The 115343-nt window shown below is 72.8% G+C and carries 95 protein-coding genes, 2 tRNA genes, 1 other RNA gene and 3 pseudogenes (2 of these 101 running past the window's edge); 51 read left to right on the top strand and 50 right to left on the bottom strand.

What is annotated here, in order from left to right:
* A protein-coding gene (gene topA / locus ACH4EB_RS10720; protein WP_398347021.1) for a type I DNA topoisomerase crosses the window boundary here: on the bottom strand, positions 1–22 show its 5' end (the start). 2861 nt of this gene lie to the left of the window's left edge; only the first 22 of its 2883 coding nucleotides appear in the window; it begins with the start codon at positions 20–22; the stop codon falls past the left edge of the window.
* 645 nt (positions 23–667) lie between these two features.
* Here topA and ACH4EB_RS10715 point away from each other — a divergent pair.
* Complete coding sequence (locus ACH4EB_RS10715; protein ID WP_398347020.1) at positions 668–1075, top strand: DUF2752 domain-containing protein; 408 nt, start codon at positions 668–670, stop codon at positions 1073–1075.
* 124 nt (positions 1076–1199) lie between these two features.
* Here the strand turns inward: ACH4EB_RS10715 and ACH4EB_RS10710 are convergent, their stop codons facing one another.
* The 7 genes from ACH4EB_RS10710 to bldG all read right to left on the bottom strand — a co-directional run bounded on the left by ACH4EB_RS10710 (position 1200) and on the right by bldG (position 9376).
* On the bottom strand, positions 1200–1601 hold the full coding sequence (locus ACH4EB_RS10710) for a hypothetical protein (RefSeq protein WP_398347019.1): 402 nt from the start codon (positions 1599–1601) through the stop codon (positions 1200–1202).
* A 417-nt stretch (positions 1602–2018) separates the two neighbouring features.
* Positions 2019–2210, bottom strand: a complete 192-nt coding sequence (locus tag ACH4EB_RS10705; RefSeq protein ID WP_398347018.1) for a hypothetical protein — start codon at positions 2208–2210, stop codon at positions 2019–2021.
* Positions 2211–2351: 141 nt separating this feature from the next.
* Positions 2352–3929, bottom strand: a complete 1578-nt coding sequence (locus ACH4EB_RS10700; RefSeq protein WP_398347017.1) for a methyltransferase — start codon at positions 3927–3929, stop codon at positions 2352–2354.
* Positions 3930–4075: 146 nt separating this feature from the next.
* Entirely contained in the window at positions 4076–4657 is a 582-nt protein-coding gene (locus tag ACH4EB_RS10695; protein ID WP_398347016.1) for a small secreted protein, read from the bottom strand.
* Positions 4658–4861: 204 nt separating this feature from the next.
* A complete protein-coding gene (locus ACH4EB_RS10690) occupies positions 4862–7258 on the bottom strand; it encodes a sodium-translocating pyrophosphatase (RefSeq protein WP_398347015.1) in 2397 nt (798 codons plus the stop codon).
* A 1194-nt stretch (positions 7259–8452) separates the two neighbouring features.
* On the bottom strand, positions 8453–8926 hold the full coding sequence (locus ACH4EB_RS10685; protein ID WP_398347014.1) for an ATP-binding protein: 474 nt from the start codon (positions 8924–8926) through the stop codon (positions 8453–8455).
* 108 nt (positions 8927–9034) lie between these two features.
* Positions 9035–9376, bottom strand: coding sequence for an anti-sigma factor antagonist BldG (gene bldG, locus ACH4EB_RS10680; protein ID WP_004571875.1), 342 nt, complete (start codon positions 9374–9376; stop codon positions 9035–9037).
* Between the two features lie 55 nt (positions 9377–9431).
* Between bldG and ACH4EB_RS10675 the strand changes: the two genes are divergently transcribed.
* Together ACH4EB_RS10675 and ACH4EB_RS10670 are read left to right on the top strand one after the other, a co-directional pair.
* Positions 9432–11879 carry a DEAD/DEAH box helicase gene (locus ACH4EB_RS10675; RefSeq protein WP_398347013.1) on the top strand — a complete coding sequence of 816 codons (2448 nt, stop codon included), beginning with the start codon at positions 9432–9434 and terminating at the stop codon, positions 11877–11879.
* Between the two features lie 19 nt (positions 11880–11898).
* Positions 11899–12441 carry a hypothetical protein gene (locus ACH4EB_RS10670; protein ID WP_398347012.1) on the top strand — a complete coding sequence of 181 codons (543 nt, stop codon included), beginning with the start codon at positions 11899–11901 and terminating at the stop codon, positions 12439–12441.
* 238 nt (positions 12442–12679) lie between these two features.
* Here ACH4EB_RS10670 and ACH4EB_RS10665 read toward each other — a convergent pair whose 3' ends face one another.
* The 8 genes from ACH4EB_RS10665 to ssd form a co-directional block, all read right to left on the bottom strand.
* Positions 12680–13006 carry a cupin domain-containing protein gene (locus tag ACH4EB_RS10665; RefSeq protein WP_398347011.1) on the bottom strand — a complete coding sequence of 109 codons (327 nt, stop codon included), beginning with the start codon at positions 13004–13006 and terminating at the stop codon, positions 12680–12682.
* Positions 13003–13500 (bottom strand): Rv3654c family TadE-like protein, encoded by a 498-nt coding sequence (locus ACH4EB_RS10660; RefSeq protein WP_398347010.1) that lies wholly within the window; start codon positions 13498–13500, stop codon positions 13003–13005. Before ACH4EB_RS10660 ends, ACH4EB_RS10665 begins: the two co-directional genes overlap by 4 nt.
* 13 nt (positions 13501–13513) lie before the next feature.
* The gene (locus ACH4EB_RS10655; protein ID WP_398347009.1) at positions 13514–13867 is read right to left on the bottom strand and encodes a TadE family type IV pilus minor pilin; all 354 of its coding nucleotides are present in this window, start codon (positions 13865–13867) and stop codon (positions 13514–13516) included.
* A complete protein-coding gene (locus tag ACH4EB_RS10650; RefSeq protein WP_398347073.1) occupies positions 13860–14039 on the bottom strand; it encodes a DUF4244 domain-containing protein in 180 nt (59 codons plus the stop codon). The genes ACH4EB_RS10655 and ACH4EB_RS10650 overlap by 8 nt, the downstream gene beginning before the upstream one ends.
* 161 nt (positions 14040–14200) lie before the next feature.
* Positions 14201–15046, bottom strand: a complete 846-nt coding sequence (locus ACH4EB_RS10645) for a type II secretion system F family protein (RefSeq protein WP_398347007.1) — start codon at positions 15044–15046, stop codon at positions 14201–14203.
* Positions 15036–16037 carry a type II secretion system F family protein gene (locus ACH4EB_RS10640; RefSeq protein WP_398347006.1) on the bottom strand — a complete coding sequence of 334 codons (1002 nt, stop codon included), beginning with the start codon at positions 16035–16037 and terminating at the stop codon, positions 15036–15038. The genes ACH4EB_RS10645 and ACH4EB_RS10640 overlap by 11 nt, the downstream gene beginning before the upstream one ends.
* Complete coding sequence (locus ACH4EB_RS10635) at positions 16034–17287, bottom strand: TadA family conjugal transfer-associated ATPase (RefSeq protein ID WP_398347005.1); 1254 nt, start codon at positions 17285–17287, stop codon at positions 16034–16036. Before ACH4EB_RS10635 ends, ACH4EB_RS10640 begins: the two co-directional genes overlap by 4 nt.
* Before the next feature lie 29 nt (positions 17288–17316).
* Positions 17317–18501 carry a septum site-determining protein Ssd gene (ssd, locus tag ACH4EB_RS10630; protein WP_398347004.1) on the bottom strand — a complete coding sequence of 395 codons (1185 nt, stop codon included), beginning with the start codon at positions 18499–18501 and terminating at the stop codon, positions 17317–17319.
* Positions 18502–18938: 437 nt separating this feature from the next.
* Here ssd and ACH4EB_RS10625 point away from each other — a divergent pair, with 437 nt between their 5' ends.
* Positions 18939–19823 (top strand): HAD family hydrolase, encoded by an 885-nt coding sequence (locus tag ACH4EB_RS10625; protein ID WP_398347003.1) that lies wholly within the window; start codon positions 18939–18941, stop codon positions 19821–19823.
* Between the two features lie 322 nt (positions 19824–20145).
* On the opposite strand, the gene ACH4EB_RS10620 is transcribed toward ACH4EB_RS10625, so the two are convergent.
* The gene (locus ACH4EB_RS10620) at positions 20146–20967 is read right to left on the bottom strand and encodes an oxidoreductase (RefSeq protein ID WP_398347002.1); all 822 of its coding nucleotides are present in this window, start codon (positions 20965–20967) and stop codon (positions 20146–20148) included.
* A 110-nt stretch (positions 20968–21077) separates the two neighbouring features.
* On the opposite strand from ACH4EB_RS10620, the gene ACH4EB_RS10615 reads away from it, so the two are divergent.
* Positions 21078–22064, top strand: coding sequence for an ATP-binding protein (locus tag ACH4EB_RS10615; protein WP_398347001.1), 987 nt, complete (start codon positions 21078–21080; stop codon positions 22062–22064).
* 42 nt (positions 22065–22106) lie between these two features.
* Here the strand turns inward: ACH4EB_RS10615 and ACH4EB_RS10610 are convergent, their stop codons facing one another.
* Positions 22107–23405 (bottom strand): hypothetical protein, encoded by a 1299-nt coding sequence (locus ACH4EB_RS10610; protein WP_398347000.1) that lies wholly within the window; start codon positions 23403–23405, stop codon positions 22107–22109.
* 328 nt (positions 23406–23733) lie between these two features.
* Here ACH4EB_RS10610 and ACH4EB_RS10605 point away from each other — a divergent pair, with 328 nt between their 5' ends.
* The 6 genes from ACH4EB_RS10605 to ACH4EB_RS10580 all read left to right on the top strand — a co-directional run bounded on the left by ACH4EB_RS10605 (position 23734) and on the right by ACH4EB_RS10580 (position 31852).
* Positions 23734–26031: a SulP family inorganic anion transporter gene (locus ACH4EB_RS10605; RefSeq protein WP_398346999.1), complete on the top strand. Its 2298-nt coding sequence runs from the start codon at positions 23734–23736 to the stop codon at positions 26029–26031.
* A gap of 211 nt (positions 26032–26242) precedes the next feature.
* Entirely contained in the window at positions 26243–28207 is a 1965-nt protein-coding gene (gene acs, locus ACH4EB_RS10600) for an acetate--CoA ligase (RefSeq protein WP_398346998.1), read from the top strand.
* Between the two features lie 457 nt (positions 28208–28664).
* Entirely contained in the window at positions 28665–30017 is a 1353-nt protein-coding gene (nhaA, locus tag ACH4EB_RS10595; protein WP_398347072.1) for a Na+/H+ antiporter NhaA, read from the top strand.
* 44 nt (positions 30018–30061) lie between these two features.
* Positions 30062–30520, top strand: a complete 459-nt coding sequence (locus ACH4EB_RS10590; RefSeq protein ID WP_398346996.1) for a phage holin family protein — start codon at positions 30062–30064, stop codon at positions 30518–30520.
* Positions 30517–31443, top strand: a complete 927-nt coding sequence (locus ACH4EB_RS10585; RefSeq protein WP_398346995.1) for an alpha/beta fold hydrolase — start codon at positions 30517–30519, stop codon at positions 31441–31443. Before ACH4EB_RS10590 ends, ACH4EB_RS10585 begins: the two co-directional genes overlap by 4 nt.
* A 211-nt stretch (positions 31444–31654) precedes the next feature.
* Entirely contained in the window at positions 31655–31852 is a 198-nt protein-coding gene (locus ACH4EB_RS10580) for a hypothetical protein (protein ID WP_398346994.1), read from the top strand.
* A gap of 72 nt (positions 31853–31924) precedes the next feature.
* On the opposite strand, the gene ACH4EB_RS10575 is transcribed toward ACH4EB_RS10580, so the two are convergent.
* The 3 genes from ACH4EB_RS10575 to nth all read right to left on the bottom strand — a co-directional run bounded on the left by ACH4EB_RS10575 (position 31925) and on the right by nth (position 35146).
* A complete protein-coding gene (locus ACH4EB_RS10575; RefSeq protein ID WP_398346993.1) occupies positions 31925–33124 on the bottom strand; it encodes a MarP family serine protease in 1200 nt (399 codons plus the stop codon).
* A gap of 13 nt (positions 33125–33137) precedes the next feature.
* Positions 33138–33842, bottom strand: a complete 705-nt coding sequence (locus ACH4EB_RS10570) for an NUDIX hydrolase (RefSeq protein WP_398346992.1) — start codon at positions 33840–33842, stop codon at positions 33138–33140.
* A 197-nt stretch (positions 33843–34039) separates the two neighbouring features.
* Entirely contained in the window at positions 34040–35146 is a 1107-nt protein-coding gene (gene nth / locus ACH4EB_RS10565; protein WP_398347071.1) for an endonuclease III, read from the bottom strand.
* A 326-nt stretch (positions 35147–35472) separates the two neighbouring features.
* Between nth and ACH4EB_RS10560 the strand changes: the two genes are divergently transcribed.
* Positions 35473–36147, top strand: a complete 675-nt coding sequence (locus tag ACH4EB_RS10560; RefSeq protein WP_003981529.1) for a Crp/Fnr family transcriptional regulator — start codon at positions 35473–35475, stop codon at positions 36145–36147.
* Positions 36148–36292: 145 nt separating this feature from the next.
* Here the strand turns inward: ACH4EB_RS10560 and ACH4EB_RS10555 are convergent, their stop codons facing one another.
* Entirely contained in the window at positions 36293–37345 is a 1053-nt protein-coding gene (locus tag ACH4EB_RS10555; RefSeq protein WP_398346991.1) for an agmatine deiminase family protein, read from the bottom strand.
* A 147-nt stretch (positions 37346–37492) separates the two neighbouring features.
* On the opposite strand from ACH4EB_RS10555, the gene ACH4EB_RS10550 reads away from it, so the two are divergent.
* Positions 37493–38158 carry a TetR/AcrR family transcriptional regulator gene (locus ACH4EB_RS10550; protein ID WP_398346990.1) on the top strand — a complete coding sequence of 222 codons (666 nt, stop codon included), beginning with the start codon at positions 37493–37495 and terminating at the stop codon, positions 38156–38158.
* Positions 38159–38219: 61 nt separating this feature from the next.
* Here ACH4EB_RS10550 and ACH4EB_RS10545 read toward each other — a convergent pair whose 3' ends face one another.
* The 4 genes from ACH4EB_RS10545 to ACH4EB_RS10530 form a co-directional block, all read right to left on the bottom strand.
* On the bottom strand, positions 38220–39050 hold the full coding sequence (locus ACH4EB_RS10545) for an MBL fold metallo-hydrolase (RefSeq protein WP_398346989.1): 831 nt from the start codon (positions 39048–39050) through the stop codon (positions 38220–38222).
* A complete protein-coding gene (locus ACH4EB_RS10540) occupies positions 39047–40045 on the bottom strand; it encodes an NUDIX hydrolase (protein ID WP_398346988.1) in 999 nt (332 codons plus the stop codon). The genes ACH4EB_RS10545 and ACH4EB_RS10540 overlap by 4 nt, the downstream gene beginning before the upstream one ends.
* A 204-nt stretch (positions 40046–40249) precedes the next feature.
* Positions 40250–40714 carry a RidA family protein gene (locus ACH4EB_RS10535; protein WP_398346987.1) on the bottom strand — a complete coding sequence of 155 codons (465 nt, stop codon included), beginning with the start codon at positions 40712–40714 and terminating at the stop codon, positions 40250–40252.
* Complete coding sequence (locus ACH4EB_RS10530) at positions 40711–40872, bottom strand: DUF4177 domain-containing protein (protein WP_003981536.1); 162 nt, start codon at positions 40870–40872, stop codon at positions 40711–40713. Before ACH4EB_RS10530 ends, ACH4EB_RS10535 begins: the two co-directional genes overlap by 4 nt.
* A 194-nt stretch (positions 40873–41066) precedes the next feature.
* Here ACH4EB_RS10530 and ACH4EB_RS10525 point away from each other — a divergent pair, with 194 nt between their 5' ends.
* Together ACH4EB_RS10525 and ACH4EB_RS10520 are read left to right on the top strand one after the other, a co-directional pair.
* Complete coding sequence (locus ACH4EB_RS10525; protein ID WP_398346986.1) at positions 41067–42113, top strand: ArsA-related P-loop ATPase; 1047 nt, start codon at positions 41067–41069, stop codon at positions 42111–42113.
* Positions 42110–43543: an ArsA family ATPase gene (locus ACH4EB_RS10520; RefSeq protein WP_398346985.1), complete on the top strand. Its 1434-nt coding sequence runs from the start codon at positions 42110–42112 to the stop codon at positions 43541–43543. Before ACH4EB_RS10525 ends, ACH4EB_RS10520 begins: the two co-directional genes overlap by 4 nt.
* A 459-nt stretch (positions 43544–44002) precedes the next feature.
* On the opposite strand, the gene ACH4EB_RS10515 is transcribed toward ACH4EB_RS10520, so the two are convergent.
* On the bottom strand, positions 44003–44395 hold the full coding sequence (locus ACH4EB_RS10515; RefSeq protein ID WP_398346984.1) for a WhiB family transcriptional regulator: 393 nt from the start codon (positions 44393–44395) through the stop codon (positions 44003–44005).
* 627 nt (positions 44396–45022) lie between these two features.
* Between ACH4EB_RS10515 and ACH4EB_RS10510 the strand changes: the two genes are divergently transcribed.
* Positions 45023–47215 (top strand): transglycosylase domain-containing protein, encoded by a 2193-nt coding sequence (locus tag ACH4EB_RS10510; protein WP_398346983.1) that lies wholly within the window; start codon positions 45023–45025, stop codon positions 47213–47215.
* A 204-nt stretch (positions 47216–47419) separates the two neighbouring features.
* Here ACH4EB_RS10510 and ACH4EB_RS10505 read toward each other — a convergent pair whose 3' ends face one another.
* Positions 47420–47884, bottom strand: a complete 465-nt coding sequence (locus ACH4EB_RS10505) for a GatB/YqeY domain-containing protein (protein WP_398346982.1) — start codon at positions 47882–47884, stop codon at positions 47420–47422.
* A gap of 191 nt (positions 47885–48075) precedes the next feature.
* Between ACH4EB_RS10505 and ACH4EB_RS10500 the strand changes: the two genes are divergently transcribed.
* The 5 genes from ACH4EB_RS10500 to ACH4EB_RS10480 all read left to right on the top strand — a co-directional run bounded on the left by ACH4EB_RS10500 (position 48076) and on the right by ACH4EB_RS10480 (position 53161).
* Entirely contained in the window at positions 48076–49014 is a 939-nt protein-coding gene (locus tag ACH4EB_RS10500; RefSeq protein ID WP_398346981.1) for a metallophosphoesterase, read from the top strand.
* A 70-nt stretch (positions 49015–49084) separates the two neighbouring features.
* Positions 49085–49900, top strand: a complete 816-nt coding sequence (locus ACH4EB_RS10495) for a Pr6Pr family membrane protein (protein WP_398346980.1) — start codon at positions 49085–49087, stop codon at positions 49898–49900.
* 12 nt (positions 49901–49912) lie between these two features.
* Positions 49913–49986, top strand: a tRNA-Pro gene (locus tag ACH4EB_RS10490).
* 570 nt (positions 49987–50556) lie between these two features.
* The gene (locus ACH4EB_RS10485; protein WP_398346979.1) at positions 50557–52407 is read left to right on the top strand and encodes a DUF262 domain-containing protein; all 1851 of its coding nucleotides are present in this window, start codon (positions 50557–50559) and stop codon (positions 52405–52407) included.
* A 250-nt stretch (positions 52408–52657) separates the two neighbouring features.
* Positions 52658–53161, top strand: coding sequence for a hypothetical protein (locus tag ACH4EB_RS10480; protein ID WP_398346978.1), 504 nt, complete (start codon positions 52658–52660; stop codon positions 53159–53161).
* A gap of 65 nt (positions 53162–53226) precedes the next feature.
* On the opposite strand, the gene ACH4EB_RS10475 is transcribed toward ACH4EB_RS10480, so the two are convergent.
* From ACH4EB_RS10475 to ACH4EB_RS10465, 3 genes are all read right to left on the bottom strand, one after another.
* On the bottom strand, positions 53227–53829 hold the full coding sequence (locus ACH4EB_RS10475; protein WP_398346977.1) for a hypothetical protein: 603 nt from the start codon (positions 53827–53829) through the stop codon (positions 53227–53229).
* Between the two features lie 169 nt (positions 53830–53998).
* Positions 53999–55810, bottom strand: a complete 1812-nt coding sequence (ctaD, locus tag ACH4EB_RS10470; protein WP_398346976.1) for a cytochrome c oxidase subunit I — start codon at positions 55808–55810, stop codon at positions 53999–54001.
* 501 nt (positions 55811–56311) lie between these two features.
* Positions 56312–57052, bottom strand: a complete 741-nt coding sequence (locus ACH4EB_RS10465) for a response regulator (RefSeq protein ID WP_398346975.1) — start codon at positions 57050–57052, stop codon at positions 56312–56314.
* Positions 57053–57515: 463 nt separating this feature from the next.
* Here ACH4EB_RS10465 and ACH4EB_RS10460 point away from each other — a divergent pair, with 463 nt between their 5' ends.
* The 5 genes from ACH4EB_RS10460 to ACH4EB_RS10440 all read left to right on the top strand — a co-directional run bounded on the left by ACH4EB_RS10460 (position 57516) and on the right by ACH4EB_RS10440 (position 64242).
* Entirely contained in the window at positions 57516–59009 is a 1494-nt protein-coding gene (locus tag ACH4EB_RS10460; RefSeq protein WP_398346974.1) for a globin domain-containing protein, read from the top strand.
* Positions 59006–60613, top strand: a complete 1608-nt coding sequence (locus tag ACH4EB_RS10455; protein WP_398346973.1) for a protoporphyrinogen/coproporphyrinogen oxidase — start codon at positions 59006–59008, stop codon at positions 60611–60613. The genes ACH4EB_RS10460 and ACH4EB_RS10455 overlap by 4 nt, the downstream gene beginning before the upstream one ends.
* Before the next feature lie 570 nt (positions 60614–61183).
* Positions 61184–61579, top strand: a complete 396-nt coding sequence (locus ACH4EB_RS10450; RefSeq protein WP_398346972.1) for a hypothetical protein — start codon at positions 61184–61186, stop codon at positions 61577–61579.
* Between the two features lie 62 nt (positions 61580–61641).
* On the top strand, positions 61642–63021 hold the full coding sequence (locus ACH4EB_RS10445) for a cryptochrome/photolyase family protein (protein WP_398346971.1): 1380 nt from the start codon (positions 61642–61644) through the stop codon (positions 63019–63021).
* 195 nt (positions 63022–63216) lie between these two features.
* Positions 63217–64242, top strand: coding sequence for a hypothetical protein (locus ACH4EB_RS10440; protein ID WP_398346970.1), 1026 nt, complete (start codon positions 63217–63219; stop codon positions 64240–64242).
* Positions 64243–64290: 48 nt separating this feature from the next.
* Here the strand turns inward: ACH4EB_RS10440 and ACH4EB_RS10435 are convergent, their stop codons facing one another.
* Entirely contained in the window at positions 64291–65136 is an 846-nt protein-coding gene (locus ACH4EB_RS10435; protein WP_398346969.1) for a class I SAM-dependent methyltransferase, read from the bottom strand.
* Between the two features lie 69 nt (positions 65137–65205).
* Between ACH4EB_RS10435 and ACH4EB_RS10430 the strand changes: the two genes are divergently transcribed.
* A complete protein-coding gene (locus ACH4EB_RS10430) occupies positions 65206–67074 on the top strand; it encodes a S9 family peptidase (RefSeq protein ID WP_398346968.1) in 1869 nt (622 codons plus the stop codon).
* A gap of 365 nt (positions 67075–67439) precedes the next feature.
* A complete protein-coding gene (locus ACH4EB_RS10425) occupies positions 67440–68276 on the top strand; it encodes a pentapeptide repeat-containing protein (RefSeq protein ID WP_398346967.1) in 837 nt (278 codons plus the stop codon).
* 288 nt (positions 68277–68564) lie between these two features.
* On the opposite strand, the gene ACH4EB_RS10420 is transcribed toward ACH4EB_RS10425, so the two are convergent.
* The 10 genes from ACH4EB_RS10420 to ffs all read right to left on the bottom strand — a co-directional run bounded on the left by ACH4EB_RS10420 (position 68565) and on the right by ffs (position 79606).
* Complete coding sequence (locus ACH4EB_RS10420) at positions 68565–69506, bottom strand: SURF1 family protein (protein WP_398346966.1); 942 nt, start codon at positions 69504–69506, stop codon at positions 68565–68567.
* A gap of 59 nt (positions 69507–69565) precedes the next feature.
* Positions 69566–70858 carry a DUF4232 domain-containing protein gene (locus ACH4EB_RS10415; RefSeq protein ID WP_398346965.1) on the bottom strand — a complete coding sequence of 431 codons (1293 nt, stop codon included), beginning with the start codon at positions 70856–70858 and terminating at the stop codon, positions 69566–69568.
* Entirely contained in the window at positions 70855–71430 is a 576-nt protein-coding gene (locus tag ACH4EB_RS10410) for a SigE family RNA polymerase sigma factor (protein ID WP_030019634.1), read from the bottom strand. The genes ACH4EB_RS10415 and ACH4EB_RS10410 overlap by 4 nt, the downstream gene beginning before the upstream one ends.
* Positions 71431–72001: 571 nt before the next feature.
* Positions 72002–73132 (bottom strand): aspartate-semialdehyde dehydrogenase, encoded by a 1131-nt coding sequence (locus tag ACH4EB_RS10405; RefSeq protein ID WP_398346964.1) that lies wholly within the window; start codon positions 73130–73132, stop codon positions 72002–72004.
* Positions 73129–74400, bottom strand: coding sequence for an aspartate kinase (locus ACH4EB_RS10400; RefSeq protein ID WP_003984653.1), 1272 nt, complete (start codon positions 74398–74400; stop codon positions 73129–73131). Before ACH4EB_RS10400 ends, ACH4EB_RS10405 begins: the two co-directional genes overlap by 4 nt.
* 294 nt (positions 74401–74694) lie before the next feature.
* Positions 74695–75360 (bottom strand): DUF5063 domain-containing protein, encoded by a 666-nt coding sequence (locus tag ACH4EB_RS10395; RefSeq protein WP_398346963.1) that lies wholly within the window; start codon positions 75358–75360, stop codon positions 74695–74697.
* The gene (gene recR / locus ACH4EB_RS10390) at positions 75353–75952 is read right to left on the bottom strand and encodes a recombination mediator RecR (protein ID WP_398346962.1); all 600 of its coding nucleotides are present in this window, start codon (positions 75950–75952) and stop codon (positions 75353–75355) included. The genes ACH4EB_RS10395 and recR overlap by 8 nt, the downstream gene beginning before the upstream one ends.
* Positions 75953–76111: 159 nt before the next feature.
* Complete coding sequence (locus ACH4EB_RS10385; protein WP_106968753.1) at positions 76112–76468, bottom strand: YbaB/EbfC family nucleoid-associated protein; 357 nt, start codon at positions 76466–76468, stop codon at positions 76112–76114.
* A 260-nt stretch (positions 76469–76728) separates the two neighbouring features.
* Positions 76729–79455 (bottom strand): DNA polymerase III subunit gamma and tau, encoded by a 2727-nt coding sequence (locus ACH4EB_RS10380; protein WP_398346961.1) that lies wholly within the window; start codon positions 79453–79455, stop codon positions 76729–76731.
* A 52-nt stretch (positions 79456–79507) separates the two neighbouring features.
* Positions 79508–79606: signal recognition particle sRNA small type (gene ffs, locus ACH4EB_RS10375), an RNA gene on the bottom strand.
* Positions 79607–79856: 250 nt separating this feature from the next.
* Here ffs and ACH4EB_RS10370 point away from each other — a divergent pair.
* The 5 genes and pseudogenes from ACH4EB_RS10370 to ACH4EB_RS10350 form a co-directional block, all read left to right on the top strand.
* Positions 79857–79944, top strand: a tRNA-Ser gene (locus ACH4EB_RS10370).
* A 253-nt stretch (positions 79945–80197) separates the two neighbouring features.
* Positions 80198–81610, top strand: coding sequence for a phenylacetate--CoA ligase family protein (locus tag ACH4EB_RS10365; protein WP_398346959.1), 1413 nt, complete (start codon positions 80198–80200; stop codon positions 81608–81610).
* Positions 81607–82797 carry a ThiF family adenylyltransferase gene (locus ACH4EB_RS10360; protein ID WP_398346958.1) on the top strand — a complete coding sequence of 397 codons (1191 nt, stop codon included), beginning with the start codon at positions 81607–81609 and terminating at the stop codon, positions 82795–82797. Before ACH4EB_RS10365 ends, ACH4EB_RS10360 begins: the two co-directional genes overlap by 4 nt.
* Positions 82794–83792, top strand: a complete 999-nt coding sequence (locus tag ACH4EB_RS10355) for a hypothetical protein (protein WP_398346957.1) — start codon at positions 82794–82796, stop codon at positions 83790–83792. The genes ACH4EB_RS10360 and ACH4EB_RS10355 overlap by 4 nt, the downstream gene beginning before the upstream one ends.
* Positions 83793–84031: 239 nt before the next feature.
* Positions 84032–84262, top strand: a pseudogene (locus ACH4EB_RS10350) (PIN domain-containing protein); the annotation flags it as partial.
* A gap of 233 nt (positions 84263–84495) precedes the next feature.
* Here the strand turns inward: ACH4EB_RS10350 and ACH4EB_RS10345 are convergent.
* From ACH4EB_RS10345 to ACH4EB_RS10335, 3 genes are all read right to left on the bottom strand, one after another.
* Positions 84496–85029 carry a hypothetical protein gene (locus ACH4EB_RS10345; RefSeq protein WP_398346956.1) on the bottom strand — a complete coding sequence of 178 codons (534 nt, stop codon included), beginning with the start codon at positions 85027–85029 and terminating at the stop codon, positions 84496–84498.
* Entirely contained in the window at positions 85026–86681 is a 1656-nt protein-coding gene (locus ACH4EB_RS10340; protein WP_398346955.1) for an alpha/beta hydrolase, read from the bottom strand. The genes ACH4EB_RS10345 and ACH4EB_RS10340 overlap by 4 nt, the downstream gene beginning before the upstream one ends.
* A 283-nt stretch (positions 86682–86964) precedes the next feature.
* Positions 86965–87750 carry a hypothetical protein gene (locus ACH4EB_RS10335; RefSeq protein ID WP_398346954.1) on the bottom strand — a complete coding sequence of 262 codons (786 nt, stop codon included), beginning with the start codon at positions 87748–87750 and terminating at the stop codon, positions 86965–86967.
* Between the two features lie 219 nt (positions 87751–87969).
* Between ACH4EB_RS10335 and ACH4EB_RS10330 the strand changes: the two genes are divergently transcribed.
* Positions 87970–88911, top strand: coding sequence for a DUF72 domain-containing protein (locus ACH4EB_RS10330; RefSeq protein WP_398346953.1), 942 nt, complete (start codon positions 87970–87972; stop codon positions 88909–88911).
* Between the two features lie 346 nt (positions 88912–89257).
* Positions 89258–89818, top strand: a complete 561-nt coding sequence (locus ACH4EB_RS10325; protein ID WP_398346952.1) for a glycoside hydrolase family 25 protein — start codon at positions 89258–89260, stop codon at positions 89816–89818.
* 93 nt (positions 89819–89911) lie between these two features.
* Here the strand turns inward: ACH4EB_RS10325 and guaD are convergent, their stop codons facing one another.
* The gene (gene guaD / locus ACH4EB_RS10320; protein ID WP_398346951.1) at positions 89912–91384 is read right to left on the bottom strand and encodes a guanine deaminase; all 1473 of its coding nucleotides are present in this window, start codon (positions 91382–91384) and stop codon (positions 89912–89914) included.
* Between the two features lie 567 nt (positions 91385–91951).
* On the opposite strand from guaD, the gene ACH4EB_RS10315 reads away from it, so the two are divergent.
* From ACH4EB_RS10315 to alaS, 3 genes are all read left to right on the top strand, one after another.
* A complete protein-coding gene (locus tag ACH4EB_RS10315) occupies positions 91952–92542 on the top strand; it encodes a CAP domain-containing protein (protein WP_398346950.1) in 591 nt (196 codons plus the stop codon).
* Positions 92543–92963: 421 nt separating this feature from the next.
* The gene (gene tsaD / locus ACH4EB_RS10310) at positions 92964–94016 is read left to right on the top strand and encodes a tRNA (adenosine(37)-N6)-threonylcarbamoyltransferase complex transferase subunit TsaD (protein WP_398347070.1); all 1053 of its coding nucleotides are present in this window, start codon (positions 92964–92966) and stop codon (positions 94014–94016) included.
* Between the two features lie 51 nt (positions 94017–94067).
* On the top strand, positions 94068–96722 hold the full coding sequence (gene alaS, locus ACH4EB_RS10305) for an alanine--tRNA ligase (protein ID WP_398346949.1): 2655 nt from the start codon (positions 94068–94070) through the stop codon (positions 96720–96722).
* A gap of 107 nt (positions 96723–96829) precedes the next feature.
* Here the strand turns inward: alaS and ACH4EB_RS10300 are convergent.
* A pseudogene (locus tag ACH4EB_RS10300) lies at positions 96830–97242 on the bottom strand (RidA family protein).
* Between ACH4EB_RS10300 and ACH4EB_RS10295 the strand changes: the two are divergent.
* Positions 97222–97443, top strand: a pseudogene (locus ACH4EB_RS10295) (winged helix-turn-helix transcriptional regulator); the annotation flags it as partial. The pseudogenes ACH4EB_RS10300 and ACH4EB_RS10295 overlap by 21 nt on opposite strands.
* A gap of 82 nt (positions 97444–97525) precedes the next feature.
* Here the strand turns inward: ACH4EB_RS10295 and ACH4EB_RS10290 are convergent.
* A complete protein-coding gene (locus ACH4EB_RS10290; RefSeq protein WP_398346948.1) occupies positions 97526–98485 on the bottom strand; it encodes a carbon-nitrogen hydrolase in 960 nt (319 codons plus the stop codon).
* A 166-nt stretch (positions 98486–98651) separates the two neighbouring features.
* Between ACH4EB_RS10290 and ACH4EB_RS10285 the strand changes: the two genes are divergently transcribed.
* From ACH4EB_RS10285 to ACH4EB_RS10270, 4 genes are all read left to right on the top strand, one after another.
* Positions 98652–99656 (top strand): LacI family DNA-binding transcriptional regulator, encoded by a 1005-nt coding sequence (locus ACH4EB_RS10285; RefSeq protein ID WP_398346947.1) that lies wholly within the window; start codon positions 98652–98654, stop codon positions 99654–99656.
* A gap of 206 nt (positions 99657–99862) precedes the next feature.
* On the top strand, positions 99863–101296 hold the full coding sequence (locus tag ACH4EB_RS10280; protein ID WP_398346946.1) for a LuxR C-terminal-related transcriptional regulator: 1434 nt from the start codon (positions 99863–99865) through the stop codon (positions 101294–101296).
* Between the two features lie 190 nt (positions 101297–101486).
* Entirely contained in the window at positions 101487–102587 is a 1101-nt protein-coding gene (locus ACH4EB_RS10275) for an ATP-binding protein (protein ID WP_398346945.1), read from the top strand.
* A gap of 60 nt (positions 102588–102647) precedes the next feature.
* On the top strand, positions 102648–103412 hold the full coding sequence (locus ACH4EB_RS10270; RefSeq protein ID WP_398346944.1) for a class I SAM-dependent methyltransferase: 765 nt from the start codon (positions 102648–102650) through the stop codon (positions 103410–103412).
* 92 nt (positions 103413–103504) lie between these two features.
* Here ACH4EB_RS10270 and ACH4EB_RS10265 read toward each other — a convergent pair whose 3' ends face one another.
* Positions 103505–105106: an ABC-F family ATP-binding cassette domain-containing protein gene (locus tag ACH4EB_RS10265; RefSeq protein ID WP_398346943.1), complete on the bottom strand. Its 1602-nt coding sequence runs from the start codon at positions 105104–105106 to the stop codon at positions 103505–103507.
* 218 nt (positions 105107–105324) lie between these two features.
* A complete protein-coding gene (locus tag ACH4EB_RS10260; protein WP_398346942.1) occupies positions 105325–105636 on the bottom strand; it encodes a hypothetical protein in 312 nt (103 codons plus the stop codon).
* A 474-nt stretch (positions 105637–106110) separates the two neighbouring features.
* Here ACH4EB_RS10260 and ACH4EB_RS10255 point away from each other — a divergent pair, with 474 nt between their 5' ends.
* From ACH4EB_RS10255 to ACH4EB_RS10220, 8 genes are all read left to right on the top strand, one after another.
* A complete protein-coding gene (locus ACH4EB_RS10255; RefSeq protein WP_398346941.1) occupies positions 106111–107427 on the top strand; it encodes a GNAT family N-acetyltransferase in 1317 nt (438 codons plus the stop codon).
* A 187-nt stretch (positions 107428–107614) separates the two neighbouring features.
* Positions 107615–108850 carry a DegT/DnrJ/EryC1/StrS family aminotransferase gene (locus ACH4EB_RS10250; protein WP_398346940.1) on the top strand — a complete coding sequence of 412 codons (1236 nt, stop codon included), beginning with the start codon at positions 107615–107617 and terminating at the stop codon, positions 108848–108850.
* Positions 108851–108945: 95 nt separating this feature from the next.
* A complete protein-coding gene (locus tag ACH4EB_RS10245; RefSeq protein ID WP_398346939.1) occupies positions 108946–109956 on the top strand; it encodes a glycosyltransferase family 2 protein in 1011 nt (336 codons plus the stop codon).
* Positions 109953–111383: an NAD(P)/FAD-dependent oxidoreductase gene (locus ACH4EB_RS10240; RefSeq protein WP_398346938.1), complete on the top strand. Its 1431-nt coding sequence runs from the start codon at positions 109953–109955 to the stop codon at positions 111381–111383. The genes ACH4EB_RS10245 and ACH4EB_RS10240 overlap by 4 nt, the downstream gene beginning before the upstream one ends.
* The gene (locus ACH4EB_RS10235) at positions 111376–112860 is read left to right on the top strand and encodes an aspartate aminotransferase family protein (RefSeq protein WP_398346937.1); all 1485 of its coding nucleotides are present in this window, start codon (positions 111376–111378) and stop codon (positions 112858–112860) included. Before ACH4EB_RS10240 ends, ACH4EB_RS10235 begins: the two co-directional genes overlap by 8 nt.
* Before the next feature lie 29 nt (positions 112861–112889).
* Positions 112890–113195 (top strand): hypothetical protein, encoded by a 306-nt coding sequence (locus tag ACH4EB_RS10230; RefSeq protein ID WP_398346936.1) that lies wholly within the window; start codon positions 112890–112892, stop codon positions 113193–113195.
* Entirely contained in the window at positions 113192–114730 is a 1539-nt protein-coding gene (locus tag ACH4EB_RS10225; protein ID WP_398346935.1) for a GMC family oxidoreductase N-terminal domain-containing protein, read from the top strand. The genes ACH4EB_RS10230 and ACH4EB_RS10225 overlap by 4 nt, the downstream gene beginning before the upstream one ends.
* On the top strand, positions 114708–115343 hold the beginning of the coding sequence (locus tag ACH4EB_RS10220) for a GMC oxidoreductase (protein ID WP_398346934.1). 1071 nt of this gene lie beyond the right edge of the window; only the first 636 of its 1707 coding nucleotides appear in the window; it begins with the start codon at positions 114708–114710; its stop codon lies beyond the right edge, outside the window. The genes ACH4EB_RS10225 and ACH4EB_RS10220 overlap by 23 nt, the downstream gene beginning before the upstream one ends.

Below are 115343 nucleotides of genomic sequence, written 5' to 3'. Positions count from 1 at the left end.
CGGTCTCGCTGGTCGGGGACAACTTCGCTCTTCTCTCCGGTCGACGCTGGGGGTAACCCCCCGGGCCGGAGCTCTGGGGGACACTGCGGTGACGCTTGACGCTGCGGAGTGTGACGGTACATCCCGCCCTCGTGTCAAACGGAAAAACCCCGCAACGCCACTCGAACGGTAACCCGACTACATGCCTTCATGCCGCCCGGACCGGACACGCGCCGGTGGCCGGACCCGCCCCGCTCCCGTTCCGCGGCGGGGCCGAAAAGGCGCCGCGGGGCTTCTGACCGGCGGACGGCGCTGGCAGGATGGAAGCTGGCCGAGTCCGCCCACACCCCGTACTGTCCCCTTTGGACCGTCCCCTTTCACCTTTCATCATGCGCCGCCCGTCCTCGCCACACACCGTCCGTTCCCGTCACGCACTTCCGGGGGTTTCTGCGGCGATGCCGAAACTGCGGCCGGGGGTGGCCCCGAAGCAGGAGGCGGGAGTGGTCCCGAAGCCGGGATCGAAGTCGGGTGCTATTGACCGAGCGGGCCATGTTTGTCCTGAATCAGGGCAACTACGCCAGGTCGCCGAGCGTACGGGCCCGCGCGCGACGCCTCCCGCGAACACCTCGTCGAGCTCCCAGCCGAACCCCCAGCCGAACCCCCTGACGGACACTCCGGTGAGCGCTTCGTGAGCGCCCCCTCCCCGGCCGCCGTCCGCGCCGCCACGCTCCGCCGGGCGGCGATCGCCGTCGGCGTCGGGGGCCTCGGCGCGGCCTATCTGTGGCACACCAATCCTCATGAACCGGGACATGTGCTGCTCCCCTGCCCGTTCCGCTGGGCGACCGGACTGCTGTGCCCGGCGTGCGGCGGGACCCGGATGGCGTACGACCTGATGCACGGCGACCTCGTGGCGGCCTTCCACGACAACGCCGTCCTGCTGACACTGGGGGTGCCGGCCGCCGCGTACATGATCGGGCGGTGGCTGTACGCGGGGCTGCGCGGGCGCCGGTTCCGGGCCCGCCTCGGGACGCGCGGCAACGCCGTCGTCCTCGGCACCGCCGCCGTCTGGATGCTGGTGCGCAATCTCACGGGCTGAGGGCCCGGGTCCGAACGGGCCGCCGGGCGCGCCGCGGGGGAAGCGGCGCGCCCGGCGTACCGTGCGTATCGGTGGTGTTCCTATATTTCGGGGCGCCCTGTGGTTCGGGCGTCCACGGTCCGCCTCAGCGCACCGTGACCGTGATCACCGGGGAGATCGCGCCGCCGCCGGCCATCCGGAGCTGGTTGGCGCCCTTGATGCCCAGCTTGACGCGGAGCGAGTAGCCGCCGGTCTTGTTGACATTGACGCCGGCGGGCAGCGAGACCCACTTGGCGCCCTGCTTCTGCTGGACGGTGACCTTGGTGCCGGCCTTGATGCCGGTGGAGGTGCCGGAGATCCGGAACTCCTGCCAGGCCTTCACCGTGCCGGTGCTCGCCTTGGCGGTGAGCGTGGCCTTCTGCGGCGCCTTGGCGGCGGCGCTGTGGGCGGCCGGGGCCGCCGGAGCGGCGGAGGCGGCGGCCGCGGTGCCGGCGACGAGCGCGGCGCTGAGAACACCTGCGGCGGCGAGGCGGTATGCACGGTTCATTACGTGTTCCTCCCAGTTGGGCCGGTTGATGGCCTTCACTCAGGAACACGGGCAGATGGCCGTTCCGGTTGCTTCACCGGCGAGTGGTTTTTCCGGTGGGGCAGAAGTGAACGGCCCGCAGGGGCAATGCAGTTGAGCGCACAACGAAAGAGGCGGAGCCCGGGGCGGCGAGCACTTCCAGCGAAGACGTCCGGGAAGGGCGAGGCGTTCCTCGCTTCCGGGAATTCCGGATACTTCCCGAGGCTTACGGATCTTCCCGGGCGCCCTCGGAGGCGCACCGGGGCCTTCCGGCGGCGTACCAGGAGCAGCCCGAAGACCGTGCTGAAACGTTCAGCGACTGCCCGAGGCCTCCGGAGACGTCCTGAGGCTCACGGGAACGCCCCGATGCTCACGGAGCAGTCGGGCAGCCTCCGCCCCCTACAGCAGCAGCCAGCACCCCGTCCCCAGGAACACCGCCCCGAAGAGCAGCGCCAGCGCCATGCCGGAGGACCGGCTCACCCCGTCGGCGACCGACTCCCCCGCCCGTACGCAAACGGCCGTCCACACCAGCAGGCCGGCGCCGAACAGCGCGAAGGCCGCACCGGCGAACGCCTCGGGACCACTCTCCATGCGGGCAGGCTGGCACCCCCGGGCGGCGCGGCGGCGAACTCCGGGTGAATGCCGCCCGTCCGGCCGCCGGACCCGCCCCGGTCACTCCCCTCGCCCCCTCGCCCTCGCCCCCCGTCATCCCCTCCCCGCCGCACGAGCCCCTCAGTCCGTCCCGGCCGCCACCGGCTCCAGGAAGCCCTGCTCGACCAGGGTCCGGATCGCGTCCGGGGTACGGTCGCGCAGCAACACCGGGTCCTCGCCGACCAGTTGCGCGATCGCGTCGAGGATCCGCCCGGCGGGCAGCGAGCCGTCGCAGACCCCGGCGAAACCCGCGCCGACCGTGTCCACCTTCGTGGCGCGCCGCATACCGCGGTTCTGCCGCAGCACCACGTGCTCCGGGTCCTCGGCGCCGGGCAGCCCGACCTGCTCCTGCACGACCTCGTCGGCGAGCCGGAAATGGCCGGCCAGCAGGGCCGCGTCGTCCGTCGCGCGCAGGTAGTCCTGACGTTCGAAGTGCCCGATGACCGCGGCGCCCAGCGGCTGTTCGACCGGGTGCGGCCATTCCTCGATGGTGATCGACGGCTCCTCGGCGCCGGACTTGCGCAGCGTGATCCAGCCGAAGCCGACGGCCTTGGTCTTACGGGCCTCGAACTCCTCCAGCCAGGCGTCATAGCGCGCCGCGTACTCCTCGGGGCCGGCCCGGTGGTCACCGGCGTCCCGCAGCCACAGCTCCGCGTACTGCGTCACGTCCTGGACCTCGCGCTGCACGATCCACGCGTCACAGCCGCGCGGCACCCAGGAGCGCAGCCGGTCGCGCCAGTCCTCGCCCTCGACGTGCTGCCAGTTGGCGAGGAGCTGGCAGTACCCGCCGTCGTTCAGATGGCCGGCCGCCTGCTGGACGATGGTGCGGCAGAGGTCGTCGCCGCCCATGCCGCCGTCCCGGTAGGTCAGCCGGGCGCCCGGCGAGATCACGAAGGGCGGGTTGGACACGATCAGGTCGTACGTCGCCCCGTCGTGCCCGGCCGGGGAGTCCGCCTCGGCCACCGGCTCGAACAGCGAGCCCTCCCGCAGGTCCGCGGCGGGCGCGCCGGACAGGGCCAGCGTCAGCCCGGCGATCCGCAGCGCCCGCGGGTTCAGGTCCGTGGCCGTGACCTCCGTCGCGTACACGGAGGCGTGCAGCGCCTGGATGCCGGAGCCGGTACCGAGGTCGAGGACCTTGGCGACGGGGGTGCGGACCATGAGGCCGGCGAGTGTCGTGGACGCGCCGCCCACGCCCAGCACCAACTGCGCGCGGTCCACGCCCGCGGCCTCCTCGGCGGCCCGGATCCCGCCCGCGCCGCCGACCGCGCACCCGAGGTCGGAGACGATCCACCAGTCCTGGCCGTCGGGACCGCCGTACGGGCGCACGTCCACGCTCGCCCGGACCTCGTCGCCGTCGCGCACCAGCCAGCCGTCGGCGAGGCAGTCGGCCACCGGCAGCGCGGCGGCGGCCCGGTCGTACGGCACCGGGCGCTGGAGCAGGAACAGCCGCACCAGGGTGGACAGCGGTCCCTCGCCCCGGGTGGCGCGCAGCGCCGGGACGGTCTCGCTGCGGGCCAGCGCGGCGTAGGCGGGCGCGCCGAGCAGCTCCAGCAGGCCGTCGGCGGTGAACCCGGCGGTCAGCAGTGCTTCACGCAGCCGGGCGGTGCGGTCGGCGGAGTCGGGGTCTCGAAGGTCAGCGGTGGGGAGGTGCGTACTCACCCTCCCATTGTCAGGCCAACCACTGACAAACGGCCACGGCCCGGCCGCGCCACCACGACCGGATCCCGCCCGTCGGCGTGTCGGGCGCGGCCCCGCCGTACCTGACGGCGGGTCGGCCGCACCCGGTGCGCGACGGCCGCTGCGGCCTACTTCTTGGGCGAGGCCGACCCGCCGCCCTCGGTGGCCTTCTGGTTCTGGCAGCCGGGCTGCCCGGCCATCGCCTTGCCGACGTCGCCGGACTCCAGTTTCTTGAACGCCTGTTCGCTCTTCTTGTTGAGCTTGTTGATGCCGTCGGACAGCGTCCGCAGGCCGTCCGCGAACTTGCCCTTGTCCCCGGTGTCCAGGCCGTCGACCTGCTTCTTGAGGTCGCCGTAGCCCTTGGAGAGGTCGTTGAGCTCCTTGACCGCGTTCTTCTGGGACTCCTCGCCGCCGTCGGCCGGCGGCGCGCCGGCCTGGTTCAGCGACTTCGCCAGCGACGCGTAGGCGTCCGAGATCTGCTGGAACGCCTTGGAGTCGGCCTCCTGGACCTTCTTGGAGTCGGTGCCGCCGCTGTCGGCCGTCTGCATGGACGTGTTGGCGTCCTGGATCTTCTTGAACTGGGCCTGGGCGGGGTCGCAGAACTTCTTGGCCCAGTCGTCGAGCTTTTTGTTGCCGTCGTCGCTGCAACCGGTCAGCGCGAGCATCAGTGCCGCGCCGCCGGACAGCGCGGCCACAAGCGTCTTCTTCACCGGATCGGTCCCTTCCATGGCTCTCGGCCCCGGAACATACACGTCCGAAGGCCCCGGGCCATGATCCGGGCGGCCCGTACGACCCGCATTGCAGCCATTTGCACCAAGCCCCGTGCCGCGGCCGGGCGCACAGCAGTGCGGGCGGAGGGCGCGCTCAATGAACGCCCTCCGCCCGCCCGTTGAGCGGCGCCGATGCCCCGCTCGCTAGGAGACCACCGCCGGGTCGGCGGTCTGCGCCACCTTCCCCGAGTTGTTGTCTTCGTCACCCACCGCGATGCCGCGGCGCCTGGAGACGTAGACCGCGCCGACGATGACCCCGATGGCCAGGACGGCGACCACGATCCGTACGGGAACGTTCTTGTCCGCGCCGTAGCTGAACTTCACGACGGCGGGCGCGATCAGCAGCGCCACCAGGTTCATGACCTTCAGCAGTGGGTTGATCGCGGGTCCCGCGGTGTCCTTGAACGGGTCGCCGACCGTGTCGCCGATGACGGTCGCGGCGTGCGCCTCGCTGCCCTTGCCGCCGTGATGGCCGTCCTCGACCAGCTTCTTGGCGTTGTCCCAGGCGCCGCCGGAGTTGGCGAGGAAGACCGCCATCAGGGTGCCGGTGCCGATGGCGCCCGCCAGGAAGGAGCCGAGCGCGCCGACGCCGAGCGAGAAGCCGACGGCGATCGGCGTGAGCACCGCCAGCAGACCGGGGGTGGCCAGCTCGCGCAGCGCGTCCTTGGTGCAGATGTCCACGACCCGCCCGTACTCGGGCTGCTCGGTGTAGTCCATGATCCCGGGCTTCTCGCGGAACTGCCGCCGCACCTCGAAGACGACCGCGCCGGCCGACCGGGACACCGCGTTGATCGCCAGTCCCGAGAAGAGGAAGACGACGGAGGCGCCCAGCACCAGGCCGACCAGGTTGTTCGGCTGTGAGATGTCCAGGCTCAGCCCCATGCCCCGGGCGGCGTCGCCGACGTCCCGTACGGCCGTGGCGATCGCGTCCCGGTACGAGCCGAACAGCGCGGCCGCGGCCAGTACGGCCGTGGCGATGGCGATGCCCTTGGTGATGGCCTTGGTGGTGTTGCCGACGGCGTCGAGGTCGGTGAGGACCTGCGCGCCGTCGCCGGTGACGTCACCGGACATCTCGGCGATGCCCTGCGCGTTGTCGGAGACCGGGCCGAAGGTGTCCATCGCCACGATGACGCCGACGGTGGTCAGCAGGCCGGTGCCGGCCAGCGCCACCGCGAACAGGGCCAGCATGATGGAGGTGCCGCCCAGCAGGAACGCGCCGTACACGGACAGGGCGATCAGCACCGCGGAGTAGACCGCCGACTCCAGACCGACCGAGATCCCGGAGAGCACCACCGTCGCCGGACCGGTCAGCGAGGTCTTGCCGATGTCCCGTACGGGCCGCCGGGTGGTCTCCGTGAAGTAGCCGGTGAGCTGCTGGATGAGCGCGGCCAGCACGATGCCGATGGCGACCGCCACCAGCGCCAGCATCCGCGGGTCGCCGCTGCGGGCCAGGATCGCGGGGTCCGAGACGCCGGACAGGTCGGCGTAGGAGGACGGCAGGTACGTGTAGACCGCGGCCGCCACGAGGACCAGCGAGATCGCCGCGGAGATGAAGAAACCGCGGTTGATGGCGGTCATGCCGCTGCGGTCGGAGCGCCGGGGCGCCACGACGAAGATGCCGATCATGGCCGTGATCACACCGATGGCCGGGACCAGCAGCGGGAAGGCCAGGCCGGAGTCGCCGAAGGCGGCCATGCCCAGGATGAGGGCGGCGACCAGCGTCACGGCGTACGACTCGAAGAGGTCGGCGGCCATGCCCGCGCAGTCACCGACGTTGTCGCCCACGTTGTCCGCGATGGTCGCGGCGTTGCGCGGGTCGTCCTCGGGGATGCCCTGCTCGACCTTGCCGACGAGGTCGGCGCCGACGTCCGCGGCCTTGGTGAAGATGCCGCCGCCGACCCGCATGAACATCGCGATCAGCGCGGCGCCGAGGCCGAAGCCCTCCAGGACCTTGGGGGCGTCGACCGCGTAGACCAGCACCACACAGGACGCGCCCAGCAGGCCGAGCCCCACGGTGAACATGCCGACGACGCCACCCGTACGAAAAGCGATCTTCATGGCCCGGTGCGCGACGGCGGTGAGATCCTTTTTCGCCTCACCCTCGGCCGGGGTGGCTTCCCGGGCGGCGGCCGCGACGCGCACATTGCTGCGCACCGCCAGCCACATCCCGATATAGCCGGTGGCGGCCGAGAAACCGGCGCCGATCAAGAAGAAGACGCTGCGCCCGGCGCGCTGCGTCCAGTTGTCCGCGGGTAGCAGCATGAGCAGGAAGAACACCACCACGGCGAAAACGCCGAGGGTGCGCAACTGCCGGGCGAGATAGGCATTCGCGCCTTCCTGCACGGCGGCGGCGATCTTCTTCATGCTGTCGGTGCCCTCCCCGGCGGCGAGCACCTGCCGCACCAGCACCGCCGCGACGGCCAGTGCCGCGAGCGCCACGACGGCGATCACCAGCACGATGCCGCGGTTGCCCGACGTCAGCGATGGCTCGGCCAGGTAAGAGGGGTGTTCCAGCAACTGAGGGGTGTAAGGCCCCGCCATTCGTCCTCCTTGACGTTTGGCACATGGGCGCGCGGATGCACGCTCAGGCGTCCTGAGCAAAGGTGTGGACGGATTGTAGGTAGCGGCACCAGATCAAAACAGGGCGCCTCAAAGGGAATTCGCCGGTGGCGGCCGAGATCGTTCGAAGAACGGACGGAGATCGGACAGGGATCAGGCGAAGAAGCGGCGAAGATCGAAAATAGCGGGGCCGTAGACGCGTTGCCGCAATTTCGCCTGGACGAATGAATGCGAATAATTGGCTGACAACTGAATGATGATCTCAGGGTCTTACCTAACGCCCCTGCTCACGGGGGCCGCGAAGCGGCACCGGGCGGGACGCGAACGGGTCGTGACCGGGCCTCGCCGCCCCGGGGCGGCGCGGGGACGCGGACCGGCGTGAGCGCCCGCCCGGCCGTCCGGCGGGGTCCCGGCGGCGTCGAGGGCGGGCGCGAGCGGCGCCGGCGGGCGGCGGGCACCGGGCCGCGCGGACACCCGTACGGCCACGGAGGTACCCGGTCCGGTACGGGCCCGTCCCCGGGGCGGCGACAGGCCGTACGCCCTGTACGGCCGGGTGGGGACGCGGAGGGCGGGGCGGGGCGGCGAGGTGTGGGCGTGGATGGGCCGGGGCACCCGGGTGGGTTCGGAGAGACCCGACGGGCCGCGAAGAGCCCACTGGGATGCGGCGTACCGATGTGGCCTGAAGAGGGGGGTACGGACGCGTGGGCGACCGGGGGCACGTCGCGGCCACGGAGGTTTCGGAGGCGCACGAAAGAGGTGGGGCGCGTACGGCCGAATGGTGGGGTGGGTGGGGAGGGGGGAGGGGAGGGGAGGGGTGGGGCGTGGGAGGGAGCTTGGGCGGTGGTGCGGGGCCGCCGCGGTTTCTGTGGGACCGGCCGCTGTGGGGCCGCTGCGGTTTCTGCGGAGCCGGGGGCCTGGGGGCGCGGCTCCGGGCGGTACGGGGTTCCGGCGGCCCCGGGCCCTGGCGGTGCCGGGAGCTTGGGGTACGGGGTTCCGGTGGTGCCGAAGTCTGGCGTACCGGGCCCGGGCGGTCCCGGATTCAGGAGTGCCGGAATCCGTGGTCCCGGGCTCCGCAGTACCAGCCCCAGCGGCACCGAGCCCCAGCAGAATCGTTCCTGCGCATCATCGGACAGATTGCAGAAACGGTCCTCTACGAAAGTACGAGCGCAGACGACGTCACGGCAGCACAGGCGCCGGCGTCGTCGGCCAGCTCATGCGGATGACGCCGCCGTTCTCGCCGGAGGTCACCTCGACGTCGTCGACCAGCCCGCTGATGACCGCGAGCCCCATCTCGTCGTCGCTCTCCGCCGCGTCGCCGTTCTCGGAGACGGGGCCGCCGGGCAGTGGTTCCCCGTCGAGGCCACGGACGCCGGGCACCGCCCCGGCACCGGCCGGGCTGCCCGGGACCTCGTCGCCCACCTCGATGGAGAACTTCTTCTCGTCCTCGACCAGGGCGACCCGCACCGGGGCCGAGATGTTGTTGGTGCGGTGCAGCCCCACCGCACGGGTGCACGCCTCGCCGACGGCGAGCCGAACCTCGTCCAGCACGGCCTCGTCCACCCCGGCCCGCCTCGCCACGGCAGCCGCGACCAGTCGCGCGGTCCGGACGTGCTCGGGAAGGGCGCTGAAGCGGAGTTCGACGGTGGCCATGCCATCCCCCTCGGTATGCGGGCGTGCAACGCAGGGGGCCGGACCGCCAAGCCCGGTTCCCCCCACTGCTTCCAACCCCCGCGCCTCGGCGCGGGGACCGGCAAGCCGTCAGTCAGTGGCTGCGACGGCTTCGTCGACCGAGGTGTGAATCGGGAACACCTTGGTCAGTCCGGTGATACGGAAGATCTTCAAAATGCGCTCCTGGTTGCAGACCAGGCGCAGCGAGCCCTCATGGGCACGCACCCGCTTGAGCCCGCCGACCAGAACGCCGAGCCCCGTGGAGTCCAGGAAGTCGACACGCTCCATGTCCACCACGAGGTGGTAGCTTCCGTCGTTCACGAGCTCGACAAGCTGCTCCCGCAGCTTGGGCGCGGTGTATACATCAATCTCGCCACCGACCTCGACGACCGTACGGTCGCCAACGGTCCGGGTCGACAGGGACAGGTCCACGGATCCTCCAGCACCTTGCTATCGAGCGGTCGCCCCCCATGGATCGGCAGCCGCGATGGCATTCAATCACTTACCAGCAGGCGTGCACGACGCCTTGAGCGCATTGTCCGTCACACCGGTGACACACTCGGTGCCGATGGCCTCCAATCAGCTCCCCCCGGACGGGGGCACCAGCCCCTCCCCGCGCACGGTCCTGGACCGTCTCACCCAGGGGGCGTCCCGCGCTACGCGCATCACTCATACGGAGCACTTGCCCCCGCGCATCGGCAGCCATGCGGAATGGCCCGCACGGATCCGTCCGGAGGTGGTGGAAGCCGTGCGCGCCGCCGGGATCGAGCGCCCGTGGACCCATCAGGCGCAGACCGCCGAGCATGCCCTGCGGGGCGATTCGGTCGTCATCGCCACCGGTACGGCGTCCGGAAAGTCGCTCGCCTACCTGGTCCCGGTGCTGTCCGGGCTCCTGGACGGCTCGGAGGCACCGAACGGGCGCGGTGCCACGGCCCTGTATCTCGCGCCCACCAAGGCGCTCGCCGCCGACCAGCGGCGCGCCGTCGGCGAACTCGCCGCGCCGCTCGGTACCGCGGTGCGGCCGGCCGTGTATGACGGCGACACGCCGGTCGAAGAACGCGAATGGGTGCGCCAGTACGGCAACTACGTCCTGACCAACCCCGACATGCTCCACCTGGGCATCCTCCCCGCCCACCCCCGCTGGGCCTCCTTCCTGCGCGCCCTGCGCTACGTCGTCATCGACGAGTGCCACAGCTACCGCGGCGTCTTCGGCTCCCACGTGGCCCAGGTCGTACGCCGCCTCCGGCGTGTCTGTGCCCGGTACGGCTCCGAGCCGGTCTTCCTGCTGGCCTCGGCCACCGCCGCCGAACCGGCGCAGGCGGCCGAGCGGCTGACCGGAGTGCCTGTGGCGGAAGTCACGGAAGACGCCTCGCCACGCGGCGAGGTGGTGTTCGCCCTGTGGGAGCCGCCGCTGACGGAACTGCACGGCGAGCAGGGCGCCCCCGTCCGCCGAACCGCCACCGCCGAGACCGCCGACCTGCTGACCGACCTCGCCCTCCAGCACGTCCGTACCGTCGCCTTCGTACGGTCGCGGCGCGGCGCCGAGCTGATCGCGCTCATCGCGCAGGAGCGGCTGGGGGCGGTCGAACGCGCCCTGGCCCGCCGGGTGGCCGCGTACCGGGGCGGCTACCTGCCCGAGGAGCGGCGCGCCCTGGAGCGCGCCCTGCACACCGGCGACCTGCTCGGCCTGGCCGCCACCACGGCCCTGGAACTGGGCGTGGACGTCTCCGGACTCGACGCCGTACTGATCGCCGGCTACCCGGGCACCCGCGCCTCCCTGTGGCAGCAGGCCGGGCGCGCGGGACGCGCCGGGCAGGGCGCGCTCGCCGTCCTCGTCGCCCGCGACGACCCGCTGGACACCTACCTCGTGCACCACCCGGAGGCGCTCTTCGACCAGCCCGTCGAGTCCACCGTCCTGGACCCGGACAACCCGTACGTGCTCGCCCCCCACCTGTGTGCGGCTGCCGCGGAACTCCCGCTCACCGAAGGGGACTTCGCGCTGTTCGGCCCGGCCGCGCCGGGACTCCTCCCCTCCCTGGAGGCGCGCAAGCTGCTGCGCCGGCGCGCCAAGGCGTGGCACTGGACCCGCCGCGAGCGGGCCGCCGACCTCGCCGACATCCGGGGGCAGGGCGGCTCGCCCGTACAGGTCGTGGAGGCGGGCACCGGCCGTCTGCTCGGCACCGTGGACGCGGCCGCCGCGCACACCACCGTCCACGACGGCGCCGTCCACCTCCACCAGGGCCGTACGTACCTGGTCGAGCACCTGGACCTGGAGGACGGCGTGGCCCTCGTCGCGGAGGCGAGCCCGCCGTATTCGACGACCGCCCGCGACACCACCGCGATCGCCGTCCTGGAGACCGAGACGGAGATCGCCTGGGGTGACGCCCGCCTGTGCTTCGGCTCGGTCGAGGTCACCAACCAGGTCGTCTCCTACCTGCGTCGGCGGCTCATCACCGGCGAGGTGCTGGGCGAGACCAAGCTGGACCTGCCGCCCCGCACACTGCGCACCCGGGCCGTGTGGTGGACCGTCACCGAGGACCAGCTCGACGCGGCCCGGGTGAACCCCGAGCAGCTCGGCGGTGCCCTGCACGCCGCCGAGCACGCCTCGATCGGCCTGCTGCCGCTGTTCGCCACCTGCGACCGCTGGGACATCGGCGGCGTGTCCCTCCCCCTGCATCCCGACACCCTCCTTCCCACCGTGTTCGTCTACGACGGCCACCCGGGCGGTGCGGGCTTCGCCGAACGCGCCTTCCACACCGCTCCCGAGTGGCTCGCCGCCACCCGCAAGGCCATCGCCTCCTGTGAGTGCGAGGCCGGCTGTCCGTCCTGCATCCAGTCCCCCAAGTGCGGCAACGGCAACGACCCACTGCACAAACGAGGGGCCGTACGTCTCCTCACCGAACTCCTCAAGAACGCGCCGACTCCCCCTCCCTGAAACCCTGCGACACCGTCTTATGACCACTTTTTTCTGCGCCCGCTGCGCCGGCGCGCTCACACCGGACCTGCGCCAACTGCCTGCCGTACCGAACGTGTCGGCACACGACGAGGACCGCGACCCGAATACCGGGCTGGCCCCTTCCACCGTGCCGCCGGGCCACTACGCGATCGACCCCGAACCGTGGGGCGCCCCCTTCGAGCCCGCCGGGCCCGGGCGCGGGCCCGGGTGGGACGACCGTTCCCTGCTCATGCCTCCGGGCATGGACGGCATGATCTCCGCCGGCCCCCGGGACACGGTGATCGTCCACCCGGACGATCTGCCCGGACTCCGCCAGGCCGCCGGCCTCGGGATACACCACGGCTGCTGCGGGCCGTTGGGCACGGGAGGCCCCAACATGGCGTGCGCCTGCGGAAGACTCGTCGCCACCCTCACCGCCGACTGCATGGGCCCGCACGAACTGCATCTCGACCCACGACGCGTGTACGCATACGAGGAGACGGTGGGCGGGGTGTCGCCCGGGAGCCCGCCTGGCAGTCCGTCCGGAAGTACGTCCGGATGACGCCCGGTTAGTCGTTCGGCACGCCGCTCGGGGACCGGGCGAGGCTCGTGGCGGGGCTCCGGACGGGGCTCCGGACGGGGCCCGCTCGGGGACCCGGGCGGGGCTCCGCCCGAGGTCCCGTCCGGCACGCCTCCCGATGCTCCGCCCACCACTCCGTCAAGTGCTCCCCACGGAACTCTGCCCAGCACTCAGCCCAGGTCGTCGTGACGCGACCTCTCCCCTCGCTTCCCGTGGCCTCTTACGCCTCCTCCCCGCTCTCCGTGTCCTCGCCACCCTCGAAGATCACCAGAGTGCCCCGGCTTCCCGCACGGACCGCGTGGACCACCCCCGCCGGGACCAGGTACATCTCGCCCGGCCCCACGGATACGGCCGTACCGCCCACCGACAGCTCAAGCCTGCCGTCGAGGACGAACAGCGCCTCGACCGCCCCGTGGGTCTCCTCCTCCCCCGGTCCCCCGTCCATGCGCAGCACCTTCACGCGGGCCGTGCCCACCTGCCCCAGGGAACGGGAGTCCCAGGCATCCGGCAGCGCGTCCGCCGTCTCCCGTACGTCGATCACCTTCATGGCATGCCTCCCGGCGGGCACCCGGGTCGTGCCCGAAGAGCCCGCAGATCGCGATCAATGGATGATCGGGACGCTATCCGAGCCGACGCGGCGGGTGGTCGACCGTTCGGCAAAACCTCCTGCCGTGCGGCCACCTGCGGCGATTCCCGGGCGGAGCCGCCCGGTTCGGGTATCGGCTCCGCGCCCGGGCCCGTCGTCGGCGGGCCCGCGCGAGCCCGGATGTCCGAGGCGAACGGGCCGGTACGGGCTCGGGCGGTGACGTCCGCGATCTCGCCCCGTACGGTGCAGCGCACCAGGTGAGCGTCCTGCGCGGCCGCCACCTCGCGGGCGGTACGGCACGCGGCCGCCGCGCCCCGCAGTGCGGTGTCCGCCGCCGCCAGCGCCGCCAAGTCCGCCGCACCGCCCGCGCGGTGCCGTGCCACGACCACCTGGGCCATGCCGATCAGCACCGCGAACACCGTGCACAGCGCCAGCGCCGCGAACACCGCCCACACCGTGGCCGATCCCTCATCGCCCCACCGTTTCCTCCGCAAGAGCCGTCGCCTCCCCTCGGAGCGTCAGCGTCAACGGGCCGATGCCGGGCGACGGCGCCTCGACCCGTACGCGGACCAGGTCGCCCCGCCGCTCCTGAGCCACCCGCGCGCCGCTCGGGGCCGCGCCACGGACCACCGCGCCGACGGCCGACTCCGGTTCGGACCGGGCCGCCGCGCGGGCTCCGGCCCGGGCCGCGTCCACGCACTGGATCTGCGCGCAGGCGGCCATCAGCCCCCACAGGAGCAACCCGGTGAACAGGACCAGGGCCGGGATCACCAGGGCTGCTTCCGCCGTCACATAGCCCCGGTCGCGGTCGTCGTCAGACATGGACGCCGAGGGCCTTCCCGATTACCGCGCGCAGCGCCGCCTCCACCGCACCGCCCGACAGGACCTTGTAGAGCAACGCGGCGGCCGCACACGCCGCGAGGGTCCCCAGCGCGTACTCCGCCGTGGTCATGCCCCGGTCCGTCGCTGCCCGGCCGCGGAGCGTCCGAGCCAGGCGCCGGGCCGTCCGGGCCGGACGCGAAGCCTTTCGCGCCTGATGCCGGGCCGCCGCTACGGTGCTCCGCCCGGGCAGGCCGTGTCGTCGCCACCACCGTCGTGCATCCATGATTTCCCCCTTGAGGTCGTTCCGGTTGTCCGTGAGCTGTGGTTCGTGAGTCAGTCGTGAAGCGTTATGAGGGTTGTGGCCAGTCCGATCAGGACCGGCAGGACACCGAGCGCCAGGAAGGCGGGCAGGAAGCACGCCGCCAGCGGCATCGTGACCAGCACCCCGGCCCGGCGGGCCCGTTCGGCCGACGAGCGGTACGCCTGCGCGCGCAACTCCGCCGCGATGCGGGAGACGCCCTCCACGGCCGGGACCCCCGATATGCCCGCCCGCTCCATGCACCGGGCCAGCCCTTGGGCACCGGGAAGGGCGCCGAAGCGCTGCCAAGTCGTCACGGGGTCCCCGCCCAGGCGGAGTTCCGCCGCCGCGCGCCTCAGGTGTTCGCCGACGGTTCCGTCGAGCGATCGCCCCACCGCATCGGCCGACTCCCGCGGCCCGGCCCCCGCTGCCAGGCAGGCCGCGAGCAGGTCGGCGGCCGGCGCCAGGGCCGTACGCAGGTCGCTCTCCACCGCCTGTCGCGCGGCCTGGGCCTTCGTACGGCGCTGCCACCGCCCGACGCCGTACGCCACGGCGAGTCCCAGTACTGCCCCGGTCGCTCCGCCGACGAGAATGGCCACGACGCCTGCCGTCACAGCGGCCCTTGCCCACTCCCGGATCAGCCCGGCCCACCGTCGTTCCCGGGTCCGCTTCGGTCTCGGCGCCGAGCGTCGGCCGACGCCGCCATCGTTGTGCCGTGCGCTCTCGGCCAGCACCACCCGTACCCGTCGCCGGGTGGCTCGTGCGCCGCGCGCTTCCCTGGTCGCGGCCAGCGCGCCTGCTGCGGCGGCCAGGGCGAGAAAAACAATCCCCAGGCTGTGGACAACTTCTCGGTCGGCGCCGTACACCACGTCAGCGGACATGACTGCCTCCTTCGGCGGCCGTGATGATCCGCGCCGTCCAGGCGACGCCACACCACTCCAAGAGGCCGCCGACCAGCAGGCACGCCCACCCGGCGGGGGTGTGCAACAGCACCCCGAGCGGATCGGCACCGAGAGCGCTGCCCATCGCAAGCCCTCCGACGGGAAGGAGTGCGAGCATCAGGGCTGTCGCCCTCGGCCCCGCCAACTGGGCGCGCAGGTCGTCGCGTTGGTCGCGCTCCGCCCGAAGGGCCGTAGCGATCCGTTCCAGCCCGGCGGCCAGCCCGGCCCCGCCGTCGACGGCGACCTGCCAGCACGCCGCCACACCCGCCAGCCCTTCCGCGCCCGGCAGCCGCGCCGCCGCCCGCAGGGCCGCCGGGACGTCCCCGCCGAACCGCGCCGCCGCCCCCAGCGCCGCGCCCTCCTCACCGAACCCGGGGGCACCGACCGCCGTCAGGGCCTGCCCGGGCTGTCGTCCGGCCCGCAGCTCCCCCGCCACCGCCTCGCACAGCTCGATCACCGCCGCGCCCCGGCGCTCCCGCTCCCGCGCCCGTTCACGGGCCCGGAGCCGGTGCCGGACCAGGAACAGCGCCACCACGGCGGCCACCACGGGCACCGCCGATCCACCCATGACACCGAGCGCGATACCGGCCGGCAGGCACCACAACTCCCGTGGAGGGCGGGCAGGCCCGTCCTTTCCTCCTCCGCTCCACCGGGAGAGCCGGTACGCGGCCCATGCGGCCCGGTCCGCCGCCCGTCGCAGCATCCGCCGGGCCCCGAACTCGGCGTCGCCGAAAGCCGTCGCCCGTTTCCGCCCCACCGATTCCGCCCGTTCCGGACCCGCCGGACCGGCCCGTCCCCCGTCCACCCCGTCCACGAACAGCAGGCGCGCCCGTCGTACGTCGCCGCTCCGCCCCCCGGACATCCAGACCGCCACTCCCGCGCACAACACGGCCGCCCAAGCCGACACGGTCGCCGGACCGACATCGCTCATCCCACTTCACTCCCCCGCTCGCACAGACCCGTCAACCGCCGCCAGCCCGGCGCCTCTTGAAAGCCATCCGGTGCCCACACCGCCGCCGGTACGGTCACCACGAATCCGTCCCGGTCCCGCTCCAGCACGTCCACCCGGGCGAGCCGCCGACGGCCGCCCCGGTCCCGTACGAGGTGCAGCACCACCGACAGCGCGGCCGCCACCTGGCTGTGCAGCGCCGCCCGGTCGAGTCCGGCCGTCGAGCCCAGGGCCTCCAGGCGCGCCGGGACATCGCAGGGGGCGTTCGCGTGGACCGTGCCGGAGCCGCCCTCATGGCCTGTGTTCAGGGCCGCCAGCAGGTCCGTGACCTCGGCCCCGCGCACCTCGCCGACCACCAGCCGGTCCGGCCGCATCCGCAGCGCCTGGCGCACCAGGTCCCGCAGGGTGACGCGGCCGACCCCCTCCTGGTTCGCGGGCCGGGTCTCCAGACGTACGACGTGGGGATGGTCCGGCCTCAGTTCCGCGGAGTCCTCGGCCAGTACGAGCCGTTCGGCCGGGCCGGCCAGGCTCAGCAGGGAGCTGAGCAGCGTGGTCTTCCCGGAGCCCGTGCCGCCGCTGATCAGGAAGGAGAGCCGGGCGTCCAGCACGGCCCGCAGCAGCCGGTCGCCGTCCGGTGGCACCGTCCCGGCCGCGGTGAGCTCCGCCAGGGTGAAGGCGCGCGGGCGCAGGACGCGCAGCGACAGGCAGGTGCCCGCGACCGCCACCGGAGGCAGTACGGCGTGCAGGCGGGTCCCGTCGGGCAGCCGGGCGTCCACCCAGGGGTGGGCGTCGTCCAGCCGCCGCCCGGCCGCCGAGGCCAGCCGCTGGGCGAGCCGGCGCACCGCGGCCTCGTCGGTGAAGTGCACCGAGGTGCGCTCCAGGCCGCCCCCGCGGTCCACCCACACCTCGTCCGGCGAGGTGACCAGGACGTCGGTCACCTCCGGCTCGGCGACGAGCGGTTCGAGGGGGCCGCTGCCTACCAGCTCCGACCGCAGGGCGGACACGACGCCCAGCACCTCGGTGTCGCCGAGCAGCCGGCCCTCCGCGCGCAGTGCCATCGCGACCCGCGCGGGCGTCGGCTCCGCTCCCGCCTGGGCCAGCCGCCCGCGCACCGCCTCCAGCAGCCCGGCACCGACCCCCGTACCGGCTCCACCACCGGCGGACCGGTCCTCGGGCAGACGTGGCCCGTCCGCCCAGGTGGGCCGGTCACCGGACGGACGCGGCCCGGCCATCCCTGCCCCCGTCCCCGGAAGCTCAGTCCTCACCCGGTCCACCCCCCATGCCCGCACATGCCCGCACCGAACCGCGCCCGCCCGCCGGGCTCCGTCGCCGCGGCCCCCGGCAGCACCCGCTCCCAGAAGGCCGTGCCGAAGTGCCGCAGCGGGCCTCGGGCGTTCGCTCCCGGGGGCGCGCCCCGGGCCAGCTCCCCCGGAAGGCCGGGCTCCCAGTCCAGCTCTCCCGCCAGCGGGAGGCCGAGCAGCCGGGCGACTTCTTCAGGCGTCAGCTCCGCGGCGCGGCCGGTGTCCGTGTCGGGGCTGCCGCGCAACACCACCCGTACGTCCGGCAGGACCGTACGGACCAACGCCGCCACGCGCCGGGCCGCCGCGACGGCCCGCAGCGCGGCGGGGACGACCAGCAGCCCGACGTCGATCTGCGCGAGGGCTTCCACGGCCGCTTCGTCCAGCCGGCGGGGCAGGTCCACCACCACGGCGCCGCCCCGTCTGCGTGCCGCCGCCATGACCGCGCGCATCGCCTGCGGCGGGATGGCCGTCGTGTCGCCGCGGTCCCAGCTCAGTACGCGTAAGGAGTGCAGCCGCGGCAGCGCTTCGTCAAGGGCGCCGCCGCCCACCCGTCCGCGCGACTCGGCGAAGGCGGGCCAGCGCAGCCCCTCCTCCTTCTCGCCGCCCAGCAGCACGTCGAGGCCGCCGCCGAGCGGGTCCGCGTCGACCAGGACAGTCCGGCTGCCGGCGCGGGCCGCTGTCAGGGCCAGGGCGCAGGCGAGGGTGCTCGCGCCGGCGCCGCCGCTGCCGCCGATCACCCCCACCGTCACGGCCGCCGGCCCGACGCCCTCGGCCGCGTCGGCGATCCGGTCCACGAGCCAGCTCTCACCTCCGGGGAGCACCAGCACCCGTTCCGCCCCGACGGCGACGGCCAGCCGCCAGAGCTGCCGGTCGTCCGGGCCCCGGGCGACGAGCACCACTCCGTCCCTGCGGCCCGCCCCGCACAGCTTGGGCGCGCAGTCGGCGCCGACGATCACCAGGGGTGCCGAGGCCCAGCCGGGGCTGCGGCCCCGGGCCACGCCGTGCGCCACTTCGGGCGTCGCGCCCGCTGCCGCGCACAGTCTCAGGATGTCGTCGAGTAGCTCCTCGTCCTCGGTGACGACCAGCGGTCCACCGCGCTCTTCGGTGGGCCCCTGCGGTTGATCGGTAGTCATGCGTCCGGCCACGTTCCGTTCCCCTATCGCTACACAACTCACACATCCGCGAACTCGCGGAGTTTCACCGTGCAGCGATCCGGAAAATCCCGTGGATCTTGGTCCAAAACTGTGGACAACTCAATGGCTGTGAATATCCCAGTCACCTATACCGGCGACCTTGCGGGCTCCCTTAGAGCAGCGCTGTGACTACTCTGAGTAACATGTAAGGAGTGTCAGCTAGCCCCGGCCGGGACGATGAAGGGGAAGCGGCCGATCCGCCTCGGACGGGCAAAAACGCGTCCGGACATGCGACGACCCCCGCCGGGGGGGAGAGCGGGGGTCGTCCCCACGGCCGACTCGGGGGGGGAGGAGTCGGGCCGGGTTAGCACGGTCGCGAACGATCCGTGACTTCCATGGTGTACCCGAGAGCCTTCTCAGGCAAACCCACGCGCCCCACCTTACGCCGAATGGTGGGCGCCTATGCTCGCCCCGTGGAAAACCACTCCGCGCCCCACTCGGCGACTCACTCGACACCCCGCACAGCCGCGTTCTTCGACCTGGACAAGACAGTCATTGCTAAGTCGAGCACGCTGACCTTCAGCAAGTCGTTCTACCAAGGCGGCCTGATCAATCGCCGGGCCGTGCTGCGCACCGCCTACGCCCAGTTCGTCTTCCTCGCCGGCGGCGCCGACCACGACCAGATGGAGCGGATGCGCGCCTACCTGTCGGCGCTCTGCCGGGGCTGGGACGTGGCCCAGGTCCGGGAGATCATCGCGGAAACCCTCCACGAGCTGATCGACCCGCTCATCTACGACGAGGCCGCCTCGCTCATCGAGGAGCACCACACCGCGGGCCGCGACGTCGTGATCGTCTCCACCTCGGGCGCCGAGGTGGTCGAGCCGATCGGCCGGCTGCTCGGCGCCGACCGCGTGGTGGCCACCCGTATGGTCGTCGGCGAGGACGGCCGCTTCACGGGCGAGGTGGAGTACTACGCCTACGGCCCGACCAAGGCACAGGCGGTGCGGGACCTCGCCGCCTCCGAGGGTTACGACCTGGCGCGCTCCTACGCGTACAGCGATTCGGCGACCGACGTGCCGATGCTGGAGGCGGTCGGCCACCCGTACGCCGTCAACCCGGACCGCGCACTGCGCCGGGAGGCCCTGAACCGGGGCTGGCCGGTCCTGTCCTTCACCCGGCCGGTCCAGTTGAAGCAGCGGCTGCCGTCCCTGGGCATGCCGTCGCGTCCGGTGCTCGCCACGGTGGCCGCCGTGGGCGCGGCCGCCGCCACCGCGGGCCTCGTCTGGTACGCGAGCCGGCGGCGCCCGGTATTTGCCCGTATCACCCGAGTTTGAAGGGAAAAGTAAAGAACTGTGGCGAGGGGTTCCGCTTCCCCGGCGGCAGGAGTACAAAGGACGTAACGGCCCGCGAGACCGAGGACATCCGAGAGGAAGACCTTCTACGCAGCAAGGCCCCACGGACCGAAGCACGGAAACCGGGCACCCACGCGACGCCGACCCGTCGATTACGGGCCAGCCGTACCAGGTGACGGACCAAGTCTCCGACCTGATCGGCAACATCCGGAGCGCGCTTGGTAACCCGGTGGACGTGCCAGCGGCGGTACCGGAACGACTGGGTACCGCCGCAACCCTTTGCCCAGCGCCTCGTGGGCCCCTGTCAGGCCGCCCCGCGCTGCATTGCCTCGCACACCGCCGTGCTCTCCCGCGCGCCCAGCTCCGCCGCCCGGCCGCAGTGCGCGATCCACGCCGCCACGCCCTCCGGCGTGCCGGACGCATAGCCCTCCAGCGCCGCCGCATACGCGGCCCGGTCCTGTTCCGCGTGGCCGACCTCCGCCGGGCAGACGGATTTCGGGTCCAGCCCGCTGCCGACCAGGACGATGCGCTCGGCGGCCCGCGCGACCAGCCCGTTGTACGAGCCGAAGGGCCGCAGCGCCAGCAGTTCGCCGTGCACCACGGCCGCCATCACCAGAGCCGGCGCCGCACTGCCGGCGAGCAGCAGCCGCGAGAGCCCGTCCAGCCGCCCGGCGACCTCGTCGGCGTCCGGCAACGCCAGTTCCACGAGCGGCTCGTCGACCGGCTCACCCGCCAGCCGCGGCCGCCCCACCGCCTCCTGTTGCGCGCCGCCGCCCGCCGCCACCAGATGCAGCCGCGCCAGCACCCGCAGCGGCGACTGCCGCCACACACTGAGCAGTTGCCCGGCCTCGGCGGTCAGACGCAGCGCCGCGCCGACCGTCCGCGGCTCGCCCTCGACGCCGAAGTCGGAACGCCGCCGCACCTCCTCCAGCGCCCAGTCGGCGCCGGCCAGCGCGGCGGAACCACGCGCTCCGCGCAGCGCCGCCTCGGAGGTGACCTCGTTGCTGCGCCGCCGCATGATCCGGTGCCCGTAGACCCGGTCCACGCTCTTGCGCACGGAGTCCACGGAGTCGGCGACCCCCGGGAGGGAGGCCAGGGTCGCGAGCGGATCGGGTGTCGTACTCATGGGTACGACCCTACGCACCCCGGACGCCGCAAGGCCGAACCGCTCGAAGGAGTGGTCTTCTTCACCCGAACCTCTCACGCAAGGCAACTCGGCGCTTACGCTTCGTCACCATGAAGATCGCGTTCGTGGGCAAGGGCGGCAGTGGAAAGACCACGCTGTCCTCCCTGTTCATCCGCCACCTCGCCGCCGCCCGCGTCCCCGTGATCGCGGTGGACGCCGACATCAACCAACACCTGGCCACCGCCCTCGGCATGGACGAGGCGGAGGCCGCCGCGCTTCCCGCGCTCGGCGCCCGGCTCCCGCTGGTCAAGGACTATCTGCGCGGCACCAACCCGCGGATCGCCTCCGCCGAGACGATGATCAAGACGACGCCGCCCGGCGAGGGTTCCCGGCTGCTGCGGGTCGTGGAGGACAACCCGGTGTACGCGGCGTGCGCCCGGCCCGTGCTCCTGGAGGGCGAGACGGTCCGCCTGATGGCGACCGGGCCGTTCGCCGAGTCCGACCTGGGGGTGGCCTGCTACCACTCCAAGGTCGGCGCGGTCGAGCTGTGCCTGAACCACCTGGTGGACGGCCGCGAGGAGTACGTCGTCGTCGACATGACGGCCGGCTCCGACTCGTTCGCCTCCGGGATGTTCACCCGCTTCGACCTGACCTTCCTGGTCGCCGAGCCCACCCGTAAGGGCGTCGCGGTCTACCGCCAGTACAGGGACTACGCGCGCGATTACGGCGTGGCCCTCAAGGTCGTCGGCAACAAGGTCCAGGGCCCGGACGACGCCGCCTTCCTGGCCGACGAGGTGGGCGAGGACCTTCTGCTGACGGTGGGGGACTCGGCGTGGGTGCGGGCCATGGAGAAGGGCCGGCCGCGCCGCTTCGACCTGTTGGAGGCCGACAACCGGCAGGCCCTGAAGGAGCTGCACGCCGCCGCCGACGAAACGTACGAGCAGCGCGACTGGGAGCGCTACACCCGCCAGATGGTGCACTTCCATCTGAAGAACGCGGAGAGCTGGGCGAACGCGAAGACGGGCGCCGACCTGGCGGCCCAGGTCGACCCCGCCTTCGTCCTCGCCGAGCCCGTGGGGGCCCCGCAGCCCGCCTGACACCCGCTCAGGAGCAGGCGGCCGAGGCGACGCGCCTGCCCGCTACTCCGCGTCCCCCCGTACCGGCCTGGCCGGACTGGCCGAACCGGCGGGCCCGCCCGGTGCGCCGGGCCGCGCGGACGGAGTCGCCAGATAGCTCTTCCAGCCGCCCTTCGGGGCGCCGCCCACCGGCAGCGCGCGCAGCTTCTCCAGCACCCGCGGGTCCTGCGCGTCGAGCCAGTCGGCCAGTTGCTTGAAGGTCACGCAGCGCACGCCCTGGCGGGGGCAGATGGTCTTGATCGCGTCCTCGACGGCGCGCATGTACGTGCCGCCGTTCCAGGACTCGAAGTGGTTGCCGACGAAGAGCGGCGCCCGGTTGCCCTTGTCGGCGCGCTCGAACGCGGCGATCAGGCCGTCCCGCATCTGCTTGCCCCACGTGGCGTGCATCGCCGGGTTGCCCCGGGTCGTACCGGACTGGTTGGCGAGGAAGTTGTAGTCCATCGAGAGCGTCTCGAAGGCCCGGCCGGGGACGGGGATCTGCTGGAGGGGAAAGTCCCAGATGCCGTCGATCTGCTCGGGCCACAACTGCCGGCCGCCGACGGAGCTGGAGTCGTAGCGGAAGCCCATCGCCTTGGCGGCCGGGATCAGGTTGCGCTGCCCTTCGAGGCAGGGGGCGCGGCCGCCGACGAGTTCCTTGCTGTAATCGAACGGCAGCGGCTTCTCGGTCGTCAGCCCGGTGTGCGTCTTCCAGGTCTTGACGAACGTCTCGGCCTGCCGGATCTCGCTCTTCCACTCCTCCGGCGACCAGGTGCCCACGCCGCCGTTCGCGCCGCAGAAGTGGCCGTTGAAGTGGGTGCCGATCTCGTTGCCGTCCATCCAGGCGCCGCGGATCTGCTCCACGGTGGCCCGTACGCCCTTGACGTCGTTGAAGCCGATGTCGGAGGCGCCGGGGCTGTGCTTGGGCGGGTGGTAGGCGTCCTTCTTGCTGCCCGGGAGCAGATAGACGCCGCTGAGGAAGTACGTCATCCGGGCGTTGTACTTCTTGCCGACCGCGCGGAAGTGCGAGAACAGCTTCTGGCTGTCCTCGCCGGCGCCGTCCCAGGAGAAGACCACGAACTGCGGTGGCCGCTCACCGGGTTCGAGGCGCTCCGCCTTCGGCTGCATCGGCTGCGCCCCGGTGTACGCGGTCGAACCGTCACCGATGAGCTTGACCTGCTGGGCGGTGCGCTGCGGCGCGGCCTGTCCGCCCTGTCCGCCCTGGGCGCCGCTCGGGCCGCCCCCGTCTCCCCCGGCACAGCCGGCGACCACCGCCAGCGCCGTCGTCGTGACCATCGCGGCCGTGACCTTCGATGCGGCTGCCATCAGCCACCTCACTCCCTGAGCTGCGAACCGTGAAACGGAATCATCAAAAAAACTGATTAACCGCTTTGAAGCTCGCGTAAGCCATGGAATGGGCCGTAAGGGACAAGCGACTCGACGTTGGGGTCACCCGAAAGACGGAACGACAGACCCGAATGCCTGAAAAGGCTTCTCTATGCCTTTACGTGTCATTACGCTTCGTTTACCGATGCTTGAGAGTCACCGGGCCGTCACGAACCGTGACGCCAGCCGGCCGGCTCGCGTCCCGCCGCAGTACACCGCCGCCCACGATCGCGCCCCGCGCGACCGCGCCGCCCCGGAGGAGACGGGAATGTCGCAGCTCCAGAAGCCGTCAGGGCCACCCGGTGCGCCGAGCACCCCCCGTACGCAGCCCCCACCGCCCGCCGACCGGGCCGCAGGCCGGCGCGGCGACGTGTCCGCCTCGGTCGTCGTCTTCCTGATCGCCGTACCGCTCTCGCTCGGCCTCGCGCTGGCCACCGGCGCGCCCCTCCAGGCGGGCCTGGTCGCCGCGGCCGTCGGCGGGATCGTGGCCGGGCTGCTCGGCGGCGCGCCCCTCCAGGTCAGCGGCGCGGCGACGAGTCTGCTGGTGGTCACGGCCGAGCTGGTGCAGCGGTACGGCTGGCGGGCCACCTGCGCCGTCACCGTCCTCGCCGGGCTGGCCCAACTCGCCCTCGGCGCGGTACGGGTGGCCAGGGGCGCGCTCGCGATCAGCCCCGCGATCGTGCACGCCATGCTCGCCGGCATCGGCGTCACGATCGCCGTCGGGCAGCTTCACGTGGTGCTCGGCGGCAGCCCCGACAGTTCGGCGGTCGACAACGTCGCAGCGCTGCCCGGCCAGTTGGCGCGCCCGCATGTCGCCGCGCTGCTCATCGGCGCCGTCACGGTGGCGGTGCTCGCCGGGTGGCAGCGGCTGCCCGGGCGGGCCGGCCGGGTGCTGCGGACGGTCCCGGCCCCGCTGGCCGCCGTCGCCGCCGCCACGGCCGTGAGCGCGGCGATGCCGGTGCCGCGCGTCACGCTGCCCGAGTGGTCACCGCAGGCACTGCCCGCCCTCCCCGAAGGCCCGGTCCTGGGGATCGCCGCGGCCGTCCTGACCGTCACCCTCGTCGCCAGCATGGAGTCGCTGCTGTCGGCGGTCGCGGTCGACCGCCTCGCCGCCGACCGCGGCGTGACCGCCTCCCGTACGGACCTGAACCGCGAACTGACCGGCCAGGGCGTCGCCAACGTGCTGTCCGGGCTGCTGGGCGGGCTCCCGGTGGCCGGCGGCGCGATGCGCGGCTCGGCGAACGTACGGGCGGGCGCGGTCAGCCGCCGCGCCACCGTGCTGCACGGCGTCTGGGTGGTGCTCTGCGCCGGTCTGCTCGCCTCGTCCCTGGAGCTGATCCCGCTGGCCGCGCTCGCCGCACTGGTGATGGTCATGGGCGTACGGATGGTGAGCTTCGCGCACATCAAGCATGTGCAGCGGCACCGGGAGTTCCCGGTCTACGCGGTCACTCTGGGCGGCGTGGTGCTCTTCGGCGTCCTCCAGGGCGTGGCCCTGGGCATCGGGGTGGCGGTCTTCCTGTCGCTGCGGCGGCTGACCCACACCCGGGTCACGGTCGGCGTGGAGGACGGCCGGCACCGGGTGCGTGTCAATGGGCAGTTGACGTTTCTCGCGGTACCGAGGCTGACCCGGGCGCTCGCCCAGGTGCCCGCCGGCGCGGACACCGTCGTCGAACTGGGCGGCTCGTTCATGGACCACGCCGCGTACGAGGCCCTGCGGGCCTGGTCCGACGCGCATCGCGCGGGCGGCGGTTGGGTGGCCCTCGGCGGGCGCGCGGGGCGCCCGATCGCGGAACCCGCCAGCGCCCACCACTGCCGCCCGTGGACCCCGTGGCGCAACCACCACTGCACCCGACCGCCAGAGGAGACCGCGGCCGCGCCGCGGTCCAGCGGCAGTCAACTGCTGCGCGGCGTGCGCGCGTTCCAGCGCCACACGGCGCCGCTCGTACGGGACGAGCTGGCTCGGCTGGCCCACGAAGGCCAGCGGCCCACCCAGCTCTTCCTGACGTGCGCCGATTCCCGCCTGGTCACCAGCATGATCACCTCCAGCGGTCCGGGCGACCTGTTCACCGTCCGCAACGTCGGCAACCTGATGCCGCCGCCCGGTACGGACGCCGCGTGCGACTCGGTGGGCGCCGCCATCGAGTACGCGGTCGAGGTGCTGAAGGTCGGTTCGCTGACCGTCTGCGGGCATTCGGGGTGCGGCGCGATGCAGGCGCTGCTCGGCGCGGACCACGAGCCGGGCGCGCAGACGCCGCTCGCGCGCTGGCTGCGGCACGGCCGCCCGAGCCTGGCACGGATGCAGCGGATCGGCCGGCTGGGGCGGGGCGAAGTCGCCCTCGCCGAACGCCCGGTGGCCGACGACGTGGAGCGGCTCGCGCTCGTCAACGTCGTCCAGCAGCTCGACCACCTGATGTCGTACCCGTGCGTCGCCCGCCGTATCGCCGAGGGCGCGCTGACCCTGCACGGCATGTACTTCCACGTGGCCGAGGCCCAGGCGTACGTCCTCGACCGGAGCACCGGCCGGTTCCGCGCGGTACGCCCCGAAGCGGCGGCGGTCACGGCCTGACAGCCGGCACGCCGGCACCTCTCCGAGAGCGTCAGCCCCGTGCCTTTTCCTCACCCCCTCCAAGGCCCCGTGAAACCGCCCGTAAACAGCACGTGACCTGCGCCTCCATAGAGGTCTACACCAATATTTGTCCACAGCCCTTGTCAGGCCGGGTGGTGGGCTGATGAGCTATGGCCGGGACACATCGCACGCCCTGGGAATGGGAGATGACGTGAGCAACGAAAGCCTGGCCAACCTTCTGAAGGAGGAGCGACGGTTCGCGCCGCCCGCCGAACTGGCCGCGAACGCCAACGTCACCGCCGCGGCGTACGAACAGGCAGCGGCGGACCGGCTGGGCTTCTGGGCCACCCAGGCCAGGCGCCTGACCTGGCAGACCGAGCCCACCGAGACCCTCGACTGGTCCAACCCGCCCTTCGCCAAGTGGTTCGCCGACGGCAAGCTCAACGTCGCGTACAACTGCGTGGACCGCCATGTGGAGAACGGGCTCGGCGACCGCGTCGCCATCCACTTCGAGGGCGAGCCCGGCGACACCCGCTCGATCACCTACGCCGAGCTGCAGCGCGAGGTCTCCCAGGCGGCCAACGCGCTGACCGAGCTGGGCGTCACGGCCGGCGACCGGGTCGCGATCTACCTGCCGATGATCCCCGAGGCCGTCATCGCCATGCTGGCCTGCGCCCGCCTGGGCGCGCCGCACTCGGTCGTCTTCGGCGGCTTCTCCGCCGACGCGCTGGCGACCCGTATCAACGACGCCGACGCCCGCGTGGTGATCACCGCCGACGGCGGCTACCGCCGCGGCAAGCCCTCCGCCCTCAAGCCCGCCGTGGACGAGGCGCTGACCAAGCCCGGCACGGAGCACGTGCGCAGCGTCCTGGTCGTGCGCCGTACGGGCCAGGAGGACGTGGCCTGGACCGAGGGCCGCGATGTGTGGTGGCACGACGTCGTCGGGCGGCAGAGCGGGACGCACACCCCCGAGGCGTTCGACGCCGAGCACCCGCTGTTCATCCTCTACACCTCCGGCACCACCGGCAAGCCCAAGGGCATCCTGCACACCACCGGCGGCTATCTCACCCAGGTGGCGTACACCCACCACGCCGTCTTCGACCTCAAGCCGGAGACGGACGTCTACTGGTGCACGGCCGACGTCGGCTGGGTGACCGGCCACTCGTACATCACCTACGGACCGCTCGCCAACGGCGCGACCGAGGTGCTCTACGAGGGCACGCCCGACACCCCGCACCAGGGCCGCTGGTGGGAGATCGTGCAGAAGTACGGCGTCACGATCCTCTACACCGCGCCGACCGCGATCCGCGCCTGCATGAAGTGGGGTGACGACATCCCCGCGAAGTACGACCTCTCCTCGCTGCGGGTCCTCGGTTCGGTGGGCGAGCCCATCAACCCCGAGGCGTGGATGTGGTACCGCAAGCACATCGGCGCCGGTCAGGCCCCGATCGTCGACACCTGGTGGCAGACGGAGACCGGCGGCATGATGCTCAGCCCGCTGCCCGGCGTCACGGAGACCAAGCCCGGTTCGGCGCAGCGCCCGCTGCCCGGCATCGCGGCCACCGTCGTGGACGACGAGGCCCGCGAGGTGCCGAACGGAGGCGGCGGCTATCTGGTCCTGACCGAGCCGTGGCCGTCCATGCTCCGGACGATCTGGGGCGACGACCAGCGCTACCTGGACACGTACTGGTCGCGGTTCGAGGGCCGGTACTTCGCGGGTGACGGCGCGAAGCGGGACGAGGACGGCGACATCTGGCTGCTCGGCCGGGTGGACGACGTGATGCTGGTGTCCGGCCACAACATCTCCACCACCGAGGTCGAGTCCGCGCTGGTCTCGCACCCGAAGGTCGCCGAGGCCGCCGTCGTCGGCGCGACCGACCCGCAGACGACCCAGTCGATCTGCGCCTTCGTCATCCTGCGCGGCACCGCGGCGGAGGACGAGGGGCTGGTGGAGGAGTTGCGGGCGCACGTCGGCAAGCAGCTCGGCCCGATCGCCAAGCCGAAGCGGATCCTGCCGGTGGCCGAGCTGCCGAAGACCCGGTCCGGCAAGATCATGCGCCGTCTGCTGCGCGACGTCGCGGAGAACCGTGACCTGGGTGATGTCTCGACGCTGACGGATTCCGGCGTCATGGACCTGATCCAGGCGAAGCTGCCCGGCGCGCCCACCGAGGACTGACCACAGGCGGGGCCTCTCGCGGGCCCCGGAGGAGCACCGCGCAGGGGCCTCTCGCAGGCTCCGGAGCGGAAGCACGCACGAGGACCCACGGCGCGCTCCGGGAGAGCGCGCCCGGCGGCCGGCGTCCGGCACACCGCGTTCGTACGCATGTGCCGATGACTGACCGCTCATCCGAGGGGCACCCGTCCGCAGGCCGGCCGGGTGCCCCTCACCTGTTCCGGGCGCCCCGCACCCGCCGTCGAGCGGCCGATCGCGCCAAATGCCCGTAAGGTGAAGATCGCCGGATTGTTCCCCGAGCGGCCCGGGTACAGTAGGGACCGCGTCAAGAACGCGATAAATCCCAAAGGTGCGCCGGGAAGTCTGGTCGGCAACTGCAACAGCCGTATCCAGTCGCCGAAACACCGGAGGTCCTCGCGTGAGCGCGCCCCACAACCGCCGATCCATATTCCTCGGGCGGATGTCCCTGCCCGAGCGGAACTTCATCGCGGATGCGCTGCGCGCCGAGACCGTGGGCGGCGTCCTCCTGCTCATCGCCGCCGTCGTGGCCCTCGTCTGGGCCAACACCCTGGGCTCCGGTTACGAGTCGGTACGGGGCTTCCACCTCGGCATCGGCTCCATCGGCCTGGACCTGTCCATCCAGCACTGGGCCGCCGACGGCCTGCTCGCCGTCTTCTTCTTCGTCGCCGGCATCGAGCTCAAACGCGAGCTGGTCGCGGGTGACCTGCGCGAGCCCAAGAAGGCCGCGCTCCCGGTGGTCGCCGCCCTGTGCGGCATGGCGATGCCCGCCCTCGTCTACTTCCTGGTCAACACCGCCGGCGGCGGCTCGATGGACGGCTGGGCGGTTCCGACCGCCACCGACATCGCCTTCGCGCTGGCCGTGCTCGCCGTCATCGGCACCTCCCTGCCGTCCGCGCTGCGCGCCTTCCTGCTCACCCTCGCCGTCGTCGACGACCTCTTCGCGATCCTGATCATCGCGATCTTCTTCACCTCGCAGCTCAACTTCCTGGCGCTCGGCTTCGCCGTCGTCGGCCTCGCCGTCTTCTACCTGCTGCTGCGCAAGGGCGTCCGCGGCTGGTACATCTACGTACCGCTCGCCCTGGTCATCTGGGGCCTGATGTACAACAGCGGCATACACGCCACGATCGCGGGCGTCGCCATGGGCCTGATGCTGCGCTGCCACCGCCGCGACGGCGAGGAGCAGTCCCCCGGTGAGCACATCGAGCACCTGGTGCGGCCCGTCTCGGCCGGTCTCGCGGTGCCGCTGTTCGCGCTCTTCTCGGCGGGTGTGTCGATCTCCGGCAGCGCGCTGCACGACGTGTTCACCAAGCCGGAGACGCTGGGCGTGGTCCTCGGGCTGGTCGTCGGCAAGGCGGTCGGCATCTTCGGCGGTACGTGGTGTGCGGCCCGCTTCACCAAGGCGGAGCTGAACCCCGACCTGAAATGGCCGGACGTCTTCGCCGTCGCCTCGCTCGCCGGCATCGGCTTCACGGTCTCCCTGCTCATCGGCGAGCTGGCCTTCACCGACGATCCGCTGCTGACCGACGAGATCAAGGCGGCCGTCCTGACGGGCTCGCTGATCGCCGCGGTGCTGTCCGGGATCCTGCTGAAGATGCGCAACGCCAAATACCGGCGGCTCTGTGAGGACGAGGACCGCGACGAGGACCAGGACGGCGTCCCGGACGTGTACGAACTGGGCAACCCGGAGTACCACCTGCGGATGGCGAAGCTCCTGGAGGAGAAGGCCGCGGAACACCGCCGCCTTGCCGAAGTGGCCACCGGCGCCGACGCCGGGGACGATGGTCCGGCATGATCTGAGAGGCTTTGCATCCGGGAGAAGACAAGAGGGAGACGTCGATGAGCACAGCCGACGACGGCGCGGACCGCAGCCTCGGGCAGTTGGTGGCCGCGGCCACCGCCGAGATGTCCGCACTGGTGCACGACGAAATCGCACTGGCCAAGGCCGAACTGCGGCAGGACGCCAAGCGGGCCGGCATCGGCAGTGCCGCGTTCCTCGTGGCCGGCGCGCTGGCGCTGTTCGCGCTGCCGGTCCTGAGCTTCGCCGCCGCCTACGGCATCCACAACCTCGGTCTCGGCCTCGCCTGGTCCTTCCTGATCGTCGGCGGCGCCTTCCTGATCGTCGCTCTGCTGCTGGTCCTGGTGGCGGTGAGCAAGCTCAAGAAGATCAAGAAGCCGGAGAAGACCATCAGTTCGGCCAAGGAGACGGCCGCCGTACTGGGGAACGTCAAGCCGCATCCGCGCGCGGTTCCCGCGGACCACCCGGTCCTGGAGACTGTGACACGCTCCTCCGTATGACGGTTCCCGACAGTTCCGACGCGGTCGTACGTCCCGACGGGCCCTGGACCCACCGGGACGTGGCGGCCAACGGCGCGCGTTTCCACATCACCGAGATGGGTGACGGCCCACTGGTGCTGTTGCTGCACGGCTTCCCGCAGTTCTGGTGGACCTGGCGCCACCAGCTCCCGGCGCTCGCCGGTGCGGGGTTCCGTGCGGTCGCGATGGACCTGCGGGGCGTGGGCGGCAGCGACCGCACGCCCCGCGGTTACGATCCGGCCAACCTGGCCCTGGACATCACCGGGGTCGTACGGTCCCTCGGCGAGCCGGACGCCGCGATCGTCGGGCACGACCTCGGCGGCTACCTGGCGTGGACCGCGGCGGTGATGCGGCCCAAGCTCGTACGGCGGCTGGCGGTGTCCTCGATGCCGCACCCGCGGCGCTGGCGCGCGGCCATGCTGGCCGACTTCAAGCAGAGCCGGCAGAGTTCCTACGTCTGGAACTTCCAGCGGCCGTGGCTGCCCGAGCGGCGGCTGGTGGCGGACGACGCCGCCCTGGTGGGACGCCTGATCCGGGACTGGTCCGGACCGCGACTGCCCGAGGACGAGGACATCGAGGTCTACCGGCGCGCGATGAGCATCCCCTCGACCGCGCACTGCGCGATCGAGCCGTACCGCTGGATGGTGCGGTCGATGGCCCGGCCGGACGGCATCCAGTTCAACCGCCGCATGAAGTGGCCCGTACGGGTGCCGACGCTGCATCTGCACGGCTCGCTCGACCCCGTGATGCGCACCCGCAGCGCGGCCGGCTCCGGCGAGTACGTCGAGGCCCCGTACCGCTGGCGGCTCTTCGACGGCCTCGGGCACTTCCCGCACGAGGAGGACCCGGTGGCGTTCTCCACCGAGCTGATCAACTGGCTGAAGGACCCGGAGCCGGACCGGTAGCACCGGCTACGTTGCGGACTTCCACTCCTCCTTCCGCGCGCCCCCGGCGGGCTCCCGGCGATCCGCGGTGGTGTGGTCCGAGTGCCGGGTGGTGCGACACGCCGACCGGATCCGAACGCACGTATGACGAACAGCCAATTGCCGCCCGCATAGGCCAATTGACGGGCCGCCGCGCGGTTACGGAGCCCGGAGCCCGGGCAGAGTCGTGGGTATGGGCTGGACGCACGACTACCGTGACGTGGCACGCAACCGCCGCAGCAACGCCGCTGCCGTGGGCACTCAGGAGAGGGGTTCCTCGGACCTTGTGTCCGGTGAGACCCCCGACCTCGCGCACCCGCTGGGCATTCCGCGCATCCTGCGCCGCCGGGCGCGCTGGATGACCGCGCGGCTCAAGCATCCACGGACCTGATCACCGCCGGGGCCCCGGGGCCGGGCGGCGGCGTCCGCCTCCCGCTCCGGGGCCGTCCGGCGCGGCGTCCCCTCACATCGCGCATCCCTGACTGTCGACCGGCCGCTCGGCCGTACGCCCCTTGGTGATGTCCTCGCGGATCTCGTCGGCGGTCAGCGCGTAGCCGGTGCGGGCGTCGTCCAGGGACTTGGCGAACACCACTCCGTACACCTCGCCGCTCGGGGTGAGCAGCGGGCCGCCGGAGTTGCCCTGGCGGACCGTGGCGTACAGGGAGTACACATCGCGGCCGACCGTGCCGCGGTGGTAGATGTCCGGGCCGTTGGCGTTGATACGGCTGCGGATACGGGCCGCGCGGACGTCGTAGCCGCCGTTCTCCGGGAAGCCGGCGACGATGGCGCCCTTGCCGGTGCTCGCGTCGTCCTGGGCGAAGCGCAGCGCGGGCGCGGGCAGCGACGGCACGTCGAGCACCGCGATGTCGCGCTCCCAGTCGTACAGGACGACCTTCGCGTCGTACGTCCGGCCCTCGCCGCCTATCTGGACGGTCGGCTCCTTGACGCCGCCGACCACGTGCGCGTTGGTCATGACCCGGTGCGGCGCGAAGACGAAGCCGCTGCCTTCGAGGACCTTGCCGCAGCTCGGGGCCGTACCGACGACCTTGACGATGCTCTTGCGCGCCTGGGCCGCGACCGGGCCGCCGGCCAGCTTGGGGTCGGGCGCGGGCACCGAGTGGATCGGCTCGTTCGAGAACGGCGTGAAGACCTGCGGGAAGCCGTTCTGCGCCAGGACCGAGGTGAAGTCCTTGAACCAGGAGTTCGCCTCCTGCGGCATCACCCGGGAGACGCCGAGCAGCACCTTGGAATTGCGGACCTCCTTGCCCAGCGTCGGCAGCGAGGTCTGCGCCAGCATGGAGCCGAGGAGCCAGGCGACCAGCAGCATCGCCAGGACGTTGACCAGCGCGCCGCCGGTGGCGTCCAGGGCACGCGCCGGTGACCAGGTGATGTAGCGCCGCAGTTTGTTGCCCAGATGGGTGGTCAGCGCCTGCCCGATGGAGGCGCAGACGACCACGACGGCGACCGCGGCGATCACCGCGAAGGTGCCCGGTGTGGCGTCGTCGGTGATCTCGTTCCAGATCACGGGCAGCCCGTAGACCGCGACCAGGCCGCCCCCGAGAAAGCCGATCACGGACAGGATGCCGACCACGAAGCCTTGGCGGTAGCCGACGACGGCGAACCACACGGCCGCGGCCAGCAACACGATGTCCAGCACGTTCACGCCCGCCACCGTCTCACGCGCGCCGGTCGAGCGGGACCTGCTTGGCGCGGTCCCACGGCAGCTCCCACCCCGCGTAGTGCAGGATCCGGTCGATCACTCCGGCGGTGAAACCCCAGACCAGGGCATCCTCGACGAGGAAGGCGGGGCCCACGTGACCGCTGGGGTGGCGGGCGGTCACCCGGTGGGCGGGGTCCGTGAGATCCGCCACGGGCACCGTGAAGACCCGGGCGGTCTCCGCCTCGTCCACCGGGCCCACCGGGCTCGGTACGCGCCACCAGCCCAGGACGGGCGTGACGACGAAGCCGCTCACGGGGATGTACAGCCGCGGCAGCACGCCGAAGACCTGGACCCCCGACGGGTCCAGCCCGGTCTCCTCCCACGCCTCGCGCAGCGCCGCGCGCACCGGGCCCTCCCCCTCGGGGTCGCCGTCCTCGGGGTCGAGGGCACCGCCGGGGAACGAGGGCTGGCCGGCGTGCGAGCGCAGGGTGCCCGCGCGCTCCATGAGCAGCAGCTCCGGGCCGCGGTCGCCGTGCCCGAACAGGACCAGTACGGCGGACTGCCGGCCGCCGCTGTCGGGCGGCAGGAAGCGGCTGAGCTGGTGGGGTTCGATCGTGGCGGCGGCGCGGGAGACCGGTGTCAGCCACTCCGGCAGGCCGTCGGTGCTGACGGCTGCCTCGTACGCCACTGTCTTCCCGTACTGCTCCCGTGCGCTCGTCATACGCGCCCCCTCAGGCCCTTGGATCGGTGGGATCGATGGTCATGCGGCCGTGGCCGGTCCTATTCGGGCTGAGTCCGAAAGTGACCGGTTCGGTTCCCCTCCGGGGTGTGACGGTTTCGTCCCGAACGGCGCGAGCGAGGACGGACGGGCGCCGGAGCACCGGGGCCGGCCGCCGCTCCCGGCGGGCCCGGGCGACTTCACCGGCCCGCCAGCGGCGGCGCGGGCCGGCCCGGGTAGTCCGCCGGGGGCCGCAGCCGCTGGCCCGGCTGACCGCCCATCTCGTACTTGAGCAGCTTCTTCGCCTTCTCCGGGTCCAGCTCGCCCTCGCCGTACGACGGGCAGTCGTGCGCGATGGGGCAGGCGCCGCAGGCGGGCTTGCGGGAGTGGCAGACCCGGCGGCCGTGGAAGACGACGCGGTGCGAGAGCATCGTCCACTCGCTCTTGGGGAAGATCTCGGCGATCTCCGCCTCGACCTTCTCCGGGTCCTGCTGCCCGGTCCAGCCGAAGCGCCGGACCAGCCGGCCGAAGTGGGTGTCGACCGTGATGCCCGGTACGCCGAAGGCGTTGCCCAGGACCACGTTGGCGGTCTTGCGGCCGACGCCCGGCAGCGTCACCAGGTCCGCCAGGCGGCCGGGCACCTCGCCGTCGAACCGGTCCCGCAGCGCCTTGGAGAGGCCCAGCAGGGACTTCGCCTTGGCCCGGAAGAAACCCGTCGGCCGGATCAGCTCCTCCAGCCGCTCCGGGTCGGCGGCGGCCATGTCCTCCGGGGTGGGGTAGGCGGCGAACAGGGCGGGGGTGGTCTGGTTGACCCGCAGGTCGGTGGTTTGCGCGGACAGGACCGTGGCGACGAGCAGCTCGAAGGAGTTACGGAAGTCCAGCTCGGGGTGGGCGTACGGATATACCTCGGCCAGCTCGCGGTTCATCCGGCGGGCACGGCGCACCATGGCCGTGCGGGACTCGTCCTTGGAGACGGCCTTCTTGGGGGGCGTGGCCTTGGGGGCGGCGGTATTGGAGGCGGCGGTTTTGGAGGTGGCGGCCTCGGCGGGCGTGGTCTTCGCGGCGGTGGCCTTGGAGGGCGTCTTCTTCGCGGCGGACTTCTTGGCGGTGGTCTTCTTGGCGGTGGTCTTCTTGGCCGCCGTCTGCTTGGCAGTGGTCTCCGCCGCGACCGTCTTCTCGCCGGTGGCCGTCGTCGCGCTCGCGGCCGTCTTCTTGGCCGTGACCGCCTTCTTGGCCGTGACCGCCTTCTTCGCCGTGGCTCTCTTCCCGGCAGGGGTCCCGGTTTCGGCCGAGGCGGCGGATTTAATCCGCGTTGTCGCCTTACGCGCCTTTTCCTCGGATTTCACCGCCTTCGCGGCTTCGGCGGGCGCCTGTTCGCCCACAGCGGAATCACGGCCCGCGCTCACTCGCTCAGCCCCCTTGTCCTGTGCTCTCACCGGCGTATTGGACACTCGGCCAGACTAAGGCCACCCACTGACATCCGGTCCGATCACCGGTGTCCGTGGGCCCAATCGGCCCCCTGCCGTATGGCTTGCGCCACGGGTCCGGCATCCTTGTGATTGATCGCACTGTTTTGCATTCCGGCATGATGGGGACCAAGGTCCCTTTGAGCATGTCGACAAGGAGAGATCTCGTGGACGACGTTCTGCGGCGCGCACCGCTCTTCGCGGCGCTCGATGACGAGCAGGCGGCCGAGCTGCGCGCCTCGATGGGAGAGGTCACGCTCGCCCGCGGCGACGCCCTGTTCCACGAAGGGGACCCGGGCGACCGCCTGTACGTGGTCACCGAGGGCAAGGTGAAGCTGCACCGCACCTCCCCGGACGGCCGGGAGAACATGCTCGCCGTCCTCGGCCCCGGCGAGCTGATCGGCGAGCTCTCCCTCTTCGACCCGGGCCCACGTACCGCCACCGCCACCGCGCTCACCGAGGTCAAGCTGCTGGGCCTCGGCCACGGCGACCTCCAGCCCTGGCTGAACGCCCGGCCCGAGGTGGCCACGGCGCTGCTGCGGGCCGTCGCGCGCCGCCTGCGCAAGACCAACGACCAGATGTCCGACCTGGTCTTCTCCGACGTTCCGGGCCGGGTCGCCCGGGCCCTCCTGGACCTGTCGCGCCGCTTCGGTGTGCAGTCCGAGGAAGGCATCCACGTCGTGCACGACCTCACGCAGGAGGAGTTGGCCCAGCTCGTCGGCGCCTCGCGCGAGACGGTCAACAAGGCCCTCGCGGACTTCGCGGGCCGTGGCTGGCTGCGCCTGGAGGCGCGCGCGGTCATCCTGCTGGACGTGGAGCGCCTGGCGAAGCGTTCGCGCTGACGCGCGGCCCCTCACGGCACCGAAAGGGTCCCGCTCCCTCCGGGGAGCGGGACCCTTTCGTGTGAGACCGGCCCCGCGCCCGTACCCGGTCGGCCCCCTTCGCCGCACCCGGTCGGCCCACGAGACCGCACCCGGTCGGCCCGCCTCACCGGGGCCGAACGGCTCCCTGAGCACCGCCCGGCACACGCGACACATCCGGTAGCTGCTGCGTGGCGCAGTGGATACCGCCCCCGCCCTCGCCGACCGCGTCGATCGTGATCTGCCGGATCTCCCGGCCGGGGTGGAGTTCGCGCAGGACCGAGGCGGCCCGGTCGTCGGCCCGGCGGTCGCCGAAGCGCGGCAGGACCACCACGCCGTTCGCCACGCAGTAGTTCAGGTACGAGGTGAGGAACTCCGGCCCGCGGTCCCCGATCGCGTACGGGTCGGGCTCCGCGATCTCGACGATCTCCAGGCGCCTGCCCCGGGCGTCGCGGGCCTCCATGAGGGCGCCGCGGGCCTGCTCGTACACCTGCGTCCAGACGTCCGGGCCGTCTCCGTGCCAGGGCCGGTTCAGGGCGACGACACCGGGTGCCACGAAGCGCGCGAGGCCGTCGATGTGGCAGTCGGTGATGTCCTCGCCCCGTACGCCGTCGACCCAGATCACCCGGGTCACACCCAGGACCCGCGCCAGTTCCCGTTCGATCCCCGCCCGCGTGCCGCCGGGGTTGCGGTTGGCGTTGACCAGGGAACTCTCGGCGGCGAGCAGCGTGCCTTCGCCGTCCACCTCGAAGGAGCCGCCCTCGGCCGTGATCCCGGCGTCGACGCGGGTGATGCCCTCGTGGCGCAGCAGGTTCCGGGCGACCGCGCCGTCGTTCGGGTGGCGCTGTTTGCCGCCCCAGCCGTTGAAGTGGAAGTCGACGCCCGTACGGACGGCGGTGGCCCCGGGCGCGTCCGGCCGGGTGACGAAGACCGGCCCGGTGTCCCGTATCCACAGGTCGTCGACCGGTACCGGCACGATCTCCACCGCCGCGCCGCACGCCCGGCGGGCCCGTGCCTCCTCCTCCGGGCCGGCCAACAGCGCGACCGGCTCGTACTCGGCGATGGTGCGCGCCAGCCGCGCGATGTCGTGCTGCACGGCGGGGGCCAGGTCGCCCCAGAGGGAGTCGGAGGGCGGCCACGCGAGGTACATGCCCTCGTGCGGTTCCCAATCGGCAGGCATGCGCATGGCGAGCCTCCTTTCCGGCCACCGCGGGCCGCGAAAGCCCAGCGGAACCTTCTCCCCGGGCCCCCTGACTGAACTTTCAGTCAGCGCACTTCGAAGGTAGCACCGGGAGGGGCCGACGGCGACCGAGTACGGTGGGCGACTGTGTCCGAGCGCCGACTGCAGATCCTGGAAGCCGCGACCCGCACCATCGCGCGGCGCGGCGTGCGCGGCCTGCGGGTGGAGGAGATCGCGGCCGCGGCCGGCGTCTCCACCGGACTGATCTACTACCACTTCGGCGGCCGGGCCGAACTGCTCCGCCGCACCCTCGACTTCATCGGCGAGCGCGCCGAACGCTGCACCGCGCCGGACCCGGAGACCGTCCGTACGGCGGGCCCGCGCGCCCAGTTGGAGGAGATGCTGCTGCGCGAGCTCCAGGACACCCCGGACCTGGTGGAGAACAGCACCGCCTGGGGCGAGTTCCAGTCCAGCGCCGTCTTCGACCCCGGACTGCGGGAGCAGTTGCGCGAGGCGACCCGGCAGTGGACGGAGGACGTGGCCGACCTCGTACGGGAGGCACAGGCCGCCGGTACGGCCGACCGGAACGCCTCGGTGTCCGACGCCGCCGAACGGCTGACCGCGCTCGTGGAAGGGCTCAGCACCCGCTGGCTCAGCGGCTCGGTCCCCCTGGAGCGCGCCCGTGAGCTGCTGCGCGGCAGCATCGAACGCGAACTGGGCCCGGCGGACGCGGACGCGGATGCGCCGACGGGCACGGACGAGCGGACGGACACGGACGAGCCGGCGGGCTTGGACGAGCCGACGGACGCCTGAGAAGAAGCCGCGCCCGCCCCTCAGAGCAGCCCGTGCTCCCTTCGGAGCAGCCCGCCCGCCCTCAAATCAGCCCGTGCTCCCCGAGGTAGTCCAACTGTGCCCGTACGGACAGTTCAGCCGCGGGCCACAGCATGCGGTCCACGTCCGCGTACACGCTCGCGACGACCTCCGAGGGTGTCCGGTGCCCGGCCTCGACCGCCGTCTCGACCTGGGCCAGCCGGTTGGCACGGTGCGCGAGGTAGAACTCGACCGCGCCCTGCGCGTCGTTCAGGACGGGCCCGTGGCCGGGGAGGACGGTCGTGACGCCGTCGTCGACGGTCAGGGACCGCAGCCGCCGCAGCGAGTCGAGGTAGTCGCCCAGGCGGCCGTCCGGGTGCGCGACGACGGTGGTCCCGCGGCCCAGGATCGTGTCGCCGGTCAGCACCGCGGAGTCGGCCGGGAGGTGGAAGCAGAGCGAGTCGGCGGTGTGGCCGGGGGTCGGTACGACCCGCAGTTCCAGGCCGCCGGTGGTGATCACGTCCCCGGCCGCCAGCCCCTCGTCGCCCAGGCGCAGCGCCGGGTCCAGGGCCCGTACCGAGGATCCCGTCAGCTCGGCGAAGCGCTCCGCGCCCTCGGCGTGGTCCGGGTGACCGTGCGTCAGCAGGGTCAGGCCGATCCGCTTCCCGGCCTGCTCGGCCGCGTCCACGACCGCCTTGAGGTGGCTCTCGTCCAGCGGTCCCGGGTCGATGACGACCGCCACGTCCGCGTCCGGCTCGGCGACGATCCAGGTGTTGGTGCCGTCCAGGGTCATCGGGGACGGGTTCGGGGCGAGCACGCACCGGGCGCGGTCGGTGGCGGGCCCGGCGATGTCCCCGCCGCGGGGCTGACCGGGGAGGGCGGCTGCGTACGTCATGCGGTGGGCTCTCCCGTGGTCGTGGGCGTGGTCGAGGTCGTGGGCGTAGTCGTGGGCGTGGGCGTGGTCGAGGAGGGGGGTGCGGTCGCAGTGGCGGCGGCGCCCCGGGGCGCGGGGTCCGCGACAGGGGTGAGGTGCTTGGTGAACTCCTCGTGCCCCGGCCAGCTCAGGACGATCTCCCCGTCCTTCAGCTCCGCCCGCGCGAGGACCGGCGTCAGGTCCCGGCCGTCGGCCGCCGCGAGGGCGTCGGCGGCCGTCCCGTACGCCTCCAGGCCGCGCAGCGTGGAGATCGTCGGCGGCATCATCAGCAGTTCGCCGCGGTCGTAGCCGGCGGCGGCCTCGGCGGGGCGGGTCCACACCGTACGGTCCGCCTCCGTGGAGACGTTCCTGGTGCGCTGCCCTTCCGGCAGCGCGGCCACGAAGAACCACGTGTCGTAGCGGCGGGGCTCGAACTCCGGGGTGATCCAGCGGGCCCAGGCCCCCAGGAGGTCGCTGCGCAGCACCAGGCCGCGACGGTCCAGGAAGTCGGCGAAGGACAGTTCGTGGGCGACCAGCGCCGCGCGGTCCGCCTCCCAGTCGTCGCCGGTGGTGTCCGCGACCACGGTCCCGGCGGAGGTCCCGGCGAGCAGCACGCCCGCCTCCTCGAAGGTCTCCCGGACGGCCGCGCAGACCACGGCCTGCGCCGCGGCCTCCTCACCCGCCCCGAACCCGAGCCGCCCGGCCCACTCCGTACGCGAGGGCCCGGCCCAGGCCACCGGCCGCTCGTCACGCGGGTCGACGGCCCCGCCCGGATAGGCGTACGCGCCTCCGGCGAAGGCCATGGAGGTGCGTCTGCGCAGCATGTGGACGGCGGGGCCACCCGCGTCGGTGTCCCGCAGCAGCAGGACGGTCGCGGCCCGGCGGGGCGCCGCCGGGGTCAGCTCGCCGTGCGCGAGGGCCCTGATGCGGGCCGGCCATTCCGGCGGATACCACTGGCCATTGGGGGTCGACGCCATGGCCGGATGCTATGCGCTGGCGCGCGGATGTTCGAGGGGGCGTGGATCGCCGGGGCGGTACACGAAGGCGGGGCGGGCCGGTTTCCCGGCCCGCCCCGCGAGAAGTCGCACACGGTCGCCTGGCGTCCGCGGCCGTACGCGGACATCCGACGTCAACGGTCGTACGCGGTCGCCCGACGCAGCGCCTGTGTCCGGCCCCGGTTCTCAGTCCGCGACCTCGACCTGCATCTCCACCTCGACCGGGGCGTCGATCGGCAGTACGGCCACGCCCACCGCGGAGCGGGCGTGCACGCCCTTGTCGCCCAGGACCTCGCCCAGCAGCTCGCTGGCGCCGTTGATGACACCGGGCTGGCCGGTGAAGTCGGGGGCCGAGGCGACGAAGCCGACGACCTTCACGACTCGGACGATCTTGTCGAGGTCGCCGATGACGGACTTCACGGCGGCCAGCGCGTTCAGCGCGCAGATCGCGGCCAGCTCCTTGGCCCGATCGGGGCCGACCTCGGCGCCCACCTTGCCGGTCGCCGGCAGCGCGCCGTCCACCATCGGCAACTGGCCGGAGGTGTGGACGTACGCGCCCGAGCGCACCGCGGGCTGGTACGACGCCAGCGGCGGCACGACCTGCGGCAGCTTCAGGCCCAGCTCGGCGAGCTTGTCCTCCACCGCGCTCATGCCTGCTTCTCCCGCTTCAGGTAGGCCACGAGCTGCTCGGGGTTGTTCGGCCCCGGCACGACCTGGACCAGCTCCCAGCCGTCCTCGCCCCAGGTGTCCAGAATCTGCTTGGTCGCATGCACGAGCAGCGGCACGGTCACGTATTCCCACTTGGTCATGGGGCGAGCGTAATGCCTGCCTCCACCGTGTGCGGACGCGGCGGGGCGGCCCGGGAAGACGGCGGGTACCCGCCCTTGCGCGGACACCGTACGGGCCGCGCACCCGGCGCCCAGCGCCCGTTCCGCGCCCCCGGCGCACAACCTGTCGCCGGTCCCGTGCGTAGCCCGCCACCGGACTGGTTAGGCTCCTTGGCGTGAGCAGGCTCCATGTCGTCAGCGGCAAGGGCGGTACCGGCAAGACCACGGTCGCCGCTGCCCTCGCCCTCGCCCTGGCCACCGAGGGTCGCCGTACCCTCCTGGTCGAGGTCGAGGGCCGGCAGGGCATTGCCCAGGTGTTCGAGACCGAGGCGCTCCCGTACGAGGAGCGCAAGATCGCGGTGGCGCCGGGGCCCCGGCCAGGAGGGGCGGCGCACAGCGCTCCCGCCGACGGCGGGGGGAGACGGGCGGGCGGGGAGGTGTACGCCCTGGCCATCGACGCCGAGCGGGCGCTGCTGGACTACCTCCAGATGTTCTACAAGCTCGGCGGTGCCGGCCGGGCCCTGAAGAAGCTCGGCGCGATCGACTTCGCCACCACCATCGCGCCCGGACTGCGGGACGTCCTGCTGACGGGCAAGGCGTGCGAGGCGGTGCGCCGCAAGGACAAGCGCGGACGGTTCGTCTACGACGCCGTCGTGATGGACGCCCCGCCCACCGGCCGCATCACCCGCTTCCTGAACGTCAACGACGAGGTCGCGGGCCTGGCCAAGATAGGACCGATCCACAATCAGGCCCAGGCCGTCATGCGGGTCCTGAAGTCTCCGGAGACGGCGGTCCACCTGGTGACGCTGCTGGAGGAGATGCCCGTCCAGGAGACCGTGGACGGCATCGCGGAGCTGCGCGCCGCCGGGCTGCCGGTGGGCGGCGTCGTGATCAACATGACCCGGCCCGAGGTGCTGGACACCGGTGAGGTCGACATCGCCGCCAACGGCGCGCGCCGGGGCATCGCCGAGGCGCTGGCCGAGGCGGGCCTGCGCGGCGGCCGCCGTGGCGCGGCCGGTGTGCGGTGGGCCGACGGACTCATCGACCCCCTCCTCGAAGAGGCCCGCGAGCACGCGCAGCGCGTCGACCTGGAGCGGGCCGAGCACGCCGAGCTGACCGGACTCGACCTGCCGACCTACGAGTTGGAGCTGCTCCCCGAGGGAGTGGACCTCGCCGGGCTGTACCGGCTCGCGCGAGACCTGCGGAAACAGGGGCCCATATGACCGCGGACGCAAGCACCCCGGACGCCGCCGCCACGCCGTCCCGGCGCGCCGCACCGCCGGCGCCCGAACCCGGCGCGCTGGACTCCCGCGCCGCCCTCCTGGACGTCGATCCGCTGCTCGACGACCCACGCACCCGTATCGTCGTGTGCTGCGGCTCCGGCGGCGTCGGCAAGACCACGACCGCCGCGGCTCTCGGCGTACGCGCCGCCGAGCGCGGTCGCAAAGCCGTCGTGCTGACCATCGACCCGGCCCGGCGGCTGGCGCAGTCGATGGGCATCTCGGAGCTGGACAACGTCCCTCGCCGGGTCAAGGGCATCGACGAGAGCGCGGGCGGCGAGCTGCACGCCATGATGCTGGACATGAAGCGCACCTTCGACGAGATCGTCGAGGCGCACGCGGACGCCGAACGGGCCCGCGCCATCCTGGAGAACCCCTTCTACCAGTCCCTGTCGGCCGGTTTCGCGGGCACGCAGGAGTACATGGCCATGGAGAAGCTGGGCCAGTTGCGCACCCGCGACGCGTGGGACCTGATCATCGTCGACACCCCGCCCAGCCGCTCCGCGCTCGACTTCCTGGACGCGCCCAAGCGGCTGGGGTCCTTCCTGGACGGCAAGTTCATCCGGGTGCTGATGGCGCCCGCGAAGGCCGGCGGGCGGGCCGGCATGAAGTTCCTCAATGTCGGTATGTCGATGATGACCGGCACTCTCAGCAAGATCATGGGCGGCCAACTGCTCCGGGACGTGCAGACGTTCGCCGCCGCCATGGACACCATGTTCGGCGGCTTCCGTACGCGCGCGGACGCGACGTACCGGCTGCTCCAGGCGCCCGGCACCGCGTTCCTCGTCGTGGCGGCGCCGGAGCGGGACGCGCTGCGCGAGGCCGCGTACTTCGTCGAGCGGCTGGCCGCCGAGCAGATGCCGCTGGCCGGGCTCGTCCTGAACCGGGTGCACGGCAGCGGCGCCGCCCGGCTCAGCGCGGAACGGGCGCTGGCCGCCGCGGAGGCCCTCACGGACCGGGACATCACGGACCGGGACGTGTCGGAGGCCCGGGAGCCGTCCGGCGACCGGTCTGAAAATCTTGGCGGGAACGGCATTGTGGATCTAGCGGCCGGGAAGGCTGATTCTCGTACCGCCGACGGCCCCTCCCCCGCCGCGGCGGACCCACGGACAACGGACGACGCCCCGTCGGCGGCGCGGCTCGCCGCCGGGCTGCTGCGCTTGCACGCCGAGCGGATGCACGTGCTCTCCCGCGAGCGGCGGACGCGCGACCGCTTCACCGCGCTGCACCCCGAGGTCCCGGTCGCGGAGATCGCCGCGCTGCCCGGTGACGTGCACGACCTGGCGGGGCTGCGGATGATCGGTGATCGTCTCGCCGACCAGGAAAACGCCCGGGGACGGGCGGATGACGACGCACAGCGCGCCGAGGGCTGACCGGTCGAGCTGACCGGCTCACCGGTGCCGAGGAGCCGGGCACCAGTTCTTCCCGCGCCGATCACACCCGTATGAACGGGACCCCCACGAACAGGTCCCGTTGGAACAGGTCTCGTAGGAACTGGGACCGTGGGGGCAGGTCCCTACGGACAAGGGCTGTACGGCCAGGTCGCATACGGACAGGGGCTGTACGGCGAATCCCACACTGACGGGGCCTGTATGGCCGCGTCCCGCGCCGGAAACGCCCACCGAGCCGCCTAACCAACCGCACCGGACCGCAAGCCGACCACGCGGGCCACATCCGCCCGCGCGCCGGTCGCACGCCAGTCGCGCCCGTACGTCTTTCGCGCCCGTACGCACGCCGCTCCGACCTGCTCCAGCCCGCACGCCTCGACCCACTCCGGGCCGCGCCGAATACGCCCGTGGACCGTCCGGTCCACGGCAGACGGCTACCGTCGGCTAGCCGACCGCGGCGTAGTCGTCGTACGTACCGTCGTAGCGGTTGCGGTACGCGTTGTCGTAGGTGTTCTCGTACGTCTCGTCGTCCTCACAGTCCACGGGCAGGATGCCGGTACTGCGCTCGTATTCCGTACGCGCCGTCTCCAGCAGCCGGCGCCACGAGGTGACGGTCGGGCGGCGACGCAGCAGCGCCCTCCGCTCGCGCTCGGTCATGCCGCCCCAGACTCCGAACTCCACGCGGTTGTCCAGGGCGTCGGCCAGGCACTCCGTCCGCACCGGGCATCCGGTGCAGACCGCCTTGGCCCGATTCTGGGCCGCGCCCTGAACGAACAGCTCGTCCGGATCGGTGGTGCGGCAGGCTGCCTGTGTACTCCAGTCGGTTACCCAGCTCATGCTGGCGCCGTCCTCTCCCGAATCGAGGCTCCCCCACGGCGGCAAGCGGCATATTCACCGTTGCCAGTTGAGGACGTTACGGAAGGCGAGCAGGGCGCAACACCCCCTTCGGGCCCAATCTTGGATGGCCCGAACGGACTATGCGTGCGCGGCAGATCACCCAACGGAGTGAGCCGGTGGCATACGCCACGCTCCCGGCGACGCGGGAAAGTCCGCCGCTGCCACAACGGGAGTACGGCGACACAAGCGGACGTGGGGGGCGCCCGCCACGCGCGAAGGCGGGGTTGACGGACCGGTGTGATCCCTCTGCCGCGCCGGACGGGATCAGGTTAAACGAACAGATGCGCCCCTGTCCGGCGATTGAGAACGTAGCTACATCGTGAAGTCGCACCGGCCGGTCGCCACCCGCGTCACTACGGTCACACCGCGGCCGCTCGGGCCCCCGGGCCGCTTCCAGCCACCCTCATGCCACTTCCAGCCGTCCCGGCCCGCTGTCATCCGCCCCCTGTCACTTCCGACCGTCCCGGCCCGCTTCAGGCCGGTCGGGCCCCGACGGCCCGGTACGCGGGCGGCCCGACCCAGCCCCGCTCCCCCGGGACCCCGTACACGAGGGCTTAGGCTGCCTTCATGGGCAAGAAGCGCGACGGCGGGGGTCTGACCAAGACCCAGCAGGCCGCTAAATTCCTGGGTGTCAGTGTGCTGGCCGGAGCGGTGCTGGCGGGCCTGGCCCTCCCCGCCGCCGGCGCGCTGGGCCTCGCGGCCAAGGGTTCGGTCGAGGGCTTCGACGAGATCCCCGCCAACCTGAAGACCCCACCGCTGAGCCAGCGGACCACCATCCTCGACGCGAACGGCGGCGAGATCGCCAAGGTCTACTCCCGCGACCGCACCGTGGTCGACCTCAAGGACATGTCGCCGTACGTCCAGAAGGCGATCGTCGCCATCGAGGACGCGCGTTTCTACCAGCACGGCGCGATCGACTTGAAGGGCATCCTGCGCGCCCTCAACAAGAACGCGCGGTCCGGTGGCGTCTCCGAGGGCGCCTCGACACTGACGCAGCAGTACGTGAAGAACGTCTTCATCGAGGAGGCCGGCAACGACCCGGACAAGGTCGCCCAGGCCACTCAGCAGACCATCGGCCGCAAGGTCAAGGAGCTGAAGTACGCGATCCAGGTCGAGGAGGAGCTGGGCAAGCAGAAGATCCTGCAGAACTACCTGAACATCACCTTCTTCGGGCAGCAGGCGTACGGCGTCGAGGCCGCCGCGCAGCGGTACTTCAGCAAGCACGCCAAGGACCTGACCCTGGACGAGTCCGCGCTGCTGGCGGGCATCGTGCAGTCGCCGAGCCGGTACGACCCGGTCAACGACCCCAAGGAGGCGCAGCTCCGCCGTAACACCGTGCTCCAGCGGATGGCCGACACCAAGGCCGTCACGCAGGCCGAGGCGGACGCCGCCGCCAAGAAGCCGATCAAGCTGGACGTCAGCCGCCCCAAGAACGGCTGCATCACGGCCGGTTCGGGCGCCGGTTTCTTCTGCGACTACGTACGCGAGGTGCTGCTGAACGACCCCGCCTTCGGCAAGACCCGCAAGGAACGCGGCAAGCGCTGGAACCAGGGCGGCCTGACGATCCGTACGACGCTCGACCCGCAGACCCAGAAGTCGATCCAGTCGGCCGTCACCGGCCGGGTCTACGCCAATGACCCGGTCGCCACCGCGGCGACGATCATCCAGCCCGGCACCGGAAAGATCCTGGGCATGGGCCAGTCACGCCCGTATGGCTTCGGTCAGAACCAGACCCAGATGAACCTGTCCGTCGACCAGAAGATGGGCGGCGGCGCCGGCTACCAGCCCGGATCGACCTTCAAGCCGGTGATCGCGGCGGCGGCCCTGGAGGCGGGCAAGAGCCCGGACCAGTCGTACTCGTCGCCGTACAAGATGCGGTACCCGAGCCCGGTCTCCACCTGTACGGGGCAGTGGACGGGCAGTGACACCGCCCAGAACGAGAACACCTCGGAGGTCGGCCCGTACGACATGAAGGAGGCGACCGCGAAGTCGGTCAACACCTACTTCGTGCAGTTGATCAGCGACATCGGGATCTGCCCGGTGAGCAAGATGGCCGCCAAGATGGGCGTCGAGCGGGCCAACGGCAACAAGCTGGAGCAGAGCCCCGCCATCGCGCTGGGCTCCCCCGAGATGTCCCCGCTGACCATGGCCAACGCGTACGCGACGTTCGCCAACGAGGGCGTCTACTGCTCGCCGGTCGCCATCGAGTCCATCACGGACGCCTCCGGCAAGGCGCTGAACGTGCCGAAGACCTCCTGCCGGCGGGCGATGTCGCAGAAGACCGCCAAGACCATCAACGCGCTGCTCAAGGGCGTGGTCGAGGACGGTACGGGCCGGCAGGCCGGGCTCCAGGGCCGGGACAGCGCGGGCAAGACCGGCACCACCGACAGCCGGTACGCGGCCTGGTTCACCGGCTACACCCCCAACATGGCCGGCGCGGTGTGGGTGGGTGACCCGGCTCACAAGCGCCAGATGTTCGACATCACCATCGGCGGCACCTTCCACAGCAAGGTGTACGGCGCGGACACCCCGGGCCCGATCTGGCGCGAGGCGATGTCGGGCGCACTGTCCGGCAAGCCGGCGCCGTCGCTGCCCACCGTCCCGCTCGGCGACTCCGGCAAGAACAAGAGCGACGGCAAGGGCGGCGGTGGCGGCCGCCACGGCCGGCCCGGCGGCGGAGGCGGCCACGGCGGCGGCAAGCCGGGCGGCGGCTGGGACATCCCCGGCTTCCCGGGGCTCTTCGCGGGGACGGGGGGCTGACCCCGGTCGGTCCGTGAGCCGCAAAGCCGAGGGGCGCCTCCATTTGGTGGGGGCGCCCCTTTTCGGGCGGTGGGCGGCCGTGCGGCGGGCGGCGTGCAGGCGCGCGGCGGACGGCTGTGATGGACGGCTGTGGCGGGCGACCGCCCAGCAGGCAGGCAGGCGGGCCGGTGACCGGCCCCGTCCGTCCCCTGTCCGCCCCCCGTCTCAGCTCGCGAGCAGCTTCTTGACCGTCGCGGCCACCCGGCCGCCGTCGGCCCGGCCCGCGATCTTCGGGTTCACGATCTTCATGACGGCGCCCATGGCCCTCGGCCCCTCGGCACCGCCCGCCTTCGCCTCCGCCACGGCCTCGGCGACGAGGTTCTCCAGCTCCTCGTCCGAGAGCGGCTTCGGCAGGTACTCGGCGAGCACCTCACCCTCCGCGCGCTCCCGCTCCGCCTGCTCGGCGCGGCCACCCTTGTCGAACGCCTCGGATGCCTCCCGGCGCTTCTTCGCCTCCCGCGCGACGATCTTCTCGACCTCGGCGTCCGAGAGCACGCGCGCCTCGGTGCCCGCGACCTCCTCCTTCTGGACGGCGGTCAGGGTGAGACGGAGGGTGGAAGAGCGCAGCTCGTCACGGGCCCTGATGGCCGTGGTGAGGTCGTCCTGAAGCTTCGACTTGAGCGTGGTCATGACGTCGAGTATGCCCGCACGCGGCGTCCGGCGCGCCACCATTACGTACCGGTGGGCGGGTGCGACGTACCGGTGGGCGGGCGGTGGCGTACCGATGGGCGGGCCCACGGCCGGCCGTACCCCCTCCCGGCCCCGTCCCGCCCGGTACACCGATGGGCCTTACCCCCGCTCCCTCTGCCACGATGGGAACCATGCGCGCCCGTTACGGAGTCCCCCTGTCCATCGCCGCGGTCGGTGCGGCGGGCCTGGCCTACGCCGCCGGATTCGAAGTCCGCTCCTTCAGACTGCGCCGGGTCACCGTGCCCGTATTGCCGCCAGGGATGCGGCCGTTGCGCGTCCTCCAGGTCTCCGACATCCACATGGTCAGCGGCCAGCGCAAGAAGCAGCGCTGGCTCCAGTCGCTGGCCGGGCTGCGTCCCGACTTCGTCGTCAACACGGGCGACAACCTCTCCGACCCCGAGGGCGTCCCGGAGGTGCTGGACGCGCTCGGCCCGCTCATGGAGTTCCCGGGTGCGTACGTCTTCGGCTCCAACGACTACTACGGCCCGAAGCTGCGCAATCCTGCCCGTTACCTGATCGAGAAGTCCCAGAAGCGGCACGGCCTGAACGGCAACCCGCCCGCCGTCGGCGCCGTCCACAACCCCTGGGAAGACCTGCGCGACGCCTTCGACACAGCCGGCTGGCTCAACCTCTCCAACACCCGCGGCCGACTCAAGCTGGACGGCTCGGCCGGCGGCTTCGAGATCGCGCTGACCGGCCTGGACGACCCGCACATCAAGCGGGACCGCTACGCACGGGTCGCCGGCGGCCCGGAGCCCGACGCGGACCTCTCCCTGGCCGTCGTGCACGCCCCGTACCTGCGGACCCTGGACGCCTTCACCGCCGACGGCTACCCGCTGATCCTGGCCGGCCACACCCACGGCGGCCAGCTCTGCGTCCCCTTCTACGGCGCCCTGGTCACCAACTGCGACATCGACACGGAGCGGGTCAAGGGCCTGTCCACCCACACCGCGGGCGACCACACCTCCTTCCTCCACGTCTCCGCGGGCTGCGGCACCAACCGCTACACCCCGGTCCGCTTCGCCTGCCCCCCGGAAGCGACCCTGCTGACACTGACGGCACAGGACTGACGGACCTCCTCCCCCCCCCAATTCGCACACACGCTCCGCATCGCCCCCCACTCCCGTCTAGCGTGGGGGGATGATCGACCCGACCAGCGCACGCGTCCCCAGCTCCCGCCCTCCCCAGGCCACCTCGCACGCCTCCACCCGGTACGCCCGGGGAGCCGCGGCCGCCTCGGCCCAGACCCCGGCCTCCGCGGTCGTGCCCCCGGTCCGCCGTCCGCTGGCCGCCGCCTTCCGCCTGCTGATCGCGCTGGCCGCGCTGACCGGCCTCGTCCTGGACATCGCGATCACCCCGGACCTGGGCCGCCTCTTCAGCTACTTCACGGTTCAGACGAACATCGCCGTCGCCGTCTTCTTCGCCTGGTCCGCCTACCGCGCCTGGTCCGCCCGCCCCCCGATCTCCACCCGGATCAGCGGCGGCGTCCTCCTCTACATAGCCATCACCGGTCTCGTCTTCCACCTGGTCCTCACCAACGGCTCCAGTAGCTTCTCGATGACCGGCACCCCGGAACACGACACCGTTCGCACCATCTCCACCCACCTCCTGCACACCGTCACCCCCATCGGCGCCGCCCTCGACTGGCTCCTGCTCACCGCCCCCCGCGGCTTCCGCTGGCGCTACGCCGGCCAGTGGCTGGCCTACCCCTTCCTCTACCTCCCCTTCGCCCTCATCCGCGGCGCCCTCCTCGCCCCCGGCACCGAGGGCCGCTACCCGTACCCCTTCCTCGACGTCGACCTCCACGGCTACGCCGGCATCGCCCTGAACACCCTCATCTTCGGCTCCGCCTTCTACGCCCTCGCCCTGATCCTCATCGCGATCGACCAGGTCAGGCCCCAACCACGACGCCCGGAGAACCGGATTTCACCTATGGGGATCGGTCCGCTAAAGTAGAGTTCGTTGCTTCGGGGTGTGGCGCAGCTTGGCAGCGCGCTTCGTTCGGGACGAAGAGGTCGTGGGTTCAAATCCCGCCACCCCGACTGAAGGAACACCAGGTCAGGGGCCTGATCCGCGAGAGCGGGTCGGGCCCCTGACTCGTTTCCGCTCCTATTGGGGAGCCGCCTGGGTGCCAAACCCGAAGCACGCCTCCCGGCGGGCTTTCAGCGATATCTCTCGTGATCGCCCACAGAGATCTCGGGCCATGCGATCCAGTGATCCAGGGCACATCGCCAATCGGGCCAACAGGTGGCCCCCGCTGTCATGTGAGTCACACCAGCCCGTCGCTCTGGTCCGTGCCCACGGATTCCGGTGTCCGGTCCATCCGCGGTACGCGTCAGGTGTCGCGTGGGTCACCCGACGGTCGCCGCGTGCGGAGCGGAAAAATCCGATCGGGCGAGCACGCGCGGACTTGGAGGGGCCGAGGTGGCGGGCGGCAATGGGGCGGGAAGTAGCGACCCGGATCACGGTCTCCCGACCGGAACAGCGCAGGGACACTCGGTGGCCACCCGCCAACGCATCGTGGTTTGCCGCCGGTTGGCGGAAAAGAGCGATCGACTGTGGCGGAGATCGCTACGGTAATAGCCTCAGCGCGAGGGAGGGGGCCCCGATCCATGAGAGCCGACACGGTCGACCTGCGACGGATCTTCGGCAGGGACGTGCGATACACGGTGCCGCTGTTCCAGAGGCCGTACGTGTGGAATCGGGACGACAACTGGTCGGCCCTGTGGGAGGACATCCGCCGCACCGTCGAGCGAGCCGAGCAGGCGGCACCGTCGGAGGAGACGGTGACACCACACTTTCTCGGAGCGGTCGTCTTCGACAACATTTCCTATCCTTCGTCAAGCCTGGAGACACGCCAGGTCATCGACGGCCAGCAGCGCCTGACAACGCTGCAGTTGTTTCTGTTCGCGGCCCGGCTGTCAGCGGCGGCTCTCCACCACGAGCGCTCCGTGCGACTGTTGAGCAAGTTCCTGGAGAACGACGAGGACCTGTTCGACCGCGCCCAGCATCCCGACCATCTCTACAAGGTCTGGCCGACCAACGCGGACCGTGACGAATTCCGTGCCGTCATGGCCGGCCAGGGAGGTGGAGGACGGCTCGCCGAAGCCGTCGCCTACTTTCAGCAGGAGATCGACGCATGGCTGGCAGAGGGCGCCGAGCCGCGCGAGCGGCTGGGGATGCTGGTGCAGGCGCTGCGGGAACAGTTACGTCTGGTCATCATCGACTTGGAAGAGCACGACGACGCGCAGGTCGTCTTCGAAACGCTGAACAGCCGCGGTACACCGCTGGAGCACGCGGACCTGATCAAGAATTTGCTCTTCCGCAACGCGGAACGTGCCGGCGCGGACGTCGACCGGCTCTACAAGACGTACTGGGCGCCCTTCGACCAGGACGAATGGCGCACGGAACAGACAACCGGCCGCATTACGCGAAGCCGCCTGGACGTCTTTCTGACGTACTGGCTCACGATGCGCACACAGCGTGAGTTCACCGCCTCCACCCTGTTCAAGGAGTTCGAGCGCTGGCTGCTCGCGTCCCCCGGCCCTACGGAGGACGTCTTTGCCGAGCTGACGCGCTACGCCGAGATCTATGACTTCATCGACGACCATCCGCTGCACGGCGTCGAGGGCCGGTTCCTGTATCGGATGAAAGTCCTTCAGACCTCCACCCCGATGCCCCTGCTTCTCTTCCTCTACGGCCTGGACGAGTCGGTGCTGCCACTGGAGCGTCGGCGGCGGGCCATCCGCGCCATGGACAGTTACCTCGTTCGGCGAACGATCCTGAATCTCAGCAACCGCGACTACAACAACGTATTCCGTGACCTGGTGGCGGCCGCGGCCCGGCATCCCGAAAACGCGGACGAAGCCGTCATCAAGGCCCTCGCGGCCATGCAGGGACACCACCGTCACTGGCCAAGCGATCACGAGTTCCGTGCTTCGCTGGAACAGGACCCGATTTACTCCCGCCTGTACCGCCGCGGCGTACGTATCCTCCTGGAAGCGCTGGAGGACGAGCTGCGTACCGACCACACCGAACAGCTCACCGTCCCCGTCGGCGAGCAGGCCGGTGCGAAGTTGACCATCGAGCACGTCATGCCGCAGAGCTGGCGCGACAACTGGCCGCCCCTTGAGAACGATCCGTCCGACGGGTCCGACCGCGACGAACTGGTCCACACACTCGGAAACCTGACCCTGGTCACCGCCCGCCTGAACCCGACTCTGGGCAACATGGCCTGGGAGGCCAAGCGTCAGTGGCTGAGCAAGCACAGCCTGCTACGCCTCACCCACGGCACCCTGCTCAGCGCTCCCCCGAACGCCGGCATCGGCGACTGGGCGGCCACCTGGGACGAGCATCGAATCCGCACTCGGGGCGCATATCTCGCCACACTGGCCCTGGGTATCTGGCCGCACGCCGAGGATCTGAGCGTCGGCCCGTTGCCCTCCGGGCATGACGACGCGTGAGACTCCCGGTCAGTCCGGCGACACGCTCCCTTAACGCCCTGACCACGAGGCACGTCACCCCGCCGGCATCGAGTTCCTGTGCGGGACCTGTCGGATGGGGCGTAGGGCCGCTTCGGGACACCCGGCAGATGATCAGGGCGCGAGCGGGCTTCTGGGGCTGCCCGGGAGCGTACGCAGAGCCCGCCCCGGCCCCTGCGAGTATTGCTTCTCCCGCTCCAGTCCGGACCGGGGTGAAACGGGAGGGCGTGCGATGGAACCGCGAAGTGCTGCCGCGGCGGGACGGGACTTCCCCTACACCGCACGGACCACCTGCTACATCGAGATCCACAGGGACGGCCGTGTCACCCACGGCACAGACCGGGCGACGTACGAGAGGGCCGTGGCCGGCGAGTCCAGGTTGTACGCGGTGTGGCCCGGGGAGTGGTCCAGCCACCTGTTCGCGATCGACGATCTGGACGAGTACGCCAAGGCCCACGGCATCAAGCACGATGTGCAGCGGACAGGGCCGGCCGAGCATGTGCACCAGGTCCGGTGGGCCGAGTCGAGCGGCGAGCAGAATCCTCGCAGCCCGTACGTCGGTATCGAGGTCTCACTGGCCTGCGGGTGCGAGATCCAGAGCCTCGACGTGTTCGCCGCGCAGATGCGAGAGCAGAAGGGCTGGGCTGTGGCCACCTCGGTCGGGTGGGGCAGCAGCAGCGGACCCGAGGGCACCACGTACTCCCTCCGGGTCCGCCGCAAGAGCCTGACCGCCTGAACGGCCACGGTCAGGCCGTCACGCTCTGGCCCCGCCCTGCTGGGGACGTACGGCTACCCGGGACCTCAGAACGGGTGGTGGGGTTGCTGCCGTGCGGGATTGGGGTTGGTGCGGCGGATGGTTTGGGGGCGGGCGCTTGCCAGGGCCAGGGCCAGGGAGGCTGCGGAGATACCGATGGCGGTCATGGTCGCGGTGATGGCGCTCTGCCGGGTCAGGCTCTCCGCCGTCAGCAGGACGGTGGTGGCGATGACGGAGGCGACAATGTTACCGGGTAAGAGGTAGAGGAGAAAGGCCAGTTGGGCGCGGTTCGGGTTGTGAGGCGGGGCGGGTGAGAGGGCGTCGGGGTGGCCCTGGTGGAGGGTTGACCAGCGCTGGGTCTCCTCGTGCTGTTCGCGGGAGCGTTGCAGGCGGGAGACGGCCAGGAGGGCCGCGGCCGTCAGCAGTCCGGCGGCCGTGACGGCGCCGAGCACGGGCCACGGGGCCGGGGTCAGCAGGAGGGCGGCGACGAGCGCGGGGGTGCACCAGAAGGTGACGCAGGACGCGGCGGTGATGCGGTGCGAGTACGGCCGGTCGGCGCCGGCGCGCAGGGCCGCGGCCGCGGGGAGGTACCAGACGCAGCCGGCGGCGAAGAGCGCGGTGGCGCCGAGGGCGAGGGTGGCGTGGGACACGGGGTTCCTCCCTCGGGGAGAAGTGGGTGATGGGGAGAAGTGGGTGGCGGGGAGAAGTGGGTGGAGCTTGAGGGAGAGGACTCGTGGCCGGGTCCTCCCGGGTGGTCTGGTCAGCGGTAGGCCCACGGCTGCGTCGGCGGCGGGCCTTCGCGGCCGTGGGCCGGGGGTGTCAGGTGCGGGGGGATTCCAGGGCGGCGACTTCCGGGTGGTGGAGGTCGAAGGCCGGGGATTCGCTGCGGATGCGCGGCAGTGAGGTGAAGTTGTGGCGGGGCGGCGGGCAGGAGGTGGCCCATTCCAGGGAGCGGCTGTAGCCCCAGGGGTCATGGACGGTGACCTTCTTGCCGTATTTGGCGGTCTTCCAGACGTTGTAGAAGAAGGGCAGGAAGGACAGGCCGAGCAGGAACGAGCCGATGGAGGAGAGGGTGTTGAGGGTGGTGAATCCGTCGGCGGCGAGATAGTCCGCGTACCGCCTGGGCATTCCTGCCGCGCCCAGCCAGTGCTGGACGAGGAAGGTGAGGTTGAAGCCGACGGTGAGGGTCCAGAAGGTGATTTTGCCGAGGCGTTCGTCGAGCATCTTTCCGGTGAACTTGGGCCACCAGAAATGGAATCCGGCGAACATCGCGTACACCACCGTGCCGAAGAGCGTGTAGTGGAAGTGCGCGACGACGAAATAGGTGTCGGAGACGTGGAAGTCCATCGGCGGGGAGGCCAGGATGACGCCGGTCAGGCCGCCGAAGACGAAGGTGACGAGGAAGCCGGTGGCCCAGAGCATCGGGGCCTCGAAGGAGAGGGAACCCTTCCACATGGTGCCGATCCAGTTGAAGAACTTCACTCCGGTCGGTACGGCGATGAGGAAGGTCATGAAGGCGAAGAAGGGCAGGAGCACCCCTCCGGTCACGTACATGTGGTGGGCCCAGACCGTGACGGAAAGACCGGCGATGGAAATGGTCGCGGCGATGAGACCGATGTAGCCGAACATCGGTTTCCGGGAGAAGACCGGGATGACTTCGGAGACGATGCCGAAGAACGGCAGTGCGAGTACGTACACCTCGGGGTGCCCGAAGAACCAGAAAAGGTGCTGCCACAGCAGCGCGCCGCCGTTGGCCGCGTCGAAGATGTGCGAACCGAATTTGCGGTCCATTTCGAGGGCGAACAGCGCCGCGGCCAGTACGGGGAAGACCATCAGGATCAGCAGCGCGGTCAGCAGCACGTTCCACGTGAAGATCGGCATCCGGAACATCGTCATGCCGGGGGCGCGCATGCAGATGATGGTGGTGATGAAGTTGACGGCGCCCAGGATCGAGCCGAATCCGGAGAGCGCCACGCCCATGATCCACATGTCGGCGCCGACGCCGGGCGAGTGCACGGCGTCCGACAGCGGCGCGTACGCGAACCAGCCGAAGTCGGCGGCGCCCTGCGGGGTGAGGAAGCCGGCCGCAGCGATCAGCGAACCGAACAGGAACAGCCAGTAGGCGAGCATGTTCAGTCGCGGGAAGGCCACGTCCGGAGCGCCGATCTGAAGCGGCATCAGCCAGTTCGCGAAGCCGGTGAACAGCGGCATGGCGAAGAGGAGCAGCATCACCGAGCCGTGCATCGTGAACGCCTGGTTGAACTGCTCGTTCGACATGATCTGGGTGCCGGGACGGGCGAGTTCGGCCCGCATCAGCAGCGCCATCAGGCCGCCCACCAGGAAGAAGACGAAGGCGGTGACGAGGTAGAGCGTCCCGATCTTCTTGTGGTCGGTGGTGGTCAGCCACTCCACCGGGATGCGCCGCCGGACCGGGCGGGGGCCGAGCACGGCGGGCGGCGGTTCGGCGGCGGAGGTGGACGACGGGCCGGTGCCGGTTCCGTTCGCGTCGGCCGCGCCCTCGTGCCCGTCCGGATTCCGATGGGTGTCCGGGCCGGTGGCGGGCCCGGCCGGGGCGCCGGTTCCTGCCCGCGCTCCGGGGTCTGACTGCGTACGTGTATCCGATCCGTCCACCGGGCTGTGTCCTTCACCTCTGGCGCATGACTTCGACTGGCCGGGAAGAGCCTCAGCAACGGGGGAGAGACCGGCTCTTCCCGGCCTCACCAGGGTCGTTCGCGACGCAGCCGCCGCCATAGGGCCGGGCGGGCCGGGCCGCTCGCCGACGGTCCCTGTTCGAAGCCGCCTACCGGCCCCGGAACCGGCAGCGGAACCGGAACGGGAAGCGGAAGCATTACCGGCGACGGAGCCGGCGGCGGAGCACGGTGCCGTTCGGCACGTAGGAACCGCCGGGAGGGGGATGCCGTCCGACACACGCGCGCCCGTCAGGTGGTAATGCCGTCCGACACGCGAGCACCCAACCAGGTGAGCTGTGCCGGTCAGCACATCAGGCGCCCCCAGGTGGACGAGCACCGCCACCGCAACCCGTCGAGGTACGGCCCCAGGGGCGCGCCACTCCGCCCCGCCCATGGCCACCCCGGGCCCCCAGCCCCCGGATTACCACCGGCCACCGACCCCCTACCACCCACCCCGCCGCTGCTCCTGCTGCCCCCGTATCCGCCCCGCGATCACCGCGGCCTGCACCCGTCGGCCGACGCCCAGCTTGGACAGGATCGTGGAGATGCGGTTCTTGACCGTCTTCTCCGCGAGGAAGAGCCGGTCCGCGATCTCCCGGTTGGTCAGGCCCTCGCCGATCAGTTCCAGGATCTCGCGCTCCCGGGGCGCCAGCCGGTCCAGTTCGGACTGCGGGGACGCCTCGGGCTGGTGCGGGGCGCGCAGCCGTGCCATCACGCGGGACGCCGTGCGCGGGTCCAGCATCGATTTTCCGGCCGCCACCGTCCGTACGGCGTTGACCAGGTCCGACCCGTTGATCTGCTTGAGGACGTACCCCGCCGCGCCCGCCATGATGGCGTCGAAGAGGGCCTCGTCGTCGTCGAAGGAGGTCAGCATCAGGCAGGCCAGTTCGGGCATGCGGGCGCGCAGTTCGCGGCACACCTCGATGCCCTCGTGGTCGCCGCCCGACGGCTCGCCCCGCTCCCCCAGCCGTACGTCGAGCACCGCCACCTGCGGGCGCACGGCGGGCACCCGGGCCAGCGCCTCGGGGCCGCTGGACGCCTCCCCCACGACCTCGATGCCGTCCTCCGCGTCGAGGAGGTCACGCACGCCCCGGCGGACCACCTCGTGGTCGTCGAGGATGAAGACGCGCAGGGGCGGTGCGTCCGGTGCGGCGGGGCCGGTGGGTCCGGTGTGCTGGTTCATTCGGCTCTCGATCTGTCGGCCGGGCGGGCAGGTGTACCGGTCCGTGGTGCGGCGGTCGGGCAGAGCGGTCCGGTCGGCGGCCGCCCGACTCCGGTGCCCAGGCCGCCGCCTGACACCCGGTTTTCCGCGCGCGTCGGGGACGCGCGCGAGCGGTGCGCGGTGCGCGCAAAGGGGTTCGAGGGCATCACACACCCGGGCGCGGACCGGCGGCGAGGGCCGAAAGTCCCGGGGGAATAGGGCCGTTTGGGCATCTTTGCCTGGTGCCATACTGACGCGCCCCATCCCCTTCAGGAGGTCCGCTCATGCCACGCCTCGCGTCGTACGCCCTCACGGTCAGAGCGCTCCGAGCCGTTCCGGCCCTCCCGGTATTCCCCCTCGTCCCGTCCTGCCCGGGCTCCGCGGCCCGCCCGGCCCCGCGGGCCGCCGTCGCCGGTGCCGCCGCCACGCACCCGGTCGTCCGTTCATGAGTACCGGCAACGACGATTACCACGCCCTGCTCGCCCGGCACGAGGCCATGCGGCTGCGCCGCAGCATCCTCTCGCCGCGTCCCGAGCGCGAGGACGCCGCCCAGGGCCGCCCGGTCTACGGCGGTCCGTCCGGCGGCTCCGCGATCCCGTCCGGGAACGTGTCCGGGTCCGCGGGAGCGTACGCGGCGGCGTCGGGCTCCGACGCCTACGACGGTGCCGCCGACCAGCGGGTGATCACCGAGTACCTGGAACTCGTGACGCCCTTCGGCGAGCTGATCACCCATCTCTACGACGCGATGTTCCGGCGGTGGCCCTACCTGCGGTCGCTCTTCCCGGAGTCCATGGAGTTCCAGCGCGCCCATCTGGCGCGCGCCTTCTGGTACTTGATCGAGAACCTGCACCGGCCGGACGACGTCGCGGAGGTCTTCGGGCGGCTCGGCCGCGACCACCGCAAGCTCGGGGTGCGTCCGGTGCACTTCGAGGCGTTCGAGGCGGCGCTGTGCGAGGCGCTGCGCCGTACGGCGGGGCCGCGCTGGGCCGAGGCGGTGGAGCAGGCGTGGGTGCGGATGCTGCGGTTCGCCGTCGCCGCCATGGTCAGCGGCGCCGAGGCGGCGCTGACCGAACCGCCGTACTGGCAGGCCACGGTGACCGCGCACGAGCGCCGGCGCCCGGATCTCGCCGTGCTGCGGGTGCGGCCGCACGGGCCGTACCCGTACCGGGCGGGGCAGTTCGCGGCGCTGGAGTCGCCGCGGCTGCCGCAGGCGTGGCGGCAGTACTCGATCGCCTGCGCGCCCCGGACCGACGGCGAGCTGGAGTTCCACGTACGGCAGACCTGCACGGGCGGGGTGAGCGAGGCCCTGGTGGCGCACACCCGGGCCGGTGACACACTGCGGGTCGGCCCGCCGCGCGGGTCGATGACGCTGGACGACGAGCTGGCGAGCGACCTGGTCCTGGTGGCGGCCGACACCGGCTGGGCGCCGGTGAAGGCGCTCCTGGAGGAGCTGTCCACGCGCCGCGGCCACCGCAGCGTACGGCTGTTCCTCGGTGCGCACAGCTTCGCCGACCTGTACGACGCGGGGGCGCCGTCGGAGCTGGAGCGAGGGCGGCCCTGGCTGCGCGTGACGCCGGTGATCGGGCGGCGGCCGGAGACCGGCGGCGCCTTCGAGGCGGACGCGTACGGTTACGACGCGCTGGCCGAGGCGGTGGCCGACGCCGTGGCGCAGCACGGCGACTGGTCGGGCCACCTCGCGTACGTCAGCGGGCCGACGGCGGTGGTCGGTACGACCGTGTCGCGGCTGACTGCCGCGGGGGTGCCGCCGCAGGACATCCGCCACGATCCGCTCTCCGACATCCTGCGCCCGCCGTCCCGCCCCGGGGCCGCGGCCGGTGATCCGGCGGCGGGCGGGCCCACCGTGGTGTCCCGGTCCCGGGGTGCCGGAGACGGCCGGTCGACGACCGCGCGTACCTCGTTCGAAGGAGCCGACTCATGAGCGTGCCGACGACCGTGCCCGCCGTACGTACCGGCTCCCCCACGGGGCCGGGCCCCGGGCGAGGGCCCGCGACCGGTCCGGCCGCCGCGTCCGGCGGCCCCGCCGTGTCCGGCCCGGTGCTCGCGCGGCACATCGTCGTCATCGGCGGCGGCATCGCCGGGCTCGCCGCCGCCCACCGGCTCACCGGCGCCGGCCTGCGGGTGACACTGCTGGAGTCCACCGGCCGGCTCGGCGGCAAGCTGCGCTCGGGCGACATCGCCGGGACACCGGTCGATCTCGGCGCCGAGGCCCTGCGGGTGCCCCGGCCGGAAGCGGTCGACCTGGCGCGGGAGGTCGGTCTCGGTGACCGGCTGCGGGTCCCGGCCACGACGGACGCCGCACTGTGGAGGCGGGGCGCGCTGCGGCCGATCCCGAGCTGCCGCGGGCGGGACGTCCTCGGCCGGGCCCGCACGGCCGACACGTACGAGGTGTCCCTGCGCGCCGCCGTACCGCAGCTCTTCGAGGCGGCGCGGCACGACGGCGCGCTGCTCACCGGCGTACGGAAGGTGCGGCGGCGGACGGCCGAGCAGCAGCGGCGCCTCGCCGAGGAGCGGCAGGCGGCGGAGCGGCGGCGGCTCGTGGAGGAACGGCGGATCGCCGAGCAGCGGCGCCTGGCCGACCGGCCGGGGACCAGCGGCAGGCCGGGAGCCGCGGGCCGGCCGCGCACCGGGCCGCTCGTGCCCCGTCCGCGCTCCGGGTTCACCCGGCCGGGGCCGGGCGCGGGCTGCGATCCGTGGTCCGCGGGTCCGTCCTCCGGTGCGCCCGGCCGTGCCCGCACGGTCCCGGACCTGTCCCGCGGCGGCCCCGACTATCTGGGCCTGGACGGGGGCGCGGGCACCCTGGCGGGCGCCGTGGCCGATGCCGTACGCGCCGCCGGCGGCGAGATCCTGCGCAACACCCCGGCCCTGGCGCTGACCCGTGGCCCGTACGGCTGGGAGGTACGCACCGCCGCCCGCACCCTGCTGTGCGACGGTCTGGTCCTGGCCACGCCGGCCTGGACGGCGGCCACCCTGCTCGCCGCCGAGGCGCCGTTCGCGGCGGCCGAACTGTCCGAGGTCGCCTACGCGTCGATGGCCCTCGTCACGATGGCGTTCCGGCGCTCGCACCTGGAGGGGCTGACGGCGTTCGACGGGCGGTGCGGCTTCCTGGTGCCACTCGGGGACGGGCACACCATCAAGGCGTCCACGTTCCTGACCGGCAAGTGGGACTGGCTGTCGGAGCGGGCCAAGGACCTGTTCGTGCTGCGGACGTCCATCGGCCGCTACGGCCAGGAGGACGTCCTCTACCTGGACGACGCCGACCTGGTGAGCGCCGCGCTGCGTGACCTGGGCGAGGCCACCGGGCTGACCGCGCGGCCGGTGGCGACCGATGTGACCCGGTGGATCGGCGGGCTGCCGCACTACGCGGTCGGGCACCCGGCGCGCGTGACGCGGGTCCGCAACGGGCTGTCCGCGCTGCCGGGGCTGCGGCTGTGCGGCGCGGCGTACGACGGGGTGGGCGTCGCCGACTGCGTGGCGAGCGGGCAGCGCGCGGCCGACGAGATCATCGCGGCGGCCGCGCGCTGAGGGCGTCGGCCGGGGAGGGGGCCGGGGTCCGAGGGCGCCGGCCAGGGAGCACCTGTGGCGGGGCCGGCCGGTGGCGGGGCCGGCCGGGAAGCCGGGCAAAGCCTCGGCCGGGGGCCGGCAAGGAGTCGGCCGGGTTCCGGCGGCGCGTACGCGCACACTGCGGCGCGTGGGTACGCGCCACCGGCGCTCGCGCCAGGGATCACGCTCCCGTACGGCCGGGACGCGCCATGAGCCGACGCCTCTCCCGCCCCCGGCGCCGCGCCTGATCCGCCATCACCTTCCGCCCCGAACGCATCGAGGACACCCTGATCACCCTAATCACCCTGATCACCTGGACGACGAGTACCACCTCATCCGTCCGCTGACCCGGCGCGGATGGCCGGGGCATCTTCGTCCACCTCGTCCCGGACCGGGCCGGCAGCGACCTGGAGGCCGCCCGGCACGGCCTGCGCAAGGTCGAGTCCGAGCTGGACGTCTGAGGTACCGGCGGTCCACCGGGCGCGTTGTGCCGCCGGAGGGCGGCGGAAGCGGAAGAGTGGGTACGGACAGGTCCGGCAGAGGAGGCGCACGATGCACGTGGGACTGCTGCGCACGGTGGGTGCGATGACAGCGGTGTACGGCCTGGCGGTCACCGCACGGCCCGCCCTGCTGGCCCGGCCCTCCGGTCTCACGGACGCGGACGGCCGGACGCCCTCCGCCACCCGCACCTCACTGCGCCCGCTGGCCTGGCGCGACGCGGCCTGCGGCCTGGCACTGGCCCTGGCACCGGCGGGCCCGGCGCTGCGCACCGCCGCCTGCCTGCGGATCGCGGCGGACCTCGGCGACGCGGCGCTGCTCGGCGTGACCCTGCCGGGGCGGGCCCGGCGGCGGGCGGCGGTGGCCGTCTCCCTGGGGTGGGGCGCGCTGTCGGCCGCGGGGGTGCTGTGGCCGGCGTCCGGTGCGCGCGGCCGGGGTACGTGCGCGTAGCGCCGTACGCCCCGACCGCGCCACTCCCCCACCTCCTCCCCACGAAGCCCGGAGCGACCCGCGTGAGTGCTGCCTCGATCGCCCTGTTCACCTCCGACCTGCGGGTCCACGACAACCCGGTCCTGCACGCCGCCGCGCAGGGCACGGGCGGCGTCGTGCCGCTGTTCGTGCTCGACGACGGCGTACGGGCGGCGGGCTTCGACGTGCCCAACCGGCGTGCCTTCCTGGCCGATTGCCTGGCGGACCTGGACGACGCGCTGCGCGCACGCGGGGGCCGGCTCGTCATCCGTTCGGGAGACGTCGTCGAGCGGACCGCCGAGGCCGCCGCCGAGGCGGGCGCGCGCGACGTGCATGTGGCCGGCGGGGTCAGCGGGTACGCGCACCGCCGTGAGGAGCGGCTGCGGCGGGTGCTGGAGGCCGACGGGCGGCGGCTGCACGTGCACGACGCGGTGATCACCGCCCTCGCGCCGGGCGAGGTCACCCCGGCCGGCCGGGACCATTTCGCGGTCTTCACGCCGTACTTCCGGCGCTGGCAGGCCGCACGCCACCGGGACGTGCTGCGGGCGCCCCGGCGGGTGCGGGTGCCCGAGGCGGTCGGCTCCGGGCCCGTACCGCGGCGGCATGCGGTGTCCGGGGTGTCGCCGGGGCTGGCGACGGGCGGTGAGGTGGCAGGCCGCCGCCGGGTGACGGCCTGGCTGGGCAGCCCGCTGCGCCACTACGCGCAGGGGCAGGACGACCTCGCCGGGGACGCGACGTCCCGGCTCTCCCCGCATCTGCACTTCGGCACGCTGTCCGCCGTCGAACTGGTCGGCCGGGCCCGTGAGGCGGGCGGTGACGGTGCCGAGGCGTTCGTACGGCAGTTGGCCTGGCGGGACTTCCACCACCAGGTCCTCGCGGCCCGCCCGGCCGCGGCACACGCCGACTACCGGACGCGGCACGACCTGTGGCGCCGCGACGAGCAGGAGGCCGAGGCGTGGCGCACCGGCCGCACCGGCTACCCGATCGTGGACGCGGCGATGCGGCAGCTCGTCCACGAGGGGTGGATGCACAACCGCGCACGGCTGCTGACGGCCTCCTTCCTGACCAAGACGCTGTATCTGGACTGGCGCCTGGGCGCGGCGCACTTCCTGTCGCTCCTGGTCGACGGCGACCTGGCCAACAACCAGCTCAACTGGCAGTGGGCGGCGGGCACCGGCACCGACACGCGCCCCAACCGGGTCCTCAACCCCCTGGCGCAGGCGAAGCGTTTCGACGCGGACGGCTCCTACGTACGGCGCTGGGTGCCGGAGCTGGCGGACGTGCCGGGGCTGGAAGGGGGCGCGGTCCACCAGCCGTGGAAGCTGCGGCCCGCCGCGGCGCGGGCGGCGCTGGCCTACCCGGAGCCGCTGATCGACCTGGGCGACGGCCTGGCACGGTTCAAGCAGGCCCGCGGCCTGGACTGAGCGCAGGGCGCGGCGCCCGGTGTGGCCGGGGGGCGGCGGCCCCTCGTCCGGCGCGCGCGGGTGCCGCCGATGTCGCTCTTGGCCGGGTATGGCGGGTGGTTCCGGTCAATCGGGCGGGCCGTGTTCTCGGGCGCGGTCGCGGTGGCTGGCCTGTGCGCCGACCTGCTCCACTCGTACGCACGAAAGAGAGCAATCATGGTCGACATCCCCACCACCCCCGGCATGGCCTGGGACGACGTCACGTCCCTGCACGGGCAGATCGTCGGCAACCCCTCCGTCGCCCCGAACGCCGACGGCCGGCTCCAGGTGTTCGCCCGCGGCAAGAACGAGCAGGCACTGTGGACCATCTGGCAGAAGCGCGACGGCGGCTGGAGCGACTGGGAGAATCTGGGCGGGTCGCTGGGCAGCGAGCCCAACGCCGTCCGCGGCGTGGACGGCCGGATCTCCGTCTTCTACAAGGGCTCCGACGGTCATCTGCACCACGTGCGGCAGGGCGCCGTCAACGTCGGCTTCAGCCCGGACAACGTCCTGGTGCGCAACATCGGCGGCGACCCGGTCCCGGCCGTGAACGCCGACGGCCGCCTGGACGTGTTCTTCCGCGGCACGGACACCCAGCTCTGGCACGTCCACCAGCAGAACGTCGACTACGAGAGCTGGGTGGCACCGTCCAGCCTGTCCGGCGGCGTGCAGGGCAACCCGGCGGTCGCGCGGGCCGGCGACGGCAAGCTGGAGGTCTTCCACCACAGCACCAACGGCAACCTCTACGACAACCAGCAGAAGGTCCCCGGCTCCAGCGACTCCTGGAGCGGGCACTTCGAGCTGGTACGCAACATCGGCGGCGGCGTCGAGGCCGGTCTCGACTCCGACCAGCGCATCCAGGTGTTCTTCCGCGGTACCGACACCCAGCTCTGGCACATCCAGCAGAAGGCCGGCTACGACTCCTGGACCTCCGCGTCCAGCCTGGCCGGCGGCGTCCAGGGCACCCCCGCACTGGCGCGCGCGGCCGACGGGCGGCTGGTCGTCTTCCACCACAGCACCAACGGCCACATGTACGCGGCCGAGGAATCGAAGATCAACGGCGTGGACTGGAGCGGCCACTTCGAAGTCGTACGCAACGTCGGCGGGGACCCGGTGGTCGCCACCAACCGGGACGGCCGGCTGGAGCTGTTCTTCCGCGGCACCGACGAGGCGCTGTGGCACCGGACGCAGAAGTTCGTGTGAGCCCACGGGGCCGGCCGGCCCGGGTACGGCCGGTCGGTCCCCCGCGCCTCAGGGCCGCGTCGCCTTGAGCGAGTACATGAGCGGGACGCGGGGGCGGTCGGCGGGCAGCCGGTAGTAGCCGTCGTCCCCGCGTTCCAGCGAGCCGAAGCGCTGGAACATCGTCATGTCGTGCTCGTGCAGGAACTCCAGGCGCAGGCCCGTCGCGGCCAGCGCCGAGACCACGTCGCCGAGGGTGTGCTGCCACTCGACGCGCCGGTTGTGGACCGTGGGGGCCGCGAAGTCCGTGTACGTACCCGGGCTCTCGTCCACCCAGGCGTCCCGGCTGAAGTAGTCGTGCACGACGCGCGAGGCGCTCTCGTCGTCCAGGGCGTCGGTCAGCGGGTGGAACTCGGCGAGGTAGAGGAAGCCGCCGGGGGCGACGAGGGAGGCGGCGGTCTCGGCCCAGCGGCGGATGTCCGGGAGCCAGCAGAGCGCTCCGAGTCCGGTGTAGACGATGTCGTACGCCGCGGGGGCCGCCGCACAGGCGGCGACGGCTTCGGCGGCGTCGTACACGTCGGCGGCGAGGAAGGTGGCGCGGTCGGCGCCGATGCCGACCTCGGCGGCCAGGTCGCGGGCCGCCTCGACCGCGGGCTCGGAGAAGTCCAGGCCGACGACGCGGGAGGCGCCGCGGTGGGCCCAGGACAGGGTGTCCTGGCCGATGTGGCACTGCAGGTGCAGGAGCGTTTTTCCGGTGACGTCCCCGACCTCCGCCACCTCGAAGTCACGGATGACGTCGCGGCTGCGGCGGAATCCGTCCTGGTCGTAGAAGTCGCTGGCGAGGTGGATGGGAACCCGCTCGTCCCACATGGCACGGTTGGCGGAACGCCAGTCCTCAGGTCCCTTGTGTGTCAGCATCCGGCGAAGTTATCCACAGGCTGGGGGCCGTGTCAGCGGATTTTTTCCGGGCCTGCGCAGAATGGGGCCATGACTGACGAGACGACCAACACCACCACTGACGGTTCCGGGGCGGGCGCCCCGGAGGCGGCCGGTTCTCCCGGAGCCGCGCCGGACTGGGAGAAGCGCTTCCGGGCACCGCGGGTCGGCCTGCCCGAGTGGGCCGAGGACGCCCCGGACCGCTCGCTGTTCGTCTCCAACGCCACCGGCACCTTCGAGCTGTACGCCTGGGACCGGGCGACCGGCGAGCAGCGTCAGGCCACGGACCGGCCGAACGGCACGACGGACGGCACCCTGACGCCGGACGGCGAGTGGATCTGGTGGTTCGCGGACACCGACGGGGACGAGTTCGGCATCTGGCAGCGGCAGCCGTTCGGCGGTGGCCCGGACGAGCCGGCCGCGCCGGGCCTGGAGCCCTCGTACCCGGCGGGCCTGGCCCTCGGCCGGGACGGCACGGCGGTGATCGGCCGCTCCACGGACGAGGACGGCACCACCCTCCATGTCGTACGGCCCGGGCAGCCCCCCGTGGAGATCTACCGGCACCGCGAGTCGGCGGGCGTGGGCGCGCTGTCGCACGACGGTTCGCTGATCGCCGTCGAGCACACCGAGCACGGTGACGCGATGCACTCCGCGATCCGGGTGCTGCGCCCGGACGGCTCGACGGTCGCCGAGCTGGACGACACCAAGGGCGGCACCGAGGAGCTGGGCCTGTCGGTGATGGGCTTCGCGCCGGTGGACGGAGACTCCCGGTTGCTGGTCGGGCACCAGCGGCGGGGCCGCTGGGAGCCGATGATCTGGGACCCGCTGTCGGGCGAGGAGAGCGCCCTGGACATCGACCTGCCGGGCGACGTGGCCGCCGACTGGTATCCGGACGGCGCGGCCCTGCTGGTGGAGCACGAGTTCCGGGCCCGCGCCGAGCTGTGGCGCTATGAGCCGCTGACGCGGACGCTCACCCGCGTCGAGACGCCTGCCGGGACGGTCGCCGGGGCGACGGCGCGGCCGGACGGGTCGGTGGAGTTCCTCTGGTCGTCGGCCGCGCAGCCGCCGGAGGTGCGCTCGACGAGCGGGCGGGTCGTCCTCGACCCGCCCGGGATGAAGGCGCCGGGCTCGGTGCCGGTGACCGACGCGTGGGTGGAGGGCCCCGGCGGCACGGTCCACGCGCTGGTGCAGCGGCCCGCCGGCGATGGCCCGTTCCCGACGGTCTTCGAGATCCACGGCGGCCCGACGTGGCACGACAGCGACGCTTTCGCGTCCGCGCCGGCCGCATGGGTGGACCACGGCTTCGCCGTGGTGCGGGTGAACTACCGCGGCTCGACGGGTTACGGCCGGGAGTGGACGGACGCCCTCAAACACCGCGTCGGGCTGATCGAGCTGGAGGACATCGCGGCGGTGCGGGAGTGGGCCGTCTCCTCCGGGCTGGCCGATCCGGAGCGGCTGGTGCTCTCCGGCGGCTCGTGGGGCGGCTATCTGACGCTGCTCGGGCTGGGTACCCAGCCCGAGGCGTGGGCGCTGGGTCTGGCGGCGGTCCCGGTGGCGGACTACGTCACCGCGTACCACGACGAGATGGAGGCCCTGAAGGCGATGGACCGCACGCTGCTGGGCGGGACGCCGGAGGAGGTGCCGGAGCGCTTCGAGGCATCGTCGCCGCTGACGTACGTGGACGCGGTGCGCGCGCCGGTCTACATCTCCGCCGGGGTCAACGACCCACGCTGCCCCATCCGCCAGGTGGAGAACTATGTCGACCGCCTCAAGGAGCGCGGCCACCCGCACGAGGTGTACCGCTACGACGCCGGCCACGGCTCGCTGGTCGTCGAGGAGCGCATCAAGCAGGTCCGCCTGGAACTGGACTTCACGCGCCGGTACCTGGGGCTGGGCGGGGGTGGGGGTATCAAGGAGTAGACGCTTGGGGGTGAGGGGGTGGGTGGGCGGGGGGAAGGGGCCCCAGAGCGTCAGGTGAGCGACCCGGCCCCGGCCTCACGCCTCCGGGCCCGGCCCCGGGCTGCGCCCTTCACCCCGGCGCCCACGCCCCGGGGCTGGGGCGCGGGACCGGGGCCCAGCCCCGGCTCCCGGCCCTACCCGCCGGCCCTCCCCCCTCCCCGCCCCCGTGTCCCCCGTCACTCCCGCCCGTCCGGGACAATGGAGGTTCGTACGGATCGCGGCGGGCCCATGAGGGGGTCCGCCGTGGGGCAGGAGAGCGCTCCTGCTCATCATGGAACGGAGCGGGGACAACCTCCCGCTCGTCTTGTGGCAGGAGAGCACTCGCGGTGTCCCAGAAGCACGAAGTCCCCTCGGCCGGCGGCGACCGTCCCGACCTTCAGGCCGACTGCGGCAACTGCTTCGGCCTGTGCTGTGTCGCGCTGCCCTTCGCCGCCTCCGCCGACTTCGCGGTCGACAAGCCCGCCGGCAAGCCGTGCGCCAATCTCCAGGAGGACTTCGGCTGCGGCATCCACGCCCGCCTCCGCGACAAGGGCTTCTCCGGCTGCACGGTCTTCGACTGCTTCGGCGCGGGCCAGAAGGTCTCCCAGGTCACCTTCGGCGGTACGGACTGGCGCAGCGCACCGGGCACCGCACGGCAGATGTTCGACGTGTTCCCCGTCATGCGCCAGCTCCACGAGCTGCTCTGGTACCTGAACGAGGCGCTGACGCTGCCGCCCGCCCGTCCCCTCCACAAGGATCTCCGCCGCGCGCTCGGAGAGACCGAACGGCTCACCCGCGGCAGCGCCGACGCGCTCGCCGAGGTGGATGTCGCGGCCGTACGGCAGGACGTCAACGCCCTGCTGCTGCGCACCGGGGAACTGGTGCGGGCCACCGTTCCCGGCCGTAAGAAGAACCACCGGGGAGCCGACCTGATCGGCGCCCGGCTCAGGGGGGCCGACCTGCGGGGCGCCAATCTGCGCGGCGCCTGCCTCATCGCCGCCGACCTCAAGGGCGCCGACCTGCGGGCCGCCGACCTGATCGGCGTGGACTTCCGGGACGCGGACCTGAGCGGCGCCGACCTGACCGGCAGCATCTTCCTCACCCAGGCCCAGCTCAACGCGGCCAAGGGGGACGCGGCGACCAAGCTCCCGCCGGCCCTCAGCCGCCCGGCTCACTGGAAGTAGCGGGGGCACATTCCGGCGGAAGCGCGTCCCGGCGGGAGCGCACCCCGGCGGGAGCGCGTCCCGGCGGGAGCGCACCCCGGCGGAAGCGCGTCCCGACGGGAGCGCACCCCGACGGAAGCGCGTCCCGACGGAAGCGCACCCCGGCGGGAGCGCACCCCGACGGGAGCGCACCCCGACGGAAGCGCACCCCGGCGGAAGCGCGTCCCAGCGGAAGCGCATCCCGGCGGGAGCGCATCCCAGCGCGGCAACCAGGAGGGCGTGCTCCTCGGCCCGCCACTCCCTTCCGCCTCAGGTACGCGATACGGAGCCGGCGCCATCGCCGGAAGCCCCGGCCCCGGGCTCAGCCCCGGCCTGGGCCCCGGCCCCGGCTCGGGTCTCAACCCCGGCCCCGGAACCGGTGCTCCCGGAACCGGTGCCCGCAAAAGCACCGCCCCTCTCGCCCTCTCCCCCATCCGCCGGTACCAGCCCCAGCGCCACGTCCCTGGCCGCCTCCGCCTCCCGGCGGAAGAGCCGGAACCACATGAAGATCACGAACCCGGCGAACACGAACCATTCCCCGGTGTAGCCGAGGTTCTGGAACGCCTTCAGGTCCAGCCCGCTGCCCTCCGCCGCCGTCGGCGGTACGGCGACCAGCGGCGCCTGCGCCCTGGTCACGGTGATCCAGGCGTCGTACACGTCGTACGGGACGATGTTGACCAGCGACGCCGCGCTGATCATGCCGAGCTGCCCGGACGGCAGCCCGCCGTCCGCGTGCACCCCGTCGGTGCCCTGATTCTCCGACGCCTGGAGGGCCCCGGTGACCGTCACCTCGCCACTCGGCGGCGCGGGCACCTTCGCCCGGACGTCCGGCGCGTTCGCGTCGCCGGGCAGCCAGCCCCGTACGACGGGCAGCGCCTTGCCGCCGTCCGTGCGCAGCAGCGTCAGCACGTAGAAGCCCTGCCGCTCGTCGAGCCGGCGGTCCGGTACGAGGAGCTGGTGCCCGGTGTCGTAGCGGCCGGTGGCGGTGGCCTGGCGGCCGGAGGTGACCTTGTCCACCGGCAGCAGCTCGCCCAGTGGCCGGGCGGCCGCGGTCTTCGCCTCGGCGGACCGGTCCTCCTGCTGGTGGTGCGTATCGACACGGTCCTCGAAGCGGCTCAGTTGCCAGCTACCCATGAAGATGCAGAAAGGAATCGCCAGTACGGCGAAGACGTTGATTCCCCACCACCGCGGGGTCAGCAGGAATCGGTACACAAGCCCAACGGTACGGGGAGCGCCGCCCGGACCGGACGGCGGGGCCGCACCGCCCTCCGCTACTGCGCCGGGAGGGCTTCGGTGCGGTAGACCGTTCCGGCGCAGGCGTCCGGGAGCTTGGCGTCCGCCGCGGCGGGCTCGCCGGCCTCCGGCGTGTGGTTGAGCACGATGCCGCCCGGCGGGTTGGAGCCGCCGCCCGGGGTCCCCTCGTCGCCACCGGCCTGGCCGCCGCCGCCCGTGGTGCCGCCGCCGTCCGCGCCGGAGGACGCTGAGGCGCCCGGCGAGGTCTCACCGGGTGCCTTGGAAGGCGCCGGGGTCGGTGACGGGGGCGGCGCGGTGCAGCCGGTCGTGCCGCCGCCCTCCGCCGGGACCCACGCGAACTTGACCTCGTACGCCTCGCCCGGCTTCAGCACGAGCTGGTCCGGGGTCGTGATCGGGTCGGGCAGGGCGGGGGCCGCGTCGCCCGCCGTGTGGTCGACGACACTGACGCGCGAGCTGTCCGTACCGCCCTGGGCCTGCACGCCGAGTTCGCCGCCGCCCTCGACCGAGCACGCGCTGTCGGAGGTGTTCACCACGCGGAACGAGCCGTAGACGCGGCCCTGTGTGTCGGCGGGGCCGACCGAACTGACACCGTTGCCGAGCTGCGCGCGCGAACAGGCGGGCGAGGTGACGTCCATCGTCCCGGTCGGATAGGGCGTACTGACGCCGGGGCCGGGCTGTTTGCCGTGCGACTCCGGGCTCTTGCCGGGGTCGGCGGGCTTGCCCTCTTCGGTCTTCTTCCCGCCGTGGCCGGCCGGCGGCTTGCCGCTGTGCTCGGTGCCCTCGCCGTGCGTGCCGTCGGTGCCGCCCGGGGTGCGCTGCGTACTGGCGGCGTTGGCGGGGCGGTCCTCGGGGCCGTCGGCGAAGTCGGCCACATGCACCATCGCGGGGATGGACGTGCCGCCGAGCAGGATGGCCGCGGCGGCGCCGACCAGGGCGTGGCGGCGGCGCCGGCGGCGGGCCGGTACCGCGCGGCGCAACTGTTCGAGCGAGTCGGGGGCGGGTTCCAGGTCGCCGACGGCGGAGCGCAACAACCGCCTCAGCTCGTCCTCGCCCACGCTGCCGCCGGTGTCCTGTCCGGCCTGTCCGGCCTGCTGCCGTTCCTGGGACCCGTCCTGTGCGTCGTCCGTGCCGTGCGTGCCTTGCGGGTCCCGCGGGTACTGCGTGCCGTGCCGACCGTGCTCGTCCTGTGCTGCGTGCCGACCGTGCCCGTCCTGCGTGTCCTGCCGGTGTTGCGGGTGCCGCGGCTCCCCCTGGTCACGGGAGTTCCGCGGGCCTTGCGGATCGTACGGGCCGAACTGCTTGCCACTCATGCGGGAGCCTCCATGGCGACGCGCAGCGCCGCGATACCCCGTGAGCCGTACGCCTTCACCGAACCGAGCGATATCCCCAACGTCTCGGCGACCTGGGCCTCGGTCATGTCCGCGAAGTACCGCAGGACCAGGACCTCGCGCTGGCGGCGCTGCAACCCCCGCATCGCCTTGATCAATTGGTCGCGCTCCAGGAGGTCGTACGCGCCTTCCTCGGCGCTCGCCATGTCGGGCATCGGCTTGGAGAGCAGCTTCAGCCCGAGGATGCGGCGGCGCAGCGCCGAACGGGAGAGATTGACGACTGTCTGGCGCAGATAGGCGAGGGTCTTCTCCGGATCGCGCACCCGGCCCCGGGCGGAATGCACCCGGATGAAGGCTTCCTGGACGACGTCCTCGCACGAGGCGGTGTCGTCCAGCAGCAGCGCGGCCAGGCCCAGCAGTGACCGGTAGTGCGCGCGGTAGGTCTCGGTGAGATGGTCGACAGTCGTGCCCGCAGCCATCGCGTCGTCAGTGTCCCCACGCTGAGGGGAGATCTGCGCGGGCTGCGCGGCGGGCCACGGGGCGATCACCGGCATACCCCCGGGCATGCGGGGCCGCAACGGCCGCACTGCTGTGCCGCCGGAGCCCCCAGGGGCGATCGCGATGCCGAATACCTCTGCCACGCCTGTTGGACACGTTTCCCCCCATCAGGGTTGTACGCGCACGACACCGTCTTTGACGGCGGGTCAAATGCCCTCATGCGTACCAGCTCTTCCCCAATACCCCATTTGTCCCGTAGGTCCATGGACACCCTCCAGGGGCGGCCACAAAGACGCTCCCCGCCCAACTACCGGTTGCAGTAAGGGGGGAGCGAATAGTCGAACACGGCGTCGGGCCAGTTCAAGTGGTTTGGACCAACGAGTCGCTCACAGGACCTTCACACAACTCACAAGGTATCTCCTGAGCGGATCAGCGACAGCACCAATCGGGTCACCACCTGCCCCGAAGCGGCGCTCCTCGGCCACGATGCCCCTCCCCGGCCATCGAGCGTCGCATATCGGGCCCGGCCGCCGCACGCCGGGCCCCGGCCGCCGCGCGCCGGGCCCCGGCCGCCGCACGCCCGGGCATGGCCTCGGCCGGGACCACCCGGCCGCCGCCGTGCCCGTCCTACGCCACCATCTCCGCCGCGACCACCTCGGCGATCTGCGCGGCGTTCAGCGCCGCGCCCTTGCGCAGGTTGTCCCCGCACACGAAGAGTTCCAGCGCCCGGGGGTCGTCGAGGGACCGCCGTACCCGCCCGACCCAGGTCGGGTCCGTGCCGACCACGTCGGCGGGCGTGGGGAACTCGCCGGCCTCCGGGTCGTCGCAGACCACGACGCCCGGCGCGGACGCCAGGATCTCGTGCGCCCCGGCGACCGTGACCTCGTTCTCGAAGCGCGCGTGCACGGTCAGCGAGTGCGTGGTGACCACCGGGACCCGTACGCAGGTCGCGGTGACCCGCAGGTCCGGCAGCCCCAGGATCTTCCGCGACTCGTTACGGACCTTGAGCTCCTCCGAGGACCAGCCGTCCTCCTGGAGGGACCCGGCCCACGGCACGACGTTGAGCGCGACCGGCGCCGGGAAAGGGCCGAGCGTGTCGCCCATGGCCCGCCGTACGTCGCCGGGCGTGGTGCCCAGTTCCGTACCGGAGACGGCGGCGAGCTGGGAACGCAGCGTGTCGACGCCGTCCTCGCCGGCGCCCGAGACGGCCTGGTACGAGGAGACGATCAGCTCGGTGAGCCCGTACTCGGCGTGCAGCGCGCCCAGCGCGACGATCATCGACAGGGTGGTGCAGTTCGGGTTGGCGATGATGCCGCGCGGGCGCATCCGCGCCGCGTGCGCGTTGACCTCGGGGACCACCAGCGGCACGTCCGGGTCCATCCGGAACGCGGCGGAGTTGTCCACGACCACCGCGCCCTTGGCCGCGGCGATCGGCGCCCACTGCGCCGAGACCTCGTCCGGTACGTCGAACACCGCGATGTCGATACCGTCGAAGACCTCCTCGTCCAGCGCGCGGACCTCCACCTCCTCGCCCCGCACGGTCAGCCTGCGGCCGGCCGCGCGGGAGTCGCCCCTGCCCGAACGCGATGGAGGGTTCGGCGGGGAAACCAGCCGGATCTCGCCCCAGATGTCGGCCCGCTCGGAGAGGATGCCGAGCAGTACCGAGCCGACGGCGCCGGTGGCGCCGACGACGGCGAGATGCGGCCTGCGGGCCGCGCGGTCACCCGCGCGGCCCGTACCCGTGACGGGTGTCGTCATCGACCGGTGCCGCCGTACACCACGGCCTCGTCGCTCTCGCTGTCGAGGCCGAAGGCGCTGTGCACGGCCTGCACGGCTTCCTTGACGTCGTCGGCACGGGTGACGACCGAGATGCGGATCTCGGATGTCGAGATCAGCTCGATGTTCACGCCCGCGTTGGACAGCGCCTCGAAGAAGGTCGCCGTCACGCCGGGGTTGGTCTTCATGCCCGCGCCGACCAGCGAGATCTTGGCGATCTGGTCGTCGTAGCGCAGCGAGTCGAAGCCCACCGACGCCTTGGTCTTCTCCAGCGCCGCGACGGCCTTGCGGCCCTCGTCCTTGGGCAGCGTGAAGGAGATGTCGGTCAGACCCGTCGAGGCGGCCGACACGTTCTGCACGACCATGTCGATGTTGACCTCGGAGTCCGCGATGGCGCGGAAGATCGTCGCGGCCTCGCCCGGCTTGTCCGGGACGCCGACGACCGTGACCTTCGCCTCGGAGGTGTCGTGCGCGACGCCCGAGATGATCGCCTGCTCCATGGGCTGGTCCCCTTGCGGTTCGTTGCTGACCCAGGTGCCGCGCAGTCCGGAGAAGGACGAGCGGACGTGGATCGGGATGTTGTAACGGCGGGCGTACTCGACGCAGCGGTGCAGCAGCACCTTGGAACCGGAGCTGGCCAGCTCCAGCATGTCCTCGAAGGAGATCCAGTCGATCTTCCGGGCCTTCTTCACGACCCGGGGGTCGGCGGTGAAGACACCGTCCACATCGGTGTAGATCTCGCAGACGTCCGCGTCCAGCGCCGCGGCCAGCGCGACGGCGGTGGTGTCCGAGCCGCCCCGCCCCAGCGTGGTGATGTCCTTCTTGTCCTGCGAGACGCCCTGGAAACCGGCGACGATGGCGATGTTGCCCTCGTCCACGGACGTCTTGATGCGGCCGGGCGTGACATCGATGATCCGTGCCTTGTTGTGCACGGAGTCGGTGATGACACCGGCCTGGCTCCCGGTGAAGGACTGCGCCTCGTGACCGAGGTTTTTGATCGCCATCGCCAGCAAGGCCATGGAGATCCGCTCTCCGGCGGTCAGCAGCATGTCGAACTCGCGCCCCGACGGCATCGGGGACACTTCCTGCGCGAGATCGATCAGCTCGTCCGTCGTGTCGCCCATCGCGGAGACCACCACAACCACCTGGTTGCCGTTCTTCTTGGCCTCGACGATTCGCTTGGCAACGCGCTTGATGCCCTCGGCATCCGCAACGGATGAGCCGCCGTACTTCTGCACGACAAGGCCCACGTGCGCTCCTCGCAACTGTCTCTTCGGGAGTTTCCTCCCGGACCCCCGGAAAGGGGGTACTGCGGTCGGCTCAGTCTAACGAGCAGGCGGAATCCGCCTCGCCAATACCACATGGTGAGACACAGCGCTCACGTCACGAACGTCCGTGGACCGGCGTGGGCGCGCCGTTGCGCCCGCTCGGCCAGCGCATGCCCGCTTCTCACAAGGGCACACGGAAAGGTAACCCAGGTCACATCGGGCCCGGTGTCCGGCCGGGCGGCCCGTGCGTGGCGCGTACCCGGCCGCACGGCCGTCTCACACCCCGCGCAGCCCCAGCGGCCCGGCGATCTCCGCCGCCATGACCTTGCCAGCCTCCTCGGCGAGCCGTTCCTCGTCGCCGTCCGCCGCGTCGCTGTCCGTGTCCAGCCCGTCCAGCTCGTCCAGCGGCTGGTCCAGCCGTACGTGGGCGACCAGCGACTGCAACGCGCGCAGCGCCGCGCTCGCCGTCGGCCCCCAGTTCGACAGATACGAGAACTGCCACCACCACAGCGCCTCGCTGACCCGCCCCGCGCGGTAGTGCGCCAGGCCGTGCCGCAGATCCGTGACGATGTCCGCCAGGTCGTCGGAGATCCGGCACGCGACGGGCACGCTGCGCGGTACGTACGGGTCGAAGACCTCGGAGTACACGTCCACCGGGTCCAGCAGCCGCGCGAAGCGCTCCCGCAGGTCGTCGACGTCCGGTTCCGGGCCGACGTCCGGCTCGTACCGCTCGTCCGGCACGATGTCCTCGTGCGCCCCCAGGCGGCCGCCGGTCAGCAGCAACTGGGACACCTCCAGCAGCAGGAACGGCACGGCGCTGTCCGGCTCGTCGCCCTTGGCCACCTCGGTGACCGCGACGATGAAGCTCTCGATCGAGTCGGAGATCTGTACGGCGAAATCGTCCGGATTCCGCGTGGCGTCGTGCAGCGTGGCATCAGACATCGAGAAGTCTCCTCCCTTCGAAGGCACGCCCGAGCGTGACCTCGTCGGCATACTCCAGATCGCCCCCGACGGGCAGTCCGCTGGCCAGCCGCGTCACCCGAAGGCCCATCGGCTTGACCATGCGCGCGAGGTACGTGGCCGTGGCCTCGCCCTCCAGATTCGGGTCGGTGGCCAGGATCAGCTCGGTGATCGTGCCGTCCGCGAGCCTGGCCAGGAGTTCCCGTATCCGCAGATCGTCGGGGCCCACGCCCTCGATCGGGCTGATCGCCCCGCCGAGCACGTGGTAGCGGCCGCGGAACTCCCGCGTCCGCTCGATCGCCACGACGTCCTTGGGCTCCTCCACGACACAGATGACCGCACGGTCGCGGCGCGGGTCCAGACAGACCCGGCACTGCTCGTCCTGCGCGACGTTGCCGCACACGCTGCAGAACCGGACCTTCGCCTTGACCTCCATCAGTGCGTTCGCGAGCCGGCGGACGTCGGTCGGCTCGGCCTGAAGAATGTGGAAGGCGATCCGCTGCGCGCTCTTGGGACCGACGCCGGGCAGCCTGCCCAGCTCGTCGATCAGGTCCTGGACCACGCCTTCATACACGGAACGTCTTCTCTCTCTTCTGCCGTGCTGCGTACGCTAGTTGGCTCCTCCCCGGAAAGGGAGCCCCATCCCCCGACCACTTCGGCCCCGAGGTTCCGGAACGGTGGTCCCGGAACCCGTGCCGACAGACGAACCGGAGCCGGTCTCTCCCGGCCCGGCTCAGAAGGGAAGGCCGGGAATGCCCCCGCCGCCCAGCCCCTGGGCGAGCGGGCCGAGCTTCTCCTGCTGGAGCTGCTGCGCACTGGCGTTGGCGTCCCGTACCGCGGCCAGGACGAGGTCCGCGAGCGTCTCGGCGTTCTCCTCGGCGGTGCCTGCCTCGGGGTCCACCGCCTTGGGGTCGATGACCAGGCCCTGGAGCTCACCGGAGCCGTTCACGGTCGCCTTGACCAGGCCGCCTCCCGCCGAGCCCTCGACGGGCGTCTCGGCCAGCTCCTGCTGGGCCGCCGCGAGATCCTGCTGCATCTTCTGGGCCTGCTGGAGTAGCTGCTGCATGTTGGGCTGACCACCGGGGATCACTACGTGACTCCTGCCGTACGACAACAATTGGTGCGGTAGCCCGAGCCTACGTGCTCGAACGGCGCGACGCCCTACGCCGTACGGAGGAGCACGGCCGTGCGCCCGGACACCGGCGCGCGGCCCCGTCCGGGGAGGCTCCCGAGACCCCGCGACCCCCACGGCACACGGGCCCGCCGCTGGGCCGGGCTCAGCACTCGCCGGGGATGCTCCCCGGGCCCCGCGATCCCCTCGGCTTACGGGGCCCGCCGCCCGGCGCGGGCTCAGTACTCGTTGTTGAACTCCTCGACCACCGTCGCGCCCAGCTCGCGGACGATCAGGTCGTGTCCGCTCAGCGCGGAGTCGACGAGGTCGGGGTCGTCCTCGGCGGGCATGTCGTCCTCGATCGACACCGGCGCGGGCTCCGGCTCCCGGTACGCGGGCTCCGCGGCGCCACCGCCCGAGGGCCCCGAAGCGCCTGCTCCGGACCCGTGGGAACCACTGGAGCCGCCATGGCCGCCGGTGCCCGCACGGCCGCCACCGGCACCGGACGCGGCGCCCGTCGGAGCCACCGCCTGCCGCGCCATCTGCGCGCCCTGGCCGCCGCCCGGCGCACCGCCGCCCCCGTCGTACCCGGAGCCGCCCGGCGCGCCTCCGGACGGGCCGCCCGGCCCGCCCTGGCCGCCGCCCTGCGCCGGAGCGCCGGAGGGGCCACCGCCGAAGCCACCGCCACCGCCGAAGCCGCCGCCCTGGGGCGGGCCCCCGCTGGGGGGGTTGGTGCCCCCGGACGGGTCGACGATCGCCTCGACCTTCCACTGCACGTTGAACTTCTCGGCCAGCGCCTGCCGCAGCACGTCCTCGCTGCCGCCGTTGGCGAAGCTGTCGCGGGCGCCGGCGTTCGGAAAGCCGATTTGCAGCGTCGTGCCGTCGAACCCGGCGACCTGCGCGTTCTGACTGAGCAGGATCCAGGTGAAGCGCCGTCGGCCCTTCACGGCCTCCAGGATCTCCGGCCAGAGCTGCCGCACCTGCGCGGCGCCCTGCGCCATGCTGCCGCCGCCCTGCGCGGGCTGCTGCGCCTGCTGAGGCTGCTGGCCGTGCTGTACGGGTACGGACTGCCCCGCGGCGGACGGCCCGCCACCGGGCCCGGCAGGGCCTCCAGGCCCCCCGGCCCCGCCCGGACCGCTCTGCCCCGGCGCCGCGGCCGTGGGCCACCCACCGGGCTGCCGTCCGGCCGCGCCCCCGGCTGCCTGCTGGCCGGGCCAGGCCCCGGGCTGCTGCGCACCGCCGCCCTGGCCACCGGACACACCGCCGGGTCCCTGCTGGCCGGGCCAGGCTCCAGGCTGCCGCTGCCCGGCCCCCTGGCCACCGCCCTGACCGGGCCAGGTCCCGGGCTGCGCCGCCTGCTCGGCCCCCGGACCGGCACCCGCGCCGGCGCCCGTACCTGCTCCTGCTCCCGTACCTGTTCCCGCGCCCGCACCCGGGTTCGCGGCTGCCGGCCAGGCGCCCGGCGCGGCGGCAGCCGCAGCCTCCGATCCAGCGGGTTCCGCGTGTGCGGCGCCGGCGGGCGCGGCACCAGAGGGCGCGCCGGACGCGTCCGCGCCGGGGCCCCCGGGCACGGAGGCACCCGAACCCGCACCGGCGGCCGCCGCCCCGGCTCCAGTGCCGGGCCCGGATCCGATCCCGGACCCGGTTCCGCCACCATTCACCCCCCGCACCGCGGCGCGCGCGGCAGCGGGTCCGGCCGGACCGGCGGGCGGCGTGACCGCATGGGCGCCGGGCCCCGGCACGTACTCGACCTCGGGCCCGCCGACGCCCGCCGTCACGGGCCCGCCGAGGCTCAGCCCGGCCGTGCTCGCCCCGCGCTCCAGGCGGTCGAGGCGGGCCTGCACCGAACGCTCGTCGTCGTACGCGGCGGGCAGCAGCACCCGCGCGCAGATCAGCTCCAACTGGAGGCGCGGCGAGGTCGCCCCCCGCATCTCCGTCAACCCGGCGTTGACCAGGTCCGCGGCGCGCGCCAGCTCCGCACCGCCGAAGACGGACGCCTGGGCCTGCATCCGCTCGACGACATCGGCCGGCGAGTCGATCAGGCCCTTCTCCGCCGCGTCCGGCACCGCCGCCAGGATCACCAGGTCCCGCAGCCGCTCCAGCAGGTCGGCCACGAACCGCCGCGGGTCGTTCCCGCTCTCGATGACCTGGTCCACGACCTCGAAGGCCGCCGCCCCGTCGCCCGCGGCGAACGCCTCCACGATCGAGTCCAGCAGCGATCCGTCGGTGTACCCGAGCAGAGCGGTGGCCATGGCATAGGTCACACCGGCATCCCCCGCGCCGGCGAGCAACTGGTCCATCACCGACATCGAGTCACGCACGGACCCGGCCCCGGCCCGTACGACCAGCGGCAGCACCCCGTCCTCGACGGGGATGTCCTCCTGCCCGCAGACCTCGCCCAGGTAGTCGCGCAGGGTCCCCGGCGGCACCAGGCGGAACGGGTAGTGGTGCGTACGCGACCGGATCGTGCCGATGACCTTCTCGGGCTCGGTCGTGGCAAAGATGAACTTCAGGTGCTCCGGCGGCTCCTCGACCACCTTGAGCAGCGCGTTGAAGCCCGCCGACGTGACCATGTGGGCCTCGTCGATGATGTAGATCTTGTACCGGCTGCCGGCCGGCCCGAAGAACGCCTTCTCCCGCAGCTCACGCGCGTCATCGACACCACCGTGCGAAGCGGCGTCGATCTCGATCACATCGATGCTGCCCCGCCCGTTACGGGCAAGATCCACACACGACTGGCACTCCCCGCACGGATCGGGAGTGGGACCTTTCTCACAGTTGAGGCAGCGCGCCAGGATCCGCGCACTGGTCGTCTTGCCACAGCCACGCGGCCCGCTGAACAGATACGCGTGGTTGACCCTGTTGTTCCGCAGGGCCTGCTGGAGCGGATCGGTCACGTGCTCTTGCCCGATGACCTGAGCAAAGGTCTCGGGGCGATAGCGGCGGTACAGCGCGAGGGACGACACGCATACGACGATATCGGCCCGCACCGACAACCGGCCCGCCCCCGAGCCCCGGAACGCAAACGCCCCCCACGCACCCGCCAGAGCTCACTTACCCTTGCTGCCTTCCGGCCCTGGGGGAGTTCGGTGAGATAGCGCCACGTGAGGGGCTGCGCCCAACCCTAGCGGATCCCCCACCCCACGCACGACCCCACCCCGCCCCAAGATCCCTCCGACCCCCCTCCACCGACTCACGTCGGCCACTCCGGCCCGCCTCCACCGGCTCATGCCAGTCCCCCCGGCCCACCTCCACCGGCTCATGCCGGTCACTCCGGCCCCCTCCACCGGCTCATGCCGATCGCTCCGAGCCCCCTCCGCCGGATCATGTTCGCGAGCACCCCTCAACGTCTTGTATTGTTTGCGGCGGAGGATTCGCCTAGTGGCCTAGGGCGCACGCTTGGAAAGCGTGTTGGGGGCAACCCCTCACGAGTTCGAATCTCGTATCCTCCGCCAGTGCCTCACCGGGCACTACGTCGAAGGCCCCTACCGTTCGCGGTGGGGGCCTTCGTCGCGTTCTCACCCCCTGTTGTCGTGGTTTTTGTCCACAGGGGGTGTCGCCGGGGTCCCCAGATGGCTTTCTCGATCTTCCGGGCCGCATGTCGCGTCGGCCGCGTACGTCACCCGCTTGGCCCCTGGGGTGTGGGCGGCACCGGGGGCGGAGCTTAAGGTCGTGGCCAGCGAGAGATGCGGGGCTTTGATGTCCGTCTTGACCACTCCGGCCGCTGGTGACTGGCCACTGCAGCTCTTCCGGCGGGCGTCGGTGTCCGTACCGGCGTATGCGGACTTTCTGCGCAGCCGCGGCTGTGACCCGGCTCTGGTGGTGGAAGCTGCCGACTTCGGTCGTGTTCCGGTCATGACCAAGGAGAACTATCTGCGGTCGGCTTCGCTGGCCGATTTGATGTGGGACGGCAGTCTCGGCGGTGCCCGCCTGGTGGCGTCCAGTTCGGGGTCGAGCGGCGCCCCGTTCTACTGGCCCCGGGACGAGGAGAGCCTGCGGGAAGCCGTCGACCTCAACGCACCCTTGTTCGATGCCTTCGACTGCCGTGCCCGGTCCACTCTGTGCGTGATCTCTTTCTTCATGGGTACGCACGTGGCGGGCACCGCCCAGCTTGAGGCGGTTCTGCGTCTGGCACAGCGGGGTTACCGGCTCACAGCGATCTGTCCCGGCATCGATGTCGAGGAGAATGTGCGGGTCCTGCGGGACGTCGCTCCCGGCTTCGAACAGGCAGTGGTCATGGGCTACCCCGCCCTCATCAAGGATGTTCTGGTCGCCGCCTCCGCCGCCGGCGTACCTCTTAAGCCGCTCGGACTCCGCCTGGTGTTCTCGGGCGAGAGCTTTTCCGAGAACTGGCGCGACAGCGCCCACCAGGCGGCGCAGACCACCGATCCTCTCGCCGGCTCCCTGGCGATCTACGGCTCGGCGGACACCGGGGTCATCGGCGTCGAGTCCCCGCTGACCGTGTGCGTCCGGCGCGCCGCGGCGCAGGATCCGACGCTGTGCGAGGCGCTGTTCCCCGGTGCAGGTGCGTTGCCCGCGCTCGTGGAGTTCGATCCGCGATACCGCCACATCGAGGACGTCCGCGGGGATCTCGTCCTCAGCGCGCGCAGCGGTCTGCCGCTGATCCGCTACCGCATCGGTGACGCGGGCCGGGTGCTGTCGATGACGGCTTTGGCCGAGGCGATGGCCCGGCATGGTCACGAGGTGCCCGCGCGTCTTGTCGAGTGCTCGACAGGGCACTTCGTCGCACTGTACGGACGCCGGGATGTCGTATGCACCTTCTACGCGGTCAACATCTACCCCGACAACATCAAAGAGGCGCTGGAACGGGCCGATCTGGTGTCCAAGGCATCCGGCAGGTTCCTCCTCGGCAAGGAGGCCGCGGAGAGCGGCGAGCAGTTCCTGCGCCTGCGGGTGGAGCTGGCGCCGGGCACCGCACCGAGCCCGCCGCTTCAGCAACGCATCGGACGGGCGGTCGGCGAAGCGCTGCGGACGACCAACGCGGAATACCGGAAGCTGGAGGAAGCGATGCCCGGTCGGTGCCTCCTGGATGTGACCGTGCTCCCGCACGGTGATCCGGCCTTCGCACGCACCGGCAAGAGCCGGCGGATCGCCCCATGACACGCCATGGTGCGCGGCCGTCGGCCGGCGTGCGTCTGTACGACATGTCGCGCCGCCAGGACGTCGCGGCCTTCGAGGAGCTGCGGGCCTGCGGGGAACCGCCGCACGAGGTGGACGCCCTCGCCGGCATCGTTGAGGAGCTCTTCCGCACCGAGTTCCCCTTCCTCGCCGCCGACTCCCCGTACTACCAGGTCACCTACCAGCGCTACCTGGCTTCCCGATGGCACGGCGGCGACCTGCGCCGGGCCGGCGTGTGGGCCTACTTCCCGTGGCGGCGCACGGCCGTGCATCTGCCGGACGAGACGACGTTCTCGCGGCTGCGCACGGCACGTAACCGCGACCTGATCACGCAACAGGAGCAACAGCGCTACCACGCCGCCCGGGTGGGGGTGGCCGGGCTGAGCGTGGGCATGTCCGCGGTCATGACACTGGTCGGTACGGGAGGCGCGGGCCGGCTGCGCATCGCCGACCCGGACACCCTCGCACTGACGAACCTCAACCGGGTGACGGCCTCGGTATGCCACCTCGGGCTGTCCAAGGCCACACTCTGCGCCGAACGCGTGTGGGAACTCAACCCCTTCCAGCACATCGAGATGTTCGACGGCCTGTCCGACCGGACCGCCGAGGACTTCTTCGGCCGCGGCACCGACAGCCTCGACCTGCTCATCGAGGAGACCGACGACCTGCGGGTGAAAGCCCGCGCCCGCTTCACCGCACGCTCCCGGAAGGTGCCGGTCGTCATGGCGACCGACAACGGTGACAACGTTCTCGTGGACGTGGAGCGCTATGACCTGGAACCGCGACGGCCGCTGTTCCACGGCGCGGTGGACCAGGAGCGGCTGCGCCGGCTGCCCGAGCGCCTCACGGATGCCGAACGCGTCCTCCTGGCCGACGCACTGGTGGGGCCGGATGTGACCGTACGGATGAAACTGTCGTTGCTGCAAGTGGGCACGCGCCTGGTCGGCTGGCCGCAACTCGGCACGGCGGCCACCCTCGCCGGTGCCGCGCTGGCCTACACGGCCCGGCGGATCCTCACCGGCCAACCCATGCCGTCCGGCCGGTACGCGGTTGATCTGGACGCGGCTCTGGACGTCGACCACCACGCCCCGCAGGCGGTGGCCGAGCGCGAACGCGTCGACGCCGAGTACACCGCGAGCATGCGGACACTGTTCGGGGACGCGCCGTGACCAAGGAGCCGGACCGGTATCCCGCAGATGGGACCCTCCGGGACAAAGTGCGCTTCCTGGCCCAGGTCGCGGGCCGCGCCCCTTCTGCCCACAACGCGCAGCCCTGGGCCTGCAAGCTCATGGGCAACGCACTCCACATCGGCCGCCATGACGCCTACGCGCTGGATGCCGGCGACCCCACCCGGCGCCAGACGGCGCTCTCCCTCGCCATGTACATCGAAGCGTTCGTCGTGGCGGCCCACCGCTGGGGTATCCACGCCCGCGTGACGTGCACGGCGCAGGTCCCCGGCGACCACACCATGGCGGTGCTGCACCTCACCGCCTGCCCCCCGGCCGGAGACTGCCCCCTCTACCGGGCCATCCGGCAACGGCACACCGACCGGGGACCCTACGCGCCGCTGAACAAGCCCCCCTGGCCGGACTCCACCGGCCTGCCGGACACCGGCGCCGATACCCGGCTCTTCCCGATCACCGACCGGGAAGCCGTGGAGAGGATCGGCGCGCTCGCGGCCGCCGGACTCGCCACCGCCCTGTCCCTGCCCTCCCTGCGCCGCGAACTCGCCGGACTGGTGCACTGGCACGGAGAGCCCGTCCTTCGGGGGATGGCCGTGGAAGCGCTGCTCCCCGGCGCCGAACCGCACGCCATACCGGCCTCCCAGTGGTTCTTGGAACACACGCGCCCCGAGCAGGCGGCCGAGGCCGTGCGCACCGTCTACGCGACCGCGCCGGGACTGGTCATGGTCGTGGCGACCAGGGCCGACGATCCGATGGCCTGGTGTGACGCGGGCCGCGCCGCCTACCGGGTCCTGCTGCGCGCGGCAGCCGAGGGGTTGGCGCACGACATCCAGGCTGGACCAGTGGAAGCACCTGCCTTGGCGACCCGCCTCGCGACCGAGCTGGAACCCGGGTGGCGGCCACAGATCCTCCTGCGGATCGGGCACCCGCTCACCCCTCAACGCATCGCCTCCGTACGCAGACCCGTCACATTGGAGTGATCACATCACCTGCCCGCCGCTTGCTCGCGATGCCGTCACATAAGGGGCAAGGCTCCGGCTCGCGGCTCCGTGTCCGTGGCGGTGTCCGTGGCCGCGCCCGTGGGGACCTTCTCCCGGTCCCTGGAGCTATAGAGCGTGTTGCCCGATGGTGGGCGTCTGGTCTGATTCCGTCTTCCGTCGGGTCAGGTGGCGCGCCGGTTCGGGGTGGTTTCTCGGTGAGGCGGCGGGTCATGAGGTCGGTGATCTTCGGCTGGGTTCCCGTCGACGACCGCGCGTACGACCGCGCCTGGCAGGTCCAGGAAGCCCTCACCGAGCAGGGGAAACACCGAAGTGCCGGAGCTGTCGACCTGGTCGTCGCCGCGACCGCGGAGCTGCAGGGGCTCACCCCGCTCCATCGCGATCACGACTTCGAGTACATCGCCGCAGTGACCGGGCAAGCCCTCCAGTGGTACGGCCCGGAACACGGCAAGCAGGTCAGGAGTGGCTGCGGTTCTGGTCGCGTTCACCGCCGTACGACATCGTTCAGCAGCCCCCACCCGACCGAGTCGACTGCCCCGCTACAGGCGGCGTCGCGCCCGTGTAGATGCGGGGCAGGGCGGCTCGGGACAGAGGGTGACTGTCGAGTTCATCGCCGCGTGCCCGGTGAGTGACGGCCAGGCCCGCCTGGGTACGGCCGGAAGCTGTCGCCCAACTCCGCAGCCGTTCAGAACTGTTGCTGCTTCGCGTCCGGGGGGAGGAAGCAGGAGGTGCTGACGGAGAGGCGCAGGGTGTTCGGAGGCTTGACCGTGTCGGCGATGATCAGAAACTTTTCGCTCGGGTGCTTGCCGTAGAGGGTCACCTTTTGGGCGTCGGCCTCCTCCGTGTAGTCGGAGACGTCCACACCGCGGTCCTTCAGGGTCGCGCGCAGTTTCCGGACGGCCGCGATGTGCTGGGCGCGGGGCAGCTGGGCGTACACGGTGTACGTGAGGCTGAACCGGCCGTCGTCGGCCACCTCGTCGTTCTTGCCGACGCACGCCTCGTAGTCGGTGAACGGGCCGGGGCCATCGGCGATCTCCACCTCTGCGTAGTGCGCCATGGTCGAGGTGTAGTGCTTGGCCCAGGCGAGGGCGTCGGCCCGGCTCTTGCGCGGCAGGGGGGCGTTGATGTGTTCGGACGGCTGGGACACGCAGGCTCCGGTGAGCAGGAGGGACAGCAGGGACAGGACGAGCAGGACGGGGGAGAACGGGCGGCGGCTCACGGGTGCGGTCCCAGCGGGATGTCCGGGCGGTCCGGATCGTTGAGGGGTGGCTTGGGTGCGGGGCTCGGCGAGGAGCCGGCGATGATCTTTCCCTGGTTGGCGAGGCTCTGGCTGGGGCCGCTCTCCGTCTCGTCCCAGTAGCCGCTGTGCCCCTCGGTGTCGACCTTGAACCGCTGCCCGCCGAACGTCTCCGTGACGGCGGGGTCCGCGCCGAGGGTCGCGCCCGCGGCCCACTTGATGCCGTCGTCCTCCGCGCGGCCGACGTACACGTGGTCGGGGTCGATGTTGAGTTCGTCCGCCTTCCGTACGGTCATGCCGGGGCTGCCGACCACGGCGATGTCGTCGGCGCCCAGGCCCCCGTCGTGCGCGGCGGCGGCGCCGACCACGGTGGAGCCGTAGCTGTGGCCGAGCACGGTCAGGTGGGCCGGGTCGCCCTGGTGGGAGGCGCGCAGTCCGTGGGTGAAGTTCCGCAGGTCCGGTGCGGCGTCCTCGGCCCGTCCGGTGCCGGCGACGGAGAGGTTCGCGGCCTGGGAGACGGGGATTTCCGGGGTGTCGTAGCCGAGCCAGTAGACCATCGACGTGCTCGCCGTCGGGTCCTCGCGCATGGCGGCCCGCTGAAGCTTGTCCATGCGGTCGAGCTGTCCGCCGGTGGAGTCCATGGTGGTGTCGGTGCCGGGCACCTGCACGCCGACGTTGTCCGCCGTGTCGGGGTTTCCCTGGGCGATCACGGCCTGGCCGTCGCCCTTGGAGTCGAAGTCGAGCAGGAAGAGTTCCTTGCGACCGGTCTCCCCGTCCCGTTTGTCCATTTCGCGTTGCAGCGTCTGGAGGTTGTTGAGGCGCTTGTTGTAGTCGTCGGTGGAGTACTTGTCGTGGTACTCGTAGTTCTCCATGCCGCTCAGTTCCTGCTCCAGGGCAAGCCGGTTGGCGTCGTCCCGCACGTCGGAGGGCAGGCCGTCGACCTTGCCGATCACCTCCGGGTGGAGGGCGGCCAGGGAGGCGCGCTGCTCCGGCGAGAGGTCGTTCCACCACTTGGCGGCTTCCTTGGGGTCCTCCGGCGCGACGGGCGCGGCCAGCAGGTCCACCTTCTTGCCCAGTTGGGCGACGTCGTCCCGGGCCTCGCCCGCGGAGTCGTCGATATTGCCCTGGAGGATGTCGCCGTCGAGTACGGCGAGGTTCTTGGCGGCCTCGTCGTCGGCGTCCTTGGCGTCGTCGAGGGCGATGTCGATGTCCCGCTGATAGGTGTCCATCAGCATGGACAGGGAAGCACGGTCAGCCTGGGCCTGGGTGTCGTCGCCGGCCGTGGCCTCCTTCTGGCTCGCCGACGCCTCCAGTTTGCCGTCGTCCCGGACGACGAAACCCTCGGCCTCGGCGCCCTTCACGCTGTCGCGCAGGTTCCGCTGGGCCTCCTGGAACTTGGCGTGCGCGAGGGTGAGGACCTCGGCGATGGCCATCGCTTCGGTACGGACGATGCCGAATCTTTTCTCCAGGTCTTCGAGGAAGAAGAGCGCCGCATTGGCGTCATCCCCTTCCCACTGGGCGTGCAGCGGCCCGGTCACCTTGGCCCGGTGCTGGTCGTTGAGCGTGTCCATGGTGGTGGACAGCTTTCGCCACGCCGCGGCGGATTCCTCCAAGTCGGAGAGGTCCTGTTTCAAGAGGCGTGTGTAGGTGGAACTCACGTGAACTTTCCCCCGTTGGGGCGGATGGTGGCCGTGGCGATGCCATGAGAGGCCCGGGCGGCGGTGGACGGACCGACAGTGGTCCGGGCGGCCGCGAACGGATCCGGTAGAGACACGGACGGCGGCGAACCGGCTCGGCAGCGAGACGGTCGGTCGCCAACCGGCTCGGCAGCGGGACGGTCGGTGGAGAAGGGGCCCGGACGGGAAGCCGGGCGGCCGGGCCGCAGGCGCGGGGCCCGGGGAGCCCGGCAGGCGGGGCTCACCCGAAGGGCGAGCCGTCGGCCGGGGCCGACATGGGCTTGGCGTTCGCCATGTCCTCCGGTGTCCACTTCGCGCCGGGGTCCGGGCCGGTGTACGCGGGGCCGCCGGGGCCCGGCGGCCGGCTCGCGCCGGGCATGGGATGGGTGCCCTCGGAACCGGCGGCGCCCGGCCCGCCGATGGCATCCCCCGGACCCGGCAGACGGCTCGCTCCCGGCATCGGGTGGTGGCCCTCCGAACCCGCCGCACCCGGCCCGCCGATGACACCCCCCGGTCCCGGCGGACGGCTCGCTCCCTGCATCGGGGAACTGCCCTCGGAACCGGCGGCCCCGGGCCCGCCGATGACACCCCCCGGTCCCGGCAGACCGTTCCCGCCCGGCATCGGGTGGGTGCCCTCCGAGCCCGCCGCGCCCGGGCCGCCGATGACGCCCGGGCCGCTCGCGGGCGCGCTCATCGATTGCAGCCCCGACTGGGTCTGTGCCTGGTCGCCGGTCTTCTCGAAGTCCCGGTAGGTGTCCTGTTCGTTCCACTCGTGGCCGGACGCGCTCGCGCGGAGGTTGTTCGCGCCCGACTTCGCACGGGCGCGCATCCCGTCCAGGGAGGGCTTCCAACTGTCGGCGACCTGCTGGAGGGCCGTACCGATCGACCAGCCCTGGAGCGACCGGGCGGCGTCCTTGGACGTGGAGAGCGCCTTGTTGTTCGGGGCCTTCATGTCGTCCGCTATCGCGTCCTCGGCCTGCGCGGACGCGCGCAGCTCCGCAGGGTCGACCGCCGTCTTACCGGACACTCGCGTGCCACCCTTCCCCCGTACTTGTCATGATCCCGGCACATTATCAACACCCACCGGCCGCCGGGTCCGGGCTCAGCAGCAGGAGGGTGGGGCCGACGGTAGCCCGGGTCGCCGGGTCACCCCGATCACCCGGACCACCCGGATCACCCGGACCGCCGTCGACGGGCGCAAGCACGCCCTTCCGTTGCTCGGCTCTCGACGGGGTAGCCGGGGGGCATGGGTGAGATTTTGGTCGGGACGTGTTCGTGGACGGACCGTGCGCTGGTATCGAGTGGGTGGTATCCGGCGGTGCGGCGGGATGCCGAGGGGCGGTTGCGGCATTATGCCGGTCGGTTTCCGGTGGTCGAGGTCGACGCGACGTATTACTCGATGCCGAGTGAGCGCAACAGCCGTTTGTGGACCGAACGGACGCCGGAGGGATTCCGGTTCGATGTAAAGGCGTTTTCGTTGCTCACCGGGCATCCGACACGGCCGGCCGCGTTGCCCGCCGAACTGCGGTCCGCGTTCGCACGGCACAGGGAATATGCCGACGCGGACGACGGTGGACTGCTGGACGAGGTGTGGCAGCGGTTCAGTGGGGCGGTGGAGCCGCTGCGGAAGGCCGGGCGGCTCGGCACGTTGCTGTTCCAGTTTCCGCCGTGGTTCGCGCCGGGCGCGCGGGCGGAGGCGTTTTTGAAGCGGTGCCGGGAGCGGACCGCAGGGTGGCCGGTCGCGGTGGAGTTCCGGCACCCCGAGTGGTGGCGGGACGAGAAGCGGCAGGCGTCCACGGCGGCGATGCTGGCGGAACTGGGGGTGGCCACCGTGGCGGTGGACATGGTGCAGACGTTGCCGGTGTCGATACCTCCGGTCACTCCCGTCACGGACGACCGGCTGGCGGTGGTGCGCTTTCACGGGCGTAATTCCGCGTGGGGCACCGGGAGCAAGGAGGAACGGTTCCGGTACGCGTACACGGAGGAGGAGTTGGCGCAGTGGGTTCCGCGCCTTCGGGGAATGGCGGAACGGGCCGAACTGGTACACGTGCTGTTCAACAACTGCTGTGCGGACGCGGCCGTACGTGCCGCGGAGTCGATGCGGACGTTGCTCGGGCTGCCCGAACCCGAAGGACCCGAACCCGAAGGACCCGAACCCGAGGGGCCCGGACCCGAGGGATGGGAGTGACCGTTCTGGCACAAGGGGCGGAGTGATCGCCTCCTTCGGGGACGGAGCGACCGGCCTCCGCAGGGGACGGAGCGTCCGGGCCCCTCAGGGGGCGGAGTGCAGGGTGGGGGCGCACGTGAATGCTCCGGCGGGGTGCGGCGGTCGGGATGAGGACCGGGAAGTGTGGGGAATGTATGAGGGAGGACGCACTGAGGAGGGTGTGACGGGCGGGAGTTCGTCAGGGCCCGGTTCAGCGTCGGATGTCGGCTCTGTGTATTCCATCCCCGGTCGGTTGTGGGTTTCGCCCTTAGGCCCTACCGCTGATTCCGTTTGCCCCGCTCCCCGCTCCCCTCCCGAAAGGCTCCCCATGCTGCACGGCGTAGATATCTCCGCACACAACACCTCGTACGATGCGAAGGGTTTGGACTTCGTGTTCGTCAAGGCGACCGAGGGGCGTTCCTACGCCAGTCCGCACCGGGCGGATCAGGTGGCCAAGGCCCGGAAAGCGGGATGCGTGGTCGGCTTCTACCACTTTCTGTGGCCCGGGAACATCGAAGCCCAGGCCAAGTACTTCATCGAGAAGTGCGGGGCGAAGGAAGGCGACCTGCTGGCCGCCGACTGGGAGACGACAAGTTCCGGCACGCACGCGAGCGGGGCGCAGAAGGACCAGTTCCTGCGGGCGGTGAAGAAGCTGGCGCCGCACCACCGCGTACTGCTGTACACCAACGTGTCCTTCTGGAAAGGGCACGACACCACGTCGTACGCCGCGGACGGGCTGTGGATCGCCGACTACGTCAGCCCCGGCAAGCCCCGCATCAAGGGGAAGTGGCTCTTCCACCAGCACACCGACCACCCACTGGACAAGAACGTCGCACAGTTCGAGAACCGTGACGCGCTCAAGAAGTGGGCCGCCCCGGGGAAGGAGTAAGGGCGCGGGCAGGGGGGACCGTGTCACCCGGCGTACGGGCGGGACGGGCGGGGGCACGGTCCCATCCCGGCGCACGGAGTGTCCGGCCGGTGATCAGGTGGCTGGGCTGTCTGGTCCCGTTGCGTGCGGTGGTGTCGTGTTTCGTTCGTAGGCCGGTCGGCCCGCTGTGTAGGTGGCTCGGACGGTGCGGTCGTCGCCGAGGATGCTGAGGGCGAAGAGGAGGTCCTCGATGGACTCGGCGCGGGCGGTGCGGGCGGCGAGGAGAGGGGTGGCGCGTGGGTCGAGGACGGTGAAGTCGGCTTCCTGACCGGGGGTCAGGGAGCCGATGGTGTCGGCCAGGCCCAGGGCCTCGGCGCCGCCGCGGGTGGCGAGGTAGAACGCCTTGACGGCGTCGAGGGCGTAGGCGCGCAGCTTGGCGACCTGGTGGGCGTCGCGCATGGTCTGGAGGAGGGCGAAGCTGGTGCCGGCGCCGATGTCGGTGCCCAGGGCGACGGTGAGCGGGTGGTCGCCCTCCTTGGCCTCGCGGAGGGGGAAGAGCCCGCTGCCGAGGAAGAGGTTCGAGGACGGGCAGTGGGCCACGGCCGTGCCGGTGCGGGCGCAGCGGTCGCGTTCGGCGGGGGTGAGGTGGATGCCGTGCGCGAGGACGGTGCGGGGGCCGAGCAGTCCGTAGTGGTCGTAGACGTCCAGGTAGCCGTCGCGGTCGGGGAAGAGGGAGCGGACCCAGGGGATCTCGTCGCGGTGTTCCGAGACGTGGGTGTGCAGCAGGGTGGTGGGGTGGTCGGCGCGCAGGGCGCGGGCGGCTTCGAGCTGGGCGGGGGTGCTGGTGGGGGCGAAGCGCGGGGTGACGGCGTAGAGGTTGCGGCCCTTGCCGTGCCAGCGCTGGATCAGGTCCAGGGATTCGTCGTACGCGCGCTGAGCGGTGTCGAGCAGGCTGTCGGGGGCGTTGCGGTCCATCAGGACCTTGCCCGCGGCGATGCGCAGGTCGCGCCGGGACGCCTCTTCGAACAGGGCGTCGGCCGATCCGGGGTGTACGGAGGCGAAGACCAGGGCGGTGGTGGTGCCGTTGCGCAGCAGCTCGTCGCAGAAGGAGGAGGCGACGCGGCGGGCGTGGGCGCCGTCGGCGAAGCGCTCCTCGGTGACGTAGGTGTGCTCCAGCCAGTCCGGCAACTGGGCGCCGAACCGGGCGACCGCCTCCTTCTGCACGTAGTGCGTGTGGGCGTCGACGAAGCCCGCGGTGATGAGGTGACCGGGGTAGTGGACGGGTTCGGTGCCGGCCGGCAGCCGGTCGCGGAGGTCGGCGTACGGGCCTGCGGCGGTGATCCGCCCGGCCTCGCAGATCAGCAGGCCGTCGGGGTCGTGGACAAGGGCTTCCGCGTTTCCGGTGCGGAAGGGGTCGGCCCGGAAGCGGACGAGGGGGCCACGGACGGCGGTGACGGGGGCGGCCGGGGTGGCTGCGGATGTGGGAACGGTTGCGGTCGTGGGCGTGGCTGCGGTCGCGGGGGCGGCTGCGGCACGGGGTGCGGCTGCGGTCGTGGCTGCGGCAGGGGGCGTGGGCGTACTGGTCATGTGCGGGCGGGTACCCGCTCGGGGCGGGGATGGATCTGACGTACGTCAGCGGGGTGGGCCGCCGGTACAGCCGAACGGGTCGGGTATCGGCCACGGACGACAGAGGCGGGGGCGAGGACGGCAAGACTGTCACCGGGCCGGGAGTCGGGACGGCGCCGGGTCGGGAGCCGGGATGGTGCCGGGTCGGAAGCCGGGGCGGCGCTGGTCCGGGAGCCGGGGCGGCGCTGGTCCGGGGCCGGGTACGGCACCGGGCCGGGAAACCGGGACGGTGGCAGGCCGGCACCAGGCCAGGAGCCGGAACGGCACCGGGCCACGAGCCGGAACGGCGCCGAGCCGGGTGACGACCGGGTCGACCGGCCCGGCCGGATCACCACAGTCGGTGACCGGCAAGGAACGTCGGAACGTTGAGGAACGTCGAGGAACAGGGGCCGAATGCGCGGGAGTGCGGACGGGATCGCGGGCCGGGACGCGGCGGCGGGGGCGAGTGGGCGGCAGGGGCCGGTGGCGAGCGGACGGCGGGGGCGCGGAAGAAGGTGCGGGCGGCCGGGGCGCGGAGCGGGCCGGAGGGTGACGGCGTGGTACGCGGTGCGAGTGGCCGTGGCGGTGCTGATCTTGGTGGCGCTCGTGGTGGGCGGGCCGGCCGTGGCGACGCCTCCGGGCGCGTACGTGGCCCGGCCGGGCACCGTGGGCCCGGCCCTCGCGGCGCAAGCGGCTCACGGCACCCACGCGCTCGAAGCCCCCGCCCTCACCCGCCTCCCCCGCAACGCCGGGGCGACCAGGAAGGCCGTCGTGCGCCTGGTCAACCGCGAGCGGGCGAAGGCCGGCTGCCGTCCCGTACGGGCGCACCGTACGGTCACGAAGGCGGCCCAGCGGCACAGTGACCACATGGCCCGCGAGGGGTCGCTCTCCCACCGGGAGCACGGCGGTTCGGGGCCGGGCAGCCGGCTGTCGGCCGTCGGGTACGACTGGCGCCGCGCGGGCGAGAACATCGCGCGCGGCCAGCGTGGGGCCGCCGAGGTGGTCCAGGCGTGGGCGCACAGTCCGGAGCACCAGGTGGTGCTGGCGGACTGCGCGTTCCGGCACGCGGGAGTGGGGATCAACAGCGGCACCGACGACCGCGGCCCGTGGTGGACGCTGCTGCTGGCCCGCCCTGTCTGAAGGCCCCGTGCCCGGGGCGTACGGTCCCTGGGCCGGGCGGTTCCTGGGCCGTGCGGTTCCGGGCCGGGCCGGGTGCGGGCATCTGCCGCGCCCGCCCTGCCCCGTAGCCGTGACAGGAGCCCCGCCGCCGGTCCCGGCACCGAACCGCCCGGAGGCCCGGCAGCTCGGCCATCCGCCGCCCAGCCGCCCACCAGCCCGGCCACCCCGCAACCCGGCACCCCTTCCACCCCGGCGATCCACCCCCGGGCCGCCCCGCTTCCCGGCGCGCCCCCACCCCTCCCGATCCGCCCCGGACCTCCCTCCGCCCCCGCCCGGCCACTGCGGCCCGCCGTATCCTGGTGCGAGACGGGTTGTTGCACATTTCTCGCAATAACGAAGCCGGGTACGAAGGAGCGGTGCGGTGGCATCTCCAGGCTCTCCAGTGGTGCTGGGGATCGAGTCCTCCTGCGACGAGACCGGGGCAGGGCTGGTCCGGGACGGGAAGCTGCTCGGGCACGCGGTGGCGTCCAGCATGGACGAGCACGCGCGCTACGGCGGCGTCGTGCCGGAGATCGCGGCCCGCGCGCATGTGCACTCCCTCACGCCCGTCGTGCGCCGCGCGCTCGACGAGGCGGGCCTGACGATGGCCGACATCGGCGCGGTGGCCGTGACCACCGGCCCCGGTCTGTCGGGCGCCCTCCAGGTCGGTCTGGCCGGCGCCAAGGGACTGGCGTACGGGCTGGGCGTGCCGCTGTACGGGGTGCACCACCTCGCCGGGCACGTCGCCGCCGACACCCTGGAGCACGGCCCGCTGCCCGATCCCTGCATGGTGCTGATCGTCTCCGGCGGGCACACCTCCCTGCTCCTCGTACGGGACCTGGCGCGCGATCCGATCGTGCACCTCGGTGACACCCTCGACGACGCCGCCGGGGAGTGCTTCGACAAGGTCGCGCGGGTCTTCGGCCTGCCGTACCCCGGCGGGCCCGCGATCGACCGGGCCGCGCGCGAGGGCGACCCGAAGGCCGTCGCGTTTCCGCGTCCGCTGACCGGGCCGCGCGACGATCCGTACGGCTTCTCCTTCTCCGGCCTCAAGACGGCCGCCGCGCGTTGGGCCGAACGGCACACCGGCGGCGACCTGCCCGTCGCGGACGGCGCGGCCTCCCTCCAGGAGGCGGTGGCCGACGTACTGACCCGCAAGGCCGTCGCGGCCTGCGCGGAGCACGGCGTGGGCACCCTGGTGGTGGTGGGCGGCGTCGCCGCCAACTCGCGCGTGCGGTCCCTCGCCGAGGAGCGCTGCCGCACGGCGGGCATCACCCTGCGGGTGCCGCCCCTGCGGCTGTGCACGGACAACGGCGCGATGATCGCCGCCGTCGGCGACCTGCTCGTACGGGCGGGCGCCGAGCCGGCTCCGCTGGACCTCTCGATCGACCCGTCGGCGCCGCTGGAGTACGCGGCGCTGCACCCGGTCGCCCGGGCGGCGCGCGCCGCCGCGTGACGGCCGCCGCGACCGCCCCCTTCCGCCACCCCGACCGCCCCGGAGCCCCCTTTGCGTACCGCCGAGATCCGCGCCCGCTTCCTCGACTTCTTCGCCGAGCGCGGCCACACCGTCGTTCCCAGCGCGCCGCTGCCGACGCCGGACCCGACCCTGCTGTTCGTCAACGCGGGCATGGTGCCCTTCAAGCCGTACCTGACCGGTGAGGTGGCGGCGCCCTGGCCGCGCGCGACCAGCGTGCAGAAGTGTGTGCGGACGCTGGACATCGAGGAGGTCGGCAAGACCACCCGGCACGGCTCCTTCTTCCAGATGAACGGCAACTTCTCCCTCGGCGACTACTTCAAGGAAGACGCCATCCGCTTCGCCTGGGAGCTGTCCACCACCCCGGTCGCCGACGGCGGCTACGGGCTGGACCCGGAGCGCATCTGGGTCACGGTGCACCACTCCGACGACGAGGCGCGCACCCTGTGGCGGGAGATCTCCGGTCTGCCCGAGGAGCGCATCGTCTCGCGCGGGGACGAGGACAACTTCTGGTCGATGGGCGTGCCGGGGCCGTGCGGGCCCTGCTCGGAGCTGTACTACGACCGGGGGCCGAAGTTCGGCCGGGCGGGCGGCCCGGAGGTCGACGAGGACCGGTACATGGAGTTCTGGAACCTCGTCTTCATGCAGTACGAGCGCGGCGAGGGCACCGGCAAGTCCGGCTACCCGATCCTCGGTGAACTCCCCCGCCAGAACATCGACACCGGCATGGGCCTGGAGCGGATGGCCACCCTCCTCCAGGGCGTCGACAACCTCTACGAGATCGACGAGACCCGGCCCATCCTCGACCGGGCCGCCGCCCTCGCCGGTGTCCGCTACGGCGAGAACGAGCAGCACGACGTACGGCTGCGCGTGGTCGCCGACCACGTCCGTACGGCCCTGATGCTGCTCGCCGACGGCACCACGCCCGGCAACGAGGGCCGCGGCTACGTGCTGCGCCGCATCCTGCGCCGCGCCGTCCGCTCGATGCGCCAGCTCGGCTACGAGGACCGCGCGCTGCCCGAGCTGCTGCCGGTCGCCCGCGACTGCATGGCGCCCAGTTACCCGGAGGTCGCCGAGTCCTACGAGCGGATCGCCGGCCAGGCCGCCGACGAGGAGGACGCCTTCCGCGCGACGCTGCGTCAGGGTACCTCCGTCCTGGACACCGCCGTCACCAAGGTCAAGGCCGAAGGCGGCCGCTCGCTCCCCGGCAAGCAGGCGTTCCTCCTCCACGACACGTACGGCTTCCCCATCGACCTGACCCTGGAGATGGCCGCCGAACAGGGCGTCGAGGTGGACCGCGAGGGCTTCACCGCGCTGATGCGCGAGCAGCGCGAGCGGGCCCGCGCCGACGCCCGCGCCCGCAAGTCCGGCGGCGCCGTGGACACGTCCGCGCTGCGCACCGTCCTCGACGAGCACGGGCCCACCGACTGGCGCGCCTGGGACACGCTGGAGACCGACTCCAAGGTGCTGGCCGTCCTCGGCGCCCAGGGACCCGTACCGGCGGCCCGCGAAGGCGACATCGTCACCATCGTCCTGGACCGCACCCCGTTCTACGCCGAGTCCGGCGGCCAGGACAGCGACGCGGGCCGGTTGTCCGGCACCTCGGTGGAGGCCGAGGTGCTGGACGTACAGCGGCCGCTTCCCGGCCTGGTCGCCCACCAGGTCCGCGTCACCGCCGGCGAACTGGCCCCGGGCGACGCCCTGCACGCGGCCGTCGACCCGGAGTGGCGCCTCGGCGCCCGCCAGGCCCACTCCGGTACGCACGTCCTGCACGCCGCGCTGCGCGAGATCCTCGGCCCGACGGCCCTCCAGTCCGGCTCCTACAACCGCCCCGGCTACCTGCGCCTCGACTTCCCGTGGCGCGGCGGCCTGTCCGCCACCGTCCGCAGCGAGGTCGAGGAGGCCGCCAACCGGGCGCTCCGCCGCGACCTGCCGGTCGGCGTGAAGTGGATGACGCTGCCGGAGGCCAAGGAGCTGGGCGCGCTCGCCCTCTTCGACGAGACGTACGGCGAGAAGGTGCGGGTCGTCGAGATCGGCGGCGCCTGGTCGCGCGAACTGTGCGGCGGCACCCACGTCGCCCACGCCTCCCAGGTCGGCGTCGTGGCGCTGACCGCGGAGTCGTCCGTCGGCGCCGGGATGCGCCGCCTGGAGGCCTCCGTCGGCATCGAGGGCTTCGGCTACCTCGCCCGCGAACGCGACCTGGTCGCCCAGATCGCCGAGCAGATCCAGGCCCCGCGCGCCGAGCTGTCCGACCGGGTGGCCGGGCTGCTGGAGCGCCTGAAGGCGAGCGACCGGGAGAACCAGCGGCTGCGGCAGCAGGCCACCGTGGCGCGCGCCGCCGGGCTGGCCGACTCCGCCGTACCGGCCGCCGGCTTCCTGGTGGTCACGGCCACCGCGGACGGCGGCGCCGACGAGGCCCGCGCGCTGGCCATGGCCGTACGGGACCGGCTGCCCGCCGGGCAGCCCGCCGCCGTGGCCGTCGGCTCGGCCACGGACGGCAAGGCGGCCCTGGTGGTCGCCCTGAACAAGGCCGGCAAGGGCGCCGGCGGCTCGGCGTCGGACCTGGTCAAGCGCCTGCTGAACGGGCGCGGCGGCGGCTCGCCGGAACTCGCCCAGGGCGGCGGCCTGCCCGCCGACCAGCTTTCGCAGACGCTGGCGGCGCTGCCGGGACTGCTCGGCGAGAAGTGACGTGCGGGGGGGGGCGGTTCCCGCCGGGAGCCGCCCCCCCGGCAGGGCGCGTCGCGGAGTGTCGCCTTCCCTGTCGCGCGGTCCCTCCGCGCACGCTGCGGGCGGGTTCAGGCGGGCAGCTTCGGGTCGGCGAGGAAAGCGATCTCGATGGCCTGGCCGGGGAAGGTCAGTTCGGTGACCCCGCCGACCGTGCTGACCGGGCGGTGGTCACCGAAGCAGGCCAGGTTGCCCGCCGCCGTCGCCGCCGCGTTCTGCCGCAGGTTCACCACGTACAGGGTCTGCGAGACGATCTGTTTCCGGGTGACGCCGTAGTGGTCCAGGACCTTGTCCACGTTGGTGTAGGTCCGCTGGAGCTGGGCGGCGAAGTCGTCCGCGTGCAGGAACCGGCCCGCCGCGTCGAGCGAGAGCTGCCCGGAGACGTGGATCAGATCCCGGACCTGATCGCCTGTGCGTAGCCGAAGTCTCCCTCGGCCGGCACGTTGTGGTGGTGGATGTCGGTGAGGTCGAGGGCATCGGCCACAAGTTGCTCACCCAGAACCTGCGCATGCTGGAGCGCAACGGCCTGGCCGACCGGAAGGTGCACCCCACCGTGCCGCCACGGGTCGAGTACACCCTCACCGAGCCGGGCCGTGCGCTGCGCGCCACGGTCGACGCCATGTGCGGCTGGACGCACGAGTACCTCGGTCACATCGAGGACGCGCGCCGTCGCTTCGGCATCTGACGGGCGCCACGCACCAGGCGCCATGCGTCATCGGCCACCACGCGCCGCACGCCCCGCGCCCCGCGCCCCGCGTCACACTCCGTCAGTCCGTCGCCGTCAGCGGCCCGTACGCGTCCGGACGGCGGGTGGTGAGGAACGGGAACAGCTCCAGCCAGTCGCGACGGGCGTCGAGATCCAGGTCGGCCACCAGGACGGCGGGCTCGTCGCGGGGCGCCTGGGCCAGGACGCGGCCGTACGGGTCGACGATGAAGGAGCTGCCGTAGAACGTCAGCGGGCCCTCGGTGCCGATACGGTTCGGCACGATCATGAAGGTGGCGTTGGCGATGGCGTTGCCGGTGATCACCTTCTGCCACAGGGGCTGGGTGTCGAAGCCGGGGTGGCCCGGCTCGGAGCCGATGGCGGTGGGATAGACCAGTACGTCGGCGCCGGCCAGTGAGTAGGCGCGGGCCGGTTCGGGGAACCACTGGTCCCAGCAGGTGGGCAGGCCGAAGGTGGCGTGCTCGACGCGGTGGGTCGGGAAGGCGTCGGGGCCGGCCGGGCCCGGGCGGAACCAGTGGTCCTCGTAGTAGCCCTCGGAGACGGGAATGTGCGTCTTGCGCGTACGGGCCGTGAGGGTGCCGTCCGGGGCGACGAGGACGGCGGTGTTGTAGCCGAGGCCGTCGGGCGTCACCGTGCCGTCGGGGCCGGGGGCGGGGTCCGCCCGCTCGTACAGGGAGGCGTGCACATGGACGCCGTGCTCACGGGCGGCTTCGGCGGCGAACGTGACGGTGGGGCCGGTGCGCAGGTCCTCCGGCTCGGCGGGGGCGGGGTGGTCGGCCTTGCGGAGTATCGCGAAGTACGGCGAGAGGGTCAGCTCCTGGAGGCAGACGACGCGGGCGCCTTCGGCGGCGGCCAGGCGGATGCCTTCCTTGAGGGCGGCACGGTGCTCGTCGGGGTCGCGGTGCCAGCGCTGCTGTACGAGGGCGACGCGCAGCGGGGGGCGCCCGGCCGGGCGGGTGCGGGCCGGCGAGGCAGGCGGGGCGAGGGCCGTGATCACACGCATGGGGGCTCCAAGGGACACCGAGGGACGTGCCGGAACGTTCCGGCAGGAGCAATGTACGAGTGCCGGAACGTTCCGGCAAGGGCTTGGGCGACGCGGCACCCTCCGGGCGGCAGCGGCGGCTCCGGGCTGCCGGGGCGGCCTGCCCGTACGTCTAGACTTGCGCCCCGTGACCAGCCGCCGCACCGTGACCCTGCTCGATGTCGCGCGGGCCGCCGGGGTCTCCAAGAGCACCGTCTCCGACGCGCTCCAGGGGTCCGGCCGGGTGGCGGAGGACACCCGCCGCCGGGTGCGGGACACCGCCGACCGGCTGGGCTACCGGCCCAACAGCGCCGCCCGGCGGCTGCGCCGGGCCAGCACCGGCGCGATCGGCCTGCACCTGCCGCGCACCGCGACCCGGCTGGACTACTACATGACCCTCGCCTTCGGCGCGGTGCACCGCGCCCAGGAGGACGGTCTGGACGTGGTGCTGCTGGCCCCGGACGGCGGGGCCGCCGGGCGGCTCGCCTCGCGCGTGGACGGCCTGCTCGTGATCGACCCGGAGGCCACCGACGCCACCGTGCCCGGCCTGCTCGACGCGGGCGTGCCCGTGGTCACGGGCGAGCGTTACCTCGGCGCGTCCGCCGCCCCCGCCGGTGCCGTGGTCTGCGACAACGCCGCCTCGCTGACCGCGCTGCTGGACCACGTGCGCGAGTCCGGCGCCCGGCACCCGGCGCTGCTCGCGCCCGCCGGCACCTCCGCGTGGGCCACCGCGCTGCGCGAAACGGCAGGCGCCTGGGGCCGTACGCACGGGCGTGAAGTCGCCGTACGGACGGTGCCGTTCGCCGCCACCCCCGACGAGGCCGCGCAGGCCACCGCGGACCTGCTCGCGGCCGAACCGGCCGTCGACGCGGTGGTCTGCGCGCCCGACGGAGCCGCCGCCGGCGTCCTGCGGGCCGCCGCCGGACTCGGCCGTACGCCCGGGCGGGACCTGCTCGTCGCCTCCTGCGTGGACGGCGCGGCCCTGCGCGCCTGCGCCCCGCCCGTGACGGCGATCGACCTGCACCCGGACGCGTACGGGCGGGCCTGCGCCGCCCTGCTCTGCGACATCCTGGCCGGCCGCGCCGGTCCGCGGACCGTCCGCCATCACGCCTGGTCCCTGCGGGTACGGGCGTCGAGCCGCGCGGAGGGGTAGCCGGAGCGGCAGCCGGAGGGCCCACTTCGGCCACGGCGCTCCCCGGCCGCCCCTCCCGGTCCCGACCGGTCGGGCTCGGACACACCACGCATACGCAGCGGTCGCGTTCCGCCGCCCTCCGGCCGTTCGTGATCCCGTCGCGGCCCCGCCGCGCCTGCCGCGGCGGGGCCGCTACCTTGGGCCTCCTCGCCTGGACGGTGATGCTCATGTCCTCCGGTCCCGCCCGGCCGCGTGGCGGCAGGCTGCCCGCCGAAGTGACGGGCTTCGTCGGACGCGCGTCCGAACTCGCCGCCGCAGCAGCCCTGTTGGCGCGGGCCCGGCTGGTGACCGTGCTGGGCCCCGGAGGCGTGGGCAAGACCCGGCTGGCGCTGCGGGCCGCCGCCTGTGCGGCCGGGAACTACGCGGACGGCGTCCGCTTCGTCGACCTGTCGGGCGTACAGGATCCCGGCCTGCTGCCGCGGTCCCTCTCCGGCGCGCTGGGGCTGCCGGTCCGGGCGTCCCGTCCGCCCATGGAGGCGCTGACCGCGTACCTGGCCGACCGCGAACTGCTCCTCGTCCTGGACACCTGCGAGCATCTCCTCGACGCCTGTGCCGCGACGGCCGGGCTGCTGCTGGCCCAGGCCCCCGGCCTGACGGTCCTGGCCACCAGCAGACAGGCCCTCGACGCGCCCGGTGAACACCTCCTGCCCGTACCGCCCCTGGCCCTTCCGGACCCCGACGGCACGGGCGACGGCGACGCGCTGAACCTGCTCGTCCAGCGGGCCGCCGCCGTCGCGCCCGGCTTCGCCCTGACCGACGGCAACCGCGCCCGGGCCGCGGCGCTCTGCCACCGCCTGGACGGTCTGCCGCTGGCCATCGAGCTGGCGGCCGTACGGCTGCGGGCCCTGCCGCTCGACCGGCTCCCGGTGCGGCCCGGTGACACCTTCGCGCTGCTCGGGCCCGGCCGACGGGCGGGCCCGGCGCGGCACCGGACGCTGCGGGCGGCCGTGGACTGGAGCCACGCGCTGTGCACCCCCGCCGAACAACTGCTGTGGGCGCGGCTGTCCGTCTTCGCCGGGCCCTTCGACCTCGCCGCCGTCGGCGCGGTGACCACGGACGCGGACCTGCCCGCGCGGAGCGTCCTGACGCCGCTGGTCGGGCTCACCGAGAAGTCGGTCGTGCGGTGTCCGGACGGGCGGGACGACCGTTACCGGCTGCCCGCCCTGCTGCGCGAGTACGGCGCCGAACGGCTTCGGGAGCGCGGCGGGTCCGCACCGTACCGGCGCCGTCTCGTCGCCCACTGCCGCGCGCAACTGGCCGCCTTCGCGGCGGGCTTCGCCTCGCCCCGGCAGCTCACCCGCTACCGGGCCCGGGCCGTCCGGTATGCCGCCGAGGGCGAGCGGCCCCCACCCGGCACGGACCACCGCCGCGCGCTCGTGGCCCGCGCCGCGCCCGACGCCCTGACCCGACGCGAGCGCGAGGTCGCGGACCTGGTGGCCGCCGGGCTGTCGAACCGCCGGATCGCCGAACGCCTCGTCATCTCCAAACGCACCGTCGACGCCCACGTCGAACACATCCTCAGCAAGCTGGGCTACTCGTCGCGGGTACAGATCACGGCGTTGCTGAGGGGCGAGGGGGCGCCGGGGGAAGGGGACTCGTGAGGGCTCGGGACGGGGGTGGGCCGGGATACGCCGAGGGTGTGCGCGTGTCGGCACCGGCGCGCGCCGTGCGCTCCGCACCTAGGTATACCGATTCCGTGCGACTACCGATGCCCGGACGGTTCCGGCCGTTCCAGGCTTGCGGTCCCTCGCGTACCGACGTACGCCGGAGCCACCGCGGAGGCACGGGCCCATGCAGACATCCCGGATCCACCGGCCGCCCGGGCTGACCGGCCGGGAGGCCGCGGCCGGCGGACTCGAAGCGCTGCTGCGGACCACGCGCCTGGTCACGGTGACCGGGCCGGGAGGCGTGGGCAAGAGCGCGCTGGCCGCCGAGGTCGCGCACCGCATGGCGGACGACCGGTGGGCCGCCGTCGGCTCCGGCGACCTGGCCGCGCTGGACGACCCCGGCCTGGTGCCGCACCACCTCGCGCGGGCCCTCGGGATCGGAGGCGGCCCCGCCCGCCCGCACCCCGGCGCCCTGGCCCGGGCGGTGGGCACCCGGCCGGTCCTGCTCGTCGTGGACACCTGCGAGCGGCTCGCCGGGCCCTGCGCCGAGGTCTTCGCGCGGCTGGTGGCGGAGTGCCCCGGCCTGCACGTGCTGGCCACCAGCCGCAGCGCCCCGGACACGCCGGAGGACACCTTCCCGCTGCGTCCGCTCCCGCTCGGCGCGGCCACCGCCCTGTTCCGGGCGAGTGCCCGGCAGGCCGGCGCCGAGGACGTCGGCGCCGGGCCCGCGCGCGAGATCTGCCGCCTGCTGGACGGGCTGCCGCTCACGGTATGGACCGCGGCCGCGCAGCTCGCCCGGCAGCCCCCGGCGGACCTGCTGTCCTGTCTGTCCCGGCCGGAGTACGTCCTCGACCTGCCCGCCCCGATGCCCGGCCTGCCCGAGCGGCAGCGGACCCTGCGCGGTGCGCTGCGCTGGAGCCTGCGGCTCTGCACGCCGCGGGAACGGCTGCTGTGGGCCCGGTGCAGCGTCTTCCCGTCCGCGTTCACGGCGGCCGACGCCGATGTGGTGTGCGGGGACGAGCGGTTGCCGCCCGAGGCCGTGGCCGCGGGGTTCGCGGGGCTGGAGCGGCAGTCCCTGATCCTGCCGGAGCCGGGGCCGGAAGCGCGGCCGGAGACGGCGCCGGGGACGGAGACGGCGCCGGGGACGGAAGCAGGGAAGGCGCCCGGCGTGCTCTTCCGTATGCCGCGCGGCACCCGGGCGTACGGCAGGCAGTGGCTGGTGGAGCTGGGCGAGGAACGGGAGTTCCTGCGGCGCTGCCTGGCGTGGTCGCTCGGCCGCGAGTGACAACGGACAAACCCGCTTAATACGTGGCAATACGCACCTCCCACCTGAGACGATCCCCGTATGACCACACGTACCTTCGACGACCTGGTGGCCGAGGCGGAATCCGTATCCGTCGAGGGCTGGGACTTCTCCTGGCTGGACGGCCGGGCCACCGAGCAGCGCCCCTCCTGGGGGTACCAGCGCCGCCTGGGCGAGCGGCTGGCGTGCGCCCGGGCGGCGCTGGACATCCAGACCGGCGGCGGCGAAGTCCTGGCGGGCGCCGGGCCGCTGCCGCCCGTGATGGCGGCCACCGAGTTCTGGCCGCCGAACGTCGCGAAGGCGACCGCGCTGCTGCACCCGCTCGGCGCGGTCGTCGTCGCCGACCCGGACGAGCCGCCGCTGCCCTTCGCCGACGGCGCCTTCGACCTCGTCACCAGCCGCCACCCGGCCACCGTGTGGTGGCCGGAGATCGCCCGCGTCCTGCGCCCCGGCGGCACGTACTTCGCCCAGCACGTCGGCCCGGCCAGCGTCTTCGAGCTGGTCGAGTACTTCCTCGGCCCGCAGCCCGAGGAGGTACGGCGCCGGCGCCACCCCGACGACGAGAGCCGGGACGCCGAGGCGGCCGGCCTGGAGATCACCGACCTGCGGTCCGAGTCCCTCCGTACGGAGTTCCACGACATCGGCGCGGTGATCTACTTCCTGCGCAAGGTGATCTGGATGGTCCCGGGCTTCACGGTGGACCGCTACCGCGACCGGCTGCGGGAACTGGACGCGGAGATCCGGGCGGCGGGCCCGTTCGTGGCCCACTCCACCCGGTTCCTCATCGAGGCCCGCAAACCCGCCTGACGGCGACCGCCGGGGCCGCCCGGGCCGCCTGCCCGCCCGTACGGCCCCGCGCCCGTCCGGGAGCACGCACGCCCGCCCACCGGCTCGCGCCCTCACGCCAGATCCACCAGCTCCGCGTACTGCCGCCCCCACAGGTCCTCCGTGCCGTCCGGCAGCACCAGCACCCGGTCGGGCCGCAGCGCCTCGACGGCGCCCGGGTCGTGGCTGACCATCACGATCGCGCCGGGGTAGGTGCCGACCGCGCCCAGCACTTCGTCCCGGGAGGCCGGGTCGAGGTGGTTGGTGGGCTCGTCCAGGAGCAGGACGTTGGCGCGCGAGTGGACCAGGCCGGCCAGCGCCAGCCGGGTCTTCTCGCCGCCGGAGAGCACCCGTACCGGCTTGTCCGCGTCGTCCCCGGAGAAGAGGAACGAGCCGAGGACGTGCCGGGCCTCGCCGTCGGTCAGGTGGGGCGCGGCGGCGGCCAGGTTCTCCCGGACCGTACGGGCCGGATCCAGCGTGTCGTGCTCCTGCGCGAAGTACCCCAGCCGCAGTCCGTGCCCGGCCACGACCCGGCCCGCGTCCGGCGTCTCCCGCCCGGCCAGCAGCCGCAGCAGCGTCGTCTTGCCCGCCCCGTTGAGGCCGAGCACGACCAGCCGGCTGCCCCGCTCGACCGCCAGGTCCACGCCCGCCAGCACCCGGTGCTCCCCGTACGCCTTGGCCAGGCTGACCGCGCCCAGCGGCACCCGGCCGCACGGCGCGGGCTCGGGCAGCCGGATGCGCGCGGCCTTCTCGGCGCGCCGTACCGGCTCCGTCGCGGCCAGCATCCGGTCCGCGCGGCGGGCCATGTTCTTCGCGGAGACGGCCGTCGCGACGTTCGCGCGCATCTTGTCCGCCTGACCGTGCAGCGCCGCCGCCTTGCGCTCGGCGTTGGCCCGCTCCCGCGCCCGGCGCCGGTCGTCCGCCGCGCGCTGGGCGAGATAGGTGTGCCAGCCGGTGTTGTGCACGTCGAGGGCGGCCCGGGCCGGGTCCAGGTGGAACACCCGGTTGACGGTGTCGGCGAGCAGCCCGGTGTCGTGGCTGATCACCACCAGACCGCCCCGGTACGCGGCCAGGAAGCCGCGCAGCCAGGCGACCGAGTCGGCGTCGAGGTGGTTGGTCGGCTCGTCCAGCAGCAGCGTGCCGTGCCCGGCGAACAGGATGCGGGCCAGTTCCACGCGCCGCCGCTGCCCGCCCGACAGCCCGCCCACCGGCTGGCGCAGCACCCGCTCGGGCAGCCCCAGCCCGTCCGCGACCCGCGCCGCCTCGGCCTCGGCCGCGTACCCGCCGCGCGCCTGGAAGGCGTCCTCGGCCCGCGCGTACGCGGCCATCGCCTTGTCCTGCGCCCCCGGCTTCACGGCCGCGGCCAGCGCCTCCCCGGCCCGGTGCAGCTCCGCCACGGCCCGGTCCAGCCCGCGCGCGGACAGGATGCGGTCGGTGACGGTGACGGCCGGGTCGGCCGCCCGGGAGTCCTGCGGCAGATGGCCGAGGCTCCCCGTACGGATGATCTCCCCGGCGGCGGGCGCCGCCCGGCCCGCCAGGGTGTCGAGCAGGGTCGTCTTCCCCGCACCGTTACGGCCCACCAGGCCGACACGGTCGCCGGGCCCCACGTGAAAGGACACCCCGGCCAGCAGAAGCCGGGCGCCGACGCGCACGTCGGCACCACGAACGGTAATCATGACTTGACTCTCCGGAACAGCTCAAGGACACACGGATGGCGCGAAAGCGGGTGTCCGAGCTAGGAAATCCGGGGGGTCGACATGGATCCGAGGGTAACCGCCGGCCCGGCGGAGCGCACGGAGTTTTCGGCGGCGGGGCGTACGGCCCGGTCAGGCGGCCACACCTGGGTCCGGTCCCCGCGGGGTGTCCGCGAAGACCGGTCCGCGGTATGCCGGAGTCACACCTCGGCGGCTATCCAGGCGATGTGCCAGCCGTTCTTGGCGGCGTATTCGGGGTCGATGGGCTGGCGGTCGACGCGCCGGACGTAGATGCGGAAGCCGGTGGGGGTCGCTTTGTAGACCGTGTTTCCGCCGGTGGTCATCCACATACGGTCGTCGCCGGTGAGTGCCGCGATATAGGCGGGGGTTTCGGCGAATTCCCCGGCGCTGGTGTCGACGTCGATGTAAACGCCATCACCGTTGCGGTCGGGGTAGTTCTGCCAGCCTTCGCCGGGGGCGGTCCTGCCGGAAAGGAACTTGCCGTTCTGCATTGCCTGCTCCTGTCGCGTCCTCGTAGGAATGCGAACCGGCGATCCATTGATCGGCGGTTAGGGCAGTTTGGGCCCGGAAGTTCGCCGCTAGCAAGGCCGTTCGGCAGAGTTGGCCAGATGTGGGGAGTGCGCGCCGCGGCCCGGGCCGCTGGCCTGAATGGAGGGTTGACCGGCGGACGGGGCGGGCGTAACCGGGGCGGCCGACCGGGCCATGATTCTTTATCGGGAGGGTTGACAGCCTCCGGTCACCTGACAAACCTGGGATGCAGCCTTTTCCGGCGGCCCCGGCACGGTCGACGCATGAGGGATTCGCGATCCGGGCCTCGCGATCACCATCTCTCCGGTTCCGCGGCGCACCCCGCCGCACCGGAGCAGCCGATACGGCCTCTGCGTCGAACGCCGACGACCTTTCAGCGCCGCGCTCGCCGCACCTCTTCCCGAGTACGAGGCCGATGACTGGCTTTGGAGAAGGACATGGAGGAAGTGGGAGCAACAGCGCCCGCGCGGCCGGGCGGAGGTCCGGCCACGGGATACACATTCCGCGCCGCCGCGGAATGGGCGGAATTCGGGGCGGTGCTCGACCTCGCCTACGGCGGCCATCCGCACTCCCCGGCCCACAGCGCCGTGGTCGGTGCCCTCTTCGAGCCGAAGCGCTCCCTCGTCGCGTGTCACGGCGGACGCCCGTGCGCCACCCTCGCCGGGTACGCGCTGGAGATGACGCTGCCGGGCGGCCCCGCCCCGGTGGCCGGCATCGGATACGTGGCGGTCGCGCCGCCGCACCGCCGCCGCGGGCTGATGCGGGAGCTGCTCCGGCGGGCACTCACCGCGCTGCACGAGGAGCGGGCCGAGCCGGTCGTGGTCCTGCACTCGACCGAGCCGGGGATCTACGGGCGGTTCGGGTTCGGGCTCGCCTCCCGGGCCGTCGAGGTGTCGGTGCCGCCCGAGGCGCGGGCGTTCGCGCCGGAAGCGGAAGGGGAGGCGGCAGCGGAGGCGGGACGAAAGGTGGAGGCTGCCGGGCTGACGCTGGACGTCGTCCCGGCCGAGGAGGCCCACTCGGCCATCGCGGACATCTACCGTGCCTGTCTGCACCAGCGCCCCGGCATGCTGCGCAGGGACGCCGCCTGGCAGCGCCGCGCCGTCGAGGACGAGCCGGCGAGCCGGCACGGCGCGGGGCGGCTGCTGTGCATGGTGGCGTCGGGCCCCGGCGGGGCGGCGCGGGGATACGCGCTGTACCGGCTGCGGCCCGCCTGGGAACGGTCCCGGCCGCGCTACGCCCTGTCCGTACGGGAGGTGTTCGCGCGCGACCCGGCCGCGTACGCCTTCGTGTGGCGGTCGCTGCTGGACACCGACCTGGCCGGGACCGTCAGCGCGGCGGCCCGCCCGGTCGACGACCCGCTGCTGGCGCTGCTCGACGACCCGCGCAGTGCCGCGCCGACCGTGCGCGACCAGCTCTACGCCCGCGCCGTGGACCTGGACCGGGCCCTCACCGCCCGTACGTACAGCGCGCCGGTGGACGTGGTGCTCGAAGTGCGCGACGCCCTGTGCCCGTGGAACGCCGGGCGTTGGCGGCTCACGGCCGGGGCGGACGGCGGTGCCGAGTGTGCGCGGACGGGCGCCGCGGCCGACCTCGCGCTGACCGCCCGCGAAGTCGGCGCGGTGCTGCTCGGCGGCGGCTCGCCGGCCCAGCTCGCGCTCGCGGGCCGGGTCACGGAGCTGCGGCCCGGCGCGCTGCGCGCCGCCTCCGCCGCCTTCCACCACGATCCGGCGCCGTTCTGTCCGATGTCCTTCTGAGGACCGCGGGCCGTACGGGTTCTGTGGGCCGCAGGCCAGACGGGCGCTGCGGGCCTCAGGCCGGACGGCCGCCGCGGGCCCCGGACCGGCCCGCCGCAGGCCGCGAAGCCGGTGAGAGCCGCACGACCGCTGGAGGCCGCACGACCGCCGACGCCCCCACCACCCACCCTTCTTTCGAGGAGTCACCATGCCCGGACCCGGATACGCCTTCTTCGGTGACGAGGAGCGCGACAACGTCCAGCAGGTGCTGGACGCCTGGTCGCGGACGACCGCCGCGCACTCCTACCCGCTGGGCGACCTGACACAGACCCGGCTGTTCGAGCAGGCCGCGGCGCACCGCCTGGGCAGCCCGTACTGCCTGTCCGTCAACAGCGGCACCTCCGCGCTCCAGGCGTGCCTCGCGGCGCTCGGCATCGGCCCGGGGGACGAGGTCGTGGTGCCCGGCTACCTGTACGGCGCGTGCCTCGCCGCCGTCGCGTACAGCGGCGCCACTCCGGTGCTGGCCGAGGTGGACGCCTCGCTCACCCTCGACCCCGACGACGTACGGCAGCGGATCACGCCCCGTACCAAGGCGCTGATGCCGGTGCACATGCTCGGCGCGGCCTGTGACATGGCGGCGCTGCGGCAGATCGCGGACGAGTACGGGCTGCTGGTGCTGGAGGACGCGGCGCAGGCGTGCGGCGGGACGTACCGGGGGCAGGCGCTGGGCACGTTCGGGCAGGCGGGGGCCTTCTCCCTCAACATGTTCAAGGTGATCACCGGCGGGGACGGCGGTTTCCTGCTCACCCCCGACGAGCGGGTCTTCCAGCGGGCGTACGGCTTCCACGACCACGGCTGGTTCCCGTACCGGCGCGAGGACGGGCCCGGCGACCGGCTGTGGGGCCTCAACCTGCGGATGACGGAGCTGACGGCGGCCGTGGCGCGCGCCCAGCTCGCCCGGCTCGACGCCGTGCTGGCCCGCACCCGGGAGCTGCGGGACGGGCTGCTGGCGCAGATCCCGGTACGGGACGGGGTGGTCCGCCGCCCGCTGCACGACGCGGCGGGGGACTGCGCGACCGTCCTGGTCCATGTCTTCGACGAGCGGGCCGACGCCGAGGCCGTCGCGAAGCGGCTCGGCACCAAGACGCTGCTGCACTCGCCCAAGCACTACTACGGCGGGCTGCCCGAACTCGCCGCGCTGGCCGCCCCGGACGGCTCGTCCTGCCCGTTCCGCCCGGCCGCCGAGGCCTGGCGGCGGGACGGCTGGCGGGCGGGCGCGCTGCCCCGTACCGACGAGGTGCTGAGCCGGTCGCTGGCCCTGACCGTCGGGACGTCCGACACCTATCTGGGCGCCGACTTCGGGGTGACCGTCTTCAGCGGCCCGGACGAGGTCACCGAGGTCGCCGAGCGGTTCCGCGAGACGGTCGGCGAAGTGCTCGGCTGACCGCCCCCGGGGCCCGCGCGTCGCCCGCCGCGGCCCGTCCCCACGCCCACTCCCGCCTCCCGACCCCCGACCGCCCTCGAACCTAAGGACCGTTCATGCCCGCGACCCGAACGCCCGCCCAGCTCACCGCCGTGGCCGCCCGGCCCCTGGTCAGCGTCGTGGTGCCGTGCTTCGACGAAGCGGCCGTCATCGGGGAGACGCACCGCCGGCTCAGCGCCGTCCTGCGCGGCCTGCCGGGGTGCGACCACGAGGTGGTGTACGTGGACGACGGCAGCCGGGACGGGACGTGGGACCGGCTCACCACGCTCGCCGCGGGCGACGCGCGGGTCCGGCTGGTGCGGCTGACCCGCAACTTCGGGCACCAGCCGGCCGTCCTCGCGGGCCTGCGCGAGGCGGCCGGGGACGCGGTGGTGACCATCGACGCTGACCTCCAGGACCCGCCCGGCCTCATCGCCGACATGGTCGAACGCTGGCGCGCCGGCTGGCCGGTGGTCTCCGCGCGGCGCACCACCCGGGAGGGCGAGAGCCGCTTCAAGACCGGCACCGCGCACATCTTCTACCGGCTGCTGGCCGCGGTCGCCGACCACCCGGTGAGCCTCGACACCGGGGACTTCCGGCTGCTGGACCGCGAGGTCGTCCGCACCCTCACGCTGCTGCCGGAGAGCGAGCTGTACCTGCGTGGCTCGGTGTGCTGGGCGGGCTTCCCCGAGACGAGCCTGGAGTACGGGCGGCTGCCGCGGCCGGCCGGGCGGACGAAGTACACGCTGCGCAAGATGGCGGGCCTGTCCCGGCGCGGCCTGCTGGCCTGCTCGTCGGCCCCGGCCCGGGTGCCCGCCGCCGTCGGCCTGGCCTGCCTGGGCGGTACGGCCGTGGCCTCGGCCGTGCTGCGCCGCCCGCTGCCGCTGGCCGCGTGGACCTTCGGCGGCCAGGCGGTGCTGCTCGGGGTGCTGGGCGAGTACCTGCTGCTGGTCCACCGCGAGGTACGCGGGAGGCCGCCGTACGTGGTCCTCCAGCGGTGGGCGGCCGGGGTGCCCGCCCCGGTGGAGCTGACCGCCGCCGGCCTGGCCGGGGCCCGGGTGGCGTGGGCGGCCGGGAGCCCCCGGTGACGGCCGGGAACGGCGGGCGGGCCGGACACGACGGCCCGGGCACGGACTGGGACGTCATCGTGGTCGGCGCCGGGTTCACCGGCCTGGCGGCCGCCCACGAACTCGGCCGGGCCGGGCTGCGCTGCCTGGTCCTGGAGGCCGACGACCACGTCGGCGGCCTCGCGGGCACGTTCACCGTCGGCGGCCGGCAACTGGAGCGCTTCTACCACCACTGGTTCGCCTCCGACACGGACATCTTCCGGCTCTGCGCCGACCTCGGCCGCGCCGACCTCGTCCAGCGCCACCACGGCCGCACCGGCTTCTACTACGCGGGCGGCATCCACCGCCTCTCCTCCCCGCTCGACGTGCTGCGCTTCGCGCCGCTGCCGCCGGCCGACCGGCTGCGCCTGGGCCGGTCCGTACTGCGCGCCGGACGGGTCCGGCACTGGCGCGAGCTGGAGGCGCTGACCGCCGAGGAGTGGCTGGTGGGGCTGGGCGGGCGGCGGGTGTACGACCGGGTGTGGCGGCCGCTGCTGGAGGGCAAGTTCGGCCCGTACGCGCCCGAGGTCGGCGCCACGTGGATGTGGACCAAGCTGCACCTGCGGGGCGGCAGCCGCAGCCGGTCCGGCCGCGAGGTGCTCCACTACCTGCGCGGGGGCTGCGGCGCGCTGCTGGACGCCTGGCTGCCCCGGCTGGCCGGACTGGGCGTACGGATACGGACCGGCAGCCCGGTGACGGAGGTGCTGACCGGGCCGCAGGGGGTGACCGGTGTGCGCTGCGGCGACGAAGTCATCGGCGCCCGGCGCGCGTTGGTGACCTGCGCCCCCGGCCCCGCCGCCACACTGCTCGCCCGGTCCGCGCACCCCGCCGCCCCGGCCCTGCGGCGCCGGCTCGCGGCGATCCCGTACCTGGCCAACCTCTGTCTGGTGCTGGAGAACGACCGGCCGCTGTCCGACACGTACTGGCTCAACGTCACCGACCCGCACTTCCCGTACGTCGGCGTCATCGAGCACACCAACCTCGACGCCCCGCAGCACTACGGCGGGCGGCACCTGGTCTACCTCTCCACGTACCTGCCCGCGGACGCCGCGCTCTACCGGATGAGCGATCCGGAGGTCTACCGCCACAGCCTCCCGCACCTGCGGCGGATGTTCCCGGCGTTCCGCGAGGAGTGGGTGCGCGCCCACCACGTCTGGCGCGCCCCGTACGCGCAGCCGGTCATCACCCGGCACTACTCGCGGACCGTGCCCGGCGTCGAGAACGCCGTATCCGGGCTCTACCTGGCCGGGATGGCCCAGGTCTTCCCCGAGGACCGGGGCACCAACTACGCGCTCCGGGGCGGACAGCGCGCCGGCCGGCTGATCGCCGACCGCGTCCGTACGGCGGAGCGCCGCACGGACCGCGCCCGCACCGCCGACGCCGCACGGATCGGAGCCGACCATGACTGACCCGCGTGCCCCGCAGCCCCTCCTCACCGTGGCGGACTGCGAACGGATGCCCGCCCGCCAGGTGCACGACCTCTACCGGCAGTACGTCAGCCGCGCCCAGGTCTCGCTGCTCGGCTCCTTCGGATTCGGCCAGGACCTGGCCGACCACGCCGAGGGCTGCTGGATCACCCTGCGCGACGGGCGGCGCATCCTGGACTTCACCGGCGGGATCGGCGTACTCAACCACGGGCACAACCACCCCCGGCTGCTCGCCGCCCGCCGCCGCTTCGCCGAGCGGCGCACCATGGAGGTCCACAAGAACTATCTGTCGCCCTACGTGGCCGCGCTCAGCCACAACCTGGCGCGGCTGCTCCCCGGCGACCTGGACATCAGCTACTTCCCCAACTCCGGCGCGGAGGCGGTGGAAGGCGCCGTGAAACTCGCGTACAAGTACCACCGGGGCCACCGCGGGACGGTGCTGCACAGCGACCTCTCCTTCCACGGCAAGCTCCTCGGAGCGGGCAGCCTCACCGCCTCCCCCGAGACCGGCTTCCCTTACCCCGGCCTGCCCGGCACCGACCACTTCGCCTACGACGACCCGGAGTCCTTCGCCCTCGCCCTGGAACGGCACCGGACCGGGGACGGCGGCAGCGACGTGTACGCGGTGGTGCTGGAGCCGTTCAGCGCGTCGAGCGTGCGCGAGTGCTCGGCGGAGTTCCTGTACGAGGTGCGGCGGCTGTGCACCGAACGGGACATCGTGCTCGTCTTCGACGAGGTGTACACAGGCTGGGGACGGACCGGCACGCTCTTCCACTTCATGCGCCACCCCGGCCTGGTGCCCGACGTGCTGACCACCTCCAAGTCCTTCGGCGGCGGCAAGGCGTCCATCTCCGGCTACATCGCGCGCGAACCGGTCTTCCGCGCCGCGTACGACAACCTCGCCGACGCGACGCTGCACAGCACCACGTACTACGGCTTCGGCGAGGAGACCGCGACCGCGCTGGAGGCCGTTGCCATCGCCGTGGACGACGACTACCCGGCGCGCGCCGTGCGGATCGGCGAGCGGCTGGGCGGCGGCCTCGCCGACCTCGCCGCACGCCACCCGTCCCTGGTGGCCGGCACGTCCGGCCGGGGCGCGCTGCACGGCCTGTTCCTCAACGACGGCCTCCCCGCGCTGGACCGGCTGCTGCGCCTGGTGCCCTCCTCCTTCGCCCGGGACCCGCGGGCCCGCCGCAAGCTCGTAACCGCGGCCGTCATCGCCTCCCTGTACCGCGATTACGGCGTACTGGCCTACTACGGCTCCAACCACGGCCTGCCGCTCATCGCCTCGCCGCCGCTGGTCGCCGGGGAGACCGAGGTCGAGGTGTTCCTCCAGGCGCTGGACTCGGTGCTGGAGCAGGGGGCCGGGCGGCTGCTGGCCCGCTTCGCCAAGGACGTCCTGGCGCAGCACGTGCCCGTACGGGGCAAGGAGGCCAGGGAGCGGGCGGTGGCGCGGTGAACGGCGCGTGCGCGGCGGACCGCGGCCGGATGGCACGGGCACTGCGGGCGAGCCGGCTGCCCGGCCTGTGGGCGGCCCGCCACCCGGCGCTGGCCGAACCGCTCGCCGGTGCGCGCGCTGCCGAGCATGTCAGCGGGTCGCTGGAACGGCTTCCGGCGCTGTACCGCATCGGCGCCGAAGCGGCGTTGCGGTTGTCGGGGGCGGTGTCGGCGGGCCGTGCCGTGTCCCCCGCCGGCTACGACCGGCTGGCGCGGCTGCCCGGCTTCGGCCGCTTCCTCGCGGTCATCGACGCCCTCGCGCTGTACGGCGGGCTGGACGGTGAGCCGGACACATGACCGTACCCAAGGGCCGCCGCCACGCCCCGCACCGCACCGTCTCCTGTGACGCCCTGGTCATCGGCTCCGGCGCCGGCGGCGCGGTCGCCGCGCTGGAACTGGCGCGGGCCGGTCACCACACCGTCGTCCTGGAGGAAGGGCCCCGGACGACCACCGCCGAGATCGCCGCGGCGTCGCCCGCCGCGAACCTGCGCCGCCTCTACCGCGACGCCGGGCTCGCCCCGATCCTCGGCAGCCCGGTGATCCCGTACGGCGAGGGCCGCTGTGTGGGCGGCAGCACGGTCGTCAACGGCGGGCTGCTGTGGGCGCCGCCGGACGCGCTGCTGGAGCGCTGGGCCCAGGTGATGGGCACCACCGACTACCGGTCCGGCCGGCTGGCCGAACACGTCCGTACGGTCTCCGAGCGGCTCGGCGTCGCCACCCAGCCGCACGGCGACGGCAACGCGGACTCCCGGCGGCTGGCCGCCGCCGCCGACGCCCTGGGCTGGCGCTGGACCGCCGCCCGGCGCGCGGCCCCCGGCTGCGATCACCGCAACCGCTGCCCGACCGGCTGCCCCAGCGGCGCCAAACGCAGCATGCTCGTCAGCTACCTCCCGGAGGCCGAGCGCAACGGCGCGCGGATCGAGCCGGATACGCGGGCCGTGCTGCTGCGGCACGACGGCCGCACCGTGCACGGGGTGCGGGCGGTGGGCGGCCCGGACGGGCGTACGCCCGTCGACTACCGCCCCCGTACGGTCTTCCTCGCCGCCGGGGCCGTCGGCAGCGCCCTGCTCCTCCAGCGCAGCGGCATCCACCGCCGGACCGCCGGGCGCGCCATGGGATTCCATGTGAACTTCCGTCTGGTGGCCCGCTTCGCCGACCCGGTGCACGCCGGGCAGGGCACGATCTTCACCGCCCAGTTGCGGGAGTTCGAGGAGCTGGGCGTGCACGTGATGCCCGCCAACCTCTCCCGCGGCGCGCTGGCGGCGGCGGTCGCCGGGCACGGGCCCGCGGTGGTCGACGCGCTGCTCGCGGACCTGGGCCGGGTCGCGGTGTACACGGTCCAGGTGGCGATGAGCGGCCGGGTCGCCGTGCGCGAACTGCCCGCCGTCGGGCGGCTGTTACGGCACCGGATGACCTCCTACGACCGCGGCCTGCTGCGCTTCGCCCTCGGCCGGGCCGCGCGGGTCCTCTTCCGGTCGGGGGCCGTGGAGCTGTACCCGCCGTCCCCCGGCGCGCCCCCGCTGCGCACGGACCGCGCGGCGCGGGAGTCCGCCGCCCGCTGCGACCCGCGCGGCTGGGACCTGGTGTCCGTCCACGCCATGGCGTCCTGCCCGATGGGGCGGCCCGGGCTCGGCGGGGTGTGCGACCAGGACGGGCGCCCGTACGGTGTGGCCAACCTCCGGCTGTGCGACGCCTCGGTGCTGCCGGGGCCGGCCGGTCTCAGTCCGCAGGGCACGATCATGGCGTTCGCGCACGAGATCGTCGCCCGCCACCTCTCCTCAGCCCCCGAGGCCCCCGCGAGGAGGCACCGTGACAGCGACACCGCACCCTGACAACGCGCGCGACGGCAGCGCCGAAGGGCGCCCGCGCGGCGTGCTCCGCCCCACCGGCCCCGTCGTGGACTGCGACATCGCCGTCATCGGCTCCGGCATGGGCGGCGCGACCCTGGCGTACGCCCTGCGCGACACCGGAGCGCGCGTCCTGGTCGTGGAGCGCGGCGACTTCCTGCCGCGCGAGTGGCAGAACTGGTCGGCGCCCGCCGTCTTCACCGCCGCGCGCTACCGCAACGCCGAACCCTGGTACGACGCCGGGGCCGGCCGCTTCTTCGCCCCTGGCGTGCACTACTACGTCGGCGGCAACACCAAGGTCTTCGGCGCCACGCTGCCACGCTTCCGCGAAGCCGACTTCGGGCCGCTGGAGCACGCGGAAGGCGTCTCGCGCGGCTGGCCGTTCCCGTACGGTGCCCTGGAACCCCACTACGCGCGGGCCGAACGCCTCTACCGGGTGCACGGCAGCCGCGCCGCCGACCCGACCGACCCCTGGCGTTCCGGTGACTACCCCTGGCCGGCCGTCCCCCACGAACCCGCGGTCGCCGCGCTGGCCACGTCGCTGCGCGACCAGGGCCTGACCCCGTACGCGCTGCCCACCGGCATCGACCTGCGCGCC

Origin of the sequence: Streptomyces sp. NPDC018045, from assembly GCF_044327445.1 — a bacterium.
Classification (GTDB): domain Bacteria; phylum Actinomycetota; class Actinomycetes; order Streptomycetales; family Streptomycetaceae; genus Streptomyces.
This window is presented reverse-complemented; position numbering and strand designations above follow the sequence as displayed.

Excerpts from the sequence above, each read along its gene's own strand:
- ACH4EB_RS10615 (WP_398347001.1), top strand. The coding sequence starts at position 21,078 with ATGAAGATCGCGTTCGTGGGCAAGGGCGGCAGTGGAAAGACCACGCTG.
- ACH4EB_RS10665 (WP_398347011.1), bottom strand. The coding sequence starts at position 13,006 with ATGAAGGTGATCGACGTACGGGAGACGGCGGACGCGCTGCCGGATGCC.
- ACH4EB_RS10250 (WP_398346940.1), top strand. The coding sequence starts at position 107,615 with ATGCCCGGACCCGGATACGCCTTCTTCGGTGACGAGGAGCGCGACAAC.
- ACH4EB_RS10225 (WP_398346935.1), top strand. The coding sequence starts at position 113,192 with ATGACCGTACCCAAGGGCCGCCGCCACGCCCCGCACCGCACCGTCTCC.
- ACH4EB_RS10610 (WP_398347000.1), bottom strand. The coding sequence starts at position 23,405 with ATGGCAGCCGCATCGAAGGTCACGGCCGCGATGGTCACGACGACGGCG.
- ACH4EB_RS10705 (WP_398347018.1), bottom strand. The coding sequence starts at position 2,210 with ATGGAGAGTGGTCCCGAGGCGTTCGCCGGTGCGGCCTTCGCGCTGTTC.
- ACH4EB_RS10640 (WP_398347006.1), bottom strand. The coding sequence starts at position 16,037 with ATGAGCGATGTCGGTCCGGCGACCGTGTCGGCTTGGGCGGCCGTGTTG.
- ACH4EB_RS10515 (WP_398346984.1), bottom strand. The coding sequence starts at position 44,395 with ATGAGCTGGGTAACCGACTGGAGTACACAGGCAGCCTGCCGCACCACC.
- ACH4EB_RS10545 (WP_398346989.1), bottom strand. The coding sequence starts at position 39,050 with ATGACGTACGCAGCCGCCCTCCCCGGTCAGCCCCGCGGCGGGGACATC.
- nhaA (WP_398347072.1), top strand. The coding sequence starts at position 28,665 with ATGTCCCTGCCCGAGCGGAACTTCATCGCGGATGCGCTGCGCGCCGAG.
- ACH4EB_RS10245 (WP_398346939.1), top strand. The coding sequence starts at position 108,946 with ATGCCCGCGACCCGAACGCCCGCCCAGCTCACCGCCGTGGCCGCCCGG.
- ACH4EB_RS10280 (WP_398346946.1), top strand. The coding sequence starts at position 99,863 with ATGTCCTCCGGTCCCGCCCGGCCGCGTGGCGGCAGGCTGCCCGCCGAA.
- ACH4EB_RS10440 (WP_398346970.1), top strand. The coding sequence starts at position 63,217 with ATGGTCGACATCCCCACCACCCCCGGCATGGCCTGGGACGACGTCACG.
- ACH4EB_RS10405 (WP_398346964.1), bottom strand. The coding sequence starts at position 73,132 with ATGACGACACCCGTCACGGGTACGGGCCGCGCGGGTGACCGCGCGGCC.
- ACH4EB_RS10290 (WP_398346948.1), bottom strand. The coding sequence starts at position 98,485 with ATGCGTGTGATCACGGCCCTCGCCCCGCCTGCCTCGCCGGCCCGCACC.
- ACH4EB_RS10620 (WP_398347002.1), bottom strand. The coding sequence starts at position 20,967 with ATGAGTACGACACCCGATCCGCTCGCGACCCTGGCCTCCCTCCCGGGG.
- ACH4EB_RS10590 (WP_398346996.1), top strand. The coding sequence starts at position 30,062 with ATGAGCACAGCCGACGACGGCGCGGACCGCAGCCTCGGGCAGTTGGTG.
- ACH4EB_RS10395 (WP_398346963.1), bottom strand. The coding sequence starts at position 75,360 with ATGTCTGATGCCACGCTGCACGACGCCACGCGGAATCCGGACGATTTC.
- ACH4EB_RS10500 (WP_398346981.1), top strand. The coding sequence starts at position 48,076 with ATGCGCGCCCGTTACGGAGTCCCCCTGTCCATCGCCGCGGTCGGTGCG.
- ACH4EB_RS10255 (WP_398346941.1), top strand. The coding sequence starts at position 106,111 with ATGGAGGAAGTGGGAGCAACAGCGCCCGCGCGGCCGGGCGGAGGTCCG.
- ACH4EB_RS10235 (WP_398346937.1), top strand. The coding sequence starts at position 111,376 with ATGACTGACCCGCGTGCCCCGCAGCCCCTCCTCACCGTGGCGGACTGC.
- ACH4EB_RS10675 (WP_398347013.1), top strand. The coding sequence starts at position 9,432 with ATGGCATTCAATCACTTACCAGCAGGCGTGCACGACGCCTTGAGCGCA.
- ACH4EB_RS10275 (WP_398346945.1), top strand. The coding sequence starts at position 101,487 with ATGCAGACATCCCGGATCCACCGGCCGCCCGGGCTGACCGGCCGGGAG.
- ACH4EB_RS10435 (WP_398346969.1), bottom strand. The coding sequence starts at position 65,136 with ATGCTGACACACAAGGGACCTGAGGACTGGCGTTCCGCCAACCGTGCC.
- ACH4EB_RS10450 (WP_398346972.1), top strand. The coding sequence starts at position 61,184 with ATGCACGTGGGACTGCTGCGCACGGTGGGTGCGATGACAGCGGTGTAC.
- ACH4EB_RS10360 (WP_398346958.1), top strand. The coding sequence starts at position 81,607 with ATGACACGCCATGGTGCGCGGCCGTCGGCCGGCGTGCGTCTGTACGAC.
- ACH4EB_RS10265 (WP_398346943.1), bottom strand. The coding sequence starts at position 105,106 with ATGATTACCGTTCGTGGTGCCGACGTGCGCGTCGGCGCCCGGCTTCTG.
- guaD (WP_398346951.1), bottom strand. The coding sequence starts at position 91,384 with ATGACCAGTACGCCCACGCCCCCTGCCGCAGCCACGACCGCAGCCGCA.
- ACH4EB_RS10690 (WP_398347015.1), bottom strand. The coding sequence starts at position 7,258 with ATGGCGGGGCCTTACACCCCTCAGTTGCTGGAACACCCCTCTTACCTG.
- ACH4EB_RS10580 (WP_398346994.1), top strand. The coding sequence starts at position 31,655 with ATGGGCTGGACGCACGACTACCGTGACGTGGCACGCAACCGCCGCAGC.
- ACH4EB_RS10260 (WP_398346942.1), bottom strand. The coding sequence starts at position 105,636 with ATGCAGAACGGCAAGTTCCTTTCCGGCAGGACCGCCCCCGGCGAAGGC.
- ACH4EB_RS10455 (WP_398346973.1), top strand. The coding sequence starts at position 59,006 with ATGAGCGTGCCGACGACCGTGCCCGCCGTACGTACCGGCTCCCCCACG.
- ACH4EB_RS10710 (WP_398347019.1), bottom strand. The coding sequence starts at position 1,601 with ATGAACCGTGCATACCGCCTCGCCGCCGCAGGTGTTCTCAGCGCCGCG.
- ACH4EB_RS10555 (WP_398346991.1), bottom strand. The coding sequence starts at position 37,345 with ATGCCTGCCGATTGGGAACCGCACGAGGGCATGTACCTCGCGTGGCCG.
- ACH4EB_RS10535 (WP_398346987.1), bottom strand. The coding sequence starts at position 40,714 with ATGAGCGCGGTGGAGGACAAGCTCGCCGAGCTGGGCCTGAAGCTGCCG.
- ACH4EB_RS10510 (WP_398346983.1), top strand. The coding sequence starts at position 45,023 with ATGGGCAAGAAGCGCGACGGCGGGGGTCTGACCAAGACCCAGCAGGCC.
- ACH4EB_RS10480 (WP_398346978.1), top strand. The coding sequence starts at position 52,658 with ATGGAACCGCGAAGTGCTGCCGCGGCGGGACGGGACTTCCCCTACACC.
- ACH4EB_RS10570 (WP_398346992.1), bottom strand. The coding sequence starts at position 33,842 with ATGACGAGCGCACGGGAGCAGTACGGGAAGACAGTGGCGTACGAGGCA.
- ACH4EB_RS10540 (WP_398346988.1), bottom strand. The coding sequence starts at position 40,045 with ATGGCGTCGACCCCCAATGGCCAGTGGTATCCGCCGGAATGGCCGGCC.
- ACH4EB_RS10670 (WP_398347012.1), top strand. The coding sequence starts at position 11,899 with ATGACCACTTTTTTCTGCGCCCGCTGCGCCGGCGCGCTCACACCGGAC.
- ACH4EB_RS10495 (WP_398346980.1), top strand. The coding sequence starts at position 49,085 with ATGATCGACCCGACCAGCGCACGCGTCCCCAGCTCCCGCCCTCCCCAG.
- ACH4EB_RS10635 (WP_398347005.1), bottom strand. The coding sequence starts at position 17,287 with ATGGCCGGGCCGCGTCCGTCCGGTGACCGGCCCACCTGGGCGGACGGG.
- ACH4EB_RS10415 (WP_398346965.1), bottom strand. The coding sequence starts at position 70,858 with ATGAGTGGCAAGCAGTTCGGCCCGTACGATCCGCAAGGCCCGCGGAAC.
- ACH4EB_RS10230 (WP_398346936.1), top strand. The coding sequence starts at position 112,890 with ATGGCACGGGCACTGCGGGCGAGCCGGCTGCCCGGCCTGTGGGCGGCC.
- ACH4EB_RS10330 (WP_398346953.1), top strand. The coding sequence starts at position 87,970 with ATGGGTGAGATTTTGGTCGGGACGTGTTCGTGGACGGACCGTGCGCTG.
- ACH4EB_RS10625 (WP_398347003.1), top strand. The coding sequence starts at position 18,939 with ATGGTGGGCGCCTATGCTCGCCCCGTGGAAAACCACTCCGCGCCCCAC.
- ACH4EB_RS10685 (WP_398347014.1), bottom strand. The coding sequence starts at position 8,926 with ATGGCCACCGTCGAACTCCGCTTCAGCGCCCTTCCCGAGCACGTCCGG.
- ACH4EB_RS10505 (WP_398346982.1), bottom strand. The coding sequence starts at position 47,884 with ATGACCACGCTCAAGTCGAAGCTTCAGGACGACCTCACCACGGCCATC.
- ACH4EB_RS10270 (WP_398346944.1), top strand. The coding sequence starts at position 102,648 with ATGACCACACGTACCTTCGACGACCTGGTGGCCGAGGCGGAATCCGTA.
- ACH4EB_RS10655 (WP_398347009.1), bottom strand. The coding sequence starts at position 13,867 with ATGTCTGACGACGACCGCGACCGGGGCTATGTGACGGCGGAAGCAGCC.
- ACH4EB_RS10325 (WP_398346952.1), top strand. The coding sequence starts at position 89,258 with ATGCTGCACGGCGTAGATATCTCCGCACACAACACCTCGTACGATGCG.
- ACH4EB_RS10465 (WP_398346975.1), bottom strand. The coding sequence starts at position 57,052 with ATGAACCAGCACACCGGACCCACCGGCCCCGCCGCACCGGACGCACCG.
- ACH4EB_RS10520 (WP_398346985.1), top strand. The coding sequence starts at position 42,110 with ATGACCGCGGACGCAAGCACCCCGGACGCCGCCGCCACGCCGTCCCGG.
- ACH4EB_RS10430 (WP_398346968.1), top strand. The coding sequence starts at position 65,206 with ATGACTGACGAGACGACCAACACCACCACTGACGGTTCCGGGGCGGGC.
- ACH4EB_RS10645 (WP_398347007.1), bottom strand. The coding sequence starts at position 15,046 with ATGTCCGCTGACGTGGTGTACGGCGCCGACCGAGAAGTTGTCCACAGC.
- ACH4EB_RS10605 (WP_398346999.1), top strand. The coding sequence starts at position 23,734 with ATGTCGCAGCTCCAGAAGCCGTCAGGGCCACCCGGTGCGCCGAGCACC.
- ACH4EB_RS10530 (WP_003981536.1), bottom strand. The coding sequence starts at position 40,872 with ATGACCAAGTGGGAATACGTGACCGTGCCGCTGCTCGTGCATGCGACC.
- ACH4EB_RS10460 (WP_398346974.1), top strand. The coding sequence starts at position 57,516 with ATGAGTACCGGCAACGACGATTACCACGCCCTGCTCGCCCGGCACGAG.
- ACH4EB_RS10410 (WP_030019634.1), bottom strand. The coding sequence starts at position 71,430 with ATGCCGGTGATCGCCCCGTGGCCCGCCGCGCAGCCCGCGCAGATCTCC.
- ACH4EB_RS10485 (WP_398346979.1), top strand. The coding sequence starts at position 50,557 with ATGAGAGCCGACACGGTCGACCTGCGACGGATCTTCGGCAGGGACGTG.
- ACH4EB_RS10585 (WP_398346995.1), top strand. The coding sequence starts at position 30,517 with ATGACGGTTCCCGACAGTTCCGACGCGGTCGTACGTCCCGACGGGCCC.